This is a genomic window from Bacteroides ihuae, from assembly GCF_900104585.1.
Classification (GTDB): Bacteria; Bacteroidota; Bacteroidia; order Bacteroidales; family Bacteroidaceae; genus Bacteroides; species Bacteroides ihuae.
Genome location: NZ_FNVX01000006.1, coordinates 922,745 through 1,038,087, shown reverse-complemented (window position 1 = coordinate 1,038,087; position 115,343 = coordinate 922,745). Strand labels below are relative to the sequence as shown.

The following is a 115,343-nucleotide window of genomic DNA, read 5'->3' as shown; positions in this document are numbered from 1 at the left end:
TAGAAGAAGCAAACACCTATTACGCCCAAGGAGGTGTAGCTTCAGTAACCAACACCCTGGTAGATAACTTCGAAAAACATATTGAAGACACCATGATTGCCGGTGACTGGATCAGCGACCGCTCGGCCGTAGAAAAGGTGATCCGTGAAGCGCCCAAACAAATAAAAGAACTCATAAGTTGGGGCGTAAATTTCGACAAAAATGATAAGGGAGAGTTTGATCTTCATCGCGAAGGTGGACACTCAGAGTTTCGCATCTTGCACCACAAAGACAACACCGGCGCCGAAATCCAGGATAGTCTTATCGCCGCCGTTAAGCAGCATCCCAATATCAGTGTCTTCGAGAATCATTTTGCCATTGAGATACTTACCCAGCACCATTTAGGCGTAGAAGTAACCAGACAAACGCCGGATATTCAATGCTACGGAGCTTATATCCTCGATCCAACCACAGGAAAAGTAGATACCTATTTAGCTAAAACAACATTGATGGCTACCGGAGGAGTAGGATCTGTATATCAAACAACAACCAATCCGCTCGTAGCTACGGGAGATGGCATCGCAATGGTTTACCGTGCCAAAGGAACAGTAAAAGACATGGAATTTATCCAGTTCCACCCCACAGCCCTCTATCATCCGGGAGATCGCCCATCATACCTCATTACCGAAGCCATGCGAGGATATGGAGGCGTACTTCGCACCATGGACGGAAAAGAATTCATGCAAAAATATGACGCACGCCTATCTCTAGCCCCACGCGACATCGTAGCTCGCGCCATCGACAATGAAATGAAAAACAGAGGAGACGATCACGTCTATCTTGACGTAACTCATAAAGATGCCGAAGAAACCAAAAAACATTTTCCTAATATATACGAAAAATGTCTCAGCTTAGGCATTGATATTACCAAAGAATACATTCCTGTAGCCCCTGCGGCTCATTACCTGTGTGGTGGCATCAAGGTAGATTTGAACGGGCAATCATCCATTGAACGATTGTATGCTGTAGGCGAATGTTCATGTACCGGTCTGCATGGAGGTAACCGATTAGCATCAAACTCTTTGATAGAAGCTGTAGTTTACGCCGATGCAGCAGCCCAACACAGTTTGGAAAGCATAGAAAAGTATTCGTACAATGAACAGATTCCCGAATGGAACGATGAAGGCACAAGTTCGCCCGAAGAGATGGTACTCATCACGCAAAGCATGAAGGAAGTGAATCTACTTATGAGCGCATACGTAGGTATCGTTCGCTCCGATCTCCGCCTAAAACGTGCTTGGGACCGGTTGGATATTATTTATGAAGAAACAGAAAGTCTCTTCAAGCGGAGTTTTGCCTCAAAAGAAATCTGCGAGTTGCGCAACGTAATCAACGTTGGTTATCTCATCATGCGGCAAGCCATAGAACGCAAAGAAAGCCGCGGATTACATTATACTATCGATTATCCGCACGCAAAGAAATAATTCAAAACACAGTCACGCACTCCTTTAGCGACCTCTATAAAGAGTATCAAAAGGAAGTGCGTGATTATTCTATTTAATAAGGATAATTTGCAGCCGAACCTTCTACAAGAGCATTGAGTGCCTGAGTATCTACGATGGCATGATTGCCTCTATCAAACAGCCCAAACCCATGATTACCGCTATAGCCATTGTCCCAATAGAAAGGAACCATCCCATAAATTTTAGCTTGCTGGGTAATATATTTCAAGAAGTAAGCCCTCGAATCTAAATGATGCTTTAAAGCATCGCCAGCCAATGACAATCTTGAGATAGCTCCATATTCGCCCAGTATCACCGGATATCCTTTGTCTACAAACTTAGCTTTCACCTTAGCAAACTCTGTTTTTACATACTCCTCCTCTCCCCCAGTAATCCATCTACCATCCAGTTCCCCGGTAGCATACTGTTTGTAATCCGTACCCCAAAGAACTGCGTATTTACCCCAAGTAGCATCCTCCTCCATCCCACAAAATTGCCAGGGAGTATAATAATGAACCTCCACCATTATGCGCTTTTCAATATTATCAGTTGCCACAGTGAGGTTTTTATCAGCCAAATCAATATCTGTATTAAAAGCCTGAATAATTAGATTACGGTATGTATTTCTCCCACCAGTAAGACGAACAGCATCTACAAATGTTTGGTTGTAAGACATCTGAACTTTAAAGTTCTCTTCGGTCGGAGTACTACTATCACCCGTATTTACCTCATTTGTTCCAGCAAACAACAAGTGTTCATCATAATTGCGAAAGTAGGCAGCAATCTGTAACCACAGAGCCTTCTGCTTCTTGTTTACCTCCACTTGGTCAGTATATTTAGTATGCTCCTGTAGCCAACCGCCATCCCAATGAATATTCAAGATGGCATACATATCATTATCCACACAATAATCCACTACCTCCTTCACCCGAGCAAGCCAAGTACCCTGCAATTTATATGTAGTTTGATTATCAATGTAACCACTCCATGCAGCTGGGATGCGAACAGCATTGAATCCAGCCGCTTTCACCGCATCAATCATTGCTTTAGTTGTCTTTGGATTGCTCCAGTACGTTTCACTTGCCGAAGTGCTACTTGCACAAGCTTCCAAGGAATTCCCTAAGTTCCAGCCCAACTTCATCTTTGTTGCCAATACTAATGCATCACTATTCATTCCCGTTTTATCAGCTGGTATGCTATTAACATTTGCGGTTTGAGTAACTTTTATTTGTTTTGAAAGCGCCCCTGCAATTATAGTTATCGTAGCTATACGTTGATCCGACATAGGATTTTCTAACACAGATACCTCTATTTGTTTATTTCCGGCTTCACCGAAAGCTGGAGATATTACACACCATGAATCCAAGGAAGATACTGACCAATCGACATTCGTTTCAATAGCTAGTTTTTGCGTGCTAATCGTTCCATCAAAAGCCAATTCTTGCTTAGATAATGTAAGTTCAGGTTCGACACTATCATCATTATTTGAACAAGCGATTTCCAGCGTTGAGAAAAAAAGAAAGATTAATATCGAAAAAAATGGATGGCTTTTCATTATTGCTATTTTAGATTTAAGATACTACAAAGATATGATAAATCAACAATTAAGTCCTAAACGAAATGTAATCAAAAGAGTACTCAAATGTCTCACTGTTACAATTTATCCCCTAATCTATAGAGGAAAAATCTCACTTCTATAGATATACCTTTAAACGCTCTAATGACCTTATTCCTTATGCTGTTTAACATAAAGAAACATATTATGCCGTCCGTAATAACATCCAATGCCCCTAGGTTAACCAATACAACCGTAAGCATTAACATAACTACAGAGTTTGCGATGTAAAACATCATAACTTTGACACAAGTTCATAAAGGTATTCAAGAACACTTACCCTGAACCGAATTAACCATTAAACTAATATAGCATGAAAAAACAACCGTTTTGTATAAAATGCTTAAATACGCATTTTAAGCATGTGTAGCAACCCCCACAAACAATACTCCTATACTCTAGTTTATTTTAAGATATAGTTCTGTTGATAACAATCGATACTCATTATTATAATATATGATAAATTAGATCTCACGTGAAGGCTAGTGATTATCATAAACACTAGATTATTTTACAATTAAAGACTTCTACTTTTACCACATTATTAACCTTAAAATTATTAATCATTAAAAGCCTTAGAATATGAAAACATGAAATGAAAAACAATGAGATGTGCGAAAAATTACGTGCATTATTTTTAGGTAACCTATTTTAATCTAATACAAATTTTATTCTTTATTTTCTATGAAATGCATTAATATAAAAAAGACCCTTGGGTTATTAATCATGTTTATGTTAATACCTTTGTGGGCAGTTTCTCAAAATATCACTATTAAGGGAAACATTACAGATGCTACTGGTGAACCTCTTCCAGGAGTAAACATTTTGCAGGTTGGTAGTACTAACGGAATAATCTCGGATCTCTATGGAAATTATTTAATCAGTGTTCCTTCCAATGCGAAACTTAATTTCACATTTGTAGGCTATATTCCTCAAACAATCGCTATAGCAGGAAAACAGACTATAAACGTTGTAATGAAAGAAGATAGCAAAGCCTTAGACGAAGTGGTTGTCGTTGGTTATGGTAGTATCAAGAAGACTGATATTTCCGGATCTGTCGCCTCTGTTAATCGTGAGGAAATGATGAAAAAATCGCCTCAAAATGTAGCACAAGGTCTTAGAGGTTCCGCTCCAGGTGTAATGGTTATGTCAAAAGATGGTTCTCCTGACGGTTACGCAACAATTCGCGTACGCGGTGTTGCAACCATCAACGGCTCTGCAGATCCTCTTTACGTGGTCGATGGTGTACAGGTTGGTACAAATGCGAACTTCTTGAATCCGAGTGATATTGAAAGTATCGAAGTATTGAAAGATGCCTCCGCAACTGCCATCTATGGTTCCCGCGGTGCCAACGGTGTAGTCATGATACTACCAAACACGGCACTAAAGGAGCCACTCATCTAACTTTTTCTGCCAACTGGGACATCCAGACAAGAGCACAACACTTGAATACAGGCGATGCTGACCAATATGCAGCTTCCGTACGCCAAGCTCGTGCGAATGATGCTAACGCACTAGTTTTGCCCATCTTTTCTACAGCTTATGATGGCCAAAGAAAGACAATCGATTGGCAGAAAGAGATGACACATACTACCCTGAAACAGCAATATGATCTTTCTGTATCAGGCGGTACAGATAAGTCACAATCTCTTTTCTCTGTAGGTTACTTAAATAATGACGGTATCGTTGTCAACACAAACTACAAACGTTTATCAACTCGTGCCAATGTCAAGACCAAAGTTGCTGATTTCATAGAAGTAGGTGGAGACGTGAATTTTGTTCACGAAGAAACTATAGGTAGTAACCGCTCAAATGGTAATAACGGAAACCTTTCCAGTTTACGTGATATGGCATTCTTAACTCCTACGATGGATTATACAGATAATGGCAAATTAATTAGCCCAAATGTTGTCAATGCTGATGGAACTTATGGAACATTCCTTCAGTTAACACAAGATTCTGAAATCTCCAAAGGATTGGATAGCCCCTATGCTATTCAGATGAATAATGACCGTAGAACGCGTACAAACCAGATTTTTGCCAGTGCTTACGCTGAAATCAAACTACTCAAAGGACTGAATTTTAAGACAGTCGCATCTTACAATTTCTATGCAAAAGATTACACTGATTTTGACGGAGTAAAACATCGCTATAATGATGGGCAAGAAGTAACAATGGTTAATTATAAAGCTGCTGCTACATTCACGATGAGTCCTAGCCAGAGTAATACATTAGCCATTGAAAATTACTTTAGCTATAATTGGAAGAACGATGATCACAACTTGACATTAATGGTTGGTAATTCTGTCAGCAATACCTTTGGAAATTGGCAGAGCGTTTCTTCACAAGGATTCCCTGCAGAAAATATTCGTGACATCTCATTAACGACAGATACTTCTACGAAGACGAGTAGTGGTGCTTATGATATCCAAACTCGTTTTATCTCTTATTTCGGCCGCGCCATTTATAGCTTAATGGACAAATACATCCTTACTGGTACCGTACGTCGTGATGGTTCATCCAATTTCGGCGCAGGCAACCGTTGGGGTACTTTTCCATCAGCAGCCTTAGCTTGGCGTGTATCTCAAGAAAATTTTATGAAGAACAACTCAGTCGTAAATAACTTGAAGTTACGTTTAGGTTGGGGACGTACAGGTAACGCAGGTGATGCAACAAATCTGTCTGTCGCTCAACTAGGAACTAATCGCGTAGGATACTACTTTAATAGTCAAGGTGGCGCTTCATCGGGTTATTCTACCGCTAACGGCTATGCGGCATTAAATATTATTGACGAAAATCTAAAATGGGAAACGAATGAACAATGGAATGTCGGTATCGATTTAGGTATATTTAATAATCGTTTCAATATCACAGCCGATTACTTCATACGTACATCTCAGGACTTGTTACTTTATCAATCTCTTCGTCCTTCAACCGGTTTTTCGCAAGTTTATACTAACTTTGGTAAGATTCGCAACAAAGGTTTCGAATTAAGTCTAAATTATAATCAAAAATTTGGCGACTGGGCGTTCGGAGCAACCCTAACAGGATCGACTTTAAAGAATAAAGTATTAGCTTGCGGAAGTGACTTATTGAATACAGATAACAGTGAAAGTGCCGTTAATGACACAAGTGATAAAGGTGCTGTTGGTGCAGGTATTCATTGGGACAACCATTCAATTTGCCGCGAAGGCTATGCAGTAGGTTCCTATTATGGTTATCAAGTGGAAGGTATCTTCCAAAACGCTGCTGAAGTAGACGCCGCCAATACCGAAGCAATAGGCAAAGGATATACTGCATACCAAGAATTAAATACCGCACCTGGTGATTTCAAATACAAGGATATAGATCATAATGGTCATATTGATAGTAATGATATGACAATTCTAGGCAACGGATTCCCTAAGTTGAACTATGGCTTAACTCTGAATGCAAGTTACAAGAATTGGGATTTCTCAGTTTACATGTATGGTGTACTGGGTCAAGACATCCTTTCTTATTCTGCGATGAAGCTCTCAACGGTATATCCTTCTGATGATGGTATCTCAAATATCTTGAAGAGTGCTTATAATGAAGCATGGACAGCCGAAAAAGGAGGAAATACAATTCCCCGTCTGACTATTTCAGAAAAAAATTACAATACACGTACCTCTTCCGCATGGGTGAAGAACGGAGACTTCCTGAAAATAAACAATATTCAGATTGGTTATACTTTCAATGAAAACCTACTCAAACCACTACGTTTGCAAACTGCTCGTATTTTTGCTTCTGTTCATAACCTTGCATGTATATCCGGTTATAACAAGTACGGTGATCCTGAAGTTGGCCAGGGAAGTGTAATCTATACAGGTTTGGATACCGGTCGTTACCCGATGCCAAGAACCTATTCATTAGGATTAAATGTTACATTCTAAACTTAAATAACATCTATTATGAAAAAGTTCTCTAAAATATTATACATGGTTACCGGTGCCCTAACAGTACTAGGAACAACCTCCTGCGACAACGATAAATATTTAAGCGTTGATCACTATGACATCATTGGTGCTGATGCGATGTTTAAAAGCGAAGCCGAAGCAAACAAAGGCTTAATCGGTTGTTATGACATGATGCTCCCCGACAAAAACACTACAGGTGGATTGGATGGAAGCAACTGGGGTTTTAAACCTCAAATTATGACAGGCTGCCATCCGACATTGGATACACAAGCTACAGGCTGGGATAAGGATTTCGTTACAGAAAGCTGGACAGCAGACAATGGGGACTTGTCAATTGGTTGGACATACTCCTATCGCGCAATTTCACGATGCAACGATTTTTTAGCAGGCTTGGCAAGTACTACGAACGTTCCTGAATCTTCCAAAAAAGCTTTAGATGGACAGGCTAAAGCCTTACGAGCATTTTTCTACATGTATTTGGCTGAGACATGGGGCCGTGTTCCTATGCTAGCAACAGGAGAAACCTACGCTAACACTCCTAATAAAGCTAGAGCAGCTACAGATACTGAAATGTGGGATTTCATCATTGCTGACTTAACAGATGCAGCCAACGAGTTGGATTGGGATCCTCAAAATAGTGAATACGGACGTTGTACTAAAGGTATGGCTCTCTCTTATTTAGGTGAAGCATATATGTGGAAAGCATACAAGACAAATGATAATTCATTCTATACTCAAGCTGCTGCTGCCCTGAAGCAAGTTATTGACATTCAAAAATATGAATTGAATCCTTCTTTCACTACACTGTGGGATCCGGGAGCAGTTTGGTCAAAAGAAGCTATTTGGGAAGCTGTTTTGCAAGATCAAACACAGAAAACCTCTTGGTCACCCGATATCGATGCTGCTGTGTTCTATATTTATAATTGTGCAAATCCCGAATGCGGTGGATGGGGATCCCTTTACCTCTCTTGGGAGTGGTACAAAAGCTATGAGACAGGTGACAAACGTCGCGACGCATCTGCTGTAACAGGTCCTATAGCCAATATGCCTGAATCAGATCGCTCTGAACATTGCTATGGATATAATCCTTATCTCAAACAAGAGATTCCAAAAACAACGACAGCAGGCGCATCAACCAGCTCTCATTATAAATATAATAACGGCGGTGAAATGGCTCCTTCTATATGGAGTTTGAAATGGTGGAGAACCGCTCGAGCAGACTATCAGATCATCATGGCTCCAATGCAGATCTACTACAAACGCTACGCTAACGTTTTATTAGACTATGCGGAATGTTTATTCTATAAGAACGGAGAAAACGATGCAACTGCTTGGGGAATTATCAAACAGATCCGTGATCGCGCATTCGGTAATTTGGAAGTCGGCAAAGCTTCGAGCTTAACAAGCACTTATTTACCATACTATCAGACAATGATGTCAACTTATTACAGCGGCACAATGGACTCTTATCCATTGCCATTCAACACCGAAACAGTCACTGTTCCTGATGCACAAAGCTATTACACACAAGTAAAAGCAGACTATGGATTTAGTTCTCCAGTATGGCTAGTTGCTCTTGGTATGGAACGTCGCAAAGAATTCAATGCTGAATTCTGCTCGAAGTATGACCAACAACGCTCCGGTTTTATGGAAGACTGCATTACACATGCCTATCCAAAAGGTGTAGGCGTTCCTAACACAGATCCTACCGCACCCGATAACTGGCAAACCTATCGCAACTTCGACTACAGTGCAAAGAAGATGATATTTCCGATTCCGACCAACGAATTGTTGAGAAACAACCTATGTGATCAGAACGATGGGTATTAAAGAATCGTTGTTTTAATTAAAATCAGTAAGTATTATATGAAAGAAGGGGGAACGCCAGCAGGCAAATCCCCCTTCTTATATATAAAAACAGACACGTTAGTTATCCCATAATTAAATTGCTCAATTATGAAAAAAAAGATTGCAACGTTTTGTTTTTTTCTTGTGCAAACATCCATTCTTTTTTCACAAGAATTTGAGCTCACCCCGACAGGATATTTCCAAAACGGAGGTGCAGATGTGATGGTTTTTAGTGATATGTATCCCGAAGGACACCAGGGAGGAATCACGCTTGTAATGAATAGCAACCGAGTGGCAGCAAATGGAGATATTCGTTTTGAAGCTACTCCGGGGCAGTGGCAACCTTTTCCCGCTTTTAAAAATCGCAGAGTAGATGAAAGCGATCATTCAATTAGTGTGACATTAAGCTATCCTGATTCCCTAAAACATTTGGCAGGATTTAACCCCACGATTTATCCTGACCATGTTTTTAGCTATAAGATCAAGGTGAAAAGTGAGGGAGATCATTTGATCGTCACCGTAGATTTAGATAATCCCGTTCCTGCAAGATACGAAGGGAAAATTGGTTTCAACTTAGAATTGTATCCGGGTGCTTTGCTGGGTAAACCCTGGATCATGGACCAACAGACAGGCGTATTTCCACAACAAGCAATAGGGCCGACTATATCTAAGGAAAGCAACATTAAATATAGAGGAGACTTTAATCCCAAAGGGAAAGCTAACATAAAACAACTTCTAGCCGGCAGTGACTATAATCCGATGATAGCCGATGATGTGATCGCAGCTCCTTTTGCACAAGGAAAGAAATTTGTGATGAACCCCGATGATCCTTATAACAAAGTTACTTTTGAATCAAAACAAGGTAATTTAATTCTCTATGATGGAAGGATGAATCATCAAAACGGTTGGTTTGTTCTTCGGACAGAGATACCGGTGGGTGTCACTAAAAATGCTATTCAATGGATTATAACACCAACTGTAGTCAAGAGTTGGATGTATACACCTGTAGTACAAACATCACAAGTAGGCTACCATCCCAATCAACCTAAAAAGGCTATTATTGAACTTGATAGCCGCGAGACAAATATTCAGAATCCTGTTTTATACAAAATAACAGATCTTGGAAAAGTTGAAATATTAAATGCCCCCGCCCAAAAATACGGCAAATTCAATCGCTATAACTATTTGACTTTCGACTTTTCAACCATAAAAGAAGAAGGGCTTTATCAAGTTTGCTACGACCATTCATCCTCATCCGTTTTTCGAATTGCATCCGACATTTATGATCGGGGGATTTGGCAGACAGAATTGGAATATTTCCTGCCAATACAAATGTGCCACATGAGAATTAACGACAAGTATAGAGTTTGGCATGGATTATGCCACATGGACGATGCCCGCATGGCGCCAATCGACTTGAAGCACATCGATGGATATGCTCAGGGCCCCTCAACGCTCACTAAATACCAGCCGGGAGAGGTTGTTCCCGGATTAAACATCGGTGGATGGCACGATGCCGGTGACTATGATTTGCGCATTGAATCGCAAGCCGGCGAAGCATATATACTGGCTCAAGTTTACGAGACTTTTCATAAAGAATATGACGAAACTTCTATTGATCAAATCAATAGAATTACAGAAATCCACCAACCCGACGGAAAACCGGATCTTCTGCAACAAGTAGAGAACGGAGCGCTTACAATTGTTGCCGGCTATCACGCATTAGGTCGGCTATATAGAGGTATTATCGTCAACAGTGTTCGCCAGTATGTGCTATTAGGCGATGCATGTAACGATACAGACAATAAAATAGGCAATGACGATGATCGTTGGGTCTTTACCGAAGAGAATCCTTATCGTGAGCTAACTACTGCAGGCCAGTTGGCTGCTATCTCTCATGTTTTAAAAAACTTCAATGATACCCTGAGCGAACAATCACTCCGAATAGCCAAAGAACTGTATCAAAACACACAAATTAGCCAGCGTGCAATAGATGCAAAAATCTTCGCCGCAGTAGAGCTTTATCTATCCACAAGAGAAGAAGAATATAAAGAGTATGTTCTTTCACATCAAGAAGATATTGTGAAGCATATCCATCACACAGGCTGGTTTATAGGTCGTTTTGACAAAAAGGTAAATAACAAAAAGTTCTCAACCGCCATTCGTAAAGCTTTATTAGGCGTCCGTGATTCCTATAAAGAGATGAGTGCAACAACTCCCTACGGCGTACCTTCCAACCGAGGCAATACATCATCAGGTACATGGGATGTTCAGAGCTTAGGATACAATTATTGTTTATTGCAAGATTCCTATCCGGATCTCTTCACGCCCGACTATCTCTTTAATGCCATCCATTTCATTCTAGGTTGTCATCCGGGTAGCAATACTTCCTCTTTTGTAAGCGGTGTAGGAGCAAAATCACAAACAGTAGCTTATGGTGTAAACCGAGCTGACTGGTCCTATATACCCGGAGGTGTTTCTCCCGGCACTGCCTTGATTCGCCCCGATCTTCCGGAACTACTAGTCTATCCCTTCTTATGGCAAGAAGGAGAATACTGCATGGGAGGAGAAGCTTCCTATTTTATGTATCTCGTATTGTCTGCTCAGAAAATATTGAATGAAGGAAATAAATGAAACGAACTTTGATAACGAATAATTATGAAACGCATCAGTTTAGTCTTAACATTGTTTTTCTCTACACTGTTCCTCTTTGCAGGGAACTATAAAAGCTTTAAAGTCTCCGTATACACGCGAGCCTATGAAGTGGAGAAAATGAAAGATCTGCATTGGCTCGATTCCACTTGGAACATTATTTCCCAACAGGTGAAAGTGGATAAAATTTATTTAGAAACTCATCGGGATTTGCTTATTGTTCCGGAAAAGACATTGGAGCAAGCCAAGAAGTTCTTTAAAGATCGTAGTGTAGAAGTTGCCGGAGGTATTACTTTTACCATCGATGAATCGAATAATTTCGAGACTTTCTGTTATTCCAATCCGGAACACAGAAAGATAGTTCAGCACATTGCAGAGTATACAGCCAAACATTTTGATGAATTCATTCTGGATGACTTCTTTTTCACAAGTTGCAAATCGGATATAGAAATCAAAGCAAAGGGATCTAAAAGCTGGACAGATTATCGCACGCAACTCATGACAGAAGCCGGTAAAGAGTTAGTTCTCAAGCCGGCAAAAAGAATCAACCCTAATGTAAAGGTGATTATTAAATACCCCAACTGGTATGATCATTTTCAAGGTTTAGGTTTCGACTTAAAAAACGGTCCGCAGATTTTTGACGGTATATGGACAGGAACAGAAACTCGTAATCCTGCCGGAGAACAGCACCTTCAAAACTATTTGAGTTACAATGCCTTTCGCTACTATGAGAATCTTCGCCCGGGCCACAATGGTGGTGGTTGGGTAGATGCCGGAGGCTCTGAAATCGGAATGGATCGATATGCCGAACAACTATGGCTGACGATGTTTGCTAAAGCTCCGGAGATCACATTATTTGCTTACCATCAATTAGTAGAGATCCCTTTGAAACCTCAGCATCGCACCCCCTGGCAGGGATTGGGCACCTCTTTCAGTTACGACGAAATGATGAAACCTATCCTGCTTGACAATGGGCAAAGTGTGAAACCCGCCACTCTGGCGCGTGCCGCAGGAGTTACTCTTGAAAGTATTGACAAGTTTATAAGCAAATTAGGAAAACCCATTGGCATTAAATCCTACAAACCTTTCAACTCTTTGGGAGATGATTTCTTGCAAAATTACTTGGGGATGATTGGACTACCAATGGATATGTATTCTGAGTTTCCAACCGATCAGAAAGTGATACTTCTTACCGAACAAGCTAAGTATGATGAAGATATTGTGGTAAAGATAAAGTCGCAGTTGCAAAAAGGAGGCGATGTGATCATCACAAGTAGCTTACTGAAGGCTATACCCAATAAAATTGCCGACATAGCAGAAATTCGTTGCACCGACTTGAAAGCGATTGTCAATGATTTCGGCTACAATGGAAAGTCAGAACGTGACATATTAATTCCACAGGTTCGCTACCAGACGAATGATTGTTGGGAGATAGCCAGTGCAGGTCGTCCGTTAATAGGTGGAGTTAGTGGCTACCCCATGCTACTTCGTGGACTCTATTCAAAAGGTAATTTGTATGTAATGACAATCCCTGATGACATGGGTAATCTATATGACCTACCTGCGGGAGTTTTAAATACATTACGCCGAGTGATGAGCAAAGATCTGCCCATCCACATTGAAGGCCCTTCAAAAGTAAGCCTATTCTTGTATGACAATGGAACCTGCATTGTAGAATCGTTCAACGATGTTCCTGTCGATATCAAAGTGATAACCACGAAGGATATCAACAATTTGAAGGATATAATAGACAGATCTATTTTGCAAGCTAGCACTGAAGAAGCACCAGGCGCGATGTTTCGCCATCAAAGAAATGATACTACGGAAAGCAACTCTTACTCTATAACTTTAAAGCCTCATTCCTATCGCGTTTTTGAAACCATTAGTGGACGTGTTAAAACTCAACTTTAGAGAAGGGTAACTTTTATTCTGGAACCAGACTATCATTATCAGCAAAGAGAAGAGCCATATCACTAATGAAGTTTGATATGGCTCTTTTATGTCTATTAGTTACAATCTGTAACTTTTTAGAGTTCTCATTTTAGTTCTGACCCTCTCCCCTTTTCAACCTTGTATAGATTTCGTAGCCCATGCGACTGTTATGATAAGGACAACGCCACATATTCGCCTTTGGCTCCTTCTTCATCGCCTTGCCAGTATCGGATACCGTACTATACCATTCACCATAAACAGGATCGATCATCTTGGTTTTAATAAATGTCCAAGTCTTAATTGCACTATTCAGAAACTTCTCATCCCCGGTTATCTGCCAAGCATTGATGCATCCCAGTACTGTTTCTGCTTGGCACCACCAAGAAAGTTCCCGTTGATAATGAGTCCCTTTGCGTTCGTAAATCATTCCTCCTTCAGGGGTCCCACCCTCTTTCAAAGCCGTCTCAGCCATGTCTACAGCGATCTTATCTATCTTCACTTTCAAAGCCTCGTCACCAAGAACTTCTGCAGCTTCGCTTAGTAACCAAGACGTTTCAATATCATGACCATACGAATCGATATCATCCAGGCTATTCCAATCAGAATCACAATACAGAATCAAATGATGAGTGACGGGATTATAAAGCTTTTCGGAAACAAGATGTATCAGAGTTTCCAAGCGTTGACGCAAGCCTGCATCTTTCCATACTCGATAAAGAGAAGTATAAGCTTCCAAAACATGAATATGAGTATTCATCGTCTTTGTAGCCCTACCTTTATAAGCTATATGAGATGATCTCCCCCAACTGCGGGTAAAAGCATCAATATAACCCTCTTTTATGGAATCTCTCACATGTGTTTCCATCGCTATATAAAGTTCTTTAGCCTTCTGAAGACTTTCATTATTGCCCGTAGCGCGGAAGTGTTCGGACAATCCATAGATGCCATAGGCTATTCCATACGTTTGTTTCGTTGAATCGAGTGGAGCACCATCAGCACCAACAATCCAATACGTACCGCCATATTTTTTATCTATAAAGTAATCTATAAAATAACGTTGAGCACGATTGGCCAATTCCAGATATTCTTTATTACCAAATAAGCGATAACCGGACGAAAATGACCACAAGATGCGGGCATTGAGCACACCACCTTTAGGAGCATTAGACCTTGGCCGGCCATCGAACGTAAGGAAACCATAGAATCCGCCATTAGGATCAACATCCTTATTCATCCAAAAAGGAAGAATATTACCTTTCAAATCCTGAATTGTTTCTTCACAGAGTGTCTCTATTTCTTTCTCTTGCGAATAAGCTTGTGCGGCAAAGATTAAAGCTATAGCCAACACAAATAAACGAATACCTTTCATAGCCATTCTCATTTTACTTATTTAAAAACTCTTGTGCCGCAAGCACCAAAAACATATACTGCGAAGAACTTCCGCCAAGACAATACTCGGCTTGTTGCCATAAATATGGGAATTTCAACAATTCAGGTAAGTCTGGACGAATCATGGCTGTTCCTGAGATAACCCCACCTGGAATATAACTCCAGTCTGCGCGATTAACCCCATAGGCAACCGTAGCAGAATTTGACCCTACACCTGAAGCAAATGACTCCGTATTGCTTCCCGGATGGCAGCCCAACACAAAGTTGAGAGCATTATAAATGATTTCTTTATTAAATATTTCGGGATAAGATTTTACGAGGAAATACTGTCTAAACCCCACAGATTGTATATCCCAACCTGCTCCCCAAATGCTTGGACGATAAGGAATTCCATACGGAGTTTCAGTTCCTTGTTTTTGTAATGAATCACAGAAAGTCAACAAAGCCGGACGAATAGCCTTTGAGAAACTCGCATTCCTCATCAGAACATCAGCTCGGCCTACAAACCAACCTACGCGACCTATATTACTAACGATGTATTCTTGTTGAGACAAAATATAATCCTTGTATTGAGTTTCGCCCGTAGTAAGAAACAACTCTACCGCTGCCTGCAATTTTCCACTTTGAGAACGACGATCTACCTTCGTTTTTTTAAATAGCTCACGAGCCACCTGTAGGGCCTGAGTGCTCAAGGTGTCATTAAAGCCTTTCAATACACGAGCAGATGCAGCCATTCCTGCAGCAGTTTCTAATTCTCGGGCAGGATTATCTTCGGTAAATACCCATCGATCATCCTCATTACCTTTCACATTATCCGTCATAGCTCCTGCATCGCCTAACATTACATATTGGCGAAGATGATTGCAAATTATCCCTCTGTATAATCTACCCAAGGCATGATAACCGCCCACAACCGTTAAGACTCCATTCTCTACTTGTTGCAAAATGTCCGGTTTTCCATCAGGCTGATGTATTTCAGTAATACGTTCATGCTGATTAACAGAGGTCACATCATAATTCAGATGGAAAGCTTCATAAGCCACTGCCAACACATAGGCTTCATTGCTCTGTGATTCCACGCGAAGATCATAGTCGCCTGCATCGTGCCAACCGCCGATGTTTAAACCGGGAACAACCTCACCGGACTTATACTTCGTTAAAGTAGAAGCACCTTGCGAATAGCCATCAATATGGTTCAACGCTGGAGCCATTCTTGCATCATCAAGATGACAATAGTCATGCCATACACGGTACTTTTCATTCACGCGCATGTGACACATCTGAATCGGCAGAAAGTATTCTAACACAGGTTGCCAAATGCCACGGTCGTATACATCTTTAGCAATACGAAATACACAAGATTCCGAATTGCCATATTTTACCTGATAAAGTCCCTCTTCTTTGATAGTAGAGAAGTTGAATTTCAGATAATGATAGCGCAAGAAATTGCCCCAATCAGTCGGTTTAGCCGAAAGCAAGACCTTTTCTCCATTCGACGTTATTTGATATAATTTAGCCTCTAATAGTGCTTTATCTTGCGCATCAAGTTCAATGATTGCCTCTTTTGCCTGCGCAGGATGGTAACCCACTTGAGATACCTGTACCACAGGTTTACGTATCCATTCCTTCACCACATTGGGAGTAATCACCCATTTAACTGCTTCTTTAGTAGCACCTGCAGCAATTTCCGAACGCAACACAAACCAACCGTTATTATGGTTCATACGCCCATCGTAAAGTTTCAGTTCCCCCATTTCAGACTTTACGGTATATTTATTATAAGGATCGTTTGGACAAACGGTAAAAGTCCGACCAATGGCATAAGGTTCAGCAATGATATCATCGGCAATAATCGGATTATATTGCTTATTCTCAGCTAAGTGACTGATATCAGCCAACTTACCACTTCCCAGCGTAAATGAACTATAGTTTCCGGGATTCAGCTGGTTTGCCGGACTGCTTATCGTCGGCCCATTCGCTTGTTGAGGGAAAATGCCCGATTTGGTATCCATTATCCAGGGCTTCCCAAATAAATCTCCCGGAAAAAGTTCAAGGTTAAACCCTACCTTACCTAGAAATTTCTCCGGAATAGGCCGGTCCAAATCAACTGTAACAACGATAACATCGCCGACTCCCTTTACATTAACCGTGTAATTAAACTGCAAATCAGGATAAATCATCGGATTAAATCCTGTCAGATGACGAGAAGAATCCGGATAACAAAGATTAGTAGTAATCGTATTAGCAGACTCGTTTACCTCACGGTTCAACTGTTTTGGAACTGGTTGCCATTGACCAGGTGTTGCCTCCAATCGAATATCTCCGTTGGTAGCTACGCGGTTGCCATTCATTATAATACAAACCCCACCCTGATGACCTTCAGGATAGAAATCACTGAAAGACATTACATCTATGCCCCCATTTCGAAAATAGCCTGATGAAGTAAGTTTAAAGTCCTGTGCATGTACCGATGAAAGTATAAAAAAGCAGCACAAGCCTATTTGGCAGAATCGTTTTCTCATGATATTTTATTTAAAGGTTAATCAGTTGCAAAGCATAACTGCAAACTCCATGTATAATGGAGCTACATCAAAGTTAGAACATTTTGCAGATTGAAGGATATCAGAATGTTATGAATAACGGTTGCATTAGTTAACTGAAGAAGAATTCCATTTTCTCATTATTGACAAATGGAGGTTTGAAAACAGAAGATATAACTTCAGCGTGGTGAATTAACTAGATCAGCGTGGTGAAGTAGTTAATTCACCACGCTGATCTAGTTAATTCACCAAACCCCTCTCAGGAGGCTTGTAGGGCATACTGAAAAATATATACTTTTATAGCGAGAAAGAGGCCTTTCTTACGTAATTACATCAGTTTTTGCATGCATTAAAAACTATTCATAGCTACACCACAACTCTATATTCATTTTCTCATTAATCAAAGTGATGTTGATATAGGTTGGTGCCATGAATGATTTGTAAGACATATAGTCTTGTATTTATTTTAGCTTATCAGGTAAATCTTTTATTCGAAGTAAAACTTTGCACCAATACGCTATTACAGCGTCATACCCTCCTGATTTCTCTTTTTGGCTTTCATCAAAAAGATATAATATACCTCCATTGGGGGAATAAGTATGCAAAAATCTCTTTTTTTCTATATCAAAATAATCATGTTTATTACTTATTCTTTTTCCAGTACTTCCTGTGACAAATCCCACTTTTTTCCCCTCAAAATCAAAATCTTTCCGAGAATCTTTAAAGATCATATTGAAATAATCACTTTCAGGACTATTTACTATAGGAGATTTATCCATACCCATTTTGTCTAAATGTTTCAAAACATCCTTTGGAATGTCTTCAAAGCTTCGTATCTGCCCAAACAGATTCGCACTTAAAAGAAAAATAATGCATATTGATAAAATCTTTGTCATAATTCTTTCCGTTTAAATATAGATAAAGGTGTTGGTATCAAATTAATAGAGAACAACATCTAACCATAAAAAAACTCCTTATCCATTCTAGATGAATGCCATAAGGAGTTAGTAGGGGGCTGAAGAAAGATTCTTAATAATTTTCCTTCTTTACTTCAAAATAAGATTGCGGATGTAAACATGCCGGGCACGTTTTAGGAGCTGTTTTACCGGAATGTATATAACCACAATTGCGGCACTGCCAAAGAACCTCTCCTTCTTTAGCAAATACAGAGGCTGTTTCGATGTTATTCACGAAAGCAAGATATCTCTCTTCATGCCCTTTTTCAGCTTTTGCGATATTGCGATACATAGCTGCGATTTCACGAAAACCTTCTTCTTCGGCCACATCAGCAAAATGTGGGTAATCTAATGTCCATTCTTCATGCTCACCGGCAGCGGCAGCCTGAAGGTTCTCGAGTGTAGTACCAATTACTCCCGCAGGAAAGCTGGCTGTGATCTCTACCATTCCTCCTTCAAGATACTTAAACATACGTTTTGCATGCTCTTTTTCCTGATCGGCTGTTTCAGTGAAGATAGCAGCAATTTGTTCGAAACCTTCTTTTTTAGCAGCACTTGCAAAATAAGTGTAGCGCATTCTTGCCTGTGATTCTCCGGCAAATGAATGCATCAGATTTTTCTCGGTCTGAGTTCCTTTAATACTTTTAGTCATAATCTTTATATTTAGAATTGGATATTAATCTTTACTACTACTTTATCTTACATAGAAGAAGACAAATATAACAAATTATTTTATAATGTGAATCCTTTCTTTACAACATTAATATTCATTTTTATAGAAGAAAAAAAGGATAAATAGAACTAAACATGTTTTACAACACAGTAATAGTATTTTTTTGTATCTTTGTCCTTCCTTTTAAAAATGGACGACAAAGATCTACTAATCAACTACTTATATACAAATAGAATGAAAGCATTTGAATTTAAGCCAAAGCTGCTCGTTGCTTTGAAAAATTATTCTAAACAACTATTCATGGCAGATTTAATGTCTGGTATCATTGTAGGTATCGTGGCACTTCCTTTGGCCATAGCATTTGGTATTGCCTCGGGGGTATCTCCGGAGAAAGGCATCATTACTGCCATTATCGCAGGATTTATAATCTCACTAATTGGAGGTAGCAAAGTACAAATTGGAGGACCTACCGGTGCATTTATCGTGATTGTATATGCTGTTATTCAGCAATACGGAGAAGCCGGATTAATCATCGCTACCATCATGGCAGGAGTATTACTCATTTTATTGGGAGCATTTAAGTTAGGTGCTATTATTAAATTTATGCCCTACCCTATCATCGTTGGTTTTACCAGTGGTATTGCTGTAACAATTTTCACCACACAAATAGCCGATATTTTCGGACTAACTTTTGGAGGAGAAAAATTACCGGGAGACTTTGTAGGAAAATGGTTGATTTACTTTAAACATTTCGATAGCATTAATTGGTGGAACACCATTATGAGCGTGGCAAGTATAGGAATTATTGCAATTACCCCTAAATTCTTAAAAAAGATTCCGGGGTCATTGATTGCTATTATTCTGATAACAATAGTAACTTACATCCTAAAAATATATGGAGGAATTGATGCCATTGACACAATTGGCGACCGTTTTAGTATCTCCTCTCAATTGCCTAATGCTCAAGTTCCTGTATTGACATGGGAATCTATGAAGGGCTTATTTCCTGTTGCTATAACAATTGCTGTATTGGGCGCAATAGAATCGTTGCTATCTGCCACCGTAGCCGACGGTGTGACTGGTGATAAACATGATTCTAACACGGAATTGATAGCTCAAGGAGCTGCCAATATTATCACTCCACTCTTTGGAGGAATTCCCGCAACCGGTGCCATCGCCCGCACGATGACGAACATCAATAACGGAGGAAAAACTCCTGTAGCCGGAATTATCCATGCCATTGTTTTATTATTGATTTTGCTATTTCTTATGCCACTGGCTCAATACATTCCAATGGCTTGCTTAGCAGGAGTTCTAGTGGTAGTATCATATAATATGAGTGAATGGCGTACTTTTAGAGCGTTGATGAAGAACCCGAAATCGGATATCGCTGTGTTATTGATCACGTTTTTCCTGACGGTTATCTTCGACCTGACTATAGCTATTGAAGTAGGTTTAGTAATAGCTTGCTTGCTGTTTATGCGTCGTGTAGCCGAGACAACGGAAATATCTGTTATTACAGATGAAATAGATCCAAATATGGAACTTGATATCGCTGTAAGAGAAGATCATCTGACTATACCTTCACAGGTAGAAGTATACGAAATAGACGGGCCCTATTTTTTCGGCATAGCCAACAAGTTTGAAGAGCAGATGGTACAAATGGGTGATCGTCCCAAAGTACGCATCATACGTATGCGTAAAGTTCCATTCATAGATTCTACAGGAATCCACAATCTTACCAATCTTTGTAGGATGTCTAAGAAGGAAAAAATAACCATTGTGCTCTCAGGAGTAAATGAAAAAGTATACAAAGTACTTGAAAAATCAGGTTTCTATGAGTTGCTTGGTGAAGAAAATATTTGTGATAATATCAATACAGCTATAGAAAGAGCAAACGATATTATTCGCAAATAAACCATCGATAAATTCAAAATTAATAGCCCACAGAATTACACCTATTAATGTAAATCTGTGGGCTATTTTTAATTCACTAATATGAAGCTGTAGCCACAATATGCTCTTTAGCAAGCTGACTAACGATTCTATCAAGTTCTTCAGGAGAAGCTTTTTGTAAATCATGATCGGGAGTTTCCCTATCAATGGTATAGATCATCACTTGCCTGGGTGCAATATTTTTCACTGCTTCAATCCATGGAAGTACATATTTATCTGAAGTATTATCCATATCTCTTCCTTCATACTTTCCTTTAAGAAACATCGTTTGAATAATACAGTTCCCTTTGAAAGCTTTGAGCTGGCTAATAATATTCGAAACAGAATAGTTACTTCCGGGACGATCTAGTAAATGAATATAATCTTCATCTACTGTATCAAGTTTCAGTATGTTATTATCTATCTTGGCAAGTGCAGCAAACACAGCCGGACGATGAATAAAGGTGGAGTTACTCAATACACTTACTTTCGCATTAGGAAAATACTCATCACGAAGCGCAAGCGTATCATCTATGATCTCAGGAAAAGATGGATGGCAAGTTGGCTCTCCATTACCGGCAAAAGTAAGCACGTCGGGAATAGGACCCACGGCTTTCATTTCTATTAATTTAGATTCTAAAGCTAAATGGACTTCTTCACGAGTTGGCAAAGGATTATGGGCTCTATTGTCAGCATTAAATCCGCATTCACAATAAATACAATCGAAAGAACAAACTTTTCCGTCGGCCGGCAATAGATTAATTCCCAAAGAAACACCCAAACGGCGGGAATGAACAGGACCGAAGATGGGAGAAGGATAGATAACTGTTGACATTTTAATATTTAGAATTTTCTACTTGCTAATAAAACAAGTGCAAAGATACGCAAAAGAAGAGTTCATTAGAACTTATAACGCAATTGCATCTGAATATCTGTTTTCTTATTGCTATTTATAACGTCTAATCCAGTACCAATCTGGTCTCGATCATTATACTTCGTTTGCCCAATTTTGGCTATAAACATCCAATTTTTACGAATGTCATACCTCACATCAAAAGCCAATCGTGTGCCTATACCATAGAAAGAAGGAATATAAAAAGAGTAAAGCATTCCTCTTTCATAGGAATAAACACGTGATGCATAATCATCCGTATGAAAGTATGCTCCATGCATTTCAAATTTCACAGGTATTTTACGGAAACCATAAGCTAAAGTCTGCACTATTTGAAATCCTTTACTTGCTTTTGCTTGCTGTGGATGAATGTGATTATAATCCAAAGTAGTCTTTAGAGTAAAATGATCAGAAACAGAATAAGCCAATTGATAGCGTAAACGATGCTGATATAAAGGACGAACAGTTTTTACTTTATCCTCATCCGTATAGTTCTTTTCCTTTTCTTTATACCGATACCGCAAATACATGGACAAATTAGAATAAGGTGAATAAGTGGCTTGAATCAATCCATCGAAACCGGATGAGGGTTTATCAACTCCATACTTCAACCAAGGGAAAGAGAAGAAATCAACAGAAGCAAAAAATTTCCAAAAGCGAAGTGGTGAAATATCAGCTGCAAGATACCATCCATTTTCATTCTGTATACTACCGCCTTCGGAAAAAGAACGAGCATACATTGCCCAATAATTATAGGCATAATATCTATGAATCAATAATAAATTATAATTATCTGAAGATGAATATTTAATGGTATTTAAGGTGGCAATCCCCCCTCCTTTTCCTATTGCAGCTTCTCCAAGCAAAGTAAATCTATTCCATCTGTATTTGTAATCTATTCCTATATTATAAAAATTATTACCACGAATGTTATACTTTGAATATTCTCTGATCTGAGGTTCATAAGGACGATCAAAAAAGTAATAAATACCTGTTAGTCCAAATTTTAATCCGTTTTTAGAATAAGTAAGGTTCCCCCCCATAAGTTGCATGGTAAACAAATTACTTCGTAAAACCTCCTTCTCAGTTCGGTGCAATCCACTTTTGTTTATCGAAGTAATTTCACTATCGGTTGCTATACCATCCAAAGAACGGTGAGAATAAAAGGCAGATAAAGTAAATTTATCCATTCCTATTGCTACTGCAGCTCCCTGCAAATAATTATATTCGTCTGTAGAGGAATGTTTTTTTATACCACCACTCCTACCTCCCATGGTAGAAGCTGAAATAGTTTTTCCCATCACATAATCATTACTGATTACAAGTCCCTGACCAAAGCTCAATCTATAATTACCCAAAGCCAATGCTTTCAATCGACGAATATTCTTCAACAAGAAATAAAATGAATAATAGTCATACCCTTTCTGATTGTGTAAACCAAAAAAAGGTTCACCGGCGTCTTTTTCACCCGTAAACCCTGCATATATATTTTCTTTATAACGAAAACTATAACGCAACGAATGATAAATGGATGGACCAAGATAAGAAGATTCGTAACCTTTTCTTTTATACAAAGGAATGTCAACACGAGTAAGAAGTTCATTCTTTCCTCTGGATAAAATATTTTTTAAAGTAGGTAATGGTTCTTTTTTGTGCACAGGCTTAACACAAACAAAAGGAAGCAAATATTTTATTGTTTCTCTATTTATATCTTCAACCAACTGTAGCTCATACAAAGTTTGCATTGGTCCATTAATGTAGAGATAAGCCAGCAGATTTTCTATCTGTAGATCACTTAAAAAAGGAAATTGCTCTAATTGTTCTTTAGTAACAGCATTCAAATTAATAGGTTCTCGCAAACGTTCGGAGAGTTCTTCAATTTCATTATCCCAATTTTTATCATTTTCTTCATCATTTACGGACACTTCTTCCATTATATCTTCCAAGGGATTAGCAACAGTATTTTGTCCTTTCAAATTTAAAATAATAAATAGCTCTCCGGTTAAAGCAATTAGAATTGCTCTTTTATGATACATGATCTTAATTTAGTTTTATCGCGTTAATTTATTTTAGACATCAAAAGTAATTAAAACGTAAAAAGCTCACAAATTAAACAATAAATATTATTATTTTTGTGCCATGAAAAGGTGGCTTAACATACTAATATTTTTTTCCGTTATTCTTCTACGTTGCTCTTTATGCAGTGCGCAGGAGGATAAAAAAAATATTGGCTATCTTGTTCCAGTATGTGTGTATGAAGGGGATACAATTCCATGGATTCAACTTCCACAAGTATATATATTCAAACCATTGAAATTTAAAAATGATAGAGAAAGGAAAGACTATTACAGACTTGTCTACAATGTTAAAAAGACTCTTCCAATATCCAGAGAAATAAATCGAGCGATCATCGAAACTTATGAATTTATTGAAACTCTACCTAACGAAAAAGCAAAACAAAAACATATCAAACGAGTTGAGAAAGGACTGAAAGATCAATATACTGCACGAATGAAAAAGCTTTCTTTCACTCAAGGAAAGTTATTAATAAAATTAATAGATCGCCAATCAAATCAAACTTCCTACGAAATAGTAAAAGCCTTTATGGGACCTTTTAAAGCGGGATTATATCAAGCTTTTGCCGGATTGTTTGGAACAAGTCTTAAAAAGCAATATGATCCTCAAGGAGAAGATCAATTAACTGAGCGAGTAATCTTACAAGTAGAAAATGGTCAACTTTAGCCAAATTAAACCTTTAAAAGATCGTTAGTTTTTTAAAGAAATCCCATATTACAATCCCTGCAGTTACTGATACATTTAATGAATGCTTTGTTCCATACTGAGGAATTTCTATGCAACCTCCAGAATGATTAATAACTTCTTGATTCACTCCTTTCACTTCATTACCTAATACTACAGCATACTTCTTTGTCTTATCAAGTTCTAATTCATCAAGCATAATACTTCCTTCAGCTTGTTCAATAGAATATACTATATATCCTTTTTCCTTTAAGTTATCAACAGCTTCAATAGCGTTATTAACATAGATCCAATCCACTGAAAATTCAGCTCCTAAAGCAGTTTTATGCATATCAGGATGAGGAGGAACTGCTGTTATTCCACATAGATAAATCCGCTCTACTCTAAAAGCGTCAGACGTACGAAATACTGATCCAATATTATGAAGACTACGAATATCATCTAATACTACCACTAAAGGAAGTTTTTGAGCTTCCTTAAATTCTTCTGCACTCAACCTATTCAACTCGGTAATTTTCAATTTTCGTAGATTCATTTTATCTCTTTATATATCAGTAAACATATTAATGCTACAAAATTAATCATTTATGTTTGAACATGTATAAACCTCAGTTAACTTCTCTGTTAATAACTGTTCATATACTGTGAAAACATCATGGAAAGAAAACTCTAAACTATCTTGTATTATAAATAAATATGGTTACTGTCGAATGAAATGAACCTTCCAAAAAAGTTAATAGAAATTTTCAAGGCTTGCTTAAACACATTTTTAAACCCTAATTTTTCTATTTATGCTCCAAAGTTCTTAACTTTGCAACTTATAAACAGGGTGTTAATTAAACTTATATAAGCCTTATAATCAGTACCTAAAATCAAATATAGTTGTTAATATAGAGCTAATAAGAGTCTATTTGATGCTAATAACTTAGTAACCAAATAAATATGTATTTTTTTACTAACACTATTAACAGGCTATTATAACTAATATATATTTTTAAAGAGATAGAGTGAAAAACTAATAAGATAATAATGAATAGAGAAGAGTGGTTGAAAAAGGGTTTTGTTAATGAACCTATTAATGAAGATATAGATCTGAAGGTTGCCATTAATAAACTGAAGAAAGAAAAAAATGCAGTGATATTGGGTCACTATTATCAGAAAGGTGAGATTCAAGATATTGCTGATTTTGTTGGTGATAGTTTGGCACTGGCTCAATGGGCTGCTAAAACGAGTGCTGATATCATTGTAGTGTGTGGTGTTCATTTCATGGGAGAAACAGCTAAGATACTTTGTCCAAATAAGAAAGTCCTTGTACCCGATTTGAATGCAGGTTGTTCGTTAGCCGATAGTTGCCCGGCAGATCAATTTGAACAGTTTGTCAAAGAGCATCCTGGATATACAGTAATATCCTATGTTAATACAACAGCTGCCGTTAAAGCACTCACTGATGTGGTTGTTACTTCTACTAATGCAAAGCAGATAGTAGAAAGCTTTCCCAAAGATGAGAAGATTATTTTTGGTCCGGATAGAAACTTAGGAGATTATATTAACTCAATTACTAACCGTAAGATGTTGTTGTGGGATGGAGCTTGCCATGTTCACGAACAGTTTTCAGTAGAAAAAATTGTAGAGCTAAAAGCACAATACCCAGATGCAATCGTACTTGCACACCCTGAATGCAAAAGTGTTGTGCTTAAGTTGGCTGATGTGATTGGTTCTACTGCTGCCTTGTTGAAACATGCTATTAACAGCAGTGAACAACGTTTTATTGTTGCTACAGAATCGGGTATATTACATGAGATGCAAAAGAAATGCCCTCAGAAGACGTTTATCCCTGCTCCTCCTAACGATAGTACTTGTGCCTGTAATGAGTGTAGCTTTATGCGTTTGAATTCGTTAGAAAAGCTCTATAACTGTTTGAAGTATGAATATCCTGAAATAGAAGTAGATGCTGATGTTGCAGAAAAAGCCGTGAAGCCTATTAAGAAGATGTTGGATATATCTGAAAAGTTAGGTTTATAAACATATATCCATTTAAATGTAAAAGAGCACACAGATAAAAGTTATTCTGTGCGCTCTTTTAGTATGAAGCTTATTTTTTGTCAATTGAACGAAGAAATTCGCAAAGTTTGTTGATCGCTAATGCTCGGTGACTAATTTTGTTTTTTACATCATTTCCTAGTTGGGCAAATGTTTGATCATAGCCTTCAGGAATGAAGATAGGGTCATAACCAAAACCGGATTCTCCCCTCTTTTCTTTTATAATTTCTCCTTTAATAATACCTTCGAAAAGATATTTTTCACCATCGAGAATAAGAGCAATAGCCGTACGAAATTGTGCTTTACGGTTTTCTTTTCCCTCAAGCTTATGAAGAACTTTTAGCATGTTTGCTTGCGAGTTTTTATCTTCACCTGCATAACGGGCTGAATAAACTCCTGGTTCGTTGTTTAGAGCTTCTATCTCAAGTCCGGTGTCATCTCCAAAACAATTTAACCCATAGTTTTTATAGACGTACTCTGCCTTAAGTAATGCATTTCCTTCAAGGGTGTTTTCTGTTTCAGGAACATCTACATCACAATGAATATCTTTCAAACTGAGAAGTTCTATTTTGTCGCCCAATATAAGTGATACTTCTTCAAGCTTATGGGCATTGTTGGTTGAGAAAACAAGTTTATTTTTCATTCTTATTTTATTTGATGCGATCAAATCCTTCACCATATACGCCTATTACAGAACTTTGTGAGATGAAGGCATTTGGATCTATGTCTTTAACTAAACGAAATATTTGTACGGACTGGCTTTTCTTTGCCATGACAACCAGTACTTTTACATCATTTTTACTATACCATCCGGTACCATTTAAAACAGTTACTCCACGATGTGTATCGGCAATAATACGATCAGCAATATTTTGATATTCTTTTGAAAAAATGAGAAATTGTACTGATTGGCGAGCACTGTTTACTATAAGATCGAGTACATAGCTGATAACAACCAATGTAACGAAACCAAAGACTACTCTTCTCCAGTCATTGAATACAAAGTAACAAGAAGAGATGATAACTACGTCACAATAGAGAATCATTCGTCCAAAGGTTACATCACGATACTTATTAACTACTGCTGCTATAATATCTGTTCCTCCTGTGCTTCCATTATTGATAAAAACAACCCCTAAACCTATACCACAAAGGCTAGCACCTATTACGCAGGCCATAAAATCTTGTCCCGGACCTAAAATTAAGGTATTCCCTATTAATTGTTGAAATAACCAGAGCAAGAATGTAAGAGAAAAGATAGCATAAGTGGTTTTTATACTAAATTTAGGTCCTAGTATTTTTATGGCAGCAGTCATCAATATAGCATTAATGATAAAATAACTATATTGAATAGGTACCCCTGTAGAATAATAAATAATAGCAGAAATACCTGTTACTCCTCCTGTAGTGATTTGATAAGGAAGCAGGAAAGCCGACCAGCCGATTGCATAACATATCAATCCAAAGGTAATGAGAATATAATCTCTTGATTCTCTTAGAAGGTCTGATTTTGAAGGCTTGACCATTGAATAATTGTTTATTATTAATTAAACTACAATATTTATTAATTTATTAGGAACAACAATGACCTTTTTAGGTATTTTCCCTTCTATCCATTTTTTGGAACGTTCATCTTTCAATGCTTCCTCTTGTATCGTTTCTTTTGCGGCACCAGCAGGAAACTCCATATTGAAGCGAGCTTTTCCATTGAAAGAAATAGCATAGTTCACTACATCTTCCTTTAGATACTCTTCGTTCCATTTAGGCCATTGAGCATCACAAACAGATGTAGTGTTGCCCAATACTTCCCAAAGTTCTTCACTTACGTAGGGAGCAAAAGGAGCAAGGAGAATAATTAATTTGTTTAAAATCTCTTTTTTATAACACTTCAGCGTAAAGAGTTCGTTTATGCAAATCATGAAGGCGCTTACTGAAGTATTGTATGAGAATAGTTCTATATCACCGGTTACCTTCTTAATCAGTTTGTGGAGTGATTTTAATTCTTCTTTAGAAGTGGGTTGATCTGTTAAGATGCATTGACCATCTCTGTTGAAGAAGAGTGTCCAGAACTTACGGATGAAACGATGTACACCGTCAATTCCGTTCGTATCCCATGGTTTTGATTGTTCTACCGGTCCAAGAAACATCTCGTACATACGCAATGTATCAGCACCGTATTTTTCAACGATCATATCAGGGTTTACAACGTTGAACATAGACTTACTCATCTTTTCTACTGTCCACCCACAGATGTATTTGCCATCTTCAAGTATAAATTCAGCAGTAGCAAATTCCGGTCTCCATGCTTTGAATGCTTCTCTATCAAGTATGTCGTTTGATACGATGTTTACATCTACGTGAATAGGAGTGACGTCGTATTGATCCTTCAAATTAAGTGAAACGAATGTATTGGTATCCTTTATGCGATAAACAAAGTTACTGCGTCCTTGAATCATTCCTTGGTTTACCAACTTTTGGAATGGCTCTTCTTTCACTGTTATACCAAGATCGAAGAGAAATTTGTTCCAGAAGCGAGAGTAGATGAGGTGTCCTGTGGCATGTTCCGTACCACCTACATAAAGGTCAACATTTTGCCAATAGGCATTGACTTTTGAATCAACCAAACATTCATTGTTGCGTGGATCCATGTAGCGCAAGTAGTAAGCAGACGACCCTGCAAAGCCCGGCATGGTGTTGAGTTCCAATGGGAAGATTGTCTTATTATCTATTTTATTGGTATCTACCACTTCTTTATTAACTTCGTCCCATCCCCATTTAGTAGCATTACCCAATGGTGGTTCTCCTGTTTCGGTAGGTAGGAATTTGGTTACTTCAGGAAGTTGTAATGGAAGTTTGCTTTCATCAATCATGTAAGGCATACCCTCTTTATAATAGACAGGAAACGGTTCCCCCCAATAGCGTTGGCGGGAGAAAATAGCATCACGCAAACGGAAATTGACTTTTACACGTCCCAATCCGCTCGTTTTGATATATTCTTTTGTTTTAGCGATGGCTTCTTTTATACTCAAGCCATTCAACACCAATCCACCTTCAGGAGTGCCCGGGCGAGGGGAGTTGATCATGATTCCTTCCTTTGCATCAAAACTTTCTTCACTAACGTCGCAACCCTCTATTAACGGACGTATTTCTAAGTTGAAATGTTTGGCAAATGCATAGTCACGACTGTCGTGTGCCGGTACTGCCATGATGGCTCCCGTGCCGTATCCAGCTAATACATAATCACTTATCCATACAGGAATTGCTTCATTAGTAAGTGGATTGATGGCATAACTGCCTGAAAAGACACCACTTACACTACGATCAGCAATACGTTCGCGTTCAGTACGCTTCTTGGTGCGTTCCAGATAGGCATTTACTTCCTCCTTTTGAGTAGGAGTGGTGAGTTGAGCTACCAATTCACTTTCAGGAGCAAGTACCATGAAAGTAACACCAAAGACTGTATCGGCACGTGTGGTAAATATGGTAAATTCTACATCACTGTCTTTTACATTAAAACTCATCTCGGCACCTTCCGAACGGCCAATCCAGTTGCGCTGTGTTTCTTTCAATGAATCTGTCCAATCAACAGTTTCTAATCCATCGAGCAAACGTTGTGCGTATGCCGATACACGTAAACACCATTGGCGCATCACCTTTTGAATAACCGGATGACCACCACGTTCGGATACACCGTCTACAACCTCATCATTGGCCAACACAGTACCCAAGGCCGGACACCAGTTTACCATTGTGTTGCCTAGATAAGCAATTCGGTAGTTCATTAAAGTTTCCTGTTGCTGCTTTTCATTCATTGCTTTCCACTCTTGAGCGGTAAAGTTTAGCTCTTCGCTGCAAGCAACATTTAAATCCTTTGTTCCGGTTACTTCGAATGCTTCAATAAGTTCTGCAATTGGCATCGCTTTCTTTTCATCTTTACAGTAAAAGCTATTGAACATCTTGATGAAGGCCCATTGCGTCCATTGGTAATATTCAGGATCGCATGTACGTATTTCACGGTTCCAATCGAATGAGAATCCAATCTTATCCAACTGTTCGCGGTAACGATTTATATTGTTGACAGTAGTAATAGCTGGGTGTTGTCCTGTTTGAATAGCATATTGCTCGGCAGGCAGTCCGTAAGCATCATAACCCATGGGATTGAGTACATTGAAGCCTTGCAAGCGTTTGTAACGGGCATAAATATCCGAGGCGATATAACCCAGCGGATGTCCCACATGTAGTCCGGCTCCGGAAGGATAGGGAAACATGTTGAGTACATAGAATTTTTGCTTCGATTCATCTTCTGTCACCTGATAGGTTTTTTCTTCTACCCATCGTTTCTGCCACTTCTTCTCAATCTCCCTGAAACTATATTCCATAGCTATCTTAACTTTAGTGTGATATGTATTAATTTCTACCTGTTTCTATCTTTAGTTGGCAAATTTACATGTTTATTTTCAGATAACAACGTTGGCCGATGAAAAAGCACAGTTTAAGGTGCTGAGAGCTTATTTTTGTTGGATGCGGTCATTACTTGGAGATTTTTATGTAGATTTGTTCTATTATTCAACTTTAAAAAAGAGGAAATTTACTGTGAACAATGATGATATCGAACTAACCCCGATGATGAAGCAGTTTCTGGATCTGAAGGCAAAACATCCCGATGCCGTAATGCTTTTCAGATGCGGCGACTTCTACGAAACATATTCTACTGATGCTGTGATAGCTGCCGATATTTTAGGAATTACATTAACTAAGCGGGCCAATGGAAAAGGAAAAAGCGTCGAAATGGCGGGCTTTCCACACCATGCACTCGATACGTATCTTCCAAAACTCATTCGTGCAGGTAAGCGGGTGGCTATTTGTGATCAGCTTGAAGACCCCAAGACAACAAAGAAATTAGTGAAACGAGGCATTACTGAATTGGTTACGCCGGGTGTTTCTATCAACGATAATATTCTTAATTACAAAGAGAACAACTTTTTGGCGGCTGTCCATTTTGGTAAAGCAAATTGTGGAGTGTCGTTTCTTGATATTTCTACCGGAGAGTTTCTTACTGCTGAAGGACCTTTTGACTATGTGGATAAGTTGCTCAACAACTTTGGTCCGAAGGAAATCTTGTTTGAGAGAGGTAAACGTGGCATGTTTGAAGGGAACTTTGGCAATAAGTTCTTTACTTTTGAACTAGACGATTGGGTTTTTACGGATACTACTGCCCGTGAAAAGTTGCTTAAGCACTTTGAAACCAAGAACCTAAAAGGATTTGGTGTGGAACACTTGAAGAATGGCATCATCGCTTCGGGTGCTATTTTACAATACCTGGAGATGACTCAGCATACACAGATAGGCCACATCACGTCGTTGGCACGCATAGAAGAAGACAAGTTTGTGCGTTTGGATAAGTTTACTGTGCGGAGCTTGGAACTTATATCGAGTATGAACGATGGCGGAAGCAGCTTACTGAGCGTGATTGATAAGACGATCAGTCCGATGGGCGCACGCTTGTTGAAACGTTGGATGGTGTTTCCGTTGAAAGACGAGAAACCAATAAACGACCGCTTGAATGTGGTGGAATATTTCTTTCGTGAACCCGACTTTAAGGAGCTGATCGAAGAACAACTTCATCTGATAGGTGATTTGGAGAGAATCATTTCAAAGGTAGCTGTGGGACGCGTTTCTCCGCGTGAGGTAGTGCAACTTAAAATCGCTTTGCAAGCTATAGAACCAATTAAGGAGGCTTGTCTAGCTGCCGATAATCCGAGTTTGAATAGGATAGGAGATCAGCTGAATCTTTGTCTCTCCATTCGAGATAAGGTAGAGAAAGAGGTGAACAATGATCCTCCATTAATGATCAATAGAGGAGGAGTGATAAAGAGCGGCGTAAATGCTGAGTTGGATGATCTGCGCCAAATAGCTTATTCTGGTAAGGATTATTTGTTACAGATTCAGCAACGTGAAAGTGAATTGACGGGAATACCTAGTTTGAAGATAGCCTATAACAGTGTGTTTGGCTACTATATAGAGGTGCGTAACGGGCATAAGGATAAAGTTCCTCAGGAATGGATCAGGAAGCAAACACTGGTGAATGCTGAACGATATATCACACAGGAGCTGAAGGAATATGAGGAAAAGATTCTGGGTGCTGAAGATAAGATTTTGGTGCTAGAAACGAGACTTTATAATGATCTGGTTTTATCTCTGGCGGAATATATTCCTGCCATACAGATCAATGCTAACCAGATAGCGCGACTCGACTGTTTACTCTCTTTTGCCAATGTGGCGCGGGCCAACAATTATATTCGTCCGGTGATAGAGGATAGTGATGTTTTGGATATTCGCCAAGGACGTCACCCGGTTATTGAGAAGCAATTGCCGATAGGAGAGAAGTACATTGCTAACGATGTAATGCTAGATAGCGCTTCGCAACAGATTATCATCATAACGGGTCCAAACATGGCAGGTAAGTCGGCTCTCTTGAGGCAAACGGCTTTGATTACGCTGTTGGCTCAGATTGGCTCCTTTGTTCCTGCCGAAAGTGCGCACATCGGTTTGGTAGACAAGATATTCACTCGTGTGGGAGCAAGTGATAATATCTCGGTGGGAGAGTCTACTTTCATGGTAGAGATGAACGAGGCGGCTGATATTTTGAATAACGTTTCGCCACGCAGTCTTGTACTCTTCGATGAGTTGGGACGAGGTACTTCTACTTACGACGGCATATCTATTGCTTGGGCGATTGTGGAATACATCCACGAGCATCCCAGAGCGAAGGCGCGTACGCTTTTTGCTACTCACTATCATGAGTTGAATGAAATGGAGAAATCCTTTAAACGAATAAAGAATTACAACGTGTCGGTGAAGGAGGTAGATAATAGAGTAATCTTCTTGCGTAAGTTGGAACGGGGTGGGAGTGAGCACTCTTTTGGTATCCATGTGGCCAAGATGGCTGGTATGCCTAAAAGTATTGTGAAGCGTGCCAATGATATACTTCATCAGTTAGAGAGCGATAACCGTAAACAGGGTATTTCGGGTAAACCTTTGGCAGAAGTGAGTGAGAAGCGGGAAGGCATGCAACTCAATTTCTTCCAGTTAGACGACCCTATTCTTTGCCAGATAAGAGATGAAATATTGAACCTGGATGTAAATAATCTGACACCTCTTGAGGCGCTGAATAAGTTAAGCGATATCAAGAAAATAGTAAGAGGTAAATAATAAAAGTCCCCGATTATCTTTTTTAAAGTAAGGAATAATCGGGGACTTTTTATGTCTATGAAGTCTAATTTTGTTGCTTTCGACTATTTCATTTTGTCCAATCTCTTTCCTAGGAGTATGCTGGTAATTCCTATAATAATGAAAGGTATGCTGAGCCACTGTCCCATGTTGAGTGTCATTCCATCTTCAAAGTTTACTTGATTTTCTTTCAGGAATTCGATAAAGAATCGGAAAGTAAAAATCAAGGTAAGACAAAGGCCGAAGAAGAATCCACGGTGAACTTTTTTACTGTAATTTTTATAAAGATACATCGTGATAAGGAAGAAGCAGAAATAAGCAATCGCTTCATATAGTTGTGCCGGATGGCGGGGGATCATGTCCTCACGTTCAAAAACGAATGCCCAAGGAACATCGGTTGCTTTACCAATAATCTCAGAGTTCATTAAGTTGGCTAAGCGAATGAAGCAAGCGGTAATAGGTGTTGCTACGGCTATCATGTCGAGCACATCAATGTAGTTGAGCTTTGTTTTGCGTACATAGAGCCAAAGAGCTATTATTAAACCGATGGTGCCTCCGTGGCTGGCTAGCCCTTCGTATCCCGTAAACTTCCATCCTCCACCGGGTAGGAACTTGATAGGAAGAAGCATTTCAACGGGGTGACTGAGATAATAATCGGGTTGGTAGAATAGGCAGTGTCCTAAACGTGCTCCAAGCACAATGCCAAAAAAGCAATAAAAAAAGAGTGGTTCGAACTTATCTTCACCAATCTTTTTGTCGCGAAACTGGTAGTGAACTACGAGATAGGCTAAAAAGATGCCTACAGCCCATAGCAGTCCGTAGTACCTGATAGAAATGCCGAAAACCTTCAATAGTTCCGGATTCGGATTCCAATTGATTGTAGCAAGGAGATGATTCATACTTGTTGTTCTTTCGTTTCGTTTAATTTTCTGATAACTCTAGCGGGGTTTCCTACCGCAAGTGAGTCGGCAGGGATGTCTTTTGTTACCACGGATCCGGCACCGATTACAGTGCGATCTCCGATGGTTACTCCGGGGCAAATGGTTGTGTGTCCGCCTATCCAACAACGTTCGCCAATGGTGACTGGCTTGCAGTCTTCCCATTTATCTCGTTCATCGGCTTCGAGTGGATGCTGAGCGGTGTATATATGTACGCCGGGTGCTATCATTGTATGTGCTCCGATGGTAACTTTAGCACCATCCAGAATTACAGCTCCGAAGTTTATGAATACTTTATCGCCGGCATAAATGTGATCACCGTAGTCGCAATAGAAAGGAGGTTCAACGTGCATATTTTTGGCCGAATTTGGGAAAAGTTCATTGGTTACGTCTTGAAACTTGTCCGTGTAATACTCCGTAACATTTAGTTTATGGAGTATTCTTTTTACTTTAGTACGTATAGCTACCATCTCTTTGCTGTGCGCATCGTAGTGTTCGCCCGCAAACATTTTTTGTTTCTCTGACTCTCCTTTATCCATCATTCTATTTTCTGAATTTTTGAGCAATAGTTCTGTATGTGGGCATCTCAACACCCTGCTCTTCGCCTACTGCTATCATATTGAAGAGTAGTTCCTCTACTTCCGATTCGTGTCCGCGCTCAATGTCTTTTTGCATAGAAGCGGTGCTTTCAGGGGCCAATTTGTCTATAACATTAAGATTATAGGTTACTAAATCTTCGCTAAAAGCGATACCTAGTTTAGCACCCAGAGCAGCACTTTCTTTGGATAAACCGATAAAGGTATTGCGTATTTCACCTTCTTTCTGGACTTCGCCCATTGGTACATCATAGTAAGCGCCGGTACAAGCCATTGCTGAGATGAAAGACCATTTGATGAATGTATCCCGATTGATATCGGGAGATATTTCAGCTTTAATGCCACTATCTTGAAGGTCTTTTTTTACCTTTTCTAATAATTCTTGTGCTACGTTTGTTCCTTTGTGCGCACCGAATACGATGCGAAAGATGCTTCCCATTTGGGTTACTTCTCCGGGAGCAGAGATAAAGCCTACGATGTAAATGCATCCATCCAATACGGTTACTTTGGGCACAAGATGCTGTATCTTAGGCCCTGTGCCATAAGCGTTGATTATTGGTATTACGATGGTATCTTTGTCCGATGCTCTTTCTATAAGACTGATGATAGAGTCAACAGAGTAACCTTTGACGCAAACAAATATTACGTCGGCTTTTCCGTTATACTCTTCAGCTGTGCAGGCCGTCATGGGAATGTTGTGTTGGCCTTTCAAACCCGATTTGAGTCTTAACCCTTCACTTTGTATCGCTGCAAGTTGTTCTCCACGGGCTATGCAAGTGACTTCTCTTCCTGCCAGCCATAAAAAGGCGGCTATGTTACCACCTACTCCTCCGGTTCCGGCTATCAGATAGCGGAGGCCTTTTTTCTTTATACTTCCACAATAAGAACAGCGTTCTTCTTGTTTCGTCTCATCCATTATTTTCGTCATATTCTTTTGTTTTTTATCTTTTGCCTACTTCTTCTTTTTCTGATCTGCAGTGCCTGGTTCATTGCACAGATCTGCGTCAAGATTGAGAATGGCTTTAAACTTAATCAATGAACAACTCAATGGGCGAAAAATGATTTCGGTAAACAGGAAAAGTGTATTTTTGTTATACGTTGAAACGGAAATGCATGATGTCTCCGTCTTCTGCTCCGTATTCTTTTCCTTCCACATTGAGTTTTCCGGCTTCGCGGACAGCAGCCTCGGAGCCATATTTTATAAAATCGTTGTACTTGATAACCTCGGCGCGAATGAAACCTTTTTCAAAATCGGTATGAATAACGGCTGCACATTGAGGTGCCTTACTGCCTTTCAGGTAAGTCCAAGCACGAACTTCCTGCACACCAGCGGTGAAGTATGTTTCCAGATTGAGTAATTTATAAGCCGCTTTGATTAAGCGTGCTACACCCGATTCTGTTAGACCTATTTCACTGAGGAACATTTCGCGTTCTTCGTATGTTTCGAACTCGGCTATTTCCGATTCTATTTTGGCTGCTACGACAAGTATATCAGCATTTTCATTTTTCACCGCTTCGCGGATCATCTCTACATATTTATTTCCGCTTACGGCACTTTTCTCGTCCACATTGCACACGTAGAGCACCGGTTTGCTCGTCAATAAAAAGAGTTCTTTTGCTATTTTCTGTTCGTCTTTTGTATCGAATTCTACTGTGCGGGCCGATTTGCCTTGTTCCAGAGCTTCTTTATATCTGCTTAACACCTCGTAAGTTTGCTTGGCAACCTTGTCGCCACCTGTTTGAGCCTGCTTTTGCACTTTCTGCATTCGGCTTTCTATAGTGTCTAGGTCTTTTAATTGTAGTTCATAATCAATGATTTCTTTGTCTCGAACAGGGTTTACACTACCGTCAACGTGCGTCACGTTATCGTCGTCAAAACAACGGAGTACGTGTAAGATTGCATCTGTTTCGCGGATGTTGGCCAAGAATTTGTTGCCAAGTCCTTCACCTTTGCTTGCACCCTTCACTAGTCCGGCAATGTCTACAATTTCTACTGTTGTAGGAACAATGCGTTGCGGATTCACCAATTCAGAAAGTTTATTTAAACGTTCGTCAGGAACGGTTATTACTCCCACATTCGGTTCTATCGTACAGAAAGGAAAGTTTGCAGCCTGCGCCTTAGCATTCGACAAGCAATTGAAAAGAGTCGATTTACCTACATTCGGTAGCCCGACTATACCACATTGTAAAGCCATTATTATTTAATTATCTTTTATTTTAAGCGTATAACGAGGCAAAAGTACAAATTATTCGGGGTAATGCAAAGAATATCGCCATTGTTCCTGATAAAAGGGTAGGGTAGTGCATTCTTTTATACAATTCCGTTACACTTGAGTCAGCTTTACTTGTGCATAATATAGAGTATATTCTTTTTTATCTTCTCTATGTTTAGAATATCCCTCTAAATAGATGCTTATCGGGCAATTGAGATGAATGTTTGAGCAACTTTTTGTCAAGAGGCGATTTATTTATTCTTAACTATTCTCACGAACTTGGACTTGTTTTTAGATTGATAGAGTGGTAGGAAGACATTCTTATTGACGTTTTTCTGTAAGACAGTAGTGTTTCTGAAAAGTGCAACCGTCTTTTCTCTGAAATGCAACCGTCTTTGGAGCGAACTGCACGGTTCTTTTCCTTCAACTGCACGGTTCAGTTGCTTGCTGACTAGGGTCGTTTACTCTGTTGCGTGGGGTTTTTACAAAAAAGAGGATACTTCAAAGTACCCTCTTTTTATCTCAGTTTAATCTGAATCTATTTTATTATTACGATTACAAATATACTACATTTGAGAGCTAATGTCAAGTGTTTATTAAAAAATAATTCATTCTGTTTCACGTGACACAAAAAAGGCCGGGAGTAAAGTCCGGCCTTTTTTTAGAGTTTTCTAAAAGCAGGTGAGGAGAGAGGTTGCGTTGAAAATCCATTTCCACATTCACCTGCTTAGTTCATGTTAATGTTAGGTTTATTTAGAGAGAGTTTTGTTATTAATTAGGTTTAACTGGTTTAAGTATTAATAATTTATTTGTTGCTTATCATTTTTGAGCTTCCATGGTGACTGTCATTTCAGGAACCAATATGTATTCAGCTTTTTTATTGTTCCATTTGTAATATTCAGTCGTGACATTTCCACCTTCGTATTTGTAACGGATGCATAAGTCATTTTCCCAATTGTTTTTGATGTTGCTCCATTTCATTGCCTCGTTTTGGGTCATTCTTTTTTGTGCATCATACGTATAGTTGTATTTGATGTAATTAGACAAACTTTCGCCATCTTGCTTATAAACAGTCTGCCCGATAAGAAGGCCATCTTTTTGTTCAGAGTTGTAGATCAGGTTATTGTCATTTCTTGCAGAAACGCTTAATGTACATGCCATAGTTATGACTAATAGTACTACTGTTCTTAAAAATACTTTTGCTTTCATGATCGTATGTTGTTTAGGTTGATTATATCATATATCTACTATTTGTATTGAATTACACTGCAAATATAGATAATGCTTTGACATAAATGAATTATTATGCCGAAATTATTCTTAATGTGTCAGCAGATATATTTCTTATTAGTTCCAATATGGCAATATAAATGGATAATAAATCTCCGGCAACATTGCTTTATCGGGTGCGGAGTTAGCAGTAAGTATTCTAAGTGATTACTTTGGTTGCTTTTTGCGATTAGGTTAAATAAAGTTATAAGAAATGGACTTTCTATTCCCACAATATTTGGTTTAGGAAAGACTCTCATTTATGGACCTTTTTTAGTTAATAGGTCTTTATTTGTTAGTGGAGGATAGTGCTTCTTCGTTGAATTCAGAAGAAGAATGAACGTGTAATTTGTAGATTGTGCCTCTAATTTATTACTTTATATGCCATAACAATATATGTAAATGTCTTTTCACACATATTGTTATGGCATATTTCTTTAGCTAGTAGCCACTTAGCTATTGTGGTTTATGATGAATAGATATAAAGGGGTGTGGACTATATCTGAAATCTTAGCATATTCTCAATGTGCTTCGAGCCAGTTCTTTCCCCATCCGCAGTCAGCTTTTAGTGGAACATGCATTAAGTATGCTTTCTCCATCTCTTCAATTACAATATGCTGCACATACTCTTTTTCTTCTATTGGTACGCTGAAATTCAATTCATCATGTACTTGGAGAATCATCTTCGCTTTCAATTTTTCATCTCTGAATCGTTTGTAGATGCGAGCCATGGCTACTTTAATAATATCGGCGGCGCTACCTTGTATGGGGGCGTTGATTGCATTCCGCTCTGCATAGCCTCTAACAACGGCGTTTCTTGAAGTGATATCCGGCAAAAAACGTTTTCTATGAAACATCGTTTCCACATATCCTTTTTCTCGGGCTACTTCTATACTTTTCTCCATGTACGTTTTCACTTGAGGATAGGTTGCGAAGTACCCGTCAATCAATTCTTTCGCTTCTTTTCGGTCTACATTCATGCGCTCGGCCAATCCGAATACAGAAATGCCGTAGATAATACCAAAGTTGGCTGTTTTAGCCTTACGGCGCATGTCAGAGTTTACCTCTTTAATATCTATTTTATAAATCTTGGCAGCAGTGGCAGAGTGGATGTCATACCCGCTGAGGAAGGCATCAATCATGTTTTTATCTTCACTTAAATGTGCCATGATGCGTAGTTCTATCTGAGAATAATCCGCAGAGAAAAACAGACAATTGTCATCTGGAATAAAAGCTTTGCGAATCTCTTTTCCATCTTCATCGCGTATCGGAATATTTTGCAAGTTTGGGTTGCTTGAACTTAATCTTCCGGTAGCGGTTACTGTTTGATTAAATGATGTATGCACTCTTCCTGTTTTGGGGTTGATGAGGAGTGGAAGAGCGTCAATATAGGTACCAAGTAACTTTTTCAATCCTCTGTAATCCAGAATTTTTTCTACTACTTCATGCTTATGACGCATGCTTTCGAGTATTTCTTCAGACGTTACATATTGTCCTGTTTTTGTCTTCTTGGCTTTGTCCACAATCTTTAGTCGGTCGAACAATATTTCGCCTACTTGTTTAGGGGAGGAAATGTTGAATTCTTGTCCAGCAAGTTGGTATATCTCTTGTTCGATAGTGAGTAATCTTTTAGTAAAGTGTTCGGACGTTTGCTTTAAGGCATTTGTATCCAAACGAACACCGTTGCTTTCTATGTCTACTAAAACTGGGACGAGCGGCATTTCAATTTCATAGAATAATTCTTCTGCATCGTTTGTTTTGAGCTCCTTCTCAAGAATGTTTTTTAGCTTCAGCGTCACATCGGCATCTTCGCAGGCGTAGAGGTAAACTTCCTCGGGGGAAAGGTCGCGCATGTTTTTTTGGTTCTTTCCTTTTGCTCCGATCAACTCATCAATATGTACTGTTTGATAATGTAGATAGATCTCCGCCATATAATCCATGCCATGTCTCAACTCTGGTTGGAGAATATAATGGGCTACCATCGTGTCGAAGAGTTTTCCTTTTATTTCGATTCCATAATTTTGAAGTACCAACATATCGTACTTGATGTTTTGCCCAACTTTTAGTGATTGCTCATTTTCGAAGAGTGGACGGAACTCATTTACGATTTTTAACGCTTCTTCTCGATCAGCAGGTATTGGTACATAAAATGCTTGGTTTTCTACATGGCTAAAGCTCATTCCTACCAATTCTGCTTCCATTGGATCCGTTCCGGTAGTTTCCGTGTCTAACGAGAGTATTTTCGTTGTCAGTAACTTTTGAATTAAATGACTCCTTTTCTCTTGATTATCAATGAGTTGATAGTCTATAATTGAAATATCTAAACGCTCTAGATTCGTTTTAAATTCCTCAACTGCATCATTGGGCGTAAAAACGTCAAAGAGATTGCCTTGAACTGGAGCACCCGAAGCCTCTTGTTGCTTGTTTTTTTTCGACGATGAATTTGCTTCGTTGCTGATCCCATTCTTTTGTCCCTCTTTTTTAAAGATCCGATCGATCAATGTCCGGAACTCCATTTCCTCGAAAATTTTCCGAAGTGATTCTTCATCTGCTTTTTCGCGAATGAGTGCATTCATCTCGAGTGCGATAGGAACATCTATTTTTATGGTAGCCAAAAATTTAGAGAAAGTGATCATCTCTTTGTTTGCTTCCACTTTTGTTTTTACTGCCCCTTTTAGTTTATCGGTATTTGCTAAAAGATTTTCGATGCTTCCAAATTCGGCAATAAGTTTTTGGGCAGTTTTTTCGCCTACTCCTGGACATCCGGGGATGTTATCTGATGAGTCGCCCATCAATCCTAGCATATCAATTACTTGTGCCGGAGACTGAATATCAAATTTCGCTTTGATCTGTTCAATGCCCATTATTTCGAATTCTTTGTCACCATATTTAGGGCGATACATAAACACATTCTCTGTGACAAGTTGTCCGTAATCTTTATCAGGGGTCATCATATAGGTTGTGATTCCTTGCTTCCCGGCTTCGGTGGCAAGAGTACCTATTACGTCGTCGGCTTCAAAACCAGCAACTTCAAGAATCGGTATTTTATATGCACGAATTATTTCTTTAATGATTGGCACGGATAGGCGTATGGCTTCCGGAGTCTCCTCTCGTTGAGCCTTATATTGTTCATAAGCTTTGTGGCGGAAAGTTGGCCCTGCTGGGTCAAAGGCTACGCCAATGTGCGTTGGTTGTTCTTTTTTTAGCACGTCTTCAAGCGTGTTTACAAAGCCAAGTACCGCAGATGTGTTGAATCCTTTCGAATTAATCCGCGGATTTTTGATGAATGCATAGTATGCTCTGTATATAAGTGCGTAAGCGTCTAGTAGGAAAAGTTTGCTATTTTTGTCCATCTTTAAGGGTTTTTTCATGGTAAAAGTACAAAAAAATACTGTATTAATTGTTTTATTATTACTTTTGTACCCAAATAGTATTTTTATGGATGGCTTATCTCTTATAAAATTCCCAATTGCCGATGAACTGGTGGATTTCAAAAATCTATTTGATGATTCATTGTCTAGTTCTAACCCTTTGCTTACCAGCGTTATTGATCATTTGCGGCAAAGGAATGGAAAGATGATGCGCCCCATTTTGGTCTTGCTTGTAGCCAAACTTTATGGGGATATTAAGCCAATGACTCTGCATGCTGCGGTTTCATTAGAGTTGCTCCATACTGCAAGTTTAGTACACGATGATGTGGTAGATGAAAGTACTGAACGTCGTGGTCAGCTTTCTGTTAACGCTATTTTCAATAATAAGGTAGCTGTTCTTACGGGGGATTATCTGTTGGCTACTTGTCTAATTCAGGCTGGGAAGACGATGAACCATAACATTATTGATGTCGTTTCTAAGCTTGGACAAGACTTATCTGAGGGCGAACTGCTACAATTATCCAACGTTAGTAATCCTATCTTTTCAGAGAAAATTTACTTTGATGTGATTCGTAAAAAAACAGCTGCGTTGTTTGCTACTTGCACCAAAGCTGCTGCACTTTCAGTAGATGTTGATTCAATTACGGCAGAACATGCTCGTCTTTTGGGTGAGTATATAGGTATTTGTTTTCAGATTAAAGACGATATTTTCGACTACTCAGATAGTAGAGATATTGGTAAGCCCACTGGTAATGATATGCTTGAAGGAAAGTTGACACTTCCTGCTCTTCATGCATTGAATAACACTGAAGATGAGGAAGCTAGGGGAGTGGCGGTAAAGGTAAAAAATGGTACTGCGACTGCTGGTGAGATAACCTATTTGATTGCATTCACTAAATCAAACGGAGGCATTGAATATGCTCAAAATGTGATGTCTGAGTATAAGCAAAAGGCTTTGGGGTTGCTCGCTCAATTGCCCGATTCCGCTGTGAAGATTTCTCTGCAATCTTATCTTGAGTATGTTGTAGATAGACATAAATAAAGATATCGTGTCATCTACTTTTACTAGCAGATAACACGATATGACTTCTTTTATTATTCTATTTTTGTTAGAAAAACTTAATCTCTTCTCCTTTAATTTCAGATAGTAACAGGTTTGCCAAACGGCTTGTTCCCAAGCGGAAGAGTTTGTTATTTAACCATTCTTCGCCCAATGTCTCTTTTACGATGGTGTAGTAAACTAAAGCATCATGCACGCTGTTGATTCCTCCCGCAGGTTTAAATCCAATCTTGCTTCCCGTTTCTTCGTAATACTCTTTGATTGCCTGGCACATAACCAATGCTGCTTCCGGAGTGGCGGCAGGTTGCTGTTTTCCAGTAGATGTTTTGATGAAGTCGGCACCCGAATAGATGGATAAAATAGAAGCTTTCTTTATGTTGGATGCGCTACTCAAAGCACCAGTTTCAAGAATCACTTTAAGATGTTTATCTTTACAGGTATCTTTGATCTCTTGTATTTCTTCACACATTGTTTCATAGTCGCCGCTTAGAAATTTGCCAACGGAAATAACAATATCTATTTCGTCGGCACCTTCCATGATAGCCATAGCTGTTTCGGCAATTTTGACTTCAATGAATGTCTGAGAAGAGGGGAATCCTCCTGATACACAGGCGATATTTACATTTTCTACTTCCAGCGTATCTTTTACTACCTGTGCAAAATTAGGATATACGCAGATAGCAGCTACATTCTTTAATTCAGCAAATTCTTCATCAAACTTGTTTACTCTTTCTGTGAATTTCATCACGCTTTCGTCGCTGTCACTACTGTTTAATGTAGTCAAATCAATGCAGTTAAACAACAATTTCTTCACCTCTTCGGTGTTGTTGGCAGGCAATTTTTTTTCTATAAGAGTTGCTACTTGCGCCTTGATATCAGCATCATTTAGATTTGTATTGTACTTACCCAGTGCGGCATCATACTTGCTCGGGGCTGTTTCATTATTTTCCATCGTCGCTTAATTTGGGGTTGTTTATATGTCTTTTATTATCTCTATTCGTCTTCTTTTCCAGATTACGGGCAAATGCTTCTGTCAGGTCCACGCCTGTTTGGTTGGCAATGCAAAGGAGCACCCATAGCACATCCGTCAGTTCATCGGCAATGTTGTCTTTTTCGCCCTCTTTGAACGACTGATCACCGTATTTTCGTGCCATGATTCGTGCCAGTTCTCCCACTTCTTCTGTTAAGATAGTCATATTGGTCAGTTCGCTGAAGTAGCGTACTCCATACGTTTTGATCCATTGATCTACCTGTTTTTGAGCTTCTTCCAGTGTCATTATTCCTTATTTTTTGTATCCATACAGATGGTTACCGGCCCATCATTTAGCAATTCCACTTTCATGTCAGCGCCAAATTCTCCCGTACCTATTTCTTTGCCAAGCGTCGCGCTAAGCTCTTTACAAAATGCTTCGTATAGCGGAACAGATATTTCGTGCTTAGCAGCCTTAATATACGAAGGACGGTTGCCCTTTTTGGTGGATGCATGCAAGGTGAACTGGCTAATTAATAGTATATTACCCTCTATATCGGATACTGATTTATTCATTATTCCATTTTCATCATCGAAGATGCGTAGATTTACGATTTTCTTGCAAAGCCACTCAACATCTTCTTTTCCGTCAGCTTCTTCGATACCTAGCAAGACCAGTAATCCTTTCTCTATTGCCGATATGCAAACACCATTTATGGTGACCGAAGCGTGAGTAACACGCTGTATAACTACTCTCATTCTTGTTCTTTTTCTCTATAGGAAGGCAAAATTACGAATAAAAAGAGAATAGCTGTGTCGTTTTGATGATTTATTTCCCGATAGTGGGGGCATTGAAGTAGTCGTTTATCACCTTTGTTTTTGCTTCGCCGATAACTGCTGTTAATTCCGCTTCGGATGCTTCGCGAATGCGTTTTACGCTCTTAAATTCTTTTAGTAACAAACTCTTCGTTTTCTCACCTATTCCCTTTATTTCATCGAGCGCAGAGGCCACTTGTCGTTTGCTGCGTTTGTCTCTATGGAAAGTGATGGCAAAACGGTGTACTTCATCTTGTATTTGTTCCAGTAAGCGGAATAAGGGCGTTCCTTGCTTTAGTCCGATGGTTTGAGGAGGAAAGCCGAAAAGAAGCTCCGAAGTACGGTGTTTTCTATCTTTTGCAAGTCCAGCTATAGGGATGTTTACCCCAATCTCTTCCAAAGCCTGTCTAACAGACTCCATTTGCCCTTTTCCTCCGTCGGTAATCACCAGGTCGGGTAGGGCCGTTTCTTCTTCTATAGCGCGTTGATATCGCCTTTTAACGACCTCTTTCATGGATGCGTAGTCATCGGCGCCTACAACCGTTTTAATATTGTATTTTCGATAATCATTCTTTGATGGTTTGGCTTTTTTGAAGACCACACAAGCCGCGACTGCATCCGTTCCCTGGATATTGGAATTATCAAAACACTCTATATGCAAAGGCGGTTTTTCAAGATGCAATTCTTGCTGAATTTCTTTCATCAATCGCATGCTTCTTTGTTCAGGATTCAGTTTCTCGGATTGTTTCATACGGTCGGCTTTATATTGCTTCACGTTGAGCAAGGATAAATCGAGCAATTTCTTTTTATCGCCACGTTGTGGAATTGTGAAAATAACATCGGTTAATTCCATTTCCAAGTCGAAGGGAATGATAATTTCATGAGAGAGACTTTTGTATCGCTCTCTCATTTCAATGATTCCTAAGGAGAGAAGTTCCTCCTTTGTTTCATTGAGTTTCTTTTTATACTCAAACGTAAAAGCCTGATTTATGGCTCCGTTGGTAATGTGCAGGTAGTTGATGAAAGCTGATTTTTCTCCGTCTTCTTCGATGGAAAAGACATCGATGTTGTGTAGTACTGAACTCACCACTTCGGATTTAGCCCGATAACTTTCCACTAGCTCATACTTCTTTTTTAGGATGTGGGCCTCTTCAAACTTTAAGTCGGTAGCCAATTCCTGCATTTGCTGGAGCAGTGTTCGACTAATTTCTTGTGTGTTTCCCTTTAATATCTCTTTTATCTCGCCGATGTTTTTCATATATTCATCATGAGATTGCAGACCGATGCAAGGGCCTGCGCAGTTTTTAATGTGATATTCCAAGCATACATTAAACTTACCCGACCGAATATTTTCCGGTGTAAGGCTTAGGTGGCAAGTGCGTAGGGGATATAGGTGCTTGATAAGATCCAATAGAGCATACATAGAAGGCACGTGACTATAGGGCCCGTAGTAAGAAGAGCCATTGCGGATAACTTTTCTTGTTTTGAAAACCCGTGGGAAGTACTCATTCTGTACGCAAATGGAAGGATACGTTTTATCATCCTTCAGTAATACGTTGTAGCGTGGCTTGTATTTCTTGATCAGGTTATTCTCTAACAATAGTGCATCCTCTTCGGTATTAACCACTATATATCTGATATCGGCTATCTTACTTACCAATACTCGAGTTTTCCCTGGCTCATGTTCTTTGCTGAAATACGAATAAACCCTTCTTTTTAAATTTTTAGCCTTTCCTACATATATAATGGTGCCTTCGGCATTCAGATATTGATAAATGCCAGGGCCTTCAGGCAAGTTTTGCACAATGCCTTTCAGATATTCTCCCGTTTTGAGTTCCTCTGGTTCCATTTTATGTTTTCTCTTGCAAATATAGGGTTTAAAAAAGCTCTGCCCGTCCTCAGCTTTTTGTTCTGGTTCGTGTGCAGAGCATCTACTTTGGACTATTATAAACTGAGTACGGATTCTACTTCAATATCCTTATCAAACAATTCTTTCCCTTTAAGGTCTTTTAGTTCTATAATGAAGTTCACATATATTTTTTGTGGATGAAGCCTTTTTACCAGTTCGCATGCAGCTTTCATTGTTCCACCTGTAGCTAGCAGATCATCGTGAAGTAACACTACGTCGTTCTCATTCAAAGCATCTTTATGTATTTGAACTGTGTCTGTGCCATATTCTTTGTCGTAGCTCTCTTCTATTGTTTCCGCTGGAAGTTTGCCCGGCTTACGAATGGGGACAAATCCGGCACCCAATCTTGTGGCAAGAATTGGGCCCATGATGAAGCCTCTCGACTCAATGCCAACTACTTGCGTTATTCCTTTGTCTTTATACATTTCGTACATCATGTCCGAAAGGAGCTGTAAGCACTCCGAATCTTTAAACAGAGTAGTCACGTCTCTAAATTGAATTCCTGGTATTGGGAAATCGGGAATACATCTGATGCTCTCGATCAGCTTTTCTTTGCTCATAATCAATTAATTAATTCAGTTCTATAAATGTATTGTTTCACGTGAAACGGAGGCTCTAGCGCCCTGATAATACCAATAGCACATTAATATCGCTAGGCGAAACTCCTGGTATTCTGCTAGCTTGTGCGATTGTTTCGGGATCTACCTTAATAAGCTTCTGACGTGCTTCAGTTGACAATGAATGGATGCTATCATAATCAAACTTACCTCTAATCTTTATGGTTTCCAATCGAGCCAACTTGTTTGCAATCATCCGCTCACGTTCTATATATCCTTGATACTTTATTTGTATTTCGGCAGCCTCTATAATCTCTTCTTTTCTGTTCTCTTCTATTTCATCGAGCATCTGTTTGAATGCAGGTACGTAGTTGGCTATATTGTCTATCGTTATCTGTGGACGGTTGATTAGGTCAATCAATTTGCAGCCATACTTCATGGGGGTAGTTCCCAAAAACTCTAGAGCATCATTAATAAGTGCCGTTTTTATCGAATAATCCTTGGTAAATTCAATGATGCGCTTTATTGCTTCACGTTTACTTTTCATGAGCTCATATCGATCTTCTTTTACCAAGCCAAGCTTCCATGCTTTCTCGGTCAATCGCATATCTGCATCATCCATACGAAGCAGGATACGATATTCAGCTCTTGAAGTAAACATGCGGTAGGGTTCGTCTACACCTTTGGTTACTAAATCATCGATTAATACGCCAATATATGCTTCATCTCTAGCTAAAACGAAAGGCTCGCCACCGTGGCAATTAATGTGTGCATTAATACCTGCAATCAATCCCTGACCTCCTGCTTCTTCGTAACCAGTGGTACCATTCACCTGTCCGGCAAAGAATAGATTTTTAATAACCTTCGATTCCAACGAATGTTTAAGTTGAGTAGGGTCGAAGAAGTCATATTCGATGGCGTATCCTGGTCGATATATTTCCAGATTCCTGAAAGCTGGAATCTTTTTCAATGCTGCAATTTGAATTTCTAGCGGCAGAGAAGACGAAAATCCGTTTAGATAGAGCTCTTGTGTTGTTTCTCCTTCCGGTTCAAGAAACAACTGATGCTGTTCTTTATCAGGGAAGGTCACAATCTTCGTTTCAATGCTTGGGCAATAGCGTGGTCCGATGCTTTGTATCTGTCCGTTGAAAAGGGGAGATTCTGCTAATCCTTCGCGAAGTACCTGATGTACTTCTTCGTTGGTATAGCACGTCCAGCATTGTAGTTGCTTGAGGTGCTGAGTACCGTCGTTCATGAACGAAAACTTGTGGAAGTCGTTTTCTCCGTCTTGGGTAGACATTAGCTCAAAATCAACACTTCTACCGTCTATACGCACAGGTGTTCCTGTTTTCATCCTTCCGGAGCGGATGCCATTTTTTACGATGGATTCAGTTAATTGTAACGAAGGAGGTTCGGCCATCCTTCCTCCCGGTAATTGTGTTTTGCCCACATGCATCAGTCCATTGAGAAATGTACCCGCAGTGATGACCACACATTTTGCATAGAAAGTCACATCCCAAAATGTGGTTAACCCTATTATTTCTCCGTTCTCAACAATGATTTCTTTCACTGTATCTTGCCAGATGCTAAGGTTAGGAGTATTTTCCAATACCTCTCTCCAAGCCCAGATAAACTTGTTGCGGTCGCACTGAGCGCGAGGGCTCCACATAGCAGGCCCCTTTGAACGATTTAAAAGGCGAAACTGAATAGCCGTTTTGTCGGTTATCAGCCCCATATATCCTCCCAATGCATCTATTTCGCGAACGATTTGTCCTTTGGCAATACCGCCAACGGCAGGGTTGCAACTCATCTGAGCCACCTTATTCATATCCATAGTGATCAGGCAAGTCTTCGATCCCAGATTGGCTGCAGCTACTGCTGCTTCGCAACCTGCATGTCCGGCGCCTATCACGATTACGTCATATTTAAAATCCATTGATTTACTGTTTATTAAAACGCTGCAAAGTTACATGTTTATTTCATCATTACCATGCAGCCTGATTAAAAACAACAACAATCCCGCACCTCAGTTTGTTGCTTACATTAATTAGCTTTACTTTGCCCTATTTCGTTTCTAGTGATGAAACTAAAGTTTTCTTCCGTTGAAACAAAAGGTTTAATTTGCTGAAACTATTGGTTTTTAATAGTGAAAACAAAAGTTTTATAGTATATGAAACTAATGAAACTGTATTCCTCTGGAAAGACAAGATGTATCTCTCAATCGAGATGCATTTGAGTGAAAAAGAGAAGGAGTTTGGGTAAAACGTGATAGTAAAACGTGTTTTTTCATGGGAGGAGAATTGGAGTCTTACGTTTTTCTAAAAAAGACTTCTTTACAGTCTGTTCGTTTAATGAAAGCATTATCTTTGCATGTGAACCATCTTTATAAAGAATGAGACACGGACTGATTTTACTACTTATATTCTTCATAGCCTCTTGTATACTAGGGGCTTGTAGTGAGGGCAACCATTCAAATTCGACTTTGACTAAGGTTGACTCTTTACTGTCAACCCAGCCTCATGAGGCATTGCATCTTCTTCAAGAAATAAACCCGACTTCTTTATCTTCCAAGGAAGAAAGAGCCTATTATGGTCTATTGCTGGTTCAGGCTACTGATAAGAGTGAACTCGCGTTATTGCCCTGCGATTCATTGGTAGATGTTGCTCTTGATTTTTACGATGGAGGAGTGAACAAGGCCAAAGCTTTGTTTTATAAAGGCCGGATATTAGTGAAGATGGGGCATGAGAAAGAAGCAATGGATTGTTATTATAAAGCTTTGCCTGAATTGGGAAATACCTATGTGGAAATCCGTATAAAAGGTATGATACATGAAGATTTGGGGAGAATGTATTTTGAACAAGGGCTATATAAAGAGGCTATGCCTGAGCTTGATAAGGCTTTTGATTTTTATTCTTTTATTCAGGATAAAAAAGCTATGGTTAGCGTTTCAAGTCTTGTTTCTACAATTTATATAGCGCAAATGAAAAAGAAGAAGGCGCTATCTACATTGCATAGAATGCTGAAGTTATCATATCTAACGAATGATTCTCTAATTATTGGCTATACAATCCAGAACCTGAGTGGCTATTATAATTTTTTTGATGAACTTGATTCTGCTTTAGTTTGTGCAAAAAAGGCCTTGAACTATTTGCCCTCAGGAAAAGACAGAAGTAAGACATTGTCTTTAATAGGGCAGGTCTATCTTCAGAAAGAACAAGTCGATTCTGCAAGGTTTTATTTGGAAAAAAGTGTTAATACGAAAGATATAAAAGCGAAAGCCATTGCTTATGATGCTCTTGCTGAGCTAGAAGTGATAATATCATCCCCGTGGTACCGTCCATAGCGGTGTTCTGGTACCCCAATTTATCGTGTTGATTGATCTTGTATCACTTGACTGGTACCGTTGGCGTTTGTGTTTCCATTTCCAACTTTCAACCACGTTCATATCACTTGATTGGTACCATCAATATCACTTTTAGCGGTACTTCTATTCGTAAAATTTGCAATGGCATTATATTGTTGTTGGGTTATGCCCAGAATTAACAATATTATTAACGTCTAAAAGTAAACCAAATGTTACGACTAAGACAGATTTTACAGATGCTAGGCAATGGTATTCCACAAGCTGATATATGTGGAATTGTTCATTGCAGCAAACGTACCGTATCGGGTTATCGGAAGATTGCATCGACGACGAGACAAAGTTTTGAAGAGCTGCTAGCAATGGCAGACAGTGAGCTGGAAACCATCTTTATGCCCCCAAAGAATGCACTTAATGACGATGGACGTAAGCAGGAGCTTGAACGCATGATGCCGGAAATTATCAAGCGCCTGGGTCGCAAGCATGCCAATGTCCAGTTTGTATTTGAGGATTACTACCATAAGGAATGTCCCAGCGGTTATGGTTATACTCAATTCAAGAAGCATGTTAGCTCTTATAGAGAGAAAAATGACTACTCCTATCACAACGTCTATGAGCCCGGTAAGGAATGGCAAATAGACTTTGCCGGAGATGCCTTGTTTCTGACCGACAGGCTCACCAAGGTGAGACAGAAACTGGTGGTATTGGTATGCGTGATGCCCTACAGCAATCTGCCATTCATGATGGCCATGCCCAATGCCACTACCGAATGGTTTTTCCATGGACTCAACAAAGGACTAGAATTTATAGGTGCTGTCCCCCATACAGCCAAAAGTGACAACATGAAACAATGGGTAACGAAATCTGACCGCTACAGCCTTACGTTTTCGGATGCCAATGTGGAATGGGCGATGTATTACGGCATAGAACCTACAGCTTGTCGCGTGCGCAAACCCCGTGACAAAGGACCTGTTGAGGGTGCTGTGGGCCAACTCTACAAGTACGTGTATGCCCGCCTTGAAGGTGAAGAGTTCTACGCTTTGGATGCACTGAACGATCGCATCCTTGAACTCCTTGAAGAATATTGTAGTCTTCCCTTCAAGGGTTCTACCCGGTGGGAGATCTTTCAGAAGTATGAGAAGCCTGAAATGAATCCGTTGCCGGATCAAATGTATCGTCTTCGTATGCGCAAGGAGGTTAAGCTTAGCAGTACATACCATGTATGTGTAGGCAGTGAGCGCCACTTCTACAGTGTCCCGTTTAAATATGTCGGACAAAAGGTTAAAATCATGTGGGACGTGCACTCTGTAGAGATCTATGTGGGTACAATATGCGCTTGTATGCATCGTAGAAGCCTCATACCATATGGCTACTCCACTGAGAAATCGCACATGCCGGAGAATCATACTGCATACGAGCATCGCAAGGAGCAGAATGCCGCAACACTCATAGAAAGAGGTGCGCGCATTGGGCAATCTGTTGAATGGGCAATAACAGACATCCTCCAGCGCACCACTTTCCCTCAGCAAGCATATGGGAAATGCAACGGACTGCTTGCTTTGGCAAAGAAATATGGCAGAAGCAGATTGGAACATGCTTGCATGATGATGAGAGAAGAAACGGATGTGGCAAGCTATAAGACTCTCTGTAATATGCTTAAGAATAATCGGGATTTGGCTTCCGGTGAGAAAGAATCTATTTCAAGAACTCCCTTTAACGACAATGTGAGAGGATCTTCTGCGTACACGTCCATACCATCACTTAGAAAGGAGGCCGACCATGAATGAACTTGCTTCAATTGTAGAACGCCTAAAGGCTCTTAAACTGAGCGGTATGGCTGAAGCGGTCAGTGATATTATAAAGCTTCCTGTGCAGATGCGGCCAAGCTTAGAAATGGCTCTGTCAAAAATGCTGGAAACGGAAATCCGTTGTCGTGATGACAGCCGAACTACCAGACTGCTGAAGGAGAGCAAATTGAGATACCAAGTACTTGTCGAGGATATCACTTGTTCGACTGCCCGCAACTTTACCCGTGAGCAGCTAACCTCTATTGCTGACTGCGGTTTTGTGCGGCGTGGAGAAAATCTGCTTATTACGGGGCTTACTGGATGCGGAAAATCATATCTGGCATGTGCTCTTGGACATCAAGCCTGTACGCTTGGCCTGAAAACACTTTATCTGAACATGAACCGATTTGTCGATGTACTCAAACAGTCACGCCTTGACGGAACCTTCTCACAGATGTTGTCACGACTAGACAAGAACGATCTTATCGTCCTTGACGATTTTGGGTTGCAGAAAATGGACAGTGATACACGTATAGCATTGCTTACATTACTAGAAGAACGCTATGAAAAGAAGTCAATGATTATTATGTCTCAACTTCCTTTGGACAAGTGGTATGACTACATAGCGGAAGCTACACTTGCTGATGCCATCATGGATAGGCTGATAAACTCATCTCATCACCTGAATCTTGAAGGACCATCATTACGAAAGAGAAAAAATAAATAAAATAGAATCAGAGAGAGATACCTTTTGGCGGTGTGCAACCACCCTTGAGAAGTATCTCTTTACGACGTTCATATCACACATTTGGTACCGGTACCAGCCAACGCTACGAGCGGTACCACGAAAGTGTCGCACACGGTACCAAGGGAGTGATATAGCGGTACCAAACGGGCGATATTATCACTAGAAGAAAATAGTGGTAATTATCGTGGGGCATTTGGGTATTTAGAAGAGTACTCAAATATAGTTGATTCTTTTTATTTTGCAGATAAATCTTCAGAGATAGAGCAATTGATCTACAAATATGATGCTGAGACAAGAGTTGCTAAGCACAAAGCAGAGATGCGACAAATTAATACTCTTATTGTGGCCGTTTCGGTGATTGCTATTCTTATTTTAGTCTTAATTCTGCAACATGTAAGTCGTCGTAAAAAGGTTGCCAAACTTGTCTATGAGCAGCAATCGAAAAAGATGAAACATGAGATCGAGCATCTGCAAATGCGTATTAATGAAAATATTGACTTAGTTGCCCATTTGCGGAGAGAACAGCAAGGCCATGAATCGGAAATAGTCCAAAAAGAACAAGAGATTAATGATCTATATTGTAGGAGAATGAATATGTGGAATCTCATGTTTCGTCAAACTGTCATTTATAAGAAGATAGAGAGACTGGATGCAGAAGATGTATCAAATGAGAAAGAGGTTCAGGTGTTTACACTCTCGGAGCAGCAAGCGTTGAAATCGGCCATTTTTGATATTTATCATGAATATATAGCTGATTTGCGCGTCCGTTACCCTCGTCTGACGGAAGAGGATTTCCTTTATTTCTGTCTAAAGGAGGCCGGTTTGAAATCGCTCACCATTGCTCGTTGTTTTGGGCATTCAAGCAAGCAGGTGGCTAATCAAAGATTCTACCGTCTCAAGTCTAAAATGTCTTCTGAAGAGTAATTGTTATCGGGCTAAAACGCAAATGGCTGATTATCAGTTGTTTATAAAAAGCAGATGTTATCGGTAAAATAGTCTTTTCTATTTTTTTTGGCTTAATTTTGCAGCATTAGGTTGTACCAAATTAAGTGATTATGAAAATTAAATCTTTTATTCTATTTTTGTTTTTGATCTTTCCATGCATAAACGTATTCAGCAAGCCTGAACCACAAGTGGAGTATACATTACGGCATCACAAGAAAATTCGTTGGACTCAAGAAGGCGTTTTAACGAGAGCACCGGGACTAATCTTAACCGGTTATTTGGAAGATCAATCCCTCTTTTTATCCTTCAGCCAACCTTTTAATGATGTTAGAATAGTCATTATAGATGCAGCGACGGGAAATGTCGTTTATGATAGTCGCATAACGGGAAACTCTCTCATTGTTCCATCCATTGATGAAGACTCGCCTGCTTTCTATATTCAAATAGCTAGTGGAAGCATGAAAATGACCGGAGAAATTCGCTTTGAATAAAACTAAATTAGATATTATTATTGTCTAAGAAACTGTTTAAATTTTATTTTGTCGTTCCGCTAGGAGCAAAATAAGGGTAGGAAAAGATTGATTTTAGGTGATCCTTTGTCCCGGATGGGACAAAACGAACTGATAAATGGCTATTTTTCTACTCATCTATTTTCTCTTCGGGAAGTTTAAACAGTTTCTATAGATAAAAATTGATTTACTAAAATTATTATTTTAAAATGAAAACAACATTAAGAAAGTGTTTTTGGGTGCCATTAGCGCTATTGGTCTTTTCATGCTCTAATGATGAGTCTGTTCAACAATTACAGAGCAAAACAGATGAATCTCCAATTCAAGGGATAGAAGTAGTTAAATTAAGTAATTATGGCAGTCACTTAACCTCAAGAAGCGTAAGATCTGAAGATAACGATGGGCAACAGTATGTACTTAAATTTAAAGATGCTAACTGCTATGATAAAATAGTAAGTGATTTAAAGGATATGAATCCGGAACAAAAAATGGATTTTTTTGGAAAAATAGGATTTAAAGGGGCATACTATAATCTTAATAAAGCAGACGACGAACTCGATAAGATATTTGATATTGATAACGATGAATCTTTTCTTAATGCTTATAAAGTTTATAAAGAGAAATACAAGAGCATGTTTGTATTCAACCAAGAAGATAGATTTGACTTATCAGCTTATCATCCTTTTAATGATGAAAATTTAGAGCTAGTAGGGAATAATCAAGGGTATATAATAATTGGAGATAACGTGATAGCACCAACCAACGCGACTCCAAACTATGAACACGCAGCACTAAGTGCAAACACGCAATCTGTTGAGGCTCCCGTCAATCCTATTTATAGAAGTTTTATTGAGGATTGTTCAGTAGTAATACATAAGGGAAAATACAGAAGCGACATAAGCCTTGGCATTGATCAATCTGGCAATATTTTCATGGTGAGATGCGCTTCTCAGAAGAAAAAGAGATTATGGAAAAGAAGACATGCTACAAATTATGAAGCTGATTTGTATATAAACGGAGAACATCTCCATCTCTCATATCCTAATGATGGAAGAGGCCGTTTTGAAAAAGTAATTCCGTTTAATGCTAGACAATTTTTTGGAAGAAACATCAAGTGTGAGTTCCAAAATTTTACGACAGGGTGCTGTGAAGGTGTATATGGTAATAGAGAATTTAATGTTAGTATACGATGAAAAGAACTTTAATTATAGCATGTATAGTTTCCATGTTTTCATCTTTTGTGCATGCGCAAGATTTTAGATATGGTTTTATCGGAGGTGTTAATTTGAGTAGGCCAGTAGGTGATGTCCATCCGGATGGAGTTAAAACCGGCATGCTTCTAGGTGTAAAAGGAGAGTTGGGAATTCCGGCTATCGCAAAAGGTGTGTATACTGACTTTGAGGTACAAATATCCGCAAAAGGTTATAAAAGTCCGTTTTTGTTGAATGACAACAATGAGATGCTTCAGACTAAAATGAATATATACTATTTAAATATTCCGATACAGATCGGATATAAGCTAAAATGTAGTAATTCTCTTTCTCTCTTTGCCAGCGTAGGCCCATATTTTGGATTGGGACTATGGGGTAAGGCAAATTATTATAATAATGACAAAAAGTACGATTCCTCTAGTGCAGTATTCGACAAGCACGGATTCAAAAGATTCGACTGTGGCTTAGGTATGAATATCGGTTTAGAATATGCGAAACATTATCAGTTCGCCATCGGATATAGCCGTGGATTGAAAAATATCTCAAAACTTGAAGATTGGAACCATAGGAATAATTGGGTACATAAGAATAGGTACTTTACCTTTTCATTAGGATATCTTCTCTAGAAAAATCAAGTTTAAACAAGAAAGAAAAAGGTTTTGGATACTTATAAAACCGCAATAAGACACTTTTCGACGGGGGAAAGACACTTGTAAAACATTCCGCCAACATAAGCCGCGTTTTCAGAATGTTTTAAAGCCATTTTCTTCTGCCTTACTTTAAGAAACTGTTTAAATTTCCCGAAGAGAAAATTGATGAGTAGAAAAATAGCTATTTATCAGCTCGTTTTGTTCCGGGCGGGACAAAGGATCATCTAAAATCAATCTCTTCCTGCCCTTATTTTGCTCCTAACGGAACGACAAAATAAAATTTAAACAGTTTCTAATTCTTTAAAAAAGTAACTGCTATGATAAAATATTGTATTGTCTTTTCCCTATTTTCGTTGCTGATGAATTCTTGTAGCAATGAAGATCATGAGACTCTTCCTTATGTGATGCAGTCTCCTCCTGTCGGTGATTTCTTCGAGAGTCAGGGTCTCTTTCTAAAATTTGAAACGTTGGATTCAGTGAGTTTTTATTGTAAGTATTATCCCGATTCTAAAGGAAAGGCTAAATATGAATTTAAGGATGGAGTAGTTAAAATATTGAACCCATATGGGAGAAGGCTAAGTCCAAAGGAAACGACCGAAGCTTATTTCCTTGGATTCGATGGAGTGTTTTCTTCTCCAAATAAATTGGATATTGATTTCTTCTTCGTCGGGAGGTATGAAGTGATTCAGTATTCAGGGAAGTCGCTTATGCGGAAGGCCAATTAACTTAGCGACTGGAAAAATCATATATCTAGATTAACTTGACTTTCACCAATAGGATGTGCAACTTTTGAGCACATCCTATTTATCTCTTATTCTAAAGTTGAATATAATTGTTTGAAACAATGAAAAAGATTATTTTATTTTTGTTTGCTGTCGCATTTTTTGCGATGAATTCTAATGCTCAATGGGGCGTTAAGGCTGGCTATGGCATGTCAAAATCAACAGGTAGTGATGCGCGCTTTATGCCGGCTTTTTATGTGGGAGGTTTTTATGATATAAAAGCATCGGAACACTTTTATATTCAACCCCAGTTATTGTTTTCTGCTGAAGGTTCCAAATACCGACAGGGAGGTACTACGTATATGACTGCGCATGCTTATTTTGCTGAATTACCCGTCCTAGCTTCTTACAGAATAGAATTGTGCAAGAATAGTCGCTTGAACTTTAATGTAGGCCCTTATGTCTCTCTTGGGCTGTTTGGTAAAACTAAATACGGGGGAATAGAAGAAAACACATTCCATTCAGGTGTTGAACGTGTTGATTATGGTGCTATGGCAGGTGTTGATTACGAAGTAGGGCATTTTGTTTATTCTCTTATGTATAAACAGGGTTTGCAAAGCTTTGATATATACGGAAAAGGAAAATCTGTTGGATTGTCTGCCGGAGTTGGCTATAAATTTTAATTGCATGAATATAATATATCTAGATTAACTTGACTTTCATCAATAGGGTGTGTTGCTTTTGGGCACATCCTATTTACCTCGTAATTATTGGTTGTTTCTTATTATACATTTTGATAAAGCATTGTGTAGGTGTATTCCTCGCAATGCTTTATTTCGTTTTGTGGCGGTATTGTACTATGCTGTATTGGAAGGGATGAGAAAACGATGTATATTTGCTTCTCTAATGATGAATAGTGATAAACATAGAATGAATAATATGAAATCTGCAGTGCTTTTGGTTACTATTGGAACGCCGGCTAGCTATAGCGTTGGCGACGTAAGAAGATATCTCTCCCGTTTTCTGAATGATCCTTATGTGATCAATATACCATGGCTTTGGAGAAAGCTGTTGGTTAACCTAATAATTGTCCCGTTTAGAGCGCCTAAATCTGCTGAGAAGTATCAGAAGATATGGACTAAAGATGGTTTTCCTCTTTATGTTTACTTGAAAATTGTTCGTGATCAGTTGGCTGAGAGGATCGGTAGCGATGCGGATGTATGGTATGCTATGAGTTATGCTTCGCCTGATATTGAAGAGGTGTTTATGAAGATGGAGAATGAAGGGTATCAACAAATTACGGTTGTTCCTCTTTTCCCGAATTACGCCAATTCAACGACGGGAAGCATTTGCGATAGCGTCAATAAGGCTCTTAAGCTTTGGAAGAGGGAACCACAGTTGAACTTCGTCAACTCTTATTATGATCATCCGCTTTTTCTTGATGCCTGGGTAGATAGGATAAAGAGGTATGCCCCAGAGCATTATGATCATATTTTGTTTAGCTTTCACGGATTGCCACTAAGTCATCTACCTCAGAAAAGACAGGTTGACAGAGGTGTGACTGAAGAAAAGCCTGATTATGCTGATTATGAAGGAGTCTGTTACTACTTCACTAAGTTGATAGCAGAACGCTTAGGACTGAAAGAAAAACAATACTCAGTGGCTTTCCAATCAAGGATGTCTAAACGATGGCTGCGCCCGTTTACTGACCAAAAATTGATCTCGTTGGCGGTGAAAAAGCAAAAGGTGCTGGTAGTACCCCTCTCTTTTGTTGCGGATTGTCTGGAGACGACGCTTGAGCTTGGTGAGGAATATAAAGAGATATTCTTAGCACATGGAGGCGAAGAATATCAGTTGGTAGATAGCCTTAATGATAGTCCTAAATGGCTGGATGCGTTGGAAAAGATTGTTGATCTTACTTGAGCATAGCCAACGCTTTGTTTTCGGCAGCCTCCATGATTTCTCTTTCTCCCGGACCTTTGTCATTGATGCCGCAAAGGTGTAGTATGCCATGTATGATAGTTCGGTGCAGTTCATCGTTGTAAGTTGTGTGAAACTGTTCGGAGTTCGTTTGCACGGTATCTAGGCTGATGAAGATGTCGCCCGACAGTTTGTTTCCTTCGCAATAATCGAATGTGATGATGTCCGTATAGTAATCATGCTTCAAATATTGGCGATTAACTTCCAGAATCTTCTCATCGGAGCAGAATATATAAGCGATTTCACCGACTCTTTTCTCATAAGAAGCAGCTACTGACTTAATCCATTCGGTAGTCTCTTTTTTCTTTATAGCGGGCATCTTAGTGTCCTCTGTTTGATAGGTTACGGCCATGATATTGGTTGTTTAATAGAAGAATACATAACTCATGATTATAGCGGCGATAATGCCCGCAAGGTCGGCAATGAGCCCACAGGTCACGGCATTACGCGTTTTGCTGATGCCCACACTACCGAAGTAGACGGCAAGAATGTAGAATGTAGTGTCTGATGCTCCGCGAACTACACAACTGGTTTTACCTACGAAGGAATCAGCTCCGAATTGCTTCATGGTGTCGATCATCAATCCGTTGGCACCACTACCGCTAAGTGATTTCATCAATGCGGTGGGCAGTGCGCCTACAAAACTAGTGTCTAAGCCAAAGAATCCCACTACAGACCCGATTCCATTGACAATAATATCCATGGCACCGGAAGTGCGAAAGACGGCAATACCCACCAGGAAGGCTACCAAGTAAGGGATGATGCGCACGGCAGTGGTGAAACCTTCTTTGGCACCGTCTACAAAGGCATCGTACACGTTTATCTTTTTGCGTAGACCCGAGGTGATGAAGCCGATGATGACGAGGAATAGTATTACGTTAGCCACTAAGGTGGAGTAGGTGCCCATGTTTTCGCGAGAGAGTGTGACGAAGAAGTAGATGATGATTCCGAAGATGCAGCTTAATCCACCAAGGAAAATAAGCATGGCTTTATTGAGTAGATTGATACGTTGGAAAAAACTGACTACGAGTACTCCTGTGAGTGTGGAAACGAAAGTGCTTATTAAGATGGGTATGAAAATGTCGGTTGGTTGAACTGCTCCCATTTGAGCCCGATAAACCATGATGCTTATGGGGATTAGCATGAGCCCTGAAGTGTTGAGCACGAGAAACATGATCATCGAATTGGTCGCAGTATCTTTCTTCGGGTTCAACTCTTGAAGTTCTTTCATGGCTTTCAATCCCATCGGGGTGGCGGCGTTATCAAGCCCTAGCATGTTGGCTGCAATATTCATGAAGATAGAGCCCATAACGGGATGTCCTTTAGGTATTTCGGGGAATAGTTTGCAAAAAACAGGGCTAAGCCAACGAGAGAGCGCATTGATGAGTCCACTGTTTTCTCCTATCTTCATGATACCGAGCCAGAGAGACAGGATACCGGTTAGCCCCAAAGATACCTCGAAAGCCGTTTTTGACGAATCAAAAGTGGAATTGATAATCTGTGTAAATATCTCCGTATCCCCGAAAAAGATCAGTTTCCCCAAAGCCACTATAAAGGCGATAACGAAGAACGCTACCCAAATGTAATTTAAAACCATAATACGCTCATTGAATTTCGCACAAAATTAGGAATATGTTTTCATTTATAACGGCTTTTTTAGCTATTTTTGTCAAAACGTTCTTCTTTCTATCTGAATTGCTGCTTTATGCTAGGCTTTTCGGATAGGAGGTAGGCGGTTAATACTGGAAATAACCAATGGAAGAAAAGATGAAAACAAAAGCAATGGAAATTCAAAGCGAACTAGAGCAGTTTATTGATCCGGTGAAGCGGGAGTACTTGCCTAAGTTCTTTAAAACGGGCAAAGGTCAATATGGAGAAGGAGATCAGTTCTTAGGCATTGTAGTGCCCAACACTCGTTTAGTAGCGAAGCAATATAAAAACGAGCCTTTTGAGGTTGCGGCCGAATTGCTGCAATCTGAGTGGCACGAATGTCGTCTCTGTGCCTTACTGATGATGGTGGAACGTTTCAAAAAGAGCGATGAAAAGGGTAATAAACAGATCTATGAATTTTACCTTTCACAAACGAAACGAATTAATAACTGGGATTTGGTGGACTTGTCGGCTCCTTACATCGTTGGCGAATATTTGAAAGATAAATCGCGTGAGGATCTTTATCGACTAGCTGCCAGCAGCTTGCTTTGGGAGCAACGTATTGCGGTGGTAGCGACAGTGACGCTAATCAGAAATAATGATTTCATCGATATTATTCGTTTGTCAGAGTTGTTACTTCAACACAAGCACGACTTGATGCAAAAAGCCATTGGATGGATGCTACGTGAAATGGGAAAGCGTGATAAGGAGCTTCTTGTACAATTTTTGGAGCAATTTAGCAAGGTAATGCCTCGTACTATGTTGCGCTATTCCATCGAAAAATTTGCGGAAGAAGAGCGTCGTTACTTTATGCAGCGTTGAGTCGTATAAAAATCTGTGTTCATGTTTTTTGTCTCTCAATAGGGTTATCTGAAAATAATCATGTATTTTTGCCTTCCATTTAGGTACATGTATGGAAGAGGATTTTGATATACGCGAACATCAGCTCACTAGTAAGGAGCGGGATTATGAAAATGCTTTGCGACCGCTTAGTTTCGAGGACTTTAGCGGACAAGATAAAGTGGTGGATAATCTGCGCATTTTTGTGAAGGCTGCCCGTCTGCGGGGGGAAGCTCTGGATCATGTGCTTTTGCATGGTCCTCCCGGACTTGGTAAGACAACATTATCAAGCATTATAGCCAATGAGCTTGGAGTAGGATTCAAGATTTCCTCCGGTCCGGTACTCGATAAGCCCGGTGATTTGGCAGGAGTACTCACTAGTCTGGAACCAAACGATGTGCTTTTTATTGATGAAATTCACCGACTTTCGCCTGTGGTAGAAGAGTATTTATATTCTGCCATGGAAGATTACCGGATAGATATTATGATTGATAAAGGCCCGTCGGCACGAAGCATTCAGATTGACTTAAGCCCTTTTACATTAGTGGGTGCAACCACCCGAAGCGGCTTGCTCACGGCTCCGCTACGTGCCCGTTTCGGCATTAATCTGCATTTAGAATATTATGATGATGATGTTTTGAGGAATATCATTCGTCGTTCGGCAGGGATACTTAATGTTCCTTGTTCTGTTCCTGCTGCCGGAGAGATTGCTTCTCGAAGCAGAGGTACGCCTCGTATTGCCAATGCGTTGCTAAGACGTGTGCGCGACTTTGCGCAGGTGAAAGGTACCGGATCTATAGATACCGAAATTGCCAATTTTTCACTTGAAGCCCTGAATATAGATAAATATGGGCTTGATGAGGTTGATAACAAGATACTTTGCACGATTATAGATAAGTTTAAGGGGGGACCTGTGGGGCTGACCACTATTGCTACTGCTTTGGGTGAAGACCCTGGTACGATAGAGGAGGTATACGAACCATTTCTTATCAAAGAAGGCTTTCTGAAACGCACACCTCGTGGACGTGAAGTTACTGAGTTGGCCTACCAGCACTTAGGAAGAAGTCTATATAATAGCAATGCAAAGACTCTATTTGATTAAAATAATATTTCGTAAATAAACTATGGCCGGATTAAAATCTTTGGCAAAAGATACTGCTATCTACGGATTAAGCAGCATCGTCGGACGTTTTTTAAACTATCTGTTGGTTCCTTTGTATACAATGAAGCTATCGGCGGCATCCGGTGGTTATGGCATTGTGACAAATGTTTATGCTATAACGGCGTTGTTGCTTGTGCTGCTTACTTATGGTATGGAAACGGGATTTTTTTATTTTGCCAATAAGAAAGATGAAGATCCGCTCAAAGTATATTCCACTTCCTTAATCTCGGTAGGAAGTACTTGCCTCATGTTTGTCCTCATCTGTATGTCATTTCTTCCAGACATCTCTTCCTTCTTAGGCTATGCTAAGAACCCTGAGTTTATATGGATGATGGCCGTTACGGTAGCTCTCGATTCATTCCAATGTATTCCTTTTGCTTACTTGCGGTTTAAGAAGAGACCGATCAAGTTTGCTGCTATCAAAATGCTGTTTATTGTTTCTAATATAACACTCAACCTTTTCTTTTTGCTGCTTTGCCCATGGTTGAATGTACACTATGCTTGGACGATTTCTTGGTTCTATAACCCTTCTTATCTCGTGGGCTATATTTTTATTGCCAACCTTATTTGTACCAGCTTACAGATGCTGGCTTTTATTCCTGAATTAACGGGATTCAAGTATATTTTCGACAAAGCGCTGATCAAGCGAATGCTTTCTTATTCTTTCCCTGTATTGATATTAGGGATTGCCGGAATATTGAATCAGACGATTGATAAGATGATTTATCCTTTCTTGTTCGATAACCATAAAGAGGCGATGTCGCAACTAGGTATTTATGGAGCAGTAAGTAAAATAGCCATGATTATGGCGATGTTTACCCAAGCTTTTCGTTATGCTTACGAACCTTTTGTGTTTGGCAAAAATAAAGAAGGAGATAATCGGAAGATGTATGCTTCGGCAATGAAGTATTTTATTATTTTTGCGCTGTTAGCGTTTCTTGTTGTTGCCTTTTACATGGATATAATGAAACACATGATTAGCCCTGATTATTGGGTAGGATTGAGTGTCGTGTCCATTTTGATGATTGCTGAAATATTTAAAGGCATTTACTTCAATTTGTCATTTTGGTACAAGTTGATTGAAGAAACCCGTTGGGGAGCTTATTTTTCAACGATAGGCTGCGGATTTATTGTAGCGTTGATTATTATTTTTGTTCCAATCTACGGATATGTGGCCTGTGCATGGGCGGGTGTTGCGGGATATGGCATCATTACTTTGCTTTCATATTTCGTTGGGCAGAAGAAATATCCGATTCGGTACGACTTGAAAGGCATTGGTCAGTATGTATTTCTCGCTGCTGTGCTTTATGCAGCATCAGAACTGATCATGATTGACAACATTTTCATTCGTTTAGCATTTCACACTGTATTGCTCTTTGTTTTTCTCGCTTTCATCGTAAAGAAGGATCTTCCTTTAAGTCAGATCCCATTTATTAACCGATTAATAAAATGAAAAGTATGGATACACCTGATCGAAAGACATTTGCTATTAAGACATTTTTAAAAGAATATCTTGATTTGAGAAAAGACAAAGCTAATGAATTGGAAACGATTGAATCTATTCGTAGAGGAGTGGAATTCAAGGGGGCTAATCTTTGGATTCTTATCTTTGCTATTTTTATGGCTTCGCTTGGGTTGAATGTGAATTCTACGGCGGTGATTATAGGTGCGATGCTTATTTCTCCTTTGATGGGTCCTATTATGGGAATCGGCTTATCTGTGGGGCTTAACGACTTTGAACTGATGAAGCGCTCATTGAAGAGCTTTCTTATTACAACAGCCTTTAGTGTTGCTACTGCTACGCTTTTCTTTCTAATCTCTCCGGTAAGTCAGGCACAATCTGAACTACTGGCTCGAACTTCACCTACAATTTATGACGTATTAATCGCACTATTTGGTGGATTGGCTGGTGTTGTTGCTCTCTCCACCAGAGAAAAAGGCAATGTGATTCCCGGTGTAGCTATTGCTACGGCGCTTATGCCTCCGTTGTGTACGGCAGGCTTCGGATTGGCTACCGGAAATCTGGTTTATTTTCTTGGCGCGTTTTATTTATACTTTATCAATTCAGTTTTTATCAGCTTGGCTACGTTTCTTGGAGTGCGTGTGATGCATTTTCATCATAAGGAGTTCATTGATAAGGCTCGAGAGCGTACTGTGCGTCATTCCATAATATTCATTGCTCTGATAACGATGTGTCCGGCGATTTATTTAACGTTCAATATTGTTAAAGAAAGTATCTTTGAACAAGCTGCCAATCGTTTCATTACTGAGCAACTGAGTTTTGAGAATACTCAAGTATTAGATCAGAAGATACAGAACAAAGGAGACAGTACCGAAATTAAAGTGGTTTTGATTGGAGCGGATGTGCCCGAAGCTTCTATCTATATTGCTCGTAATAAATTGAAAGATTACAATCTAAACAAAACCAAACTAACAGTGGTGCAAGGGATGAATAATAGTATGGTGGATATTTCGTCCATACGGGCCATGGTGATGGAGGATTTTTATAAGAATAGCGAAGAGCAGCTAGTGAAGCAACAGCAAAAAATAGTTTCGTTAGAGAAAAACTTAGCAATATATAAATCGTTTGATGAATTAGGGCGAAAAATTATTCCTGAGCTGAAAGTGCTTTACCCGTCAGTGAAATCTCTCTCTCTGTCTCATGCCATAGAGACGCGCGTGGATTCTATGCGAACTGACACGATTACGCTGGCGGTGATGAGATTCTCTTCCAGACCCAAAGAAGCGGAGAAAACGAAAATAATAGAGTGGCTTAAAGTACGTGTGGAAGCCAAAAAACTACGATTAATAACGGAATAAGAGAATAGACTTAGAATTATACTATCGATGAATGCTATGAATACAGAAGCCGAATATAAAGATGCAAAGAGAAGTAAGTATGCTCTAACCATTTTTCATCTTAATAAAGTACTTTTGATTACTTTATTCTTTTCTTTTTTGTTCGGAACAACGCTCTATGGCCATGAAGGAATGTGGATGCTAGGGAATCTGAATAAGGATACTCGTAAAGCAATGAAGCAACTGGGGCTTAAGGTGCCTGCAGAGAAGTTGTATAATCCGGGCAAACCATCGTTGAAGGATGCGGTGGTTAGTTTTGGTGGCTTTTGTTCGGGTGTTGTGGTCTCCGAGGATGGATTGGTTTTTACAAATCATCATTGTGGTTTCGGAGCCATTCAGCAGCATAGTTCTGTGGAACACGATTATCTGAAAGATGGTTTTGTGGCTCGGAGTAAAGGAGAAGAATTGTCTAATCCGGAATTGTATGTTCGCTTCTTGTTGAGCACTGAAGATGTAACCAAACGTGTGCTTGGAGCAGTAACTCCTGCTATGAGCGAGTCTGATCGACGAGTGGCCACCGATTCGGTGATGTTAGCCATACAGGGAGAAGTTCACGCTAAGGATTCGTCGCTTGTTGGGGTTGTCGACCCTTATTATGGTGGCAATGAGTTTTGGTTGTCTGTTTACCGCGATTTCAACGATGTTCGGCTTGTTTTTTCCCCTCCCTCATCGGTTGGAAAGTTTGGTTGGGATACGGATAATTGGGTGTGGCCACGACATACGGGCGACTTCTCTGTATTTCGTATCTATGCCGATAAGAATAATCATCCGGCAGATTATTCTCCTGATAATGTGCCTTATCATCCTGACTATGTAGCACCCATTTCGCTCAATGGTTATAAGGAGGGTTCATTTTGCATGACTCTAGGCTATCCTGGATCTACAGAGCGTTATCTCTCTTCGTTTGGGGTAGAAGAGATGATGCATGGAATGAACCAAGCCATGATAGATGTGCGTGGAGTGAAGCAGGCCATTTGGAAACGTGCGATGGATAAGAATGAAGGAATACGTATAAAGTATGCGGCAAAGTACGATGAAAGCTCTAATTATTGGAAGAATAGTATCGGTACCAATCAAGCAATAGTTAAACTTAAAGTACTTGAAAAGAAGCGGAAGATGGAAAATTCATTGATGCAATGGATTCAAAAAACTCCTCAGGAACGCGATTCATTGTTGCACCTGTTTTCTTCTCTGGAGCTAAACTATAAGGACCGTAAGGAAACGAATCGTGCGATGGCTTATTTTGGTGAGTCTTTTATGAATGGCCCGGAGTTGTTACAGTTGGCTTTGGAGATACTGAATTTTGATTTTGAAGCCGAAGAGAAATACGTTGTGGCTAAGATTAAAGGAGTGATGGAGCGCTATGCTAACTTGGATCTTGATATTGACAAAGACGTGTTTGTGGCTATGTTGAAAGAGTATCGTGCAAAGGTGGACACAACCTATTTGCCTGAGATGTATCATACCATATCTAAAGATTACGCTGGAAATGAACGTGCGTATGTCGATTCTCTCTACGCTCACTCTGAGATAACCTCTCCGAGAGGGTTAAAACGTTTTTTCGAAAGGGATACTACCTTCAACATAATGGATGATCCTGCAATTTCGCTAGGTATTGATCTTATCGTGAAATACTTCGAGATGAACCAATCCATCACGGTGCCTTCTGAGAAGATTACTCGTGACGAACGTTTGTTCAATGCGGCCATACGGCGGATGTATGCTGATCGGGACTACTATCCGGATGCAAATTCAACTATGCGTCTCAGCTTTGGTACTGTTTGCGGATATTCTCCTGCCGATGCAGTGGATTATGACTATTATACTACCTCCAAGGGTGTTCTTGAAAAAGCAAATGCTCATCAGGGGGATAGTGATTTTGCTGTAGGCACAGACGTGTTGTCATTATTAGCCTCTAAAGATTTTGGACGTTACGCCGATGAAAAGGGCGATATGAAAGTCTGCTTTATATCTAATAACGACATTACAGGTGGAAATTCGGGCAGTGCCATGTTCAATGATAAAGGAGAGTTGCTGGGACTTGCTTTTGATGGAAACTGGGAAGCGATGAGTAGTGATATTATTTTTGAGCCTCAGTTACAGCGCTGTGTAGGCGTAGACGTACGGTATATCCTTTTTATGATCGACAAGTATGCTAAAGCCACCAACTTAATGAAAGAGTTTGTGCTTCCTTCCAAATAGTGATTAATAACATATCTTTTGTTGCAACAATCCGTCTTCGTTAGGGGTTGTTATACTATTGCTTTGCAATGCCACGCATTGTTATGCTGGCTGTGTGTGTTGTTATTTAATCATTTTAAAGAAGATAATTGCTTATGAAAATTCACGAGTATCAAGCCAAAGATCTTTTTTCGACCTATGGCATTCCGGTAAAAAAACATCGTTTATGCTTTAGCGTGGCTGAAGCTGTGTCCGCTTATAAAGATTTGGGAGAGCAACAGGTGGTAGTGAAAGCTCAGGTACTTACTGGTGGAAGAGGAAAGGCCGGAGGTATAAAATTGGCTTCAAATGAAGAAGAGGTGTCTAGTAAAGCGGCTCAAATAATAGGTATGACCATTAAGGAATACCAGGTAGAGAAGGTACTGGTTACCGAAGCGGTCAATATAGTGTCGGAGTATTATGTAAGTTTTGCGATTGATCGTAATAAGAAGTCGGCCTTGCTCATCATGAGTCCTGAAGGAGGTGTCGATATTGAAACTGTTGCTGTCGAAACTCCTGATAAAATCTTCCGTTTCAACATTGACCCAATGATCGGAATACCCGATTTCTTGGCACGACAATTTGCCTTTACCATGTTTACAAGTATAGAGCAAGTCAACCAAATGGCTACTATCATTCAGAAACTTTATCGTTTGTTTCTTGAAAAAGATGCTTCACTGGCTGAAATAAATCCGTTGGTGCAGACGGCTGAGGGGCAACTGATTGCTATTGATGCTAAGATGACGTTTGATGATAATGCTCTTTTTCGTCACGACGACATAAGGCCTCTTGCCGAGCTTACGGCTGAAGAAAAGACCGAAGTGTCTGCCAAGGAGAAAGGATTCAGCTACGTATCTCTGGATGGCGAAATAGGCTGTATGGTCAACGGTGCAGGTTTAGCCATGGCTACGATGGATATGATTAAGCTTTATGGTGGCAGTCCGGCTAATTTCTTGGACATTGGTGGCAGTTCCAATCCCGTTAAGGTGATAGAGGCCATGAAGCTTTTGCTTAGCGACAAACGAGTGAAGGTGGTACTGATAAACATCTTTGGTGGCATCACTCGTTGTGATGATGTGGCAAATGGCTTATTAGAAGCTTTTAGGCAAATTGAGACACAAACACCTGTTATTGTTCGGCTTACGGGTACCAATGAGAAGGAAGGGCGTGCATTGTTACAGAATACCCGTTTTCTGGTGGCACAAACAATGAGTGAGGCCACCCACATGGCAGTAGAAATAGCATCTAAATCATAAAAACAGAAGACATGAGCATACTTATAAATGAATCTACACGATTAATAGTGCAAGGTATCACCGGACGTGATGGAGGTTTTCATACTCGCAAAATGTTAGATTACGGTACACAAATAGTGGGTGGAGTATCACCCGGAAAAGGAGGCACACAGGTGCATGATGTTCCAGTGTTTAACACCATGCAGCAGGCTGTGGAGCAAACCAATGCTAACACATCTATTATATTTGTTCCTGCTCGTTTTGCAGCCGACTCCATCATGGAAGCTGCCGATGCAGGTATCAAACTCATTATCTGCATAGCCGAGGGTATCCCTACGCTAGATGTTGTCAAAGCTTACCGATATGTGCAACAGAAGGGCGCACTACTCATCGGTCCTAATTGTCCGGGTTTGGTAACTCCCGGAAAGAGTCTTGCCGGTATTCTTCCGGCTCAGATCTTTAAACCTGGCAGAATTGGAGTAATGAGTCGTAGCGGCACACTAACTTATGAAATTGTTTATCATCTTTCTGTTGCCAGTTTGGGGCAGTCTACGGCCATTGGAATGGGTGGCGATCCTGTTGTGGGTCTTTATTTCATTGACCTGCTAGATATGTTTGAAAACGATCCTGAGACGGATGCTATTGTGATGATAGGGGAGATAGGTGGCAATGCAGAAGAACTGGCTGCGGAACATATTCGCAAGCACATCACCAAACCTGTGGTGGCGTTCATAGCCGGACAGTCGGCCCCTGTCGGAAAGCAGATGGGACATGCGGGGGCTATTATATCGAGTGGATCGGGTACGGCTGCCGAGAAAATAGAGTATTTAAAGGCTGCCGGAGTGCTGGTGGCGGATGAACCTTCACAGATTCCTGAACTATTGCAATCGTCCAACTCTAGCAAGGCAAAGTAGATATTGTCAGATTAATATTTTTCTTCCATTGTTAGGGGCAACCCAATACTAATCGACTGTTAACTTATGAGCATAGTTATACCTTTGCTCATAAGTTGGCTTATGCTTTCGAAGAACGAATGATTAGGATTACTACGGAAGTAATAATCAGCATGATTCCTATGGCAATGCTTTGAGTGAATACTTCTCCAAAAACGAAGATGCCCACACATACAGCTGTGACGGGCTCCATAGCTCCGAGTACGGAAGTAAGTGTTGAGCCAATATTTTTAATGGCTCGCACCAATGCCAAATTGGATATGACGGTAGGAATGATTGCCAATAGCAATAAATTGCGGGCTGTTTCCACATCCTTGATGGGTTGTACTTCACCAAAAATCTCTATCAGGATAAAGAGGAGGATGCCTCCGAATAAAAATACGCAGAATGTTAGTTTCAATCCCTTCATTTTGCAGATCTTTAATTGGCTTATTGTGATCAAATATAGAGCGTATCCAAGGCCAGAGAGTAACACGATGAAGAGCCCTGTTGGGGTAATGGAACCGGATGTATTACCACATGATAAGAGAAACACCCCCAAAACAGCAATGCCTACGGCTATAAGTCGCCACGTTGACCTCTTTTCATGAAAGAAAATCATCATGATGATAGTTGTGAATACGGGGTACATGAAGTGTATGGTAGTAGCTATACCGCTAGGCATGAATTTATATCCCCAAAAGAGGAAGATGGCCGCAGCATCGTAGAGAAAAGCCAACAATAAGAGTGAGGGTATATCCTTTATACGAATGTGGAATGATTGCTTGGTAAGCACTAGTATGCTTGCTAATGCCAAGCAAGCAAAGAGAAAGCGATAGAGTAAGATGGATTCGAATCGCATCCCCTGATGCATAATAGGGATGGTGAACAATGGGATAAGGCCGAAACTAGCCGATGAAAGCAATCCATACAAAAAACCGTTTATCTTGTTCATGTTGGGGGGTAAAGCAAAATCATGCATTTCTCTGTTTCATAGACGGATACAGAATTATGCATGATTTTAATGTTCTCTGGGTTTCAAACGGCACTTTTGTGCTCGCTTAAAGGACTATTTTTTTGGCTTTCTTCTTGCCCATCCTTCTTCGCTGAAGTCAGGTTCCTTGCCATTTAATAGATTTTGCCAATCTTCTTTTTTCTTTGGTCCTCTGGCAGTTTCGTAACCACGTTCTTCGCGGCTTGTAGTGCTTTTGGGTCGAGAAGCTCTAAAAGGTTTTGCCCCTTCGCTTCTTCTAGGTGCGCCATATTTTCGGCCTTCACCTCTGCCTTCTCCTCTTGGAGCGCTGCCACTTTCTTCACCGGCTACTTCTACCGAAACCTTGCGGCCGCCTACTGACGATCTATTCAGAGATTCAATGACGGTTTGCGTTTGTTCGTTTTCAACTTCGAAGAATGAAAAATTCTTCATCAGGTCGATACGTCCTATCTGTACGCGTTTGCTTACGTTTTTGTTGATAAGCTCTATTAGTTGGCTGGCAAAGAAATTATCCATCTTGCCCATATTGATGAACAGACGAGTATATCCAGCTTCAGCTTTACGACCTCTTCCACCATCATCACTGCGATCGCGTCTTTCTCTTTCGCCACGTCCGTCAGCACTAGGTGCTTCTATTTCTTGGCGATCACGGTAGTATTCCAAGAAGCGATTGAACTCCATTGATACCATGCGCTTAATCACGTCCTCTTTACTAAGCCACTCCAGTTTACGATAGATAGAAGGCATGAAGTCTTCGATCTCTTCTTCGTTTACTTTCACCTTTTCGATATCGTCGATCACCTTGATCAGTTGTTTTTCACAGATTTCTTTGCCTGTAGGCATTGTTCCTATGATAAACTTCTTACCGATGATGCGTTCTATCTCGCGTAATTTTCCTTTTTCGCGCATATTAACGATAGCGATGGAAGTTCCTGTTTTTCCGGCACGCCCGGTACGTCCGCTACGGTGAGTATAGCTCTCCGTATCATCAGGTAATCCGTAGTTGATGACGTGCGTCAAATCGTCCACGTCGAGTCCGCGTGCGGCTACGTCAGTAGCTACAAGTATTTGTATGTTGCGTATGCGGAATTTCTGCATTACGGCATCGCGTTGAGCTTGTGAGAGTTCGCCATGTAGCGAGTCTGCGCTGTAGCCCTCTTGCATCAATTTGTCTGCAATCTCTTGCGTTTCCTTACGGGTGCGGCAGAAAATGATACCATATATTTGTGGATAAAAGTCGGCAATTCGTTTCAGTGCGGCAAATTTGTCTTTTGCCTGCACCATGTAAGCCACGTGTTTCACGTTGTTGGTACTTTCGTTTTTGCGTCCGATGGTGATTTCTTTGGCATTGCGAAGGTAATTCTTAGATATGCGCGCTATTTCGGGTGACATGGTAGCCGAGAACAACAGAGTGTTGCGGTCTTCGGGTACATCGGCCAAAATAGCGTTAATGCTTTCGGTAAAGCCCATGTTGAGCATCTCATCAGCCTCGTCCATAATGACGTTAGTGATAGTCGATAATGATACCGTTTTGCGTTGCATCAGGTCGAGTAAACGTCCCGGAGTAGCAACGATGATGTGCACGCCGTTTTTCAGGCTGCGAATTTGGCTTTCGATGGAAGATCCTCCATATACGGGAAGCACTTTTAGTCCGTCAATGTACTTGGAATAGTCATTCAAATCGCCGGCTATCTGTAAGCAAAGCTCGCGGGTGGGGCATAGAACGAGTGATTGTGGAATACGTTTCTTTACATTTATTTTCTGTATGATTGGCAGACCGAAGGCGGCAGTCTTTCCTGTTCCGGTTTGTGCAAGGGCTACTACATCATTGCCCTCTCCCAATAAATACGGTATTACTTCTTCTTGTACTGGCATGGGATTCTCATATCCCATTTCTTTAATTGCTTTAAGTATTTCCGGGGAAACGCCTAACTCTTCAAAATTCTTCATTAATTTTCTGTATATCTTTATATTTCGGTCGCAAAGTTACGGATAATTTTTGGTTTTTACGCTTATTGAATAAAATAAAGAACAGAAAGGCTTAATTATTGATACAAAGCGACTTACGTTCACCGTACAATGATGTTATTCTAGCAAGACATCTCTCAATCGTGCTCTCTTTTCTTTATTAAGCCCGAGGCCTTTTTTGAGATAAGTGTCTACATCTCCGTAATTTTTCTCGATTTCCTCTTTAGCAGCATTCAGAAATTCGTCTTGCGTTGAGAATAGCGTTGTGATAGCTTCCTGCGACTGTACAGGTTGCTTATAGGCATATTTTGATACAGCTTTGGGTATGCTTAAGTAGTTATTGCTTAGGTGATAATCTTCCATGATGACATCTTGGTTGACTCCTAAAGCCGTTAGAATGAGTGCCGCCACCACATCTGTGCGTCCTTTGCCTTCAGAACAATGAAAGACAATCGGATAATTCTCTTTGTTCAGTAAGACTTCGAAGATTTTTTTGTATTCCGGTTGATAGCGAATTGTAAGTTCCTTATATAACTTCTTTATTATGCGAGAAATGGTATCTCCTTTTATCTTCTTTTGTTGAAGGTCCTTCAGTATTCCATCCATACTGCCTGTGGCGATGGGGATGTGAACGACATTGAAACCTTTTTGAAGAGGGGAGACATTAGTCAATTCTTGGTTAGAACGCAGGTCGATAATTGTTTTTATTCCAAGATGTTCCAGTTTTTTGAATGAGCATTCTTGCAAATGGTTTATTTCTCCTGAACGGTATAGCATGCCCCAACGAATATTTCTGCCTGCTGCAGCTTGATAACCGCCCAAATCTCGGAAATTCTGAACTCCCTGAATATTTATATTTCGCGCGGCTACTTTTACTCGATATTGGTTGTTGAATACCATGAGATAATAGTATCGTTCTTTCGGATTATTGGTGATGACGGTGAGCCGTTGATTGGCAATATCGGCCATTGCCACGGGGATGTCCTCTGTTATCATTTCCGGATCCGTAGAAGCATATATCTTAACCTGTCCCTTTATAAGGGGAGCTGTTTCCCATTTGATGATGCAATTACCTACATCGTTTTCTTCGCACACCACTGATATGTTTGGAGAGTTATCCGAACAAGAGGGAAGAAGTAAAATAATGCTTAGCCAACTCAGCAAGTTTTTGTACATAACCGTTTCACTTATCTATTTTAGATTGCTTTAATTGCAAAGATATAGATTCTAGCCACTTGGTATAATAACTTTGCTATATTTAGATAAATGACGAACACTTTTAACAAAAAAAAGCGTTTGTTTCCATAAAACGGGCCATTTACTTATCAGGGAAGCGTTTATTCGTTCGGGTATTTTGTGGCAAAGTCTTTGGAGACAGAGTTGTTCAGGCTGCAGCAAACTTCAGCAGAGAAATCTTTTCCGCACTGAATAATCTTATCCCATGTTTCTTCGTTAATAGTGTCTAGATCACGGTAACGCACTCCGTACTTTAGCAGACCAAAGATGATTCCTGCATTGAAATTATCGCCTGCTCCAATGGTGCTAACTGTTTCGATGGGTGCAACCGTATACTCCTTCGATAGACGGTTGCTGCGGAGTGAAATGCAATTCTCACCGGATGTGTATATAAAGTTGGGGCAATAGAACTTAATCTTGTCTTTGTACACTTTATCCACATCTTTCATACCATACATATAAAAGAAGTCTTCATTCGATCCGCGTACAATGTCGGCATACTCGAGGTTCTCTATAATGATGGGCGTTAGCCTCATTGCCTGGTCTTTGTGTGTACTGCGGAAGTTGGGATCGTAATATATAATGGCTTTGCGTTCGCGAGCCAGTTCCAGTAGTTCTGTCATCTTATCTCGAAGAACAGGGTTGAGTGCGTAGAAGGAGCCGAAGATAACAATGTCGTCTTCGTTAATCTGCGGATAAATCACATCGAGCCGCTGTTTGGGATATTCTTTGTAAAAGATATATTCGGCATCATTCTTTTCGTTTAGGAAGGCTAATGACACGGGTGACTTTCCATCTGGAAACACATTTACATGATCTGTTGGGATGTTATTCTCTTCCATGAAACGAAGGATAATCTTTCCCACATGGTCATTACCTGTTTCGCTGACAAAACGCACGTCCACGCCCATACGGCCTAGTGATACGATTCCGTTGAATACTGATCCTCCCGGCACGGCTGCCGAAGGTTGATTGTTCTCAAAGATGACGTCTAGAATGGTTTCGCCAATGCCGATTACTTTACGCATAGTTCTCTTGATTTTTCACCCAGATAGCCTCCGTGATGGCGTTTGGAATAATCTTCAATACTAAATCCAGTTTTTTTCATCGTTTGCACTACCAATATATCTCCGATGACGGTCATTATGGTGGTCGAAGTAGTGGGTGTCATACCGAGTGTACATACTTCTTTGGGTCTTCCGGTGCAAAGGCAAACATTCGACTCATCGGCTAGCGGACTATCTGGATTTCCAGTGATGACGATGAATTTCAATTCAGGGTTCAGATTGTGTGCTAGTCGTGTAAGCTCCACTATTTCTCGAGTTTTACCCGAGTTGGAGATTAGCAATAGCAAATCGTTTTCTTGCAAAATTCCTAAGTCACCGTGTTGAGCTTCACTAGGGTGTAGGAAGACGGATGGTATACCGGTAGAGCAGAAAGTAGTGGCGATGTTCATGGCTATTTGTCCGGCTTTTCCCATGCCGGAGGTTACTAATTTGCCTTTCTTTTGATGTATCTGTTCTACGATGAGGCCTACGGCTTTCTCGTAAGCGTCAGTTATGGGTATGTTCAGCACGGCTTCAGCTTCTTTCTGCAAGAGCTCTTGAATCGATTCAATCATTCTTATTGTTCAGTTGGGTTATTTTAATAGGAGGGCAAGTTCTTCAAATGAGTTTGCCACGGCATAAGTATTGCGTTGTTGTTTGCGAATGAAGTATTTCTGCTCCATCTCATTGAGAGCTGCCAGCAAGGAATTATAAAATCCGGCTATATTGTAAAACACTATTTTCTTGCTATGATAGCCGAGGCTTGCCGCAGAGATTACATGAAAGACCTCGTCGAGTGTACCTATACCACCGGGAAGTGCGACCAGAATATCCGATTTTTCTACAATTATATCTTTTCTATCGCTGAGATTGCTGGTTTGTATAACTTGGTCGGGTAGGGAGCTTGTTCGCCCGTTTTCTTCTAATAGTGCAGGAATAACGCCTATGACTTTACCCCCATTCATTTTGCTTGCCCGAGCGATGCATTCCATTAGTCCAAGGTTGGTTCCTCCGTACACAAGTGTTTTTTTTTCTTTCCCCATCCATTCGCCTAATTGGCGCGTAGCTTCCACAAATTCTTGGTCGATTTCGTTGGATGCGGAACAGAAAATACCGATCTTTTCCATAAGTGTTGTGATATTATAGCTTGCAAATATCTGCAATTTTCTATAAACCGCAATAAGTTTTATTGTATTTTTGCAGCCTCAATACAATAACTGTTTAGAAAACAATGGATTACAATCAACATACTTTAGCGAATGGTCTTCGCATTATTCACGAACCTTCGCTATCGAAAGTGGCCTATGCGGGCTTTGCCATGGATGCCGGCACCCGGGATGAAGGAGATCACGAACAAGGGATGGCTCATTTTGTCGAACATCTTGTCTTTAAGGGCACTACCAAACGAAAAGCTTGGCACATTTTAAATCGCATGGAGAATGTGGGAGGCGATTTGAATGCTTATACCAATAAGGAGGAGACAGTGGTGTATGCCTCTTTCTTGATGCCGGACCTCGATCGGGCGATAGAGTTAATGGCCGATATGGTGTTTCATTCCATCTTTCCTCAGGTTGAGATTGAGAAAGAGAGAGAGGTGGTTATTGATGAAATTCAGTCGTATGAGGACAATCCTTCCGAACTGATCTTTGATGATTATGAGGACATGATCTTTCGCAATCATCCCCTCGGACATAATATTCTAGGCAATCCCGATATGCTGAAAACTTTCCGTACGGAGCATCTTGCAGCATTTGTGGCCAATCATTATCAGCCATCGAATGTAGTTCTGTTTGTGTTGGGTAACTTCGACTTCAAAAAAATAGTTCACCTAGCAGAGAAGTACACCAAAGATTTACTCTTTACCGAAAGGATTGAAACTCGTACCCCTCCAGCACTCTATGTGCCCGAATACCGAGTGATCAATAAAGATACTCATCAGGCTCACGTAATGATTGGCAATCGTGGATACGATGCTCATAATGATAAGCGTACAGGACTTTATTTACTCAATAATATCTTGGGTGGTCCCGGTATGAACAGTAAGCTCAACGTATCGCTTCGCGAGCGTCGCGGATTGGTCTACAGTGTAGAATCCAACCTAACCTCTTACACCGACACGGGCGCTTTCTGCATCTACTTTGGTACTGATCCCGAAGATGTAGATACCTGCTTGAAGCTTACTCACAAAGAGCTGAAACACATGCGCGATGTGAAGATGACTTCTTCTCAACTAGCAATAGCCAAGAAGCAACTCATCGGGCAGATAGGGGTGGCATCGGATAATTACGAGAACAATGCTCTGAGCATGGGAAAAACCTTTCTACATTACAATAAGTATGAATCACCCGAGGTCGTTTTTCAGCGCATTGAGAGTATTACTGCCGAAGAACTGCTGGAGGTAGCCAATGAAATGTTTGCCGTAGATCAGCTTTCTACGCTGATTTATCGTTAGAGCTTGCTGCCAGACTAGCCGATTGTAGGATTAAGAGACAAGGCACTAACGTTAATCGGGGAATTACAAGCAATATTAGGTCGTCATTGTTTACAGAGTTTACAGATACTGTTTTTTATAAAACTCTTAACTTCAACTTCTTGAAGTGGTGCATTCAAACTCGCCCACAAGCTTTCTGTGAGATGGTTTAAAATGTCAACTACTCCCTTGCCTTGTTCACTTAATTAAGTCCAATGTCATTTAGAGCACTGTACAATTGAAACGAATATAAAAGAAGCTCTTAGTCAGTTATTTGTCAAGGTTTTTGAATCGTTCAATTCCCCCTCTACAAGCGTTGTGAGAGGGGGCTGGTGAATTAACTAGATCAGCGTGGTGAATTAACTAGTTCGCCGCGCTTAACTAGTTAATTCACCACGCTGATCTAGTAAGATCTATTTGGGATCTGTTATATGTAAATAAATAGTGGTAACGAGCTTAACTAAATAACATTGTAATCAAACCGATAAAATCTGAAAAGCTTGTGCGAATCACACAAATGTTAGTATATTTGTCCTATTGTGACCTCCATATTATGAAAACGATGATGAGATACAAATTGAGGATTAGCTTTCTGTTGACCGGCTTATTGCTTTCTTCCGGTATTGCCTTTGCCGATAATGAAATCGACTCGCTGCTGAATGTGCTCGACAGAACAATAACCGCACACCATTCCTTTAGTGCTAAGAGAGAAGCACATATCATAAAACTTCAGCAAAGCTTGGGTGACGTGAATTCTTTGGATCAAACATATGATTTGAATATGTTGCTCTTTAAGGAGTATCGTGCTTATGTTTGCGATTCGGCCATTCATTATCTCGATAAAAACATAGAGATTGCCCGGACTATGAAAAATGAGTTCAAAGAAAATGAAAGTAAATTACTGCTCTCTTATCTTTTGGCTTCTTCAGGTATGTATAAAGAATCTGTTGACATGCTTCAAACAATTAATCGACCTAAATTAGCTCAAACTCTTTTGCCTGATTATTACTCCTGTTTTGATCATGTCTATGGAGAACTGGCTTACTATACACAAGATAAGCAGAGCACGGTGCTCTATCGCAAAATCTCGGATACATACAAGGATTCACTTTACAATATTCTGGACCACGGTACAGATCTTTACTTGTCGATGAAGGAAACTTCATTGAGAGATAACAGACAGTTTGCTGAGGCTTTGCACATCAATGATCTCAGGTTGTTGAAAGCACCTTTCGGTACTCCGGAGTATGCAATGATCATGTTTTATCGGGCTTTGGTGTTTCAGCAAAATGGCGATTTGGAACAAGAGAAGAAGTACCTTGCTCTTTCGGCCATTTCTGATATTCAATCGGCCATTAAAGACCATGCTTCTTTGTGGATGTTGGCCCAATTGCTCTATGAAGATGGTGACGTGGAACGATCTTATCGCTACATCCGTTTTTCGTGGGATGAAACCAACTTCTATAATGCCCGGCTTCGGAGCATGCAGAGTGCCGGAATCCTTTCACTCATCGATAAAACCTATCAAGCCTTGATTGAGAAACAAAACCGTCAGCTCGAAAATTACCTGATGCTCATCAGTGTATTGGTATTGATGCTTATGGGAGCTTTGACTTACATTTATCGGCAAATGAAACGGCTATCGGTGGCAAGAAACCATTTGCAAACAGCCAATGGACAGCTCAAACAGCTCAATAATGACTTGCAGCAGATGAATCTTTGCCTGCAATCGACCAACTTAGAACTCTCTGAATCCAATCAGATCAAAGAGGAGTACATTGGGCGATTCATCAAGCTTTGTTCTACTTATATAGATAAACTGGATGCTTATCGGCGGATGGTGAGCAAGAAGATCTCTGCCGGACAGGCAGGCGAACTCTTGAAGATTGTGCGCTCTCAAGATGCCTTAGAATTGGAACTGAAAGAGCTATACGACAATTTCGATTCAGCTTTTCTTCAACTTTTCCCTGATTTCGTGAAGAAGTTTAATGAGTTGCTGCAAGATGGTGAACCGGTACTTCCCAAGAAAGGTGAATTACTCAACACGGAGCTGAGGATATTCGCCCTTATTCGTCTGGGTATAGAAGACAGTTCACAGATAGCCGAATTTCTTCGTTATTCCGTAAACACGATTTATAACTACCGCGCTAAAGTGAAAAATAAAGCTCGTGTGTCTCGTGAAGAATTCGAATCACTGGTCTGTAAGATACGCTAAGCGTTTGTATATCATCCACTTTTTTGTTGTTTTGTGATTTCTGTATTTCATTGTGTATCAGTGTAATACACAGGTATTGTTGTGCGGGTAATCCACTAAATCCCCACATGCCATGAGTGAGAGATCAATTTCTCTCTACTTTTGGCTTATTGTAAAGTTGCCCGCTCCTGAGGGGTTAGCAAGGCAGCAGTTACCTAATATCGTTAAACTTAAAATTAATACGTATGAAAAAGAACAAGCGAAAACTCCTCCCGGGGTATAGCAAGATTTTCTTTGCTTTATTAGTATTGTTTCTATCATTAAGTGCGTTCGCACAAAAAATCACTGTCACAGGACAAGTGACGGATTCTCAAAACCAATCGATTATTGGTGGTAGTGTACTCGAGAAAGGTACTACCAACGGTGTTATTACCGATTTAGACGGCAATTTCTCGTTGAGTGTTGCTAATGGTGCCACGCTGGTTATCTCTTATGTGGGCTATAAACCGCAAGAGGTGAAAGCAACTGCTCACATGAAGATCGTGTTGAAAGAAGATAATGAGTTGCTCGATGAGGTGGTGGTTATCGGTTATGGTTCGGTGAAACGTAAAGATGTGACAACTTCCATCTCTAGTGTATCTACCAAAGATCTTGATCAACGTCCGATTATCTCGGCAGGACAGGCCATTCAGGGTAAGGCAGCCGGTATCTCTGTGATGCAACCCAGTGGTGAGCCTGGATCAGGCTTGTCTATCCGTGTGCGTGGTACTACCTCCTATAATGGGAGCAATGACCCGCTCTATGTAGTGGATGGGGTGCCGATGACGGACATCAACTATCTTTCTGCCAATGATATAGAGAGTATGCAGATACTTAAAGATGCCTCCTCGGCTGCCATCTATGGTTCTCGCGCAGCAAATGGTGTCATTATGATTACGACCAAACAGGGAGCTAAGGGTGTGGCAAAAATAGCGTTGAATGCGCATGTAGGTGTAACGCAGGTGAACAACAAGATAAAATCTCTGAATATGGCTCAATATAGAGAATTGATGGATGAGATAGGAATTGTACATTTACCTGACGGGCTGAAAGATGAAACCAATTGGTTTGATGAAACGTATCGAACCGGAGTAACACAGAACTACCAAGTGTCTGTGTCCAATGGTAACGAGAAATGGAAGTATTTCCTTTCTGGTGGTTACACGGATGAAAGCGGAGTCATTAAGACTGCTTTCTATAAACGTTATAATTTCCGTGCTAATATAGAGAATCAGGTACGCTCTTGGTTGAATGTTAGTGCCAATGTGGCCTATTCCGATTATACCAGCAATGGAATTATTTCCGGTCAGGGTTCTAATCGTGGAGGTGTCGTCCTTTCAGTTATCAATACGCCTACTTATGGTAAAATATGGGATGATGCTAATCCTGGGCAGTACTATAACAATTTCTATGGAGTGAATATCACTCATCCGTTGGAAAATATGGCTCGTAGCGAGAATAACAAAAATAATACGAACCGATTGATTGCTACGGGAAAGGCGGAGATTACTTTTCTACCCGAGCTGAAGTTGAAGTCAACGTTTACGCTCGATCGTGAATATAACAACACTACTAACTTCCTTGATCCACTTAAAACGAGTTGGGGAAGAAATCAGCATGGTGAAGGAAAAGACGAACGCTCTCAAAACTCCATTCTTGTTTTCGATAATATTCTGACTTACAATAAGTCAGTGAAAAAGCATAATTTTGATGTGATGGTTGGCTCTTCGTGGACTGGTTCTAAATGGTCTCAGAGTTATATCAACGGTTCTAACTATCTGAACGGTGCTATTCAAACGTTGAATGCGGCCAACAATATTGCGTGGGATAATACTGGTACTAAAGGTTCCGAATGGTCCATTATGTCTTACGTAGGTCGTCTGGCTTACAATTATGACAGCAAATATCTGATCACTGCAAATATGCGTGCTGACGGTTCTTCAAAATTGCATCCTAGTCAGCGTTGGGGGTATTTCCCTTCTGTATCAGCTGCATGGCGCATCTCTTCGGAAGAGTTTATGAAAGAATTTACTTGGATCAATGACTTGAAATTGCGTGGCGGTTGGGGACAAACCGGTAACCAATCGGCTCTTGGTGATTACTCTTATTTTATGCGTTATGACATCCATCGGGTGCAATGGTGGGAAACAGGTAATGAGCAGGCTGTGCCTACCCTGAAGCAAGCCAATCTGCGCACCTTGGATCTGACTTGGGAGACGACTTCGCAAACAAATGTTGGTATTGACTTCACGGTATTGAATAGTCGTTTGACGTTTTACCTCGATTATTATTACAAGAGAACCTCTGATATGTTGATGAAGACATCTATTCCTGAAGGACAGTCTTCCGATAATATAATCCGTAATGGGGCTAAAATGATCAACAAAGGTTTTGAGGTTACCGTTAATTCGCGCAATCTTACCGGAAAGTTCTCTTGGGATACTGACTTCAATATCTCCTTTAACAAGAACAAACTAACGAGTCTGCTACTTACTAAAATTTATAATGATGCCGTGACGAGCGATGCGTTGCATCAATATGTGGTTCGAAACGAGGTCGGTCAGCCGTTGGGATCTTTCTATGGCTATATTAGTGACGGCGTAAATCCGGAAACAGGTGAATTGATGTACCGTGATATCACTGATGACGGGATTGTCTCAACTTCAGACCGTACATACATCGGTGACCCGAATCCTGACTTTACTTTTGGTCTTACCAACTCATTCTCATGGAAAGGATTTAGCCTGAGCGTATTTTTACAAGGCAGTTATGGAAATGATATCTACAATGCTTCTCGTATGGATACAGAGGGTATGTATGATGGATTGAATCAATCGACCCGCGTGCTTAACCGCTGGCGCATACCCGGACAAATTACCGATGTACCCAAGGCCGGTTTCAACATGCAGAACTCATCTTACTTCGTAGAAAATGGCAGTTATCTACGTGTGAAAGATGTCTCACTCTCTTATAACTTCACCGATAAGCTACTTAAGAAATGGGGCATCAGCCGCTTGCAACCTTACTTCACAGCCAACAACCTGATTACTTGGACCGATTATTCGGGCATGGATCCGGAGGTGAACCAATGGGCAAATAGTGGAGCTGTGCAGGGTATCGACTGGGGCACTTATCCTCAGAGTAAATCGTTTGTGTTTGGTTTAAATGTTGAATTTTAAATGATAAATAGTATGAAACTCAAATCTATTATAATCGGTTCGCTGGGCTTTACTCTGGCACTGACCTCTTGTTCGCTTGATTATAATCCGGTATCTGATTATTCGGATGTAACTATCGGTACATCCGGTGGATCAGGAGATGGGATTCCCTTTAAGAATCGTGCCGAGATGCTTACTCAGTACGAGGGCATGTATTCTCGCATGCGTGATAACCAAGAACATTGGTATATGGATCAAATGCTTCTGGCTGAGGCTCATTCCGACAATGCTTACGGAGGCTCTACCGGAGCTGAAGTGGTTCCTTTCGAGAATAATTCCATTGATGGGGCTAACAGTGTACTTACTCGTGACTGGAAACAATACCTTACGGATATTGCTACTGCTAACAAAATCACTTATTATGTAGACAGTGTGCCTGACGTTTCTTTTGCACAATCTGAACGTGATCAATGGAAGGCTGAGGCAAAGATTTACCGTGGAATGATTCTTTTTGATATGACTCGTATTTTTGGAGCTATACCTTTGATCACCACCATTGCAGGCAATATTACTGCAGAAAATATTAATGAGATATATCCTCTTTATTACCCCAAACAAGCCACAGTCGAAGAGATCTATGCGCAGATCGTGAAAGATCTCACGGAAGCGCTTGTTTCGGCTCCCGACAATAATCCGTCGGATAAAACACGCCTTACTAAGTCTGTTGCTCGTGCTTTGCTAGCCAAGGTGTATGCTGAGAAGCCTATGCGCGATTACACTAAGGTGATTAAGTACTGCGATGATTTGGTGAAAGATGGATTTACGCTGGTAGGAGATTATGAAGACCTCTTTGGGATGAATGCTGATAATACGGACTGCAAAGTGCGTAATACTTCCGAATCCATTCTGGAACTGCAATATCCCGTAGGTAGCGGCAACTGGGTGAGTTGGATGTTTGGGCGCAATGTATCTAATTGGGATGAGAATTTTACTTGGTCTAAATGGGTCACTCCTTCTCGTGATCTCATCAAGGCTTATCAGGATGAAGGAGATGTGGTGCGCTACAATCAGTCTATTGTTTATTACGAGGCTGCATGGAGTAATTACTACCCCTCAAGCAATTACCCCTTTATGTACAAATGTCGCTCCAGTCATAGCAACATCATCAAGTTGAGATTAGCGGATATTCTGTTGCTCAAAGCGGAAGCACTCATCATGGGGACAACACCGGATCTTGGTGCGGCTGCAACCATCATTAACATCATCCGCAACCGTGTCGGATTGGATCCGCTACCGTCATCCACCACTTCTTCCAAAGAGAATATGCTTGCTGCATTGCTCAAAGAACGTCGTTTGGAACTGGCTTTTGAAGGTCAGCGTTGGTTCGACCTTTGTCGACTGGGTAAAGTAGAAGAGGTGATGAATGCTGTGTATGCCAAAGATAGCGGACGTAAGAGTAGAATGAGAGTGTTTGATGAAAACTCTTACAAACTACCAATTCCGCAGGCTGTGATAGATATGAATCCCAATTTGGTACAAAACATTGGATATTAATCTAAAGAAACTTAATATAGAATGAATATCAAAAGCCTTTTAAAGAGCTTGCTAAGTCTTCCTGTGGTGCTTGTGGCCTGTGGCAGCGACACACCCGCTGATCAGCCAATTGATCCCGGAACGGGTGGTGAAACAAAAGGTGACGTAGCGATCTACGTCACCACCAATAACCGTTCGCAGGACTTTGCAAAGAAGACGGCCGATTTTAGTGAGAAGTCTAATATGTCTCCCACTACCGTCACGCTCGACCCCACTGTGCGCTATCAGTCAATGGATGGTTTCGGAGCAGCTATAACCGGCTCTACCTGTTATAACCTGCTGAAGATGACGGCTGAGAATCGGGCGAAATTCCTCAAAGGAACGTTCTCCAACGAGGAAGGTATGGGTTACAGCTATGTGCGCATTTCCATCGGATGTTCGGACTTCTCGTTGAGTGAATATAGCTGTTGTGACACTCCGGGTATAGCAAACTTTGCCTTGCAGAACGAGGAGACACAGTATGTCATCCCTGTGCTGAAAGAGATTTTGGCCATCAATCCATCGTTGAAGATCCTCGGCTCTCCGTGGACCCCTCCGCGGTGGATGAAGGTGAACAATCTCACTGACTTGGCTCCTTATAACTCGTGGACGAGCGGTCAGCTCAATCCCATCTATTATCAGGACTATGCCACTTACTTTGTGAAATGGGTACAGGCGTTTCAGGCACAAGGCATCTCCATTTATGCGGTGACGCCTCAGAACGAGCCGCTGAACCGTGGTAACTCAGCTTCACTCTTCATGGGATGGAAAGAAGAACAAGCTTTTGTCAGAGATGCGTTGGGTCCTAAATTTAAGTTGGCTGCACTCTCTACAAAGATCTATGCCTTCGACCACAACTACAACTATGACAATGTAGCCGATCAGAATGATTATCCTTTGAAGATGTATGATGATGAAACGGCTGCCGCCTTCCTTGCCGGAGCTGCTTATCACAACTACGGAGGAGATCGCGCTGAACTGAACGATGTGTATGGCAAACGCCCTGACAAAGAATTGATCTTTACCGAAACATCCATTGGTATGTGGAATGATGGTCGCAATCTCTCCACACGTTTGATGGATGATATGGAAGATGTGGCGTTGGGCACGGTGAATAACTGGTGTAAGGCCGTCATGGTATGGAACCTGATGCTTGATACGGATCGAGGTCCTAATCGTGAAGGAGGTTGCACCACCTGTTACGGTGCGGTAGATATCAGTAAGAGCGATTATAAAACCATCACCCGTAACTCTCACTATTACATCATTGGTCATCTGTCTTCTGTTGTGAAACCGGGAGCAGTTCGTATTGGTACCAAAGGATATTCGGCTAGTGGCATTACCTATTCGGCTTTTGAAAACACCGATGGAACCTATGCTTTTGTGTTGCTGAATAACACCACCCAAGCCAAAACGATTACGTTGAACGATGGCAATCATCATTTTGCATACGAAGTTCCCGCCAAAGCTGTGGCTTCGTATCGCTGGAAAAAATAGTTAATTATTAAATTTAATGGATCATGAAGAACTTAAAATATATTTTGTTTGCATTGGCAAGTGTTCTGTTGCTCAATTCTTGCGACGACGATGAAGCTGTGCCCGGTAATCCGGTTATAGACTCTAAGACCACCTTTGGCAGTGCAATGTTTGGAGATAGTCTGGCGTTTACTGTCGCTGTTTCCGATGCTGATGTACCCCTTTCTACCTTGAAAGCCCAACTTTACTATGGTGAAGAGAAGGTTTCCGAAACTGTTATTCGTACCAAAACCACTGCCGATTACAGTGGGAAGATTTATGTTCCTTATTATGCCAACATTCCCAATGGGAAGGCTACTTTGAAATTGGTTTTGCAGAACATTCATTTCACCATCACCGAGAAGGAGTATGAGGTTGCTCTTACTCGTCCGGACTTTGCTTATCTTACCTTTGTCACTACGGATAAAGAGTATCGCATGGAACGAACAGGTTTGTATCAGTATGAACTTACGGGTACCTTTCCGCAGAAGGTAAAAGGGTATATCAAGTCGCCCAAAGCTTCTGCCCAAGGTAATGAAATAAGCTTCGGATGGGATAGTGGAGCCATCACCCAGGGAACTACAACGCCTATCAGTTTCTCTAGTTCAAGTGCAGGCGAATACACGATCAATTTCAATACCCTGACTTATGCGGCAGCTCCATTCATTAAATTGTTGGTAGGCGGCAAAGAAATGCAGATGATTGATGATGATAACTATAAAGTAGATCTCACCCTGACGCAAGGACAGAAACTGGAACTTTCCGGCTTCCCGAATTATGATCAATGGTGGATAGATCCCGACTTCTTTGTGCGCGGCACCGATGGGAAATTAGAGTTATTGCCTATTGGCGGAAGCTATCGCATCATAGCCAACTTTAAGTTCAATTACTTTAGTGTTGAGGCTCTCAAAGATGGTAATACCGCTACCCTGCAAGCAGACGGTACCGGAGCGATCTGGATCATTGGTGACGGTATCGGTAAACCCACTGTTGCAGGTAATCAGGTGAGCTGGAATCCGGGTAAGGCTCTTTGCATGGTGCAGCATGAAGCTAAGAAATATCAAGTGACGGTTGTAGCCGGAACATCGGTGAATGCGAGTGATATCAACTTCAAATTCTTCCATCAAAAAGATTGGGGAGGTGAATATGGAGCCACAACACTTTCTACCACAAGCGATGTAATTTTTGTAGGCGATGGCACTAATGGGCGCGATGGTGGTAACTTGGGCATTGTGACCGGCAAATCGCTCGAAGCGGGTGCAACCTACGTGTTTACGATCGACGTAACCGCAGGTATCAGTAAAGCCGTTCTTACGGTGACTAAAAAATAACATTCGGGATAGCGCTCAGGAATCAGGTTGATTGGTTGAATAGCCATAGTCGGAGGATATCTTTGTACATGGTGAGTCTAAAATTGAAATGATTTCTTGATAAAATCAAATTGCTTTAGTGAGAAGACTTGTCTGTAGCCGTTTCACTAAAGCAATTGCTTACATTTATCGGCGCAGAGCGTACAAACGATAAAAATGGCCATTTTATCGAATAAATGGCGCATGGAATGAGCGGTAAGATTGCTACTTCCTTTGTCGTTTTATCGCTTGTGTACCCTTCTTGTTTTTCAATAGTAAGTAATTAGTAAAATAGTAATTAGTATGAAGTTAAAAAGTATTTTGGTGACTGCATCCTTCACTGCATTGCCGCTTTTTGCGCAGCAGCAGAAGCAGGTGTATCTGGATGCGTCCAAACCCATCGAAGAGAGAGTGGAAGATGCGTTGAAGCGTATGACGCTGGAAGAGAAGGTCGCCATGACCCATGCGCAGTCTAAGTTCAGTTCCCCGGGTGTTCCCCGCTTAGGGATCCCCGAGAACTGGATGACGGACGGCCCGCACGGCATTCGTGCGGAAGTGTTGTGGGATGAATGGTATGGTGCCAGCTGGACGAATGATTCGTGCATTGCCTTTCCCGCACTTACTGCGTTGGCTGCTACGTGGAACACGGATATGGCTGCTCTTTATGGCAAAAGTATCGGTGAAGAGGCCCGTTATCGCAATAAGAACGTGCTTCTGGGACCGGGTGTGAACATCTATCGCACACCGCTCAACGGCCGAAACTTTGAATATATGGGTGAGGATCCTTTCTTGGCTTCTAAGATGGTGGTTCCCTACATTCGTGAGGTGCAGAAGAATGGTGTGGCTGCTTGCGTAAAGCACTATGCGCTCAATAATCAGGAGATATATCGCGGACACATCAACGTGGAAGTAGATGACCGTGCGCTGTATGAAATCTATCTGCCTGCCTTCAAGGCTGCGGTGGAAGAGGGACACGCTTGGGCCATCATGGGTTCGTACAACCAATATAAAAACGAACATTGCTGTCACAACCAGTATCTGCTGAATGATATTCTGAAAGGTGAATGGGGTTTTGATGGTGTGGTGATATCCGACTGGGGTGGGGTGCACGACACTAAACAGGCCATTTTCAACGGACTCGACATGGAGTTTGGCAGTTGGACTAACGGGATGACGTGGGGTAAGAGCAATGCGTACGATTATTATTACTTGGCTGACCCTTATCTTGAGTTGCTTAAGAGTGGCGAGGTAACGGATAAGGAACTGAATGACAAAGTGCGTCGCATTCTTCGCTTGGTGTTCCGCACCAACATGGCCAAAGATCGTCCTTACGGTTCCTTTGGAACGGAAGAACATGCCTTGGCCGGACGAACCATTGCGCAAGAAGGCATCGTGTTGTTGCAGAATCGTGGCAACCTGTTGCCTGTGGATCCTGCTAAGACAAAAAGAATACTCGTGGTGGGCGAGAATGCTGTGAAGCGTATGACTATTGGTGGCGGATCTTCCTCACTGAAGGCGAAGTACGAAATCTCTCCGCTGGCAGGTATTGAAGCTCGTGTGGGTAGTGCTGCCAATGTGATGTACATGCCCGGATATGCTTCTCCCGCAGTAGCAGAACAGGATAAGAAAGGTGCCAAAGCAGAAGAAAAAGTGATTGATTTCGACAAGTTGCGTGCCGATGCGGTGAATGCGGCCAAAGAAGCTGATGTGGTGTTCTTCGTGGGCGGACTGAATAAGAATGATGGGCAGGACTGTGAAGGAAATGACCGTAGCTCATTGGGCTTGCCTTATGGTCAGGACAAACTCATCTCCGAACTGGTAAAGGCGAATCCGAACACGGTAGTGGTACTGGTTACCGGCAATGCTGTGGCCATGCCATGGGTGAAAGATGTTCCCTCTATCGTGGAGACATGGTATAGCGGTACCGAAGCCGGCAATGCCCTCGCTTCTGTGCTGTTTGGCGATGTCAATCCGTCGGGCAAACTTCCGTTTACCTTCCCGGTACGGTTAGAAGATAACGGTGCACATGCCCTTGGCGAACATCCCGGAGACAGCATCAATGTGAAGTATAACGAAGGCGTCTTTGTGGGCTATCGTTGGGCCGATAAGCAGAAGAAGTCAAAACCTCTCTTTGCTTTTGGTCACGGACTGAGCTACACCACCTTTGCGTACGGTAAAGTAACAGCCGATAAGAAGGTGATGACTGCCGATGAAAGCATCACTTTCAGTGTAACGGTGAAGAATACAGGTAGCCGTGAAGGTCAGGAAGTGGTTCAGCTCTACATCAGCGATAAGAAATCCTCTCTGCCACGTCCTGTGAAGGAACTTAAAGGATTCAGCAAAGTCAAACTTGCAGCCGGAGAAGAGAAAGTGGTAACTTTCAGCATTACTAAAGATGCCCTTAGCTTCTTCGACGATGCTAAGCATCAATGGGTAGCTGAACCCGGACGATTTGAAGCTCTTGTCGGTGCCTCTTCGGCAGATATAAAAAGCAGTGTGGCGTTTGACTTGAAGTAAACTTCAGTTTTCAAATTTAGAAGAGCCATCTTTAGCCTGTATACACAGGGTCAAGATGGCTCTTCTTTATAGAGATTCAATACATCTATCGTGCTGCTTCTTGCTTTGAATGACTGCTCTCGATATACGATGTAGAGGAATTATTTGTTAGTGATTAGTTCTTAGAAGCTGATTTTGGCACCTAAGAAGTAGCTTCTTGGAGTTGAGGGACCATAGATATAGCCAGAATCTCTGTCAACGCCTTTATCAAAGTCTTTCTGGTAAGCTTCCAAGATATTCTGCACACCGCCGTTTATCTGTATGGTCACTTGATCTACCGGAATGTTATAAGCCAACTTCATGTTCATATCGATAAAGTCGCGTGTGCGTTTAGCTGTATCTATATCAACGCCCGAACCAGCCATATGCTGCACTAACATGCTACCAGTGTAGGTTCCTGATAGAGAGGTCGTTAGCTTCTTTGTCGGATTGAGTGATGCGGTGAAATAACTGTATGCATTGGGAGTGCGAAACATTTTCTTCTCCGTTTTTACTCTTGTATCCTCACTCCATTCCTCCGGTTTTTTGTAATGGCTTTGCTGAAGTGTTAGTCCGCCTTGCAGTTGTAGCCAAGAAGTAAGCACAGCTTTTCCCTCTAGGTTCACTCCCATGACTTTGGCACCCGAGCCGTTATAACGTTCTTTCACCGTATTTCCCTTTTCATCGACTTGATTCATGTTTCTTAGTGCGAACACATCCCTAAGATCAGTGTAAAAGCCCTCTATTAATAAGTTGGTTTGCACATTTCCAAAAGTATGATACATGTCAGCAGAGAGGCTGAAACTGTGCGATTTCTCTTCTTTAAGTCCATCAACCAGACGAATGACCTGACGCTCACCTCCTACGATGGCTACGTGTAAATCCTCATCAAAGGCTTGCGGAGCACGGAATCCTGTAGAATAATTAAGTCGTAGGTTGATGCTTTTGTTGGGGTTGAACCGCAACGTTGCTCTGGGACTGATAATGGCATGGTCAATCAGATTATGCTTGTCCACACGTGCGCCAAGCAGCAGACTCCAACGTTCGTTTTTCCATTCATTCTGCAAGAAACCGCTCCAGATACGAGTCTTCTGACTAAGGTCGTGATCATATCCAATAGAGACGTCTTCTAGTCCGTCATAATTGAATTCGCCGCCGGCGGTCAGCTCGGAAGGCATGAACAATAACTCATCAAAGTTGTATACAAACTGACCACCACTCACCGAAGTCAAGTCTTTGGTTGTGCCATATGCATTTGGGTCTTGTTTACTTCCATAATAGCTTTTTCTGTCTGTATGTTGAAAGGAAGAATAGACGTTTAGTCGACTCTTATTGTTCGGTGAAAAGAGGTCAAAACTAATTCCCCCTCCGTTAATGTTATGGTCTACCTGTTCGGTAATATTAGCCTCATGAGCGGGACGATCAAGTCGGTCGCCTCCTCTGCGGAACTCCGTGATCCCGTGATATTCCAGTGTCAACTTTGAGTAAGTACTTGTTTTGAGGAATGAGCGCATTCCTACGGTTTTGTTACGTAGCTGAGGCAGCTCAGTAAACCCATCGCCATTGTGGTCATAGCCCGATCTATTGCGGCTTTGTCCGTACACATACAAGCCCGCTTTGCCATCTTCGGTCACCAACGAGGCATTCAGTGCGGTGCTGTTATCAAATGTTCCGCCCGTGCCGATGGAAGTGATGGAGTGAGAAAGCTCACCTGAGTTGCGCACCGGATCTTTCGTTATAACATTGACTACTCCGCCAATGGCTGATGAGCCAAACAGTGCCGAGCCTCCCCCGCGTATAACCTCCACACGTTCTATCATGTTGGCCGGGATTTGCTCGAGTCCGTACACTCCGGTCAAAGCAGAGAAAATAGGGCGTGAATCCATTAGGATCTGTGAGTAATGTCCGTCGAGTCCATTGATACGAACTTGATTGAAACCACAGTTCTGGCAATCGTTTTCCACTCTTACGCCCGGTTGAAAACTCAATCCCTGAGCCAGACACTGCGCGTTGGTCGATTCAAACAACTTCGTGTCGAGTACGCTCACCAGAGCAGGAGCCAGGCGTCGAATGGTAGCGTTGCGGTTGGCAGAAACCACCACCCCTTCTAGTGCCACCATGTCCTCTCCAATCTCCATGTTGAGCTCTATGCTTTTCCCTTTTTTAAGCACCACTTGGTTAGAAGTTGATTTGTAGCCTACTGCGCTGGCTTCGACTGTAAAAGTCCCTTCAGGAAGGTTCTTGAGGAAGTAATGTCCCGACTCATCGGTTACGGTACCGATAGTGGTACCTTTCAGTACCACGTTGATGAAAGATAAATGTTTTTTCGTGTCCTTATTTATAACGTGTCCATATACATTGGCATCCGAAGCTTTTAACTCAGGGTTATCTGCTAATGCAGAAATGGCCACATAGAGTAAGCTGAAGAAAATTATTGTAATCTTTTTCATTCTGTTTTTTATAATGATTTGTAGAAATGAATATCAGTGCAGCATCCATATTATGGGCGCTGCAAAGTTTGAAGAAGCACACTTCATCCCAGTCCGGAACTTAAAATAGAATGCCGGACAATAAGAGAGTGAAGAGCGAGAAACCTCTTCAAAACGATATGTCAGGCTGCCAATGGAGGAGCGCGGAGAGAGATTGTCCTGTCTCTAAAGCATTTGGTTATCTTAAATTCAGGACGGATTAGTATTTTGACGGGTTTAAGTAAGAACAATCCGAACAACACAATGAATAGCAGCGAGTGAGCTATCTGTATGTGTGAAAGCGAGTGAATGAATTGTACTTCGGATGCCTTTCCGTGGTGATGTACCGGAGCCTTGCTGTCCTTTTCGAAAGGGTGAGAGTGTATAATAGTTACTCCGTTGATCACATGTGAATGTATAAAGAGAGATACGCTCCCCGCATACCAAATGAATAGTACAGGGAAGAATATTTTGAAGAACTTTATACTCAGTCGTTTCATAAACGGAAATCAGGAATTTAGTTACGCCTTTTTAAATGGTGTAGCGCAGATGATTGAAATGAAACAATGTTGCAAATTTAGGGTTTCGGTTGTTAAGAACCAAACAGAATCTTTCTTTTTTGTTCTTAATGCCTGTTGATATTCAAAGATACTATCAAAGGAATCAGTGCAACGTTGTTTCATTGCATGAAGTTAATACTTTGTTCTTTTATTGGATTTATTTCTTGTATAAGTTACTTTTGTATTTCAATGTGGCTGAATAATGGATATAAATGAAATTTTGAAGACGAGGAACCTGAAGAGGACAGCTCCTCGTGTGGCTATTGTAACCATACTCGAAAATAGTCCTATACCGCTTTCGGAGAGTGAGATAAAGGGTGGAATGGGGCATTTATATGATCGTATCACCTTTTATCGAAGTGTGCAAACGCTGCTTGAGGTTCAGGTTATCCATCGGATTATGATAGATAACGCTACCGTGAAGTATGCGTTCAACAGAAACGTGCTCAGTCAGCTCCCTACTCATGAGCATGTGCATTTCTACTGCAAGAGTTGCCACACCACTATCTGTCTTGAGCAGGTACCGATTCGGAAGTATAAGTTGCCTGAAGGCTTTGTTCAGGAAGAATCTGAAGTGTTGATAAAAGGTTTGTGTGATAAATGCGCTTCAATTTCTGATGATTTCTTGTCTGAATAGGTTTTTGTATACCAAGATCTGTCGATAATCTCGTATTTGTCTTCTTGTCTGAAATTTGTTTCATTCGAAACAAGCTTCAGATAAGAGGACTTTTTTGATAATTATAGTTGATATTCAAGAATGAATTTTTACCTTTACTCTTGTCTAATAAAATAATTATGAAAAGTAGATCAAAACAAACTAGTAGTCGTCCGTTCTCTGGGACAAAGTAAGCTTAAATGCTGATTTTCAAGTAAATAATCAAATCCTCCCATCTGTCGCCGATTGTTTAAGTCTGAATAGTTGCACCCATTCTTTCTTTGAATTCTGCACTATGCTCGAAAAGCATGAAAAATCGTTGTTGTCTAATCTGAATGCTTCTGCAAAGAATTTGTTGGATATCCGAATGGAAGAGAAAGAGCTAAACGATCTGTGGCTCAATGTTTTGGTAGAAGAATGCCTGAACTTTTATGAAGCTGGGGGGATGTGTAACACAAGCGTTCCTGAGGATGTTTGTCGCATAGTGTCTGATATCATGGGGATAGAAAAGATTGTCTTTGAGACATTCGAATTTATTTCTCCTACGCACGGATGTTTGGCGGAATGTTTGAAGAAGACGCATGGGCACAGGGTCTCTAGTGAGATTGCTGATCAAATTAATTTTTTGTTGCATTATATCAGAGTGGTGGAGGATTTTATCCGGAGAGACAGTTTGTTTGCGAAGGAGGAAATGCATCAAATGTTTGAGGTCCTTTGCAAGGGCGCTATTCCGCTGGATGTTTTGGCTGTGGAAAACAAATTGAGGCTAGGCAAGATCCTAGAGCAGTCTGCTGCACCTGTTGATCTGCCTGCCGATAAAAAGCCGGAGGTTTCGGATGAAATACTTTCGGCTATTCGCTCTGAGATAGAGGGTTTGAAGTTTAATGTTAGTCATGAGTATTGGGTAAAGGGTATTATACTGGTGTGCGGTCATTTGCGTCAAATGATGATGGAACCCGGTATATATGGAGTGGAAGGTACTCTTAATGCTTATGCGTACTGGATACTCGAAAACTTCCCTCTGGTGGGTAAGGTATACACGCACGAGCAGCTGGTAAAAGTGTTGGGCAAGAGCGAGCCTTATTCTTCCAAGGTAGTCAAGAAGGTGCTGGGAGATGATCCGAAGGGGTTTATGAGATGATGGACTTTTACTCCCCAAAAGCTGTACAAGATGCTTTGTTTCTCTCTTGCCGGCATGAATTACATCCGGTTATAAATAAAACCGGGTATTTGTTTTATAATAATAGCAATAAACCTCCATCTCTTTGTTATATAGGCAACGTTCTTTCTCTTTTTAATTGCTGTAAAAATTTGTTTTGCAGCCTTCTCTACAGTGGAAACCCAGAATAGACCCTCTCCTTTAGCCATATTGGTATCTACAAATCCGGGTCTTATGTCGGTTACGAAAATAGGAAGTCTAAGAGAGGCTGATTTCTGTCTGAGTCCTTCCAAATAGTTTATTTGATATGATTTTGTTGCGTTGTACGAAGGAGCATGTCTGCTTCCACGCAATCCGGCAAGAGAGCTTATTGCAACTAAATGTCCTGATTTCTGTTTTTGAAAATAGTTAAACCCCCAATCAGCAATATTGGTAAAGCCTGATACATTTATGTCGATGGTTCTTTTTTCTATTTCAAAGTTTAGTTCTTCGTTTATATCACCTGTTCCTGAGCTTATTATTAACAAATCAAGCCCATTTAGTTGTATTGTCAGTTCATTTAGCTTTTCGATTGCAGTCTTAATATCGGCAATGTCAAAAGAGCTGGTGATAAAAGCTCCAGTTCTTTTCTTTTTTAGATCCTCTAGTAATTCGTTCCGTCTGCCTGTAATTCCAACTAGATAACCGTTTTCTGCTAGAATTATTGCGAGTTCTTTACCTATTCCAGAAGTTGCTCCTATTATGATTGCTTTTTTCATTTATAGACGATGTTTAGTGGTGCCAATTTTTGTACTTTTCACAAATATATAATTAAATATTTATATGGCGGGAGTATCATAATAATATTTATCTGCTACTTTCTTTCCTCTTTTTTCAGAAGCTCGCTCTAAAAATCCTTTCTCCTCATTTTTATTTCTTCTCCCCGTTCTCTGTAAATAACTGATAATTAATCTGTTGAAACTTCTTTTCAATACTCTTCATTTTACCCCTTATCTCCTTGAAACGTTCTCTATTTTTGTATCCGCGACACGGGGATGTTGCCTGAATATAAATGATAATAGATATGACCAACAGAAAGAAACTTCGGCCTTACATAGGATTTACAACACCGTGAACGGTCGCTGCACTCCCTGTGAGGAGAACCCCGATGCTGGCATAGAATCTCAGCGCATCACCGATGTGAAGTTCGATAATGCCAGTTGGCTGAAACAGGAAGAGGCGGTGCAAGGAGAGATTTTGATGGAATAGATCAAACGATTATTTCATCCCCCAGAGCACAGCAAATATGTAGTATTTGAACGGACAGTCAACCTCTTTGAATCCGGCCTCTTGCAGCCATCTCATTTGTTCTGAAACAGAGGCGCATTTATCCAACTTGTTTCGCTCATAGGAGGCTTCTACGGCTTCTTTGCTTAACTCAGAATTGTCGAGTCTGAGACGCCTCCTTTGCGTATAAAACGAGTGGATATAATCCGTACTGCCTTTCACTTGTTCTGCATTGACAAAAAAGCCACCCTCATTGAGTATGCCATTTATCTTTCTGAATAGCTCTTGTTTGCCTTCGTCGGATAAATGATGAATAGCGAGCGAAGAGATAACGGCATCATACTTTCCTTGAGGCTCGAATAGTGTCATATCGGCGATTTGGAAGGATACATTTTTCAGATTGGCGAAGCGCTCCCGTGCCACGGTCAACATTTGTTCCGAAAAGTCCAGTAGCGTGATCTCTGCTTGCGGATATTTCTCTAGTACAAATTGTGAAAAGATGCCGGTTCCGGCTCCTAAATCGAGGATCTTAGGGGTAGTGGTATTGAAATGCAGCCACTCAGTAGCTATGCCATAGAAATCATCATAGCATGGGATGAGTATTCGGCGTTGGCTATCATATTTTTTTGAGATCTCATCAAACTGTTCTTTTACACTTTCCATCTTGTTGCTTGTAATAGGTAAATTCTGTACCACAAAAATACAGATATCCTCAACATAATGGCCGCTAAAATGTTAATTATTCATTGATTTTATATGCTAAACAAGAATATCTATGCAGAATCTGATAACCAAAACGGTGAACCTGAAAGAGGGAACGGCTGAGAGCAAGAAGGCGGAAATCCGCGATTATTTTTTGAAAACGTGGGAAGTGGACGAGAAGCTGTATACGCAACTTGTGGATGATACTGCTTTTTATCTGCGGGGTGATCCGCTCCGTCATATCATCCTGTTCTATCTGGGGCACACGGCTGTCTTCTTTATCAATAAGCTTTTGCTGGCAAAAATAATAGATGCTAGAATAAATCCGGCTTTTGAATCGATTTTCGCCATCGGAGTGGACGAAATGAGTTGGGACGACTTGGACGAGCGGCATTACAACTGGCCGTCGGTTCCGGATGTTCGCAAGTATCGCGATGAGGTGAAGAAAACCATCCTGGACGTGATCGACCGTACGCCGTTGAATCTTCCCGTCGATTGGGAGAATCCTTTCTGGATTATCATGATGGGCATTGAACATGAGCGTATTCATCTGGAGACTTCGTCGGTACTGATACGCCAATTGCCTCTCGATAAGGTAGTTAGCGGACGTTTCGGTAAAATCTGTGAGGAGCGGGGAGATGCTCCGACCAATGCTTTTCTGCCTGTACCCGGTGCTGAGGTTAAGTTGGGCAAGCCGATGGATCATCCGCTTTACGGTTGGGACAATGAATATGGCAGTCGAGTGGAGGCGGTGGAAGATTTTCGGGCCGGTAAGATGCTTATTTCTAATGGCGAATATCTACAGTTTGTTGAAGACGGTGGCTATGATGTGGAGAGTTATTGGACGGAAGAGGGTTGGAGTTGGCGCAACTTCAAGGAGGCGCAGATGCCACTGTTTTGGAGAAAGAAAGACTGCGGATATGTTTTACGTTTGGTAGCCGAGGAGATTCCAATGCCGTGGAACTGGCCGGTGGAGGTGAATTATCTGGAAGCTAAGGCCTATTGCAATTGGATGTCGGCAAAGCAGGGGAAGACTTATCGTTTGCCCACCGAGGCTGAGTGGTACCGCTTAGCAGAGCATTGCGGCATTCCGGATGTGGAAGCTTGGAACGCTGCTCCGGGGAATATCAATCTGGAACAGTATGCATCACCTTGTCCCGTGGATAAGTTCAAGCAGGGCGACTTCTATGATGTGGTGGGAAATGTCTGGCAGTGGACGGAGACACCGATCACGGGTTTTGCCGGTTTCCGTGTGCACCCTATGTACGATGATTTCTCCACACCGACTTTCGATGGAAAGCATAATTTGATAAAGGGTGGTTCGTGGATCTCCACCGGAAACGAAGCGACGCTCCATGCTCGCTATGCGTTCCGCCGCCATTTCTACCAACATGTGGGCTTCCGTGTGGTGGAATCCGAACATCCGCTCGTCATAGAGAACGATGAGTACGAAACGGATACGGAGGTAGCCAATTCGTGTGAGAACAACTGGAGAGATGTCTTCGGTGCGAAGTCGAATTTTCAGAAAGATCTTGCCGCTCTTGCACTGGCTGCGGTGAAAGACCGCCAAGTGACTCGGGTGCTCGATCTGAATGCCGATACCGGTCGCCTGGCCTTTGAACTGGCACCCCACTTCAGCGATATCACCGCCCTCGATTTCTCTGCACGCTTCATTCGCATGCCCATTCAATTGCAAGAAAAAGGTTTTGTTCGCTACATCGTGAAAGAGGAAGGTGAACTAGTGCTTTATCGTGAACTGCTACTTGCCGAAACCGGTTTGGGGGCGAGCAAGGAACATCTTCTTTTCATGCAGGAGAACGCCAATAACATCAAGCCGATCTATACCGATTACGATTTGATCATTGTACCCAACTTACTGGAAGAGTTGATAAATCCCATTGCCTTTTTGGAGCATATACACGAGCGGTTGAATGAGGACGGCACACTGATTATTGCTTCCACTTACGATTGGGAAACGAATGAAATTGCCAAAGAATACCGTCCCGGTGGCTTCAAACGAGATGGAGAACCTGTTACTTCATTCGATGGCATCAAAGCCATCTTGGATCAATGGTTTGTTTTGGAACAGCCTCCCGTTGATTTGACCTGCACGCTTCGGAAAAGCTCCCGCTGCTCCGAAGTCCGACTTTCGGAGGTTACTGTTTGGAGGAAGAAACCTTAGTTTTGGGGAACTTGCTCTTTTTCCTTAGAACCCGGAATAGAATCGATAGCAAACAAACATTGTCGTCGTGGGTGAACTTGTTCCTTTACCTTAGAACATTCCGATTTCCGCCGTTAAGCTTGAAAGGATTACTTCTTAAGCTTAACGGTGGCATTCTTATTTTACGGGTACATCTCCGAGCGGAATGCTATGAGTCTGTTTTATCTCACCCATCACAAAGATACTTTGCAGACTTCCGATGCTATCTACCGTACCCAATTTGTTGAGCACGAAATCCTGATAGTACTTCATGTTGGGCACGTAGATTTTTAGCATAAAATCATAATCACCGGAGATGTTGTAACATTCGGTTATCTCATCTATGCCCATGATTGCCTCCATAAATTGGTGTCCATACTCCTTGCTGTGCTGTTTGAGGCGTATGTTGCAGAAGACGATGAAACCTTTACTCAGCTTCTCGGGGTCGAGGATAGCTACATATTTCTTTATGAATCCTTCTCTTTCGAGCTGCTTTACCCTTTCGAACACGGGCGTTGGCGACAGGTTGACTCTCTGCGCAAGCTCTTTGGTGGTAAGGCTGGAATCCTCTTGCAAGAGCTTGAGGAGTTTGAGGTCTGTTTGGTCTAATTTCTCCATAGATAATTATTCTGATTAGCGACGAATTAAAGCTGCTTTATAGCGTATTCATCTGGTTGATGTGGCAAATATAGAATTAATATCCTATATTTTAGTTGATGTGTAGGTATAAACTCTAAATAGTTACATTTGCTCTCATTAATCATCTAAATAAATGTAATAAAGAATATGCGTACAAACATTCTGGGTTACCCGAGAGTTGGTAATCATCGTGAGCTGAAGAAGGCTTGCGAAAACTATTGGTCAGGCAGCATCTCAGCCGAAGGGCTTTTAGAGGAGGGCGCTGCCATCAGAAAGCGGAACTGGAGCTTGCAGAAAGAAAACGGGATCGATCTGATTCCGTCGAATGACTTCTCTTTGTATGATCACATTCTCGATATGACGCTCACTGTGGGTGCCGTTCCTTCACGCTATGAGGCTTTGGCGGGCAATAGACTGAATCTGTATTTCGCTATGGCACGTGGTTTTCAGAATGAGGGGCAGGATGTTATTGCCATGGAAATGACCAAATGGTTTGATACGAACTATCATTATATTGTGCCCGAATTTACGAAAGACCAGCAGTTCTCTTTGTACTACAATAAACCTTTGGAAGAATATAAAGAGGCAAAAAGACTGGGCATCAAAACTAAACCGGTGATTTCAGGCCCTATCTCTTATCTTCTGCTGGGCAAGGAGAAAGAGGGTGGTTTTGATCGTCTCTCTTTGCTGGAGAGGCTTTTGCCTGTCTATGTTCAGATACTCAAATCGCTCGAAAATGAAGGTGCGGAATGGGTGCAGATGGACGAACCCTTTCTGGCACTGGATATAGACAAAAAGACAAAAGCAGAGTATGTGAACGTGTACCGACATCTCAGGCAGGTATGTCGCTTGAAGATAATGGTGGCTACCTATTTCGACGGATTGAACGAGAATACTTCACTGGCCACTTCTTTGGATGTGGATGCTTTGCACATTGATTTGGTGCGTTGTCCCGAACAGTTGGGTGATGTCTTGGCACAATTGCCTGCTGAGATGAGCTTATCGCTGGGCATTGTGGACGGGCGTAATATCTGGAAGAATGACTTTACGCAGTCTCTGGAAGTAATAAAGAAGGCGGCAGATGCTCTGGGTTCGGAACGTGTTTTTGTGGCAGCTTCTTGTTCTTTTCTGCACGTGCCTTATGATTTGGATTTGGAGACCAAGGAGGATGTTCTTACTCCCGAAATGAAACAATGGATGGCTTATGCCAAGCAAAAGGTGGATGAGGTGTCGACTCTGAGAATCCTTTCGGATGGTAATTTTTCTGATGAAGCTCGGTTGAAGCTGGAGGCTAACAAATTTGCCATAGCGCATAAAAAGACCTCTTTGCTGATTCACAACCGGGAGGTGAAGCAACGTAGTGCTGCTGTAACCGATAAGGATACGAGCCGGAAGAGTCCTTTCCCCATAAGAGCGGCTTTGCAGCACAAGGTACTCAATCTGCCGCTGTTTCCGACTACCACGATTGGTTCTTTTCCGCAGACGGCGGATGTTCGTTCATGGCGTGCTAAGTTTAAGAAAGGACTCTTTTCTGCCGCCGACTACAAACATTTGTTGCAAGCAGAAACGAAAAAGGCCATAGAGTGGCAGGAGTCTGTCGGACTGGATGTATTGGTTCACGGGGAGTTTGAACGCAACGATATGGTGGAGTATTTTGGCGAGCAGTTAGCCGGATTTACTTTCTCACAAAACGGATGGGTGCAGAGTTACGGTTCGAGATGTGTGAAGCCTCCCATCATTTACGGAGACGTGCACAGGCCTCATCCGATGACGGTGGATTGGGCGGTTTATGCGCAATCGCTCTCTTCCAAATATGTGAAAGGCATGTTGACGGGGCCGGTTACCATCTTGCAGTGGTCGTTTGTCCGCAATGATCAGGAGCGTTCTGAAACCTGCCGACAGATAGCCCTGGCTATTCGTGATGAGGTGTGCGACTTGGAGAAGGCGGGCATTAAAATCATTCAGATAGACGAGCCTGCCATCAGGGAGGGACTTCCGCTTCGCAGAGGCAACTGGAAGGCTTACCTGGACTGGGCGGTGAGGAGCTTCTGCATCTCTTCGAGTGGAGTTGACGATGCCACTCAGATTCATACGCACATGTGCTATTCTGAGTTCAATGACATCATTGAGCACATCGCCAGGATGGATGCGGATGTGATAACGATCGAATGTTCTCGTTCGCAAATGGAGTTGCTCGATGCTTTTGTGAAATTCAAGTATCCCAATGAAATAGGGCCCGGAGTGTACGACATACACTCTCCGCGTACGCCTTCTCAGCATGAAATTGTGGCTTTGTTGAAGAAAGCGTTAGAGGTTCTTCCTCCCGAGCGTTTGTGGGTAAACCCTGACTGCGGTTTGAAGACCAGAGGATGGGCGGAGACGAAGGAGTCTTTAATCAGAATGGTTGATGCGGCAAAACTGCTGCGTAGCGAATTTCCTTCTCTATAGCAATTGCTTTTCTTGATTTGTTTCTGTGTGTGGGGGAACCTTGGTCGTTTGGCTTTAAGGTTCCCCCAATGCATTTACAATGAGTTGCACTTGCAGCGGAGTATATCTGTCTGCGGATAGTAATCCGGCTTGTTGCAATGCATTGTTCAGTCCGGGTATCTTGCTTATCCACCGTTTCAGCGTGTCGGCTGCACTTTTTCGGGTGATATTTGGTAGATAGAATGCCGCCAATTCTGATTTTCCGTAGCTCTGTATGCGGAAAGGTTTCTCTTCGTTTATTGTACTCATCGTTGTTTTTATTTGCTTAAAGATACAAAATAATCGGCTGACAGACAAATGATCAATTGATTAATTACATTGGTAAAAATAGGAAAAAGTGATTTTTAATTGCATTTTAGATAATAATCTGTATATTTGAATGTATTAAAATAAAAGGAAAATGGTAATTAAATTATCGATTGAACGAGACGACGAACTTTTCAGGCTTGAAAGACTTTCAAGAGTTTCTTGCTTTTTAGCAAAAGAATTTGCTAGTAAAGGTGAGCCATTAATCATTAGTGAATTGGAAGACCATAAAGGTGAATTGACAGTGACATGGACTAAAGAGCCTAATGAGAAACAGAAAAGCATAGCCATTCGTGGCTGGGAATTGGAGAATGAATATTCCATTGTCCACAAGATTCTGTAATTTCTTTAATGATTAAAACAGGAGCGGCAACTTATTTATTAGGTTGCCGCTCTTGTTATTAGTCATAAGCTATCCTTTTAAAGAAAACTTTTTGATAGCTTTATTTACCTTTATGCCTTTTTGTCTCCACCCATCTCCGTATAGGCCCGAAACGCGACAACGGCTTGTGTTACCTTTGCAAGGAAGAGATAGGGAAAGCACTTCTTTTGCAGGCCTGCGAAGTATTATTTCTCTGCTCTCTTCGGAATAAACAGTATTGTATCACAATTAAAAACAGCAACAAGTATGTCAGTACCTGTAAAGCGCTATCAGCGCAACAAATTGCTGAGCGATAAGACATCGCCCAAGCTTTACTTCCTCAGGCAGGAGTCGGGAAGTTCCAAAGTGGCTACCATCGAAAGTATCGCTCAAGACATCGAGACTTCCGGATCACTCTCTGCCGAAGATGTGAAGCACACTATGCAGTCGTTTGTACGGCAGTTAAAGAAAGTCCTCACTGAGGGCAACAAGGTAAAAGTAGATGGCCTCGGAACGTTCTACATCACCTTTAGCAGCACCGGTACGGCTGTGGAGAAGGATTGCACGGTGAAGAATATCAAACGGGTGAATATCCGCTTTGCAGTAGATAATTCTCTCCGTTTGGCCAATGACACCACGGCTACCACCCGTGGAAGTGCCAATAATGTCCTCTTTTACATCAAAGGTGAGGGTACTGCTTCGAATGGAGGAAGTAGTGATGCTGGTGGCGATAAGCCGAAAGATCCCACTGCTTAACACGATCGGAATCATCCGAAATGAGAAATTTCTTGCGGATGATTCCTTTCCATCGACAAAGATGAATGAGGCAGGATACGAATAATGTATCTGCATGAATGTAATAAGATGGGAGTAGTGGACTATGAGCGACTGAAATGGTCGGGTTTGGAAGCCGAACTGGCTTATATTCTTCGGTACTATCAGGTAGATACACTAGATGAGGCAATGGATGTGGTAGAGGAGGAACTAACCTGGTTAAGGCATATAGCTCTCGAAGTGGAGCAAGAGGAATCATCGACTCCTTCCGCTGAATATGATTGCTGAGTCTAGGATACTCTTTGCGAGTATCGTCGATAATCCCGTTTTGCTTTCCATTGAATATGATTGCCCGCCTAGTCCTCTTTCTAAGTCGCAAAAGGTGAGAGTATAACTTAAGATGAATAACAGGAACAGGCAGCCTCGAGGCTGCTTCTCCAACAAAAAAACGAAAAACAATGAAAAAACTTAATTGGAATGTGATTTTGAAAGTTGTCATTGCCGTAGGATCGGCAGTGTTGGGTGCTTTGGGTGCCAACGCCATGGCATAAAAGCGTAGTGATAGAATGAAAAGGGGGTTGTCCGGACTTTTGGACAACCCCCTTTTTCGTATTCAATGAAAAATTACTCCGGCAATAACCGGGCTTTTGTTTTCTGTGCCTGACGAACAATATCTTTGTTGCTATCTGTAGCAATAAGTTTGTCGCAAGCTGCTATAATCACATCTTGTTGCCATGAATGTGTAAACCAACTCAAAGCTTCAATCGCAGCTATCCGAAGTTCCGCATCCCTGTTCGGGTCAAGAGAGAATGTACAGAGTTGAGGCGCTATCTCATGAATAGGATTATTTCTGTAAGATCTGATGGCAAACATCTTTTCCTTCTTTGAAGTAGCTGTATCCATTACAGCATCCAGATCTTTCTTGTTTCCTGCTTCCAACCTTTCTACTTTGTCTAACAACTCTTTTACTATCGCATCTTTGTTTACCCACTGGCTGGATTCCGCAGCCTGCTTCTTTATTTCTTCTGCCATTTTAGCTGTATTCATCAGTTTAACACCGTCCATGGCCTTGTATTGCACTCTCGTAGATGTCCAGTCGTTGAGCAACGTGTTTACCAATGCCGGTATAAGGTCGTCCGATCCGGTCTCTGATATATACTCCACAGCAAAGCGGCGTACAAGTTCATAACTGTCGTTCACAGCAAGTTTCAACACATCATGCAGCTCGGGAGCATTGAGTAAGAAAAGTAAGCGCATGGCCTCCATTCTTTCTACTCCTGCACCGGAGTTGCTGAAAGTTTCTTTCAGCGTTTTGGGTAGTGACGCATCATGATTCTCATATAACTTGCGCAAAGCGATGCAACGAACATCCACAATGGGGCTTTTCTGTAATTTTTGCCATAGTTTGTTGTCCTTGGCATGCAGAGTGATAGCTTCGTTGATGTTGAGCGAAGGATCTGCCAGATTCTTAAATCGGTATGTAGGGTCGCCGATTAAGTGCGTCTCGAGGAACTGCACATGTTTGTGCCACTGTCCGATGCGTATGCCACAATTGAGCAAACCGATAAATTCATCCGGCCATTTGTCTTGTATGGCATTCACGGTGTTACCTTGCGTAACGATTGTTTTGCCGTCAGAGAAGATATAAGCTCCCGCTATGTAGTCATCTTCGTAGAACGATCCATTGTAGCAAGCATCGAACATCACAAAACGGGCATTCGGCTTGATGGCATGTAAATCCTCCAAATGCACATCCAGCGAAGCATCCAGCAGAGAATCTTTTAAGATGTTAGCAGAATCAAAAGCATCGGTCATCCATTCACGAGGTACACCGAACATCTTCATATAGTTCTGCATCGTCTCTTCTACATCTTTCTTTTTTCTTTTGGCCTCCCTCACTTTACCGCGGAGATATTGACGAATGTTGTCAATCGAGGTGTTCGGATCGCTTCCTTCCTTGTATCCGTTCAGATACTGAGTGTCGCTGGCACCATGATGGTGAAACAATACAATATCCAAATCCGGACGTTGCACTTCTCTAAGGTAGTAATCCTTGGCCGGCCATTCGGAGTCGAAGTCGGAGAAGCGAACAAGGTTTCCTGTTTTGAACAAATCGGGGAATTGCTCTCTCAAGGCCAACTGTTCGCCGGCCCATGCCTCACGTGCCTGAGAGTTATATCCGTGTCCGCGCATCATAGAAAGGTTGTTGATGGGGTTCTCTTCCGAACGCTCTTTTACCACTTTGGCGAGATACTTGTTCAATAGTTCATATTTATCCTTTCCATCGATAATTACAGGCTTTATCCGCGCCGTGTAAATGTCTGAACGGAGATATTGGCGAGATTCCGGAGTGAGGGAGAAATAGAAATAGAGTGGTTTGTCTTCATCTCTCTTCAGGAAGTCGAACTTGAGGTCGAAATCATCATAGTAACGATCTGAAGCGATACTTGAGCGCTTCCAGTTCATACGCTGATCCATCTTGAAGGCCGAGGTAAGAAACTGCCCGTCCCGAATCATCGGGATGGGGATGTCTCCTACAAAAACAGCCCCTTCCAACGGACTCTTCTTCTGTTGATACAAGTCGAGCAATATCTTGCGAATGTCTTGCGGCGATTGCCAATTGTCGACAATGATATAAGTTCCCAGACCATCTTTTTCAATCACAGCCCGATAGGCATTGACAGCTTCTTTCGCCTTCTCATAACTCTGTGAGTCGATGATGATGGCAAACGAGGTTTTGGATTGAATGCCGGGTTTGATAACCTCCGGTGCGGCCCATAGGCCGACGGCCTGTACTAAAAACAGGAGTATAAAAAGAGACTTTTTCATGTTTACTTGTTTTAATGGATTCATATTTGTTGGTTTAAAACTCGCATCCAAAGCTTACTTTGAAGAACGAGCGGTGGTTGTAGTCAAAGCTGTATGCTTTCTGATAGCAAAAGCTACCTTTCACAAAAAGATTGCCTTTGCTCTGAGCATCTATCTGTTGCGAGTAAGCAGCCGAAAGGGCAAACTGGCCGTAGTCGGATATCGAGTAATTAAAATCGCTCTGCATCAGACCCGTTACGACGATATACTCGGGGTGTTGCCCTTGGTAGCTGTACGTTCCGCTCATGCCGTTGCTATACAGAGCAGAAGCCTCTACCAGCAAACGCCGTGTGAACTTGTCGGACAAAGCAATATTTACTTTGCCGTTTACTCCGTAATCCAGTCGTTCATTTTCTTTCAGAGATACAGGCAAGAGATATGTGTCTTTGTTCTTGTTGTAGCCCACTGTAGCCCCTGCCTTCCAGCTGTATTCATCGCCTTTGTTCTTCACCAGCTCGTACTGGGCTTGTGCGTTTTGAGTTTTGTATTTAGAGCGTACACTCTTGTATTCAATCACCCATCCGGTTGCTCCGGTTGCATTGTTCCAAGTGTTGATGTACTCTATGCCATCAATTTTGCGGTCGCTATAACCCACTGTGAAGAAGGATGAATAGGGCTTTGAAAGGTCGGTATAAGCTTTCAGGTTGGCGGAGAATAATCCGTCTCTGGTTGTTCCGTCCAGCTTGGGCGTGCTTGAGTTTTCTTTCACATCCTCCACTTTCATAGAGTAGTTGGTGGTGAATAGTAAATTGACACTTCCCTGATAATTATATTGAAGCCCACCACCAATGGTGCTGGCATCATATAGGCAGAAACGTCCCGAACCTACTTTCTGGACACTTTTGCCTAATCCATAAAGGTAATAATACGTTTGATTGACGTAAGAATTTGCAATGTCCATATCCGATTCTTCTTTGAAGTTGCTATACTCCAGATTCAATCCCAAGTGATGCTTTTCACCCAATGAGAATACAGCTCCCGGCTTCACATTAATGGTATATAGCGTGTTTGTTGAACGTGGGTCTCTTTGCTTGGCTCCCATGGCATTCTGATAGAGCAAATCCAAACCAAAAGAAACAAAGTTCCAATACTGTTTGGTTGCCGTCCGCAATTGGAGTGTGTAGTATTGCTTGTTCCAATCGCTTAAAAGACTATCTGCAGTGTAATAAGGCATACCGCGATAGGGATCGAGCAGCGAAGCGTTGTACCCCGAATTACCTATTTTCTCTCTGGAATAACCAAAACTACCCCATACATAAGTTGATTTCAGATTGACACTACCTTCAGCATTGAAGGTGATGTTTTGTCCGTCTTCCCCTTGTTGGGCCTTCTTGAAGTTGCCCTTGTAGTTCTCATATCCCAGTGCCACCTCGGTATAATTCAGCGGTTTATCCAGCAAAAGCCCTGCCGAATTGGAACTTCCCATCCAAAGGCTTTTCATCCTGACTTTTTCTGCCGCTGCCGGAGTGTTTTGAGTTGCCTCCTCTTTCTGTTGAGCATTCACTGTGAGCGTTGCAAACAGCAGTGTGCAGAGAGTAGCAATCTTTTTTATATTGTTTTTTTTCATAACGTTCTAGTTGTATTAAAACTCTAATCTTGCTTACTTTTTTAATAACGTATGATTCCACGAAGGCATCTTTGTATTGTAACGACGGAATTGGGGTACAAGGCCTCGTTCAAAGTCGTCCGTACTGTTATTAGTATCTTCAAATACCAGATCACCATTAGCGCGGGTTTCTTTCACTTTACGTGCTACACCGACTCCGATAAAGGTTTGGCCGACATACGTCATCCCCGAATCAAGTAGCCCAGGTACACGCTTGCCAACAATCATACTTTCGTTTTGCCCTGCTTCTACGGCATCTATTACATAATCAATGGGGATTTTGGCATAGAGCTTGGTAGATGTGGATGCTAAATCTGTTGTGTTCAGCGACTTATCTTTTACCGGATCATACGTAACCCCGTCAGGAACTTGGAAAAGGACGTATGCACCTCCAAATATTGTAACCATGTATTGGAGTAATGTATTTGATGCAGTTCCATTTGCATAAATAAAAGTCATGTCTGTTGCCGGTTGATCGGGGAAATTGGCATTATGGCAGTTAAATTCAAATTCGGAAGAAGAGCAATCCATCGGGCTATTAAGATTATATTTTTCAACTTTATGGTTGGTGGCAAACTGTGAGATGACGCATGACTCACCTGGCTTTAACGGATAATCCGTTCCTTTGCCGGGAAATTGCCAAATATTGGTGGCATATACATAGTTATTTCCATCTTCTTCGGGCCACATAGGGAGCTTAGCCGTTGCTATAGTTGGTGCAAGGTCGGCGAAATAGATCTTATCGAGATAAATGACCTTTTCTGTATTGTTGTACAACTCATAGAATTGGTCGCGGAAGTAACCATTAGACCCTCCCTTAGGGTATTTAGATCCACAGTAGTATATTTCCTTAAAGAGTAATTTACCGGCAACCATCGCTTTAACCGGTATTTTTAGTGGTTTTGAATTACTTACGATGGAATAATTCACCACGTTTCCGTTGAGGTAATAGGTGGCATCTCCTTCCACTTCGGTCTTTCCGGTGATGTTGATGTTATATAGACCCGGAATAATACCTGATACGGTAACTGTGCCGTCACTTCCTACTGTACCGGTTATCTTAATGTTCTCCGTATAATTTTGGAGCGTCACGTTCAGTTCCTCGGGAGCAGGCAAGCCTTCAATGCTCATATCCGCCTCTATCGTTATGGTCATCGTTTTAATGTCTTTAGCGTCAAAAGCATCGCTAAACTGTCCGCTGCATCCGTTCAATACAGCCGATAATAAGAGCAATCCGGCTGTTCGGTTGATTATATTTAGTTTTTTCATATTCATTTTAATTTATTTCAGTGTGAGTAGCAATTCTACACCAAAGAACAAGTTATTGTTCCGTCTTTCGTATGTTCCGGGTGATCGTTTGTCTTCGTAGAGCGGGTGCGAAGAGAACATATTGTTGGCAAAGAAAGAGACACGCATGTATTCTCCTATTTCCTTGCTAAGGTTCAGGTTCATACATAACAAAGGCGGCATACTTTCTTTGATGTACTCTTTCTTTTCTACTTTGCGCATGATACTTGCAAACTCACTACTGTTTTGATTTGCCGGATCGAAATCGTACACCTGTCCGTCATTCTTGTTGATGTACTTCACGGGGACGGAGTCGTTACCGAATTTGTACCAATCGGCATCTTTCCAGATCATTTGTGTGGTTAGAGTTACAGCCATCTTCAGGCTTGGAATGTTGTGTACCATCCTTAGGGAAGTAGATATTCGCTCTTGGTATCTTTTTTTCATTCCAGGTTCGTACATCCCGATATGCGGTGCTTTAGCCGGATCGGTAACGAACAAAGAATAATAGGTGTATCCATTGTTATAGGTTTCGCTTTGCATCCATGCTCCACTCAACACAAATGCTGTACGAATGGCATCTATACGTCCCGTGTTGAAGTCCAGTTCCACACCATCGGTATTCATTGTCAGGTTGTTGCTGGCAGACGAATAATTAGATAGTACCGAATACTGCTTGTCTGCTATCAAAGTGGGGAATGATGTTCCATCTGTAGGCAATGCGCCTGTTTTATACGTTTGATAGGTTACGGGTGTATAAACCTCATTCATGTAATAACCATTATTCATCCGCTCCTTGAATCCGGTTACGGATAAGCGCATCTTTTGACTCAGCGTAATGTCCAAACCTATTTCCGTCTTTTTGTTGGTTGCAATTTTCAGGTTTCGGCTTTTAGTGTCGAACACACGAGTAGTTGTTACCAGCATGCGTTGTGCTTCAGGGACAGTACTGCTAGCCATAGTGTTGAGGTTGACATATTCAAAGTATGCATCTTCCGGATGTAGATACAGCACTGTGGGTGATTTGGCGGTAACGCCGTATCCACCTCGTAGGGTGAGTAAAGAAGGTATCACGTCTATGGAAAGGTTGGCACGTGGAGTGATGATGTCTCTGAAGCCCAGTATGTTGTCATATCTTGCACCTGCTTGAAACTTCAGTTCGTGCTGACCAAAACTATAGGAGAAGTTTTCTTCGGCAAAGGCACTGAGCTGGTGTACAAAAGGAATGTCTTTGTATGATCTGGGTCTTGAACTTGAATTGTTGACCGAATTAATGCGGTAGGGCGGAGCTGATGGATCGAACGTCTTACCGTCTCCCACATTACCATCGCTTTTGAAGCTTGCTCCCAGAGAGATGCGGTTGTTTAGGTATTCGGTGTTCTTTACGAGATTAGCGATGACTTGGGCAAACGTGTTGACCTCTTTTCCGTCAATATCATACTTCGTCATATAGCTGGACGGGGTGTAGTAGGCATACAGATTTTCCTCTCCGGCAGGGATATTGGTGATTTTGTTCCCTTCTGAATCGTATACGTCTACTCCCGGTTTGTTACTCAGCACAGCTCCGTCCGTGGTGGTCATGGAGTAGGGGTAATTTCCTGCACCCAGCACGGTTTCGTAATGACTCTTTTTGGAGGAATAGTTGGCAGACAGAGCATATCGTATATTTTTCAGCCAGCCATAGTTCATGTTAAAAGTCCCGTTGGTGCTTAACTTAACACCAGCTTCTTTTCCTCTTTCAGCCAGCTGTAAAGTTTCATCGTCGGGGTTTTTCTTTCGTCTATTTTCTCCGAAAGTGAATTCTACACTGGTGTTGGAGCGTAGTTTTTTATTAAAGAATGAATTAGAATAGAGTGCTTGTGCCGTCGCTCTTTGGTAATAAGCGTAAGACTCTGAAGGTTGCTTAATGTTGTATGCATAGTCAGCACTGATATTTAGGTTCCCTTTGTTGGCTCCCAGCCCGTAACCTTTGTTCACCGAAGTTTGCACGATGTTCGGATTTGTCTTAAAGCTGATCTTATAAGGCTCACGTCCGGCTTTGGAAGTAACAATTACCGCTCCCGAAGTCAAATCTCCATATTGTACCGAAGGAATACCTCTGATTACCTCTACCGACTCTACATTATCCAATGAAATGGGGCGTAAATCCACCCCTCCGGATGCACCACTTAATCCTCCAATACCTACTGTGGCTCCGTTTAACGATGGATTTAATACCTGCATGTTAGCGTTGTTGGAAAGTGGTACACCATCTTTTACGATGAGTGATCCAAGTCCATTCATATTACTCCCATCTGTAGAAAGTGTGCGAATGTTTATCTGAGATGTATAATTCAGATCTTGATTTTTGCTAACACCCCCGGGTAATAATTGTAGAATATCACTCAGGCTGGTGGCTTGCATATGATCCATAGCTGTTCGGGCAATGGTGGAGGATGTTGCTTGTCCCGCTTTGTTGGCCGTAGCTGTTACTACTATCTCCTTAATTGCAAAGTTGGCATCCTTCATGTAGAACTCCAGATGGGTAATGTCTTTGCTGACGATTAGAGTGGTGTCTATTTTCACCATACCTAGTGATTGTACGGTGATATTCACCTTGCCTGCGGGCAAATCTTTGAGCATGAATGTTCCGTTATCTGCAGACATAGTTCCTGTGCCCATCTGCTGAATAAGAATGCTAGCATAAGATAAAGGTATTTTCTTACCTGTGCCAGCTTCATATACTGTTCCTGATATGGAATGTTTCCCCTTGGCCGACGACTGTGCATGCAGGCCTTGGGGGAATGCCATGATGCATACTGCTGCCACCCATGCTGTGTTGAGCAGGCCGTGTAACAGTTTTCTTCGATAGAATACTCTGTTTCTTTTCATATTTGGTTTAATTACTGGTGTTCTTTTATCGTTTATTCGCAAATATTCTTTTCTAAACTAAAAAATATGTGAATAGTAGGCGCAAAGATAGTTGCTTTACTTCTAAAAAAGAATACCTAATACATGGTATTTTGCTTTCTGTCTTACTTATTTGTTTTTTATGGGTCTTTTATCTATTGAATCAATGCTTAATAGCGGTTGTTTAATTGCATTTTGAAACAACTCATTGAAGAGAGCGAATGATTTGAGCTTCAGTTGTTCTTTCGGATTGAAGATTATTCGGCGAATCTTTTTCAATCGACGATGTTTGTTTAAATGTTTCTGAAATAATATACCTGCTTTATCGAGAAAAAAGTCTTAGAATGTGCTCGTTTCTTTGACATATTTGTACTTTTGTAGTACTATTTGTATAAACGCAGAATTAAAACGAAAAGGTGTGAAGATCAGAGAAGTAACTTCGGAAGATGCAAAGGTGTTGAGTGAGATTTACAATCACTACATAGAGCACACAGCAATCACTTTCGAAACAAGTCCTGTTTCAGTACAGGAAATGCAACAACGTATTAATGATGTCCAAGAATCGGGATTGCCCTATTATGTGGGTGAGTTGGACGGGAAAGTAGTAGGCTATTATTATATGCATAAGTGGAATAACCGCTGTGCATACAGCTCTACGAAGGAGGTGACAGTGTATCTTGATAAGGATTATACGGGCAAAGGTTTGGGATCAACGCTCTATAAGCACTTATTAGAGCATGTGAACAGAGAAAATACGCATGTGCTGCTTGCCGGAATCTGCATTCCGAATGAGAGTAGCGTGCATCTGCACGAGAAGTTTGGCTTCGTACAGTCTTCTCACATGAAGGAAGTTGGACGTAAGTTTGGTGAATGGAGAGATGTAGGGCATTGGATACTGAACTTAGAGAACCAACCAAAATAAAAAACGTTCTTTTATCATTCTCCGCAGACATTAGAAGTAGAAATCTCCGAAGGGAAAAAGTCTGTGCCAATTGATATGAATCGTATTCTTATGATTATGAGGATTTATCTGCAATATACAAAAACTCCCTGATTATGGTTCCAATTTTCTTCTGGAATATAATCAGGGAGTTTCTATTTAGGATAGCTTCTATTCTTTGTTTCTACTTTCAGAAGATAGACTTAGCAATACCCATCTCTAATCCGCGGAGTTCGGCAAGCCCTCTGAGGCGACCGATGCATGAATATCCGGGGTTCGTTTTCTTCTTCAAATCATCTACCATCTGATGGCCGTGATCGGGACGCATTGGGATGGATGTTCCTCTGCGTTGTTGCAATTCGAGGAAAGCTTTCATTACATGGTACATGTCTACATCACCTTCCAAATGGTTTGCTTCGTAGAAATTACCTTCGGCATCTCGTTGCGTGCTTCGGAAATGGACAAAATTGATGCGATCGCCAAATGTTTTCATCATTGCTTCCAGATCATTGCTACTGCTTACTCCTAATGAACCGGTGCATAGGCAGAGCCCATTGGAGTCATTGGGCACCGCTTCAACCAGTGTTTGGAAGTCGGCCGCGCTACTCATGATGCGTGGCAGGCCCAGTATAGAGCAAGGAGGATCATCTGGGTGAATAACCAATTTCACGCCTGCTTTGTCGGCCACGGGAGCAATCTGTTGAAGGAAGTAGATGAGGTTGGCACGTAGTTTCTCAGCGTCGATATTCTCGTAACGATCCAATTCTTGCTGGAACTGTGTCAGTGTGAAACTCTCTTCCGAACCGGGAAGACCGGCTATCATATTGCGTACGAGGAGTTGTTTGTCGGCTTCGCTCATCTGTTCAAAACAAGCTTTCGCTTTAGTCTTTTCAACATCGCTGTACTCAGATTCTGCACCGGGACGCTTCAACAAAAAGAGGTCGAATGCCACGAAAGCGGCTCGCTCAAAACGAAGTGCACGAGAGCCATCGGGTAGCTCGTAAGCCAAATCGGTGCGTGTCCAGTCCAGCACGGGCATGAAATTGTACGTCACGATGTCGATGCCACACTCACCCAGATTGCGTAAGCTCTCTTTATAGTTGTTGATGTATCTCTGAAATTCTCCCGTTTGAGTCTTGATATGTTCGTGCACCGGAACACTTTCTACCACAGACCATGTGAGGCCTACGGATTCGATGAGCTCTTTGCGTTTCATGATCTCTTCCACCGTCCACACTTCACCGTTGGGAATGTGGTGCAGGGCATTGACAATGCCTGTTGCTCCGGCCTGTTTGATATCCCATAGGCTGACGGGGTCGTTAGGACCGTACCAGCGCCATGTTTGTTCGCTTAAATGCATGGTTTTCATTCTTAATATTGATTTACATTGCAAAAGCTTCGAATCCACCATCAACCACAGCTACGGTACCTGTCACGAAGGCGGCGGCATCACTCATGAGATATTGGATGGTTCCGCAAAGTTCTTCGGGACGTCCGAAGCGTCCGAATGGAGTTTGGCGAATGACGCTGTTGCCACGGTCGGTGTATGATCCGTCCGGGTTGGTCAGTAGGCTGCGATTTTGCTCAGTGATGAAGAATCCCGGAGCAATAGCGTTTACACGGATACCTTCACCAAATTTGGTTGCTACTTCTGTAGCCATGAATCGGGTGAAATTGGAGATGCCTGCTTTGGCTGCAGCATATCCGGC

General features: G+C 41.2%; 88 protein-coding genes (2 of these 88 running past the window's edge). 45 read left to right on the top strand and 43 right to left on the bottom strand.

The annotated features are described in order from the left end of the window. Positions 1 to 1,463 carry the 3' portion of an L-aspartate oxidase gene (nadB, locus tag BQ5338_RS14885; protein WP_071147570.1) on the top strand. Its footprint begins 109 nt before the window's first position, so 1,463 of the gene's 1,572 nt are visible here — the last part of the coding sequence; its start codon lies off the left edge, out of view; the stop codon is at positions 1,461 to 1,463. Between the two features lie 73 nt (positions 1,464 to 1,536). On the opposite strand, the gene BQ5338_RS14880 is transcribed toward nadB, so the two are convergent. Next, the gene (locus tag BQ5338_RS14880; RefSeq protein ID WP_071147569.1) at positions 1,537 to 3,036 is read right to left on the bottom strand and encodes a cellulase family glycosylhydrolase; all 1,500 of its coding nucleotides are present in this window, start codon (positions 3,034 to 3,036) and stop codon (positions 1,537 to 1,539) included. A 792-nt stretch (positions 3,037 to 3,828) separates the two neighbouring features. On the opposite strand from BQ5338_RS14880, the gene BQ5338_RS17155 reads away from it, so the two are divergent. The 5 genes from BQ5338_RS17155 (at position 3,829) to BQ5338_RS14855 (ending at position 13,445) form a co-directional block, all read left to right on the top strand. After that, complete coding sequence (locus tag BQ5338_RS17155; protein WP_317042353.1) at positions 3,829 to 4,500, top strand: TonB-dependent receptor plug domain-containing protein; 672 nt, start codon at positions 3,829 to 3,831, stop codon at positions 4,498 to 4,500. Continuing rightward, positions 4,401 to 7,010, top strand: coding sequence for a SusC/RagA family TonB-linked outer membrane protein (locus BQ5338_RS14870; protein WP_317042357.1), 2,610 nt, complete (start codon positions 4,401 to 4,403; stop codon positions 7,008 to 7,010). Before BQ5338_RS17155 ends, BQ5338_RS14870 begins: the two co-directional genes overlap by 100 nt. Before the next feature lie 18 nt (positions 7,011 to 7,028). Beyond that, a complete protein-coding gene (locus tag BQ5338_RS14865) occupies positions 7,029 to 8,864 on the top strand; it encodes a RagB/SusD family nutrient uptake outer membrane protein (protein WP_071147567.1) in 1,836 nt (611 codons plus the stop codon). Positions 8,865 to 8,990: 126 nt separating this feature from the next. After that, a complete protein-coding gene (locus BQ5338_RS14860; protein ID WP_071147566.1) occupies positions 8,991 to 11,516 on the top strand; it encodes a glycoside hydrolase family 9 protein in 2,526 nt (841 codons plus the stop codon). A gap of 24 nt (positions 11,517 to 11,540) precedes the next feature. After that, positions 11,541 to 13,445, top strand: a complete 1,905-nt coding sequence (locus tag BQ5338_RS14855; RefSeq protein ID WP_235816434.1) for a hypothetical protein — start codon at positions 11,541 to 11,543, stop codon at positions 13,443 to 13,445. A gap of 130 nt (positions 13,446 to 13,575) precedes the next feature. On the opposite strand, the gene BQ5338_RS14850 is transcribed toward BQ5338_RS14855, so the two are convergent. From BQ5338_RS14850 to rbr, 4 genes are all read right to left on the bottom strand, one after another. Beyond that, positions 13,576 to 14,847: an AGE family epimerase/isomerase gene (locus BQ5338_RS14850; RefSeq protein ID WP_235816433.1), complete on the bottom strand. Its 1,272-nt coding sequence runs from the start codon at positions 14,845 to 14,847 to the stop codon at positions 13,576 to 13,578. A gap of 1 nt (position 14,848) precedes the next feature. Then, positions 14,849 to 17,377, bottom strand: a complete 2,529-nt coding sequence (locus tag BQ5338_RS14845; protein WP_071147565.1) for a glycoside hydrolase family 9 protein — start codon at positions 17,375 to 17,377, stop codon at positions 14,849 to 14,851. Positions 17,378 to 17,856: 479 nt separating this feature from the next. Next, entirely contained in the window at positions 17,857 to 18,291 is a 435-nt protein-coding gene (locus BQ5338_RS14840) for a DUF8192 domain-containing protein (protein WP_071147564.1), read from the bottom strand. 133 nt (positions 18,292 to 18,424) lie between these two features. Further along, positions 18,425 to 19,003 carry a rubrerythrin gene (gene rbr, locus BQ5338_RS14835; protein WP_071147563.1) on the bottom strand — a complete coding sequence of 193 codons (579 nt, stop codon included), beginning with the start codon at positions 19,001 to 19,003 and terminating at the stop codon, positions 18,425 to 18,427. Between the two features lie 255 nt (positions 19,004 to 19,258). Between rbr and BQ5338_RS14830 the strand changes: the two genes are divergently transcribed. After that, on the top strand, positions 19,259 to 20,941 hold the full coding sequence (locus BQ5338_RS14830) for a SulP family inorganic anion transporter (RefSeq protein WP_071147920.1): 1,683 nt from the start codon (positions 19,259 to 19,261) through the stop codon (positions 20,939 to 20,941). Between the two features lie 76 nt (positions 20,942 to 21,017). On the opposite strand, the gene BQ5338_RS14825 is transcribed toward BQ5338_RS14830, so the two are convergent. After that, positions 21,018 to 21,794: a radical SAM protein gene (locus tag BQ5338_RS14825; RefSeq protein ID WP_071147562.1), complete on the bottom strand. Its 777-nt coding sequence runs from the start codon at positions 21,792 to 21,794 to the stop codon at positions 21,018 to 21,020. Between the two features lie 65 nt (positions 21,795 to 21,859). Beyond that, complete coding sequence (locus tag BQ5338_RS14820) at positions 21,860 to 23,887, bottom strand: helix-hairpin-helix domain-containing protein (RefSeq protein ID WP_139265268.1); 2,028 nt, start codon at positions 23,885 to 23,887, stop codon at positions 21,860 to 21,862. A gap of 103 nt (positions 23,888 to 23,990) precedes the next feature. On the opposite strand from BQ5338_RS14820, the gene BQ5338_RS14815 reads away from it, so the two are divergent. Next, positions 23,991 to 24,593: a DUF4294 domain-containing protein gene (locus BQ5338_RS14815; RefSeq protein ID WP_071147560.1), complete on the top strand. Its 603-nt coding sequence runs from the start codon at positions 23,991 to 23,993 to the stop codon at positions 24,591 to 24,593. A gap of 13 nt (positions 24,594 to 24,606) precedes the next feature. Here BQ5338_RS14815 and BQ5338_RS14810 read toward each other — a convergent pair whose 3' ends face one another. After that, entirely contained in the window at positions 24,607 to 25,146 is a 540-nt protein-coding gene (locus BQ5338_RS14810; protein ID WP_071147559.1) for an RNA methyltransferase, read from the bottom strand. Between the two features lie 494 nt (positions 25,147 to 25,640). Between BQ5338_RS14810 and nadA the strand changes: the two genes are divergently transcribed. After that, complete coding sequence (gene nadA, locus BQ5338_RS14805) at positions 25,641 to 26,633, top strand: quinolinate synthase NadA (RefSeq protein ID WP_071147558.1); 993 nt, start codon at positions 25,641 to 25,643, stop codon at positions 26,631 to 26,633. Between the two features lie 70 nt (positions 26,634 to 26,703). Here nadA and BQ5338_RS14800 read toward each other — a convergent pair whose 3' ends face one another. The 3 genes from BQ5338_RS14800 to leuS are packed head-to-tail and all read right to left on the bottom strand — an operon-like array spanning position 26,704 to position 31,030. Further along, positions 26,704 to 27,294, bottom strand: a complete 591-nt coding sequence (locus BQ5338_RS14800) for a non-canonical purine NTP diphosphatase (RefSeq protein WP_071147557.1) — start codon at positions 27,292 to 27,294, stop codon at positions 26,704 to 26,706. 7 nt (positions 27,295 to 27,301) lie between these two features. Then, positions 27,302 to 28,177, bottom strand: a complete 876-nt coding sequence (locus BQ5338_RS14795) for a YitT family protein (RefSeq protein WP_071147556.1) — start codon at positions 28,175 to 28,177, stop codon at positions 27,302 to 27,304. Positions 28,178 to 28,198: 21 nt separating this feature from the next. Continuing rightward, positions 28,199 to 31,030 (bottom strand): leucine--tRNA ligase, encoded by a 2,832-nt coding sequence (gene leuS, locus BQ5338_RS14790; protein ID WP_071147555.1) that lies wholly within the window; start codon positions 31,028 to 31,030, stop codon positions 28,199 to 28,201. Between the two features lie 244 nt (positions 31,031 to 31,274). Here leuS and mutS point away from each other — a divergent pair, with 244 nt between their 5' ends. Then, the gene (gene mutS / locus BQ5338_RS14785; protein ID WP_071147919.1) at positions 31,275 to 33,863 is read left to right on the top strand and encodes a DNA mismatch repair protein MutS; all 2,589 of its coding nucleotides are present in this window, start codon (positions 31,275 to 31,277) and stop codon (positions 33,861 to 33,863) included. 83 nt (positions 33,864 to 33,946) lie between these two features. Here the strand turns inward: mutS and lgt are convergent, their stop codons facing one another. The 6 genes from lgt to polA all read right to left on the bottom strand — a co-directional run bounded on the left by lgt (position 33,947) and on the right by polA (position 42,250). Then, positions 33,947 to 34,780, bottom strand: coding sequence for a prolipoprotein diacylglyceryl transferase (lgt, locus tag BQ5338_RS14780; RefSeq protein ID WP_071147554.1), 834 nt, complete (start codon positions 34,778 to 34,780; stop codon positions 33,947 to 33,949). Next, positions 34,777 to 35,358 (bottom strand): sugar O-acetyltransferase, encoded by a 582-nt coding sequence (locus BQ5338_RS14775; protein WP_071147918.1) that lies wholly within the window; start codon positions 35,356 to 35,358, stop codon positions 34,777 to 34,779. Before BQ5338_RS14775 ends, lgt begins: the two co-directional genes overlap by 4 nt. Positions 35,359 to 35,362: 4 nt before the next feature. Next, the gene (locus tag BQ5338_RS14770; protein WP_071147553.1) at positions 35,363 to 36,331 is read right to left on the bottom strand and encodes a ketopantoate reductase family protein; all 969 of its coding nucleotides are present in this window, start codon (positions 36,329 to 36,331) and stop codon (positions 35,363 to 35,365) included. Positions 36,332 to 36,506: 175 nt separating this feature from the next. Next, positions 36,507 to 37,610, bottom strand: a complete 1,104-nt coding sequence (ychF, locus tag BQ5338_RS14765; protein WP_071147552.1) for a redox-regulated ATPase YchF — start codon at positions 37,608 to 37,610, stop codon at positions 36,507 to 36,509. 837 nt (positions 37,611 to 38,447) lie between these two features. Beyond that, positions 38,448 to 38,837 (bottom strand): DUF3836 domain-containing protein, encoded by a 390-nt coding sequence (locus tag BQ5338_RS14760; RefSeq protein ID WP_071147551.1) that lies wholly within the window; start codon positions 38,835 to 38,837, stop codon positions 38,448 to 38,450. Positions 38,838 to 39,418: 581 nt separating this feature from the next. Next, entirely contained in the window at positions 39,419 to 42,250 is a 2,832-nt protein-coding gene (gene polA, locus BQ5338_RS14755) for a DNA polymerase I (protein ID WP_071147917.1), read from the bottom strand. An 85-nt stretch (positions 42,251 to 42,335) separates the two neighbouring features. Here polA and BQ5338_RS14750 point away from each other — a divergent pair, with 85 nt between their 5' ends. Beyond that, positions 42,336 to 43,310 (top strand): polyprenyl synthetase family protein, encoded by a 975-nt coding sequence (locus tag BQ5338_RS14750; RefSeq protein ID WP_071147916.1) that lies wholly within the window; start codon positions 42,336 to 42,338, stop codon positions 43,308 to 43,310. A gap of 67 nt (positions 43,311 to 43,377) precedes the next feature. On the opposite strand, the gene deoC is transcribed toward BQ5338_RS14750, so the two are convergent. From deoC to mnmG, 6 genes are all read right to left on the bottom strand, one after another. Continuing rightward, entirely contained in the window at positions 43,378 to 44,280 is a 903-nt protein-coding gene (deoC, locus tag BQ5338_RS14745) for a deoxyribose-phosphate aldolase (protein WP_071147550.1), read from the bottom strand. Beyond that, positions 44,270 to 44,605, bottom strand: coding sequence for a nucleotide pyrophosphohydrolase (locus BQ5338_RS14740; RefSeq protein WP_071147549.1), 336 nt, complete (start codon positions 44,603 to 44,605; stop codon positions 44,270 to 44,272). Before BQ5338_RS14740 ends, deoC begins: the two co-directional genes overlap by 11 nt. Further along, positions 44,605 to 45,057 carry a D-aminoacyl-tRNA deacylase gene (dtd, locus tag BQ5338_RS14735; RefSeq protein ID WP_071147548.1) on the bottom strand — a complete coding sequence of 151 codons (453 nt, stop codon included), beginning with the start codon at positions 45,055 to 45,057 and terminating at the stop codon, positions 44,605 to 44,607. Before dtd ends, BQ5338_RS14740 begins: the two co-directional genes overlap by 1 nt. A gap of 70 nt (positions 45,058 to 45,127) precedes the next feature. Then, a complete protein-coding gene (gene uvrC, locus BQ5338_RS14730) occupies positions 45,128 to 46,963 on the bottom strand; it encodes an excinuclease ABC subunit UvrC (RefSeq protein WP_071147547.1) in 1,836 nt (611 codons plus the stop codon). Positions 46,964 to 47,058: 95 nt separating this feature from the next. Further along, on the bottom strand, positions 47,059 to 47,583 hold the full coding sequence (locus BQ5338_RS14725) for an adenine phosphoribosyltransferase (RefSeq protein WP_071147546.1): 525 nt from the start codon (positions 47,581 to 47,583) through the stop codon (positions 47,059 to 47,061). Between the two features lie 55 nt (positions 47,584 to 47,638). Next, positions 47,639 to 49,516, bottom strand: coding sequence for a tRNA uridine-5-carboxymethylaminomethyl(34) synthesis enzyme MnmG (mnmG, locus tag BQ5338_RS14720; RefSeq protein WP_071147545.1), 1,878 nt, complete (start codon positions 49,514 to 49,516; stop codon positions 47,639 to 47,641). Positions 49,517 to 49,972: 456 nt separating this feature from the next. On the opposite strand from mnmG, the gene BQ5338_RS14715 reads away from it, so the two are divergent. The 10 genes from BQ5338_RS14715 (at position 49,973) to hemH (ending at position 59,436) form a co-directional block, all read left to right on the top strand. Then, positions 49,973 to 50,923 (top strand): tetratricopeptide repeat protein, encoded by a 951-nt coding sequence (locus BQ5338_RS14715; RefSeq protein ID WP_071147544.1) that lies wholly within the window; start codon positions 49,973 to 49,975, stop codon positions 50,921 to 50,923. A gap of 230 nt (positions 50,924 to 51,153) precedes the next feature. Then, positions 51,154 to 52,728 (top strand): IS21 family transposase, encoded by a 1,575-nt coding sequence (gene istA, locus BQ5338_RS14710; protein WP_071144984.1) that lies wholly within the window; start codon positions 51,154 to 51,156, stop codon positions 52,726 to 52,728. Then, positions 52,721 to 53,455 (top strand): IS21-like element helper ATPase IstB, encoded by a 735-nt coding sequence (istB, locus tag BQ5338_RS14705; RefSeq protein WP_071144985.1) that lies wholly within the window; start codon positions 52,721 to 52,723, stop codon positions 53,453 to 53,455. The genes istA and istB overlap by 8 nt, the downstream gene beginning before the upstream one ends. Before the next feature lie 339 nt (positions 53,456 to 53,794). Beyond that, positions 53,795 to 54,400: a hypothetical protein gene (locus tag BQ5338_RS14700; protein ID WP_139265266.1), complete on the top strand. Its 606-nt coding sequence runs from the start codon at positions 53,795 to 53,797 to the stop codon at positions 54,398 to 54,400. A gap of 131 nt (positions 54,401 to 54,531) precedes the next feature. Continuing rightward, positions 54,532 to 54,912, top strand: a complete 381-nt coding sequence (locus tag BQ5338_RS14695; protein ID WP_071147542.1) for a DUF3244 domain-containing protein — start codon at positions 54,532 to 54,534, stop codon at positions 54,910 to 54,912. A gap of 227 nt (positions 54,913 to 55,139) precedes the next feature. Continuing rightward, positions 55,140 to 56,123 (top strand): DUF4848 domain-containing protein, encoded by a 984-nt coding sequence (locus BQ5338_RS14690; RefSeq protein WP_071147541.1) that lies wholly within the window; start codon positions 55,140 to 55,142, stop codon positions 56,121 to 56,123. Further along, positions 56,120 to 56,767 (top strand): porin family protein, encoded by a 648-nt coding sequence (locus BQ5338_RS14685; protein ID WP_078063509.1) that lies wholly within the window; start codon positions 56,120 to 56,122, stop codon positions 56,765 to 56,767. The genes BQ5338_RS14690 and BQ5338_RS14685 overlap by 4 nt, the downstream gene beginning before the upstream one ends. Before the next feature lie 341 nt (positions 56,768 to 57,108). Further along, on the top strand, positions 57,109 to 57,516 hold the full coding sequence (locus tag BQ5338_RS14680) for a hypothetical protein (RefSeq protein ID WP_139265265.1): 408 nt from the start codon (positions 57,109 to 57,111) through the stop codon (positions 57,514 to 57,516). Between the two features lie 119 nt (positions 57,517 to 57,635). Next, on the top strand, positions 57,636 to 58,196 hold the full coding sequence (locus tag BQ5338_RS14675; RefSeq protein ID WP_078063508.1) for a porin family protein: 561 nt from the start codon (positions 57,636 to 57,638) through the stop codon (positions 58,194 to 58,196). Positions 58,197 to 58,443: 247 nt separating this feature from the next. Next, entirely contained in the window at positions 58,444 to 59,436 is a 993-nt protein-coding gene (hemH, locus tag BQ5338_RS14670) for a ferrochelatase (RefSeq protein WP_071147537.1), read from the top strand. On the opposite strand, the gene ybeY is transcribed toward hemH, so the two are convergent. Beyond that, positions 59,429 to 59,845 (bottom strand): rRNA maturation RNase YbeY, encoded by a 417-nt coding sequence (gene ybeY / locus BQ5338_RS14665; protein WP_071147536.1) that lies wholly within the window; start codon positions 59,843 to 59,845, stop codon positions 59,429 to 59,431. The genes hemH and ybeY overlap by 8 nt on opposite strands. 12 nt (positions 59,846 to 59,857) lie before the next feature. Continuing rightward, positions 59,858 to 61,090 carry a nucleoside recognition domain-containing protein gene (locus BQ5338_RS14660; protein ID WP_071147535.1) on the bottom strand — a complete coding sequence of 411 codons (1,233 nt, stop codon included), beginning with the start codon at positions 61,088 to 61,090 and terminating at the stop codon, positions 59,858 to 59,860. 170 nt (positions 61,091 to 61,260) lie between these two features. Between BQ5338_RS14660 and BQ5338_RS14655 the strand changes: the two genes are divergently transcribed. From BQ5338_RS14655 to sucD, 7 genes are all read left to right on the top strand, one after another. Next, a complete protein-coding gene (locus BQ5338_RS14655) occupies positions 61,261 to 61,965 on the top strand; it encodes a DNA alkylation repair protein (RefSeq protein ID WP_071147915.1) in 705 nt (234 codons plus the stop codon). A 91-nt stretch (positions 61,966 to 62,056) separates the two neighbouring features. Further along, positions 62,057 to 63,085: a Holliday junction branch migration DNA helicase RuvB gene (gene ruvB, locus BQ5338_RS14650; protein WP_071147534.1), complete on the top strand. Its 1,029-nt coding sequence runs from the start codon at positions 62,057 to 62,059 to the stop codon at positions 63,083 to 63,085. Positions 63,086 to 63,107: 22 nt separating this feature from the next. Then, on the top strand, positions 63,108 to 64,598 hold the full coding sequence (locus tag BQ5338_RS14645; RefSeq protein WP_071147533.1) for a lipopolysaccharide biosynthesis protein: 1,491 nt from the start codon (positions 63,108 to 63,110) through the stop codon (positions 64,596 to 64,598). Positions 64,599 to 64,603: 5 nt separating this feature from the next. After that, the gene (locus tag BQ5338_RS14640) at positions 64,604 to 65,965 is read left to right on the top strand and encodes a TIGR00341 family protein (RefSeq protein ID WP_139265264.1); all 1,362 of its coding nucleotides are present in this window, start codon (positions 64,604 to 64,606) and stop codon (positions 65,963 to 65,965) included. A 36-nt stretch (positions 65,966 to 66,001) separates the two neighbouring features. Then, a complete protein-coding gene (locus BQ5338_RS14635) occupies positions 66,002 to 68,206 on the top strand; it encodes a S46 family peptidase (protein WP_078063532.1) in 2,205 nt (734 codons plus the stop codon). Between the two features lie 134 nt (positions 68,207 to 68,340). Then, positions 68,341 to 69,480 carry an ADP-forming succinate--CoA ligase subunit beta gene (gene sucC, locus BQ5338_RS14630; RefSeq protein WP_071147531.1) on the top strand — a complete coding sequence of 380 codons (1,140 nt, stop codon included), beginning with the start codon at positions 68,341 to 68,343 and terminating at the stop codon, positions 69,478 to 69,480. An 11-nt stretch (positions 69,481 to 69,491) separates the two neighbouring features. Continuing rightward, positions 69,492 to 70,373, top strand: a complete 882-nt coding sequence (sucD, locus tag BQ5338_RS14625; RefSeq protein ID WP_071147530.1) for a succinate--CoA ligase subunit alpha — start codon at positions 69,492 to 69,494, stop codon at positions 70,371 to 70,373. A gap of 100 nt (positions 70,374 to 70,473) precedes the next feature. Here sucD and BQ5338_RS14620 read toward each other — a convergent pair whose 3' ends face one another. The 6 genes from BQ5338_RS14620 to BQ5338_RS14595 all read right to left on the bottom strand — a co-directional run bounded on the left by BQ5338_RS14620 (position 70,474) and on the right by BQ5338_RS14595 (position 76,762). After that, complete coding sequence (locus BQ5338_RS14620) at positions 70,474 to 71,346, bottom strand: DMT family transporter (RefSeq protein WP_071147529.1); 873 nt, start codon at positions 71,344 to 71,346, stop codon at positions 70,474 to 70,476. A 114-nt stretch (positions 71,347 to 71,460) separates the two neighbouring features. Then, a complete protein-coding gene (locus BQ5338_RS14615; RefSeq protein WP_071147528.1) occupies positions 71,461 to 73,335 on the bottom strand; it encodes a DEAD/DEAH box helicase in 1,875 nt (624 codons plus the stop codon). A gap of 135 nt (positions 73,336 to 73,470) precedes the next feature. Then, positions 73,471 to 74,529, bottom strand: a complete 1,059-nt coding sequence (locus BQ5338_RS14610) for a tyrosine-protein phosphatase (protein ID WP_071147527.1) — start codon at positions 74,527 to 74,529, stop codon at positions 73,471 to 73,473. Positions 74,530 to 74,690: 161 nt separating this feature from the next. After that, on the bottom strand, positions 74,691 to 75,617 hold the full coding sequence (locus tag BQ5338_RS14605; protein WP_071147526.1) for a carbohydrate kinase family protein: 927 nt from the start codon (positions 75,615 to 75,617) through the stop codon (positions 74,691 to 74,693). Next, on the bottom strand, positions 75,605 to 76,210 hold the full coding sequence (locus BQ5338_RS14600) for an SIS domain-containing protein (RefSeq protein ID WP_071147525.1): 606 nt from the start codon (positions 76,208 to 76,210) through the stop codon (positions 75,605 to 75,607). Before BQ5338_RS14600 ends, BQ5338_RS14605 begins: the two co-directional genes overlap by 13 nt. 18 nt (positions 76,211 to 76,228) lie before the next feature. Continuing rightward, complete coding sequence (locus BQ5338_RS14595) at positions 76,229 to 76,762, bottom strand: LOG family protein (RefSeq protein ID WP_071147524.1); 534 nt, start codon at positions 76,760 to 76,762, stop codon at positions 76,229 to 76,231. A 104-nt stretch (positions 76,763 to 76,866) separates the two neighbouring features. On the opposite strand from BQ5338_RS14595, the gene BQ5338_RS14590 reads away from it, so the two are divergent. The 7 genes from BQ5338_RS14590 (at position 76,867) to BQ5338_RS14560 (ending at position 90,449) form a co-directional block, all read left to right on the top strand. Then, positions 76,867 to 78,087, top strand: coding sequence for a M16 family metallopeptidase (locus BQ5338_RS14590; RefSeq protein ID WP_071147523.1), 1,221 nt, complete (start codon positions 76,867 to 76,869; stop codon positions 78,085 to 78,087). Positions 78,088 to 78,670: 583 nt separating this feature from the next. Then, positions 78,671 to 80,320 (top strand): DUF6377 domain-containing protein, encoded by a 1,650-nt coding sequence (locus tag BQ5338_RS14585; protein WP_071147913.1) that lies wholly within the window; start codon positions 78,671 to 78,673, stop codon positions 80,318 to 80,320. 224 nt (positions 80,321 to 80,544) lie between these two features. Beyond that, entirely contained in the window at positions 80,545 to 83,517 is a 2,973-nt protein-coding gene (locus BQ5338_RS14580) for a SusC/RagA family TonB-linked outer membrane protein (protein ID WP_071147522.1), read from the top strand. A gap of 12 nt (positions 83,518 to 83,529) precedes the next feature. Further along, entirely contained in the window at positions 83,530 to 85,050 is a 1,521-nt protein-coding gene (locus BQ5338_RS14575) for a RagB/SusD family nutrient uptake outer membrane protein (RefSeq protein ID WP_071147912.1), read from the top strand. 21 nt (positions 85,051 to 85,071) lie between these two features. Continuing rightward, on the top strand, positions 85,072 to 86,565 hold the full coding sequence (locus tag BQ5338_RS14570; RefSeq protein WP_078063507.1) for a glycoside hydrolase family 30 protein: 1,494 nt from the start codon (positions 85,072 to 85,074) through the stop codon (positions 86,563 to 86,565). A 23-nt stretch (positions 86,566 to 86,588) separates the two neighbouring features. Beyond that, positions 86,589 to 87,914 (top strand): DUF5125 domain-containing protein, encoded by a 1,326-nt coding sequence (locus tag BQ5338_RS14565; RefSeq protein ID WP_071147521.1) that lies wholly within the window; start codon positions 86,589 to 86,591, stop codon positions 87,912 to 87,914. Positions 87,915 to 88,235: 321 nt separating this feature from the next. Beyond that, complete coding sequence (locus tag BQ5338_RS14560) at positions 88,236 to 90,449, top strand: glycoside hydrolase family 3 C-terminal domain-containing protein (protein ID WP_071147520.1); 2,214 nt, start codon at positions 88,236 to 88,238, stop codon at positions 90,447 to 90,449. A 161-nt stretch (positions 90,450 to 90,610) separates the two neighbouring features. Here BQ5338_RS14560 and BQ5338_RS14555 read toward each other — a convergent pair whose 3' ends face one another. Continuing rightward, the gene (locus BQ5338_RS14555) at positions 90,611 to 92,917 is read right to left on the bottom strand and encodes a TonB-dependent receptor (protein ID WP_071147519.1); all 2,307 of its coding nucleotides are present in this window, start codon (positions 92,915 to 92,917) and stop codon (positions 90,611 to 90,613) included. Positions 92,918 to 93,078: 161 nt separating this feature from the next. Then, positions 93,079 to 93,435, bottom strand: a complete 357-nt coding sequence (locus BQ5338_RS16570; protein ID WP_078063506.1) for a hypothetical protein — start codon at positions 93,433 to 93,435, stop codon at positions 93,079 to 93,081. A 262-nt stretch (positions 93,436 to 93,697) separates the two neighbouring features. Between BQ5338_RS16570 and BQ5338_RS14550 the strand changes: the two genes are divergently transcribed. Beyond that, a complete protein-coding gene (locus tag BQ5338_RS14550; RefSeq protein WP_071147518.1) occupies positions 93,698 to 94,132 on the top strand; it encodes a Fur family transcriptional regulator in 435 nt (144 codons plus the stop codon). Positions 94,133 to 94,445: 313 nt separating this feature from the next. Then, entirely contained in the window at positions 94,446 to 95,291 is an 846-nt protein-coding gene (locus BQ5338_RS14545; RefSeq protein ID WP_071147517.1) for a hypothetical protein, read from the top strand. 59 nt (positions 95,292 to 95,350) lie between these two features. Here the strand turns inward: BQ5338_RS14545 and BQ5338_RS14540 are convergent, their stop codons facing one another. Further along, positions 95,351 to 96,067, bottom strand: coding sequence for an SDR family NAD(P)-dependent oxidoreductase (locus BQ5338_RS14540; RefSeq protein ID WP_071147516.1), 717 nt, complete (start codon positions 96,065 to 96,067; stop codon positions 95,351 to 95,353). A gap of 196 nt (positions 96,068 to 96,263) precedes the next feature. On the opposite strand from BQ5338_RS14540, the gene BQ5338_RS16905 reads away from it, so the two are divergent. After that, complete coding sequence (locus BQ5338_RS16905; protein WP_071147515.1) at positions 96,264 to 96,557, top strand: hypothetical protein; 294 nt, start codon at positions 96,264 to 96,266, stop codon at positions 96,555 to 96,557. A gap of 9 nt (positions 96,558 to 96,566) precedes the next feature. On the opposite strand, the gene BQ5338_RS14530 is transcribed toward BQ5338_RS16905, so the two are convergent. Beyond that, positions 96,567 to 97,238 carry a class I SAM-dependent methyltransferase gene (locus BQ5338_RS14530; RefSeq protein WP_071147514.1) on the bottom strand — a complete coding sequence of 224 codons (672 nt, stop codon included), beginning with the start codon at positions 97,236 to 97,238 and terminating at the stop codon, positions 96,567 to 96,569. 112 nt (positions 97,239 to 97,350) lie between these two features. Here BQ5338_RS14530 and ovoA point away from each other — a divergent pair, with 112 nt between their 5' ends. Beyond that, entirely contained in the window at positions 97,351 to 99,459 is a 2,109-nt protein-coding gene (gene ovoA, locus BQ5338_RS14525) for a 5-histidylcysteine sulfoxide synthase (protein ID WP_071147513.1), read from the top strand. 156 nt (positions 99,460 to 99,615) lie between these two features. On the opposite strand, the gene BQ5338_RS14520 is transcribed toward ovoA, so the two are convergent. After that, entirely contained in the window at positions 99,616 to 100,095 is a 480-nt protein-coding gene (locus tag BQ5338_RS14520) for an Lrp/AsnC family transcriptional regulator (RefSeq protein ID WP_071147512.1), read from the bottom strand. Positions 100,096 to 100,263: 168 nt separating this feature from the next. On the opposite strand from BQ5338_RS14520, the gene metE reads away from it, so the two are divergent. Further along, on the top strand, positions 100,264 to 102,564 hold the full coding sequence (metE, locus tag BQ5338_RS14515) for a 5-methyltetrahydropteroyltriglutamate--homocysteine S-methyltransferase (RefSeq protein WP_071147511.1): 2,301 nt from the start codon (positions 100,264 to 100,266) through the stop codon (positions 102,562 to 102,564). Between the two features lie 54 nt (positions 102,565 to 102,618). Here the strand turns inward: metE and BQ5338_RS14510 are convergent, their stop codons facing one another. Continuing rightward, entirely contained in the window at positions 102,619 to 102,852 is a 234-nt protein-coding gene (locus BQ5338_RS14510; protein WP_071147510.1) for a DUF4248 domain-containing protein, read from the bottom strand. A 151-nt stretch (positions 102,853 to 103,003) separates the two neighbouring features. Here BQ5338_RS14510 and BQ5338_RS14505 point away from each other — a divergent pair, with 151 nt between their 5' ends. The 4 genes from BQ5338_RS14505 to BQ5338_RS16900 all read left to right on the top strand — a co-directional run bounded on the left by BQ5338_RS14505 (position 103,004) and on the right by BQ5338_RS16900 (position 104,595). Beyond that, positions 103,004 to 103,252, top strand: a complete 249-nt coding sequence (locus BQ5338_RS14505; protein WP_071147509.1) for a hypothetical protein — start codon at positions 103,004 to 103,006, stop codon at positions 103,250 to 103,252. 285 nt (positions 103,253 to 103,537) lie between these two features. Further along, the gene (locus BQ5338_RS14500) at positions 103,538 to 104,026 is read left to right on the top strand and encodes an HU family DNA-binding protein (protein ID WP_071147508.1); all 489 of its coding nucleotides are present in this window, start codon (positions 103,538 to 103,540) and stop codon (positions 104,024 to 104,026) included. 108 nt (positions 104,027 to 104,134) lie between these two features. Further along, a complete protein-coding gene (locus BQ5338_RS14495; protein WP_139265263.1) occupies positions 104,135 to 104,332 on the top strand; it encodes a hypothetical protein in 198 nt (65 codons plus the stop codon). Between the two features lie 170 nt (positions 104,333 to 104,502). Next, on the top strand, positions 104,503 to 104,595 hold the full coding sequence (locus tag BQ5338_RS16900; protein ID WP_159431332.1) for a smalltalk protein: 93 nt from the start codon (positions 104,503 to 104,505) through the stop codon (positions 104,593 to 104,595). 73 nt (positions 104,596 to 104,668) lie between these two features. Here the strand turns inward: BQ5338_RS16900 and BQ5338_RS14490 are convergent, their stop codons facing one another. The 4 genes from BQ5338_RS14490 to BQ5338_RS14475 are packed head-to-tail and all read right to left on the bottom strand — an operon-like array spanning position 104,669 to position 112,676. Beyond that, complete coding sequence (locus BQ5338_RS14490) at positions 104,669 to 106,873, bottom strand: HEAT repeat domain-containing protein (RefSeq protein ID WP_071147910.1); 2,205 nt, start codon at positions 106,871 to 106,873, stop codon at positions 104,669 to 104,671. 34 nt (positions 106,874 to 106,907) lie between these two features. Further along, positions 106,908 to 108,479: a DUF6850 family outer membrane beta-barrel protein gene (locus BQ5338_RS14485; RefSeq protein WP_071147506.1), complete on the bottom strand. Its 1,572-nt coding sequence runs from the start codon at positions 108,477 to 108,479 to the stop codon at positions 106,908 to 106,910. 33 nt (positions 108,480 to 108,512) lie between these two features. Next, positions 108,513 to 109,787, bottom strand: a complete 1,275-nt coding sequence (locus BQ5338_RS14480; protein ID WP_071147909.1) for a DUF4876 domain-containing protein — start codon at positions 109,785 to 109,787, stop codon at positions 108,513 to 108,515. 12 nt (positions 109,788 to 109,799) lie between these two features. Continuing rightward, the gene (locus BQ5338_RS14475; protein ID WP_071147908.1) at positions 109,800 to 112,676 is read right to left on the bottom strand and encodes a TonB-dependent receptor; all 2,877 of its coding nucleotides are present in this window, start codon (positions 112,674 to 112,676) and stop codon (positions 109,800 to 109,802) included. Between the two features lie 436 nt (positions 112,677 to 113,112). Here BQ5338_RS14475 and BQ5338_RS14470 point away from each other — a divergent pair, with 436 nt between their 5' ends. Continuing rightward, on the top strand, positions 113,113 to 113,616 hold the full coding sequence (locus tag BQ5338_RS14470) for a GNAT family N-acetyltransferase (protein WP_071147505.1): 504 nt from the start codon (positions 113,113 to 113,115) through the stop codon (positions 113,614 to 113,616). Between the two features lie 208 nt (positions 113,617 to 113,824). Here the strand turns inward: BQ5338_RS14470 and uxuA are convergent, their stop codons facing one another. Then, on the bottom strand, positions 113,825 to 114,994 hold the full coding sequence (uxuA, locus tag BQ5338_RS14465; RefSeq protein ID WP_071147907.1) for a mannonate dehydratase: 1,170 nt from the start codon (positions 114,992 to 114,994) through the stop codon (positions 113,825 to 113,827). 22 nt (positions 114,995 to 115,016) lie between these two features. Then, a protein-coding gene (locus BQ5338_RS14460) for an SDR family oxidoreductase (RefSeq protein ID WP_071147504.1) crosses the window boundary here: on the bottom strand, positions 115,017 to 115,343 show its end. It continues 486 nt past the right edge of the window; only the last 327 of its 813 coding nucleotides appear in the window; its start codon lies beyond the right edge, outside the window; it ends in the stop codon at positions 115,017 to 115,019.

Bases quoted from the DNA above. Each gene is read 5' to 3' on its own strand.
- BQ5338_RS14880 (WP_071147569.1), bottom strand. From the start codon at position 3,036: ATGAAAAGCCATCCATTTTTTTCGATATTAATCTTTCTTTTTTTCTCA.
- BQ5338_RS17155 (WP_317042353.1), top strand. From the start codon at position 3,829: ATGTTAATACCTTTGTGGGCAGTTTCTCAAAATATCACTATTAAGGGA.
- BQ5338_RS14865 (WP_071147567.1), top strand. From the start codon at position 7,029: ATGAAAAAGTTCTCTAAAATATTATACATGGTTACCGGTGCCCTAACA.
- BQ5338_RS14860 (WP_071147566.1), top strand. From the start codon at position 8,991: ATGAAAAAAAAGATTGCAACGTTTTGTTTTTTTCTTGTGCAAACATCC.
- BQ5338_RS14855 (WP_235816434.1), top strand. From the start codon at position 11,541: ATGAAACGCATCAGTTTAGTCTTAACATTGTTTTTCTCTACACTGTTC.
- BQ5338_RS14850 (WP_235816433.1), bottom strand. From the start codon at position 14,847: ATGAGAATGGCTATGAAAGGTATTCGTTTATTTGTGTTGGCTATAGCT.
- BQ5338_RS14845 (WP_071147565.1), bottom strand. From the start codon at position 17,377: ATGAGAAAACGATTCTGCCAAATAGGCTTGTGCTGCTTTTTTATACTT.
- BQ5338_RS14840 (WP_071147564.1), bottom strand. From the start codon at position 18,291: ATGACAAAGATTTTATCAATATGCATTATTTTTCTTTTAAGTGCGAAT.
- rbr (WP_071147563.1), bottom strand. From the start codon at position 19,003: ATGACTAAAAGTATTAAAGGAACTCAGACCGAGAAAAATCTGATGCAT.
- BQ5338_RS14830 (WP_071147920.1), top strand. From the start codon at position 19,259: ATGAAAGCATTTGAATTTAAGCCAAAGCTGCTCGTTGCTTTGAAAAAT.
- BQ5338_RS14825 (WP_071147562.1), bottom strand. From the start codon at position 21,794: ATGTCAACAGTTATCTATCCTTCTCCCATCTTCGGTCCTGTTCATTCC.
- BQ5338_RS14820 (WP_139265268.1), bottom strand. From the start codon at position 23,887: ATGTATCATAAAAGAGCAATTCTAATTGCTTTAACCGGAGAGCTATTT.
- BQ5338_RS14815 (WP_071147560.1), top strand. From the start codon at position 23,991: ATGAAAAGGTGGCTTAACATACTAATATTTTTTTCCGTTATTCTTCTA.
- BQ5338_RS14810 (WP_071147559.1), bottom strand. From the start codon at position 25,146: ATGAATCTACGAAAATTGAAAATTACCGAGTTGAATAGGTTGAGTGCA.
- nadA (WP_071147558.1), top strand. From the start codon at position 25,641: ATGAATAGAGAAGAGTGGTTGAAAAAGGGTTTTGTTAATGAACCTATT.
- BQ5338_RS14800 (WP_071147557.1), bottom strand. From the start codon at position 27,294: ATGAAAAATAAACTTGTTTTCTCAACCAACAATGCCCATAAGCTTGAA.
- BQ5338_RS14795 (WP_071147556.1), bottom strand. From the start codon at position 28,177: ATGGTCAAGCCTTCAAAATCAGACCTTCTAAGAGAATCAAGAGATTAT.
- leuS (WP_071147555.1), bottom strand. From the start codon at position 31,030: ATGGAATATAGTTTCAGGGAGATTGAGAAGAAGTGGCAGAAACGATGG.
- mutS (WP_071147919.1), top strand. From the start codon at position 31,275: ATGATGAAGCAGTTTCTGGATCTGAAGGCAAAACATCCCGATGCCGTA.
- lgt (WP_071147554.1), bottom strand. From the start codon at position 34,780: ATGAATCATCTCCTTGCTACAATCAATTGGAATCCGAATCCGGAACTA.
- BQ5338_RS14775 (WP_071147918.1), bottom strand. From the start codon at position 35,358: ATGGATAAAGGAGAGTCAGAGAAACAAAAAATGTTTGCGGGCGAACAC.
- BQ5338_RS14770 (WP_071147553.1), bottom strand. From the start codon at position 36,331: ATGGATGAGACGAAACAAGAAGAACGCTGTTCTTATTGTGGAAGTATA.
- ychF (WP_071147552.1), bottom strand. From the start codon at position 37,610: ATGGCTTTACAATGTGGTATAGTCGGGCTACCGAATGTAGGTAAATCG.
- BQ5338_RS14760 (WP_071147551.1), bottom strand. From the start codon at position 38,837: ATGAAAGCAAAAGTATTTTTAAGAACAGTAGTACTATTAGTCATAACT.
- polA (WP_071147917.1), bottom strand. From the start codon at position 42,250: ATGGACAAAAATAGCAAACTTTTCCTACTAGACGCTTACGCACTTATA.
- BQ5338_RS14750 (WP_071147916.1), top strand. From the start codon at position 42,336: ATGGATGGCTTATCTCTTATAAAATTCCCAATTGCCGATGAACTGGTG.
- deoC (WP_071147550.1), bottom strand. From the start codon at position 44,280: ATGGAAAATAATGAAACAGCCCCGAGCAAGTATGATGCCGCACTGGGT.
- BQ5338_RS14740 (WP_071147549.1), bottom strand. From the start codon at position 44,605: ATGACACTGGAAGAAGCTCAAAAACAGGTAGATCAATGGATCAAAACG.
- dtd (WP_071147548.1), bottom strand. From the start codon at position 45,057: ATGAGAGTAGTTATACAGCGTGTTACTCACGCTTCGGTCACCATAAAT.
- uvrC (WP_071147547.1), bottom strand. From the start codon at position 46,963: ATGGAACCAGAGGAACTCAAAACGGGAGAATATCTGAAAGGCATTGTG.
- BQ5338_RS14725 (WP_071147546.1), bottom strand. From the start codon at position 47,583: ATGAGCAAAGAAAAGCTGATCGAGAGCATCAGATGTATTCCCGATTTC.
- mnmG (WP_071147545.1), bottom strand. From the start codon at position 49,516: ATGGATTTTAAATATGACGTAATCGTGATAGGCGCCGGACATGCAGGT.
- BQ5338_RS14715 (WP_071147544.1), top strand. From the start codon at position 49,973: ATGAGACACGGACTGATTTTACTACTTATATTCTTCATAGCCTCTTGT.
- istA (WP_071144984.1), top strand. From the start codon at position 51,154: ATGTTACGACTAAGACAGATTTTACAGATGCTAGGCAATGGTATTCCA.
- istB (WP_071144985.1), top strand. From the start codon at position 52,721: ATGAATGAACTTGCTTCAATTGTAGAACGCCTAAAGGCTCTTAAACTG.
- BQ5338_RS14700 (WP_139265266.1), top strand. From the start codon at position 53,795: ATGCGACAAATTAATACTCTTATTGTGGCCGTTTCGGTGATTGCTATT.
- BQ5338_RS14695 (WP_071147542.1), top strand. From the start codon at position 54,532: ATGAAAATTAAATCTTTTATTCTATTTTTGTTTTTGATCTTTCCATGC.
- BQ5338_RS14690 (WP_071147541.1), top strand. From the start codon at position 55,140: ATGAAAACAACATTAAGAAAGTGTTTTTGGGTGCCATTAGCGCTATTG.
- BQ5338_RS14685 (WP_078063509.1), top strand. From the start codon at position 56,120: ATGAAAAGAACTTTAATTATAGCATGTATAGTTTCCATGTTTTCATCT.
- BQ5338_RS14680 (WP_139265265.1), top strand. From the start codon at position 57,109: ATGATAAAATATTGTATTGTCTTTTCCCTATTTTCGTTGCTGATGAAT.
- BQ5338_RS14675 (WP_078063508.1), top strand. From the start codon at position 57,636: ATGAAAAAGATTATTTTATTTTTGTTTGCTGTCGCATTTTTTGCGATG.
- hemH (WP_071147537.1), top strand. From the start codon at position 58,444: ATGAATAATATGAAATCTGCAGTGCTTTTGGTTACTATTGGAACGCCG.
- ybeY (WP_071147536.1), bottom strand. From the start codon at position 59,845: ATGGCCGTAACCTATCAAACAGAGGACACTAAGATGCCCGCTATAAAG.
- BQ5338_RS14660 (WP_071147535.1), bottom strand. From the start codon at position 61,090: ATGGTTTTAAATTACATTTGGGTAGCGTTCTTCGTTATCGCCTTTATA.
- BQ5338_RS14655 (WP_071147915.1), top strand. From the start codon at position 61,261: ATGAAAACAAAAGCAATGGAAATTCAAAGCGAACTAGAGCAGTTTATT.
- ruvB (WP_071147534.1), top strand. From the start codon at position 62,057: ATGGAAGAGGATTTTGATATACGCGAACATCAGCTCACTAGTAAGGAG.
- BQ5338_RS14645 (WP_071147533.1), top strand. From the start codon at position 63,108: ATGGCCGGATTAAAATCTTTGGCAAAAGATACTGCTATCTACGGATTA.
- BQ5338_RS14640 (WP_139265264.1), top strand. From the start codon at position 64,604: ATGGATACACCTGATCGAAAGACATTTGCTATTAAGACATTTTTAAAA.
- BQ5338_RS14635 (WP_078063532.1), top strand. From the start codon at position 66,002: ATGAATACAGAAGCCGAATATAAAGATGCAAAGAGAAGTAAGTATGCT.
- sucC (WP_071147531.1), top strand. From the start codon at position 68,341: ATGAAAATTCACGAGTATCAAGCCAAAGATCTTTTTTCGACCTATGGC.
- sucD (WP_071147530.1), top strand. From the start codon at position 69,492: ATGAGCATACTTATAAATGAATCTACACGATTAATAGTGCAAGGTATC.
- BQ5338_RS14620 (WP_071147529.1), bottom strand. From the start codon at position 71,346: ATGAACAAGATAAACGGTTTTTTGTATGGATTGCTTTCATCGGCTAGT.
- BQ5338_RS14615 (WP_071147528.1), bottom strand. From the start codon at position 73,335: ATGAAGAATTTTGAAGAGTTAGGCGTTTCCCCGGAAATACTTAAAGCA.
- BQ5338_RS14610 (WP_071147527.1), bottom strand. From the start codon at position 74,529: ATGTACAAAAACTTGCTGAGTTGGCTAAGCATTATTTTACTTCTTCCC.
- BQ5338_RS14605 (WP_071147526.1), bottom strand. From the start codon at position 75,617: ATGCGTAAAGTAATCGGCATTGGCGAAACCATTCTAGACGTCATCTTT.
- BQ5338_RS14600 (WP_071147525.1), bottom strand. From the start codon at position 76,210: ATGATTGAATCGATTCAAGAGCTCTTGCAGAAAGAAGCTGAAGCCGTG.
- BQ5338_RS14595 (WP_071147524.1), bottom strand. From the start codon at position 76,762: ATGGAAAAGATCGGTATTTTCTGTTCCGCATCCAACGAAATCGACCAA.
- BQ5338_RS14590 (WP_071147523.1), top strand. From the start codon at position 76,867: ATGGATTACAATCAACATACTTTAGCGAATGGTCTTCGCATTATTCAC.
- BQ5338_RS14585 (WP_071147913.1), top strand. From the start codon at position 78,671: ATGAGATACAAATTGAGGATTAGCTTTCTGTTGACCGGCTTATTGCTT.
- BQ5338_RS14580 (WP_071147522.1), top strand. From the start codon at position 80,545: ATGAAAAAGAACAAGCGAAAACTCCTCCCGGGGTATAGCAAGATTTTC.
- BQ5338_RS14575 (WP_071147912.1), top strand. From the start codon at position 83,530: ATGAAACTCAAATCTATTATAATCGGTTCGCTGGGCTTTACTCTGGCA.
- BQ5338_RS14570 (WP_078063507.1), top strand. From the start codon at position 85,072: ATGAATATCAAAAGCCTTTTAAAGAGCTTGCTAAGTCTTCCTGTGGTG.
- BQ5338_RS14565 (WP_071147521.1), top strand. From the start codon at position 86,589: ATGAAGAACTTAAAATATATTTTGTTTGCATTGGCAAGTGTTCTGTTG.
- BQ5338_RS14560 (WP_071147520.1), top strand. From the start codon at position 88,236: ATGAAGTTAAAAAGTATTTTGGTGACTGCATCCTTCACTGCATTGCCG.
- BQ5338_RS14555 (WP_071147519.1), bottom strand. From the start codon at position 92,917: ATGAAAAAGATTACAATAATTTTCTTCAGCTTACTCTATGTGGCCATT.
- BQ5338_RS16570 (WP_078063506.1), bottom strand. From the start codon at position 93,435: ATGAAACGACTGAGTATAAAGTTCTTCAAAATATTCTTCCCTGTACTA.
- BQ5338_RS14550 (WP_071147518.1), top strand. From the start codon at position 93,698: ATGGATATAAATGAAATTTTGAAGACGAGGAACCTGAAGAGGACAGCT.
- BQ5338_RS14545 (WP_071147517.1), top strand. From the start codon at position 94,446: ATGCTCGAAAAGCATGAAAAATCGTTGTTGTCTAATCTGAATGCTTCT.
- BQ5338_RS14540 (WP_071147516.1), bottom strand. From the start codon at position 96,067: ATGAAAAAAGCAATCATAATAGGAGCAACTTCTGGAATAGGTAAAGAA.
- BQ5338_RS14530 (WP_071147514.1), bottom strand. From the start codon at position 97,238: ATGGAAAGTGTAAAAGAACAGTTTGATGAGATCTCAAAAAAATATGAT.
- ovoA (WP_071147513.1), top strand. From the start codon at position 97,351: ATGCAGAATCTGATAACCAAAACGGTGAACCTGAAAGAGGGAACGGCT.
- BQ5338_RS14520 (WP_071147512.1), bottom strand. From the start codon at position 100,095: ATGGAGAAATTAGACCAAACAGACCTCAAACTCCTCAAGCTCTTGCAA.
- metE (WP_071147511.1), top strand. From the start codon at position 100,264: ATGCGTACAAACATTCTGGGTTACCCGAGAGTTGGTAATCATCGTGAG.
- BQ5338_RS14510 (WP_071147510.1), bottom strand. From the start codon at position 102,852: ATGAGTACAATAAACGAAGAGAAACCTTTCCGCATACAGAGCTACGGA.
- BQ5338_RS14505 (WP_071147509.1), top strand. From the start codon at position 103,004: ATGGTAATTAAATTATCGATTGAACGAGACGACGAACTTTTCAGGCTT.
- BQ5338_RS14500 (WP_071147508.1), top strand. From the start codon at position 103,538: ATGTCAGTACCTGTAAAGCGCTATCAGCGCAACAAATTGCTGAGCGAT.
- BQ5338_RS14495 (WP_139265263.1), top strand. From the start codon at position 104,135: ATGGGAGTAGTGGACTATGAGCGACTGAAATGGTCGGGTTTGGAAGCC.
- BQ5338_RS16900 (WP_159431332.1), top strand. From the start codon at position 104,503: ATGAAAAAACTTAATTGGAATGTGATTTTGAAAGTTGTCATTGCCGTA.
- BQ5338_RS14490 (WP_071147910.1), bottom strand. From the start codon at position 106,873: ATGAAAAAGTCTCTTTTTATACTCCTGTTTTTAGTACAGGCCGTCGGC.
- BQ5338_RS14485 (WP_071147506.1), bottom strand. From the start codon at position 108,479: ATGAAAAAAAACAATATAAAAAAGATTGCTACTCTCTGCACACTGCTG.
- BQ5338_RS14480 (WP_071147909.1), bottom strand. From the start codon at position 109,787: ATGAAAAAACTAAATATAATCAACCGAACAGCCGGATTGCTCTTATTA.
- BQ5338_RS14475 (WP_071147908.1), bottom strand. From the start codon at position 112,676: ATGAAAAGAAACAGAGTATTCTATCGAAGAAAACTGTTACACGGCCTG.
- uxuA (WP_071147907.1), bottom strand. From the start codon at position 114,994: ATGCATTTAAGCGAACAAACATGGCGCTGGTACGGTCCTAACGACCCC.